General features: G+C 61.2%; 93 protein-coding genes, 3 tRNA genes and 1 pseudogene (2 of these 97 only partly in view). 48 read left to right on the top strand and 49 right to left on the bottom strand.

The window, feature by feature from the left end:
* Window positions 1-59: the 5' portion of an addiction module protein gene (locus ACIX9_RS08845; RefSeq protein ID WP_013580135.1), read on the bottom strand. Its footprint begins 151 nt before the window's first position; the window shows 59 of its 210 coding nt (coding positions 1-59); it begins with the start codon at window positions 57-59; its stop codon lies off the left edge, out of view.
* Between the two features lie 105 nt (window positions 60-164).
* Between ACIX9_RS08845 and ACIX9_RS08840 the strand changes: the two genes are divergently transcribed.
* The 5 genes from ACIX9_RS08840 (at window position 165) to ACIX9_RS08820 (ending at window position 5,846) form a co-directional block, all read left to right on the top strand.
* Window positions 165-761 (top strand): hypothetical protein, encoded by a 597-nt coding sequence (locus ACIX9_RS08840; protein WP_013580134.1) that lies wholly within the window; start codon window positions 165-167, stop codon window positions 759-761.
* Complete coding sequence (locus ACIX9_RS08835; RefSeq protein WP_013580133.1) at window positions 758-1,648, top strand: HTTM domain-containing protein; 891 nt, start codon at window positions 758-760, stop codon at window positions 1,646-1,648. Before ACIX9_RS08840 ends, ACIX9_RS08835 begins: the two co-directional genes overlap by 4 nt.
* 56 nt (window positions 1,649-1,704) lie before the next feature.
* Complete coding sequence (locus tag ACIX9_RS08830; RefSeq protein WP_013580132.1) at window positions 1,705-3,651, top strand: phospholipase C; 1,947 nt, start codon at window positions 1,705-1,707, stop codon at window positions 3,649-3,651.
* A gap of 113 nt (window positions 3,652-3,764) precedes the next feature.
* On the top strand, window positions 3,765-4,700 hold the full coding sequence (locus ACIX9_RS08825) for a type 2 periplasmic-binding domain-containing protein (protein WP_013580131.1): 936 nt from the start codon (window positions 3,765-3,767) through the stop codon (window positions 4,698-4,700).
* A 135-nt stretch (window positions 4,701-4,835) separates the two neighbouring features.
* Window positions 4,836-5,846: an alginate lyase family protein gene (locus ACIX9_RS08820; RefSeq protein ID WP_013580130.1), complete on the top strand. Its 1,011-nt coding sequence runs from the start codon at window positions 4,836-4,838 to the stop codon at window positions 5,844-5,846.
* Between the two features lie 8 nt (window positions 5,847-5,854).
* Here ACIX9_RS08820 and eda read toward each other — a convergent pair whose 3' ends face one another.
* The 4 genes from eda to ACIX9_RS08800 form a co-directional block, all read right to left on the bottom strand.
* A complete protein-coding gene (gene eda / locus ACIX9_RS08815) occupies window positions 5,855-6,514 on the bottom strand; it encodes a bifunctional 4-hydroxy-2-oxoglutarate aldolase/2-dehydro-3-deoxy-phosphogluconate aldolase (RefSeq protein WP_013580129.1) in 660 nt (219 codons plus the stop codon).
* 53 nt (window positions 6,515-6,567) lie between these two features.
* Complete coding sequence (locus ACIX9_RS08810; protein WP_013580128.1) at window positions 6,568-7,734, bottom strand: sugar kinase; 1,167 nt, start codon at window positions 7,732-7,734, stop codon at window positions 6,568-6,570.
* Window positions 7,735-8,565 carry a 5-dehydro-4-deoxy-D-glucuronate isomerase gene (kduI, locus tag ACIX9_RS08805; protein WP_041597581.1) on the bottom strand — a complete coding sequence of 277 codons (831 nt, stop codon included), beginning with the start codon at window positions 8,563-8,565 and terminating at the stop codon, window positions 7,735-7,737. It lies immediately after the preceding gene.
* Window positions 8,566-8,696: 131 nt separating this feature from the next.
* Window positions 8,697-10,001 (bottom strand): zinc dependent phospholipase C family protein, encoded by a 1,305-nt coding sequence (locus tag ACIX9_RS08800; RefSeq protein ID WP_013580126.1) that lies wholly within the window; start codon window positions 9,999-10,001, stop codon window positions 8,697-8,699.
* 160 nt (window positions 10,002-10,161) lie between these two features.
* Between ACIX9_RS08800 and ACIX9_RS08795 the strand changes: the two genes are divergently transcribed.
* Window positions 10,162-10,749, top strand: a complete 588-nt coding sequence (locus ACIX9_RS08795; RefSeq protein ID WP_013580125.1) for a TetR/AcrR family transcriptional regulator — start codon at window positions 10,162-10,164, stop codon at window positions 10,747-10,749.
* A gap of 107 nt (window positions 10,750-10,856) precedes the next feature.
* A complete protein-coding gene (locus ACIX9_RS08790) occupies window positions 10,857-11,681 on the top strand; it encodes an SDR family NAD(P)-dependent oxidoreductase (protein ID WP_013580124.1) in 825 nt (274 codons plus the stop codon).
* 107 nt (window positions 11,682-11,788) lie between these two features.
* Here ACIX9_RS08790 and ACIX9_RS08785 read toward each other — a convergent pair whose 3' ends face one another.
* Window positions 11,789-13,387: a TIGR03435 family protein gene (locus tag ACIX9_RS08785; protein WP_013580123.1), complete on the bottom strand. Its 1,599-nt coding sequence runs from the start codon at window positions 13,385-13,387 to the stop codon at window positions 11,789-11,791.
* A gap of 155 nt (window positions 13,388-13,542) precedes the next feature.
* Here ACIX9_RS08785 and ACIX9_RS08780 point away from each other — a divergent pair, with 155 nt between their 5' ends.
* The 7 genes from ACIX9_RS08780 (at window position 13,543) to ACIX9_RS08750 (ending at window position 20,655) form a co-directional block, all read left to right on the top strand.
* Window positions 13,543-13,998 carry a RidA family protein gene (locus ACIX9_RS08780; protein ID WP_013580122.1) on the top strand — a complete coding sequence of 152 codons (456 nt, stop codon included), beginning with the start codon at window positions 13,543-13,545 and terminating at the stop codon, window positions 13,996-13,998.
* Between the two features lie 96 nt (window positions 13,999-14,094).
* Window positions 14,095-14,865, top strand: a complete 771-nt coding sequence (locus ACIX9_RS08775; RefSeq protein WP_013580121.1) for a glucose 1-dehydrogenase — start codon at window positions 14,095-14,097, stop codon at window positions 14,863-14,865.
* 148 nt (window positions 14,866-15,013) lie between these two features.
* Window positions 15,014-15,220 (top strand): hypothetical protein, encoded by a 207-nt coding sequence (locus ACIX9_RS08770; RefSeq protein WP_013580120.1) that lies wholly within the window; start codon window positions 15,014-15,016, stop codon window positions 15,218-15,220.
* Between the two features lie 6 nt (window positions 15,221-15,226).
* Window positions 15,227-16,234, top strand: coding sequence for a 3-dehydro-L-gulonate 2-dehydrogenase (gene yiaK / locus ACIX9_RS08765; RefSeq protein WP_013580119.1), 1,008 nt, complete (start codon window positions 15,227-15,229; stop codon window positions 16,232-16,234).
* Between the two features lie 37 nt (window positions 16,235-16,271).
* Entirely contained in the window at window positions 16,272-18,713 is a 2,442-nt protein-coding gene (gene lptF, locus ACIX9_RS08760; RefSeq protein ID WP_013580118.1) for an LPS export ABC transporter permease LptF, read from the top strand.
* Window positions 18,714-19,009: 296 nt separating this feature from the next.
* On the top strand, window positions 19,010-19,339 hold the full coding sequence (locus ACIX9_RS26850; RefSeq protein WP_013580117.1) for a KH domain-containing protein: 330 nt from the start codon (window positions 19,010-19,012) through the stop codon (window positions 19,337-19,339).
* A 77-nt stretch (window positions 19,340-19,416) separates the two neighbouring features.
* A complete protein-coding gene (locus tag ACIX9_RS08750; protein WP_013580116.1) occupies window positions 19,417-20,655 on the top strand; it encodes a PAS domain-containing protein in 1,239 nt (412 codons plus the stop codon).
* A gap of 127 nt (window positions 20,656-20,782) precedes the next feature.
* On the opposite strand, the gene ACIX9_RS08745 is transcribed toward ACIX9_RS08750, so the two are convergent.
* A tRNA-Arg gene (locus ACIX9_RS08745) sits at window positions 20,783-20,859 on the bottom strand.
* 48 nt (window positions 20,860-20,907) lie between these two features.
* Here ACIX9_RS08745 and ispG point away from each other — a divergent pair.
* A complete protein-coding gene (gene ispG, locus ACIX9_RS08740) occupies window positions 20,908-22,260 on the top strand; it encodes a flavodoxin-dependent (E)-4-hydroxy-3-methylbut-2-enyl-diphosphate synthase (RefSeq protein ID WP_013580115.1) in 1,353 nt (450 codons plus the stop codon).
* 27 nt (window positions 22,261-22,287) lie between these two features.
* Here the strand turns inward: ispG and ACIX9_RS08735 are convergent, their stop codons facing one another.
* Together ACIX9_RS08735 and ACIX9_RS08730 are read right to left on the bottom strand one after the other, a co-directional pair.
* Window positions 22,288-23,463, bottom strand: coding sequence for a glycosyltransferase (locus ACIX9_RS08735; protein WP_013580114.1), 1,176 nt, complete (start codon window positions 23,461-23,463; stop codon window positions 22,288-22,290).
* 20 nt (window positions 23,464-23,483) lie between these two features.
* A complete protein-coding gene (locus tag ACIX9_RS08730) occupies window positions 23,484-24,734 on the bottom strand; it encodes a spinster family MFS transporter (RefSeq protein ID WP_013580113.1) in 1,251 nt (416 codons plus the stop codon).
* Between the two features lie 99 nt (window positions 24,735-24,833).
* Between ACIX9_RS08730 and ACIX9_RS08725 the strand changes: the two genes are divergently transcribed.
* The 3 genes from ACIX9_RS08725 (at window position 24,834) to ACIX9_RS08715 (ending at window position 26,507) form a co-directional block, all read left to right on the top strand.
* A tRNA-Gly gene (locus ACIX9_RS08725) sits at window positions 24,834-24,908 on the top strand.
* A gap of 57 nt (window positions 24,909-24,965) precedes the next feature.
* Window positions 24,966-25,040: transfer RNA gene (locus ACIX9_RS08720), tRNA-Cys, on the top strand.
* A 69-nt stretch (window positions 25,041-25,109) separates the two neighbouring features.
* On the top strand, window positions 25,110-26,507 hold the full coding sequence (locus tag ACIX9_RS08715; protein WP_013580112.1) for a glycoside hydrolase family 28 protein: 1,398 nt from the start codon (window positions 25,110-25,112) through the stop codon (window positions 26,505-26,507).
* Window positions 26,508-26,605: 98 nt separating this feature from the next.
* Here ACIX9_RS08715 and ACIX9_RS08710 read toward each other — a convergent pair whose 3' ends face one another.
* Window positions 26,606-27,880 (bottom strand): hypothetical protein, encoded by a 1,275-nt coding sequence (locus ACIX9_RS08710; RefSeq protein ID WP_013580111.1) that lies wholly within the window; start codon window positions 27,878-27,880, stop codon window positions 26,606-26,608.
* Window positions 27,881-28,043: 163 nt separating this feature from the next.
* On the opposite strand from ACIX9_RS08710, the gene ACIX9_RS08705 reads away from it, so the two are divergent.
* The 12 genes from ACIX9_RS08705 to ACIX9_RS08650 all read left to right on the top strand — a co-directional run bounded on the left by ACIX9_RS08705 (window position 28,044) and on the right by ACIX9_RS08650 (window position 44,842).
* Complete coding sequence (locus ACIX9_RS08705) at window positions 28,044-30,263, top strand: GH92 family glycosyl hydrolase (protein WP_013580110.1); 2,220 nt, start codon at window positions 28,044-28,046, stop codon at window positions 30,261-30,263.
* A 240-nt stretch (window positions 30,264-30,503) separates the two neighbouring features.
* Window positions 30,504-33,914, top strand: coding sequence for a TonB-dependent receptor (locus tag ACIX9_RS08700; RefSeq protein ID WP_198152183.1), 3,411 nt, complete (start codon window positions 30,504-30,506; stop codon window positions 33,912-33,914).
* 107 nt (window positions 33,915-34,021) lie between these two features.
* Window positions 34,022-35,386 (top strand): glycoside hydrolase family 27 protein, encoded by a 1,365-nt coding sequence (locus ACIX9_RS08695; protein ID WP_013580108.1) that lies wholly within the window; start codon window positions 34,022-34,024, stop codon window positions 35,384-35,386.
* Window positions 35,387-35,410: 24 nt separating this feature from the next.
* A complete protein-coding gene (locus tag ACIX9_RS08690) occupies window positions 35,411-36,619 on the top strand; it encodes a glycoside hydrolase family 27 protein (RefSeq protein WP_013580107.1) in 1,209 nt (402 codons plus the stop codon).
* Between the two features lie 48 nt (window positions 36,620-36,667).
* On the top strand, window positions 36,668-37,612 hold the full coding sequence (locus tag ACIX9_RS08685; RefSeq protein WP_013580106.1) for a GlxA family transcriptional regulator: 945 nt from the start codon (window positions 36,668-36,670) through the stop codon (window positions 37,610-37,612).
* 103 nt (window positions 37,613-37,715) lie between these two features.
* Complete coding sequence (locus ACIX9_RS08680) at window positions 37,716-38,381, top strand: HD domain-containing protein (protein WP_013580105.1); 666 nt, start codon at window positions 37,716-37,718, stop codon at window positions 38,379-38,381.
* Window positions 38,382-38,560: 179 nt separating this feature from the next.
* Window positions 38,561-38,968, top strand: coding sequence for an OsmC family protein (locus ACIX9_RS08675; RefSeq protein WP_013580104.1), 408 nt, complete (start codon window positions 38,561-38,563; stop codon window positions 38,966-38,968).
* Between the two features lie 110 nt (window positions 38,969-39,078).
* Complete coding sequence (locus ACIX9_RS08670; RefSeq protein WP_013580103.1) at window positions 39,079-39,621, top strand: hypothetical protein; 543 nt, start codon at window positions 39,079-39,081, stop codon at window positions 39,619-39,621.
* 136 nt (window positions 39,622-39,757) lie between these two features.
* Window positions 39,758-41,155 (top strand): amino acid permease, encoded by a 1,398-nt coding sequence (locus ACIX9_RS08665; protein WP_013580102.1) that lies wholly within the window; start codon window positions 39,758-39,760, stop codon window positions 41,153-41,155.
* On the top strand, window positions 41,152-42,318 hold the full coding sequence (locus tag ACIX9_RS08660) for an aminotransferase class V-fold PLP-dependent enzyme (RefSeq protein WP_013580101.1): 1,167 nt from the start codon (window positions 41,152-41,154) through the stop codon (window positions 42,316-42,318). The genes ACIX9_RS08665 and ACIX9_RS08660 overlap by 4 nt, the downstream gene beginning before the upstream one ends.
* Window positions 42,319-42,451: 133 nt before the next feature.
* Window positions 42,452-43,033 carry an RNA polymerase sigma factor gene (locus tag ACIX9_RS08655; RefSeq protein WP_013580100.1) on the top strand — a complete coding sequence of 194 codons (582 nt, stop codon included), beginning with the start codon at window positions 42,452-42,454 and terminating at the stop codon, window positions 43,031-43,033.
* Between the two features lie 111 nt (window positions 43,034-43,144).
* Complete coding sequence (locus ACIX9_RS08650; protein ID WP_013580099.1) at window positions 43,145-44,842, top strand: cryptochrome/photolyase family protein; 1,698 nt, start codon at window positions 43,145-43,147, stop codon at window positions 44,840-44,842.
* Window positions 44,843-44,961: 119 nt separating this feature from the next.
* On the opposite strand, the gene ACIX9_RS08645 is transcribed toward ACIX9_RS08650, so the two are convergent.
* The 8 genes from ACIX9_RS08645 to ACIX9_RS08610 form a co-directional block, all read right to left on the bottom strand.
* Window positions 44,962-46,044, bottom strand: a complete 1,083-nt coding sequence (locus ACIX9_RS08645) for a DsbA family protein (protein ID WP_232298832.1) — start codon at window positions 46,042-46,044, stop codon at window positions 44,962-44,964.
* A gap of 52 nt (window positions 46,045-46,096) precedes the next feature.
* Window positions 46,097-47,806, bottom strand: a complete 1,710-nt coding sequence (locus tag ACIX9_RS08640; RefSeq protein WP_041597571.1) for an NAD+ synthase — start codon at window positions 47,804-47,806, stop codon at window positions 46,097-46,099.
* A 29-nt stretch (window positions 47,807-47,835) separates the two neighbouring features.
* Complete coding sequence (locus ACIX9_RS08635; protein ID WP_013580096.1) at window positions 47,836-49,341, bottom strand: sugar transferase; 1,506 nt, start codon at window positions 49,339-49,341, stop codon at window positions 47,836-47,838.
* A 335-nt stretch (window positions 49,342-49,676) separates the two neighbouring features.
* The gene (locus ACIX9_RS08630; protein WP_013580095.1) at window positions 49,677-50,651 is read right to left on the bottom strand and encodes an ABC transporter ATP-binding protein; all 975 of its coding nucleotides are present in this window, start codon (window positions 50,649-50,651) and stop codon (window positions 49,677-49,679) included.
* A 40-nt stretch (window positions 50,652-50,691) separates the two neighbouring features.
* The gene (gene mobA, locus ACIX9_RS23690) at window positions 50,692-51,255 is read right to left on the bottom strand and encodes a molybdenum cofactor guanylyltransferase (protein ID WP_013580094.1); all 564 of its coding nucleotides are present in this window, start codon (window positions 51,253-51,255) and stop codon (window positions 50,692-50,694) included.
* Between the two features lie 54 nt (window positions 51,256-51,309).
* The gene (locus ACIX9_RS08620; protein ID WP_013580093.1) at window positions 51,310-52,722 is read right to left on the bottom strand and encodes a dipeptidase; all 1,413 of its coding nucleotides are present in this window, start codon (window positions 52,720-52,722) and stop codon (window positions 51,310-51,312) included.
* 58 nt (window positions 52,723-52,780) lie between these two features.
* A complete protein-coding gene (locus tag ACIX9_RS08615; protein WP_013580092.1) occupies window positions 52,781-54,172 on the bottom strand; it encodes a M28 family peptidase in 1,392 nt (463 codons plus the stop codon).
* A gap of 200 nt (window positions 54,173-54,372) precedes the next feature.
* Window positions 54,373-55,587: an MFS transporter gene (locus ACIX9_RS08610; protein ID WP_198152182.1), complete on the bottom strand. Its 1,215-nt coding sequence runs from the start codon at window positions 55,585-55,587 to the stop codon at window positions 54,373-54,375.
* 208 nt (window positions 55,588-55,795) lie between these two features.
* Here ACIX9_RS08610 and ACIX9_RS08605 point away from each other — a divergent pair, with 208 nt between their 5' ends.
* On the top strand, window positions 55,796-56,569 hold the full coding sequence (locus tag ACIX9_RS08605) for a class I SAM-dependent methyltransferase (protein ID WP_013580090.1): 774 nt from the start codon (window positions 55,796-55,798) through the stop codon (window positions 56,567-56,569).
* Window positions 56,570-56,670: 101 nt separating this feature from the next.
* Here the strand turns inward: ACIX9_RS08605 and ACIX9_RS27355 are convergent, their stop codons facing one another.
* The gene (locus ACIX9_RS27355) at window positions 56,671-56,787 is read right to left on the bottom strand and encodes a DUF3224 domain-containing protein (protein WP_083808415.1); all 117 of its coding nucleotides are present in this window, start codon (window positions 56,785-56,787) and stop codon (window positions 56,671-56,673) included.
* Window positions 56,788-56,890: 103 nt separating this feature from the next.
* Here ACIX9_RS27355 and ACIX9_RS08600 point away from each other — a divergent pair, with 103 nt between their 5' ends.
* The gene (locus ACIX9_RS08600; RefSeq protein ID WP_013580089.1) at window positions 56,891-58,324 is read left to right on the top strand and encodes an IS4 family transposase; all 1,434 of its coding nucleotides are present in this window, start codon (window positions 56,891-56,893) and stop codon (window positions 58,322-58,324) included.
* A gap of 12 nt (window positions 58,325-58,336) precedes the next feature.
* Here ACIX9_RS08600 and ACIX9_RS26840 read toward each other — a convergent pair.
* Both ACIX9_RS26840 and ACIX9_RS08595 read right to left on the bottom strand, forming a co-directional pair.
* Window positions 58,337-58,603, bottom strand: a pseudogene (locus ACIX9_RS26840) (DUF3224 domain-containing protein); the annotation flags it as partial.
* An 88-nt stretch (window positions 58,604-58,691) separates the two neighbouring features.
* Window positions 58,692-60,719 carry an ArnT family glycosyltransferase gene (locus tag ACIX9_RS08595; protein ID WP_013580088.1) on the bottom strand — a complete coding sequence of 676 codons (2,028 nt, stop codon included), beginning with the start codon at window positions 60,717-60,719 and terminating at the stop codon, window positions 58,692-58,694.
* Window positions 60,720-60,825: 106 nt separating this feature from the next.
* On the opposite strand from ACIX9_RS08595, the gene ACIX9_RS08590 reads away from it, so the two are divergent.
* Both ACIX9_RS08590 and secA read left to right on the top strand, forming a co-directional pair.
* A complete protein-coding gene (locus ACIX9_RS08590) occupies window positions 60,826-61,116 on the top strand; it encodes a hypothetical protein (protein ID WP_013580087.1) in 291 nt (96 codons plus the stop codon).
* A 107-nt stretch (window positions 61,117-61,223) separates the two neighbouring features.
* Window positions 61,224-64,217, top strand: a complete 2,994-nt coding sequence (gene secA / locus ACIX9_RS08585; RefSeq protein ID WP_013580086.1) for a preprotein translocase subunit SecA — start codon at window positions 61,224-61,226, stop codon at window positions 64,215-64,217.
* 73 nt (window positions 64,218-64,290) lie between these two features.
* On the opposite strand, the gene ACIX9_RS08580 is transcribed toward secA, so the two are convergent.
* The 3 genes from ACIX9_RS08580 to ACIX9_RS08570 all read right to left on the bottom strand — a co-directional run bounded on the left by ACIX9_RS08580 (window position 64,291) and on the right by ACIX9_RS08570 (window position 67,718).
* Window positions 64,291-66,192, bottom strand: coding sequence for an ABC transporter ATP-binding protein (locus ACIX9_RS08580; RefSeq protein WP_013580085.1), 1,902 nt, complete (start codon window positions 66,190-66,192; stop codon window positions 64,291-64,293).
* Window positions 66,193-66,222: 30 nt separating this feature from the next.
* The gene (locus tag ACIX9_RS08575; protein WP_013580084.1) at window positions 66,223-66,609 is read right to left on the bottom strand and encodes a hypothetical protein; all 387 of its coding nucleotides are present in this window, start codon (window positions 66,607-66,609) and stop codon (window positions 66,223-66,225) included.
* Between the two features lie 134 nt (window positions 66,610-66,743).
* A complete protein-coding gene (locus ACIX9_RS08570; protein WP_013580083.1) occupies window positions 66,744-67,718 on the bottom strand; it encodes an SCO family protein in 975 nt (324 codons plus the stop codon).
* 161 nt (window positions 67,719-67,879) lie between these two features.
* Here ACIX9_RS08570 and ACIX9_RS08565 point away from each other — a divergent pair, with 161 nt between their 5' ends.
* The 3 genes from ACIX9_RS08565 to ACIX9_RS08555 all read left to right on the top strand — a co-directional run bounded on the left by ACIX9_RS08565 (window position 67,880) and on the right by ACIX9_RS08555 (window position 75,345).
* The gene (locus tag ACIX9_RS08565; RefSeq protein ID WP_013580082.1) at window positions 67,880-69,055 is read left to right on the top strand and encodes an MFS transporter; all 1,176 of its coding nucleotides are present in this window, start codon (window positions 67,880-67,882) and stop codon (window positions 69,053-69,055) included.
* A 139-nt stretch (window positions 69,056-69,194) separates the two neighbouring features.
* On the top strand, window positions 69,195-71,855 hold the full coding sequence (locus ACIX9_RS08560; protein WP_198152181.1) for a PD-(D/E)XK nuclease family protein: 2,661 nt from the start codon (window positions 69,195-69,197) through the stop codon (window positions 71,853-71,855).
* Window positions 71,848-75,345: a UvrD-helicase domain-containing protein gene (locus tag ACIX9_RS08555; RefSeq protein WP_013580080.1), complete on the top strand. Its 3,498-nt coding sequence runs from the start codon at window positions 71,848-71,850 to the stop codon at window positions 75,343-75,345. The genes ACIX9_RS08560 and ACIX9_RS08555 overlap by 8 nt, the downstream gene beginning before the upstream one ends.
* Window positions 75,346-75,447: 102 nt before the next feature.
* Here ACIX9_RS08555 and phoU read toward each other — a convergent pair whose 3' ends face one another.
* The 7 genes from phoU to ACIX9_RS08520 all read right to left on the bottom strand — a co-directional run bounded on the left by phoU (window position 75,448) and on the right by ACIX9_RS08520 (window position 82,184).
* Window positions 75,448-76,110 carry a phosphate signaling complex protein PhoU gene (phoU, locus tag ACIX9_RS08550; protein ID WP_013580079.1) on the bottom strand — a complete coding sequence of 221 codons (663 nt, stop codon included), beginning with the start codon at window positions 76,108-76,110 and terminating at the stop codon, window positions 75,448-75,450.
* Window positions 76,110-76,868 (bottom strand): phosphate ABC transporter ATP-binding protein PstB, encoded by a 759-nt coding sequence (gene pstB / locus ACIX9_RS08545; protein ID WP_013580078.1) that lies wholly within the window; start codon window positions 76,866-76,868, stop codon window positions 76,110-76,112. The genes phoU and pstB overlap by 1 nt, the downstream gene beginning before the upstream one ends.
* The gene (pstA, locus tag ACIX9_RS08540) at window positions 76,868-77,743 is read right to left on the bottom strand and encodes a phosphate ABC transporter permease PstA (protein WP_013580077.1); all 876 of its coding nucleotides are present in this window, start codon (window positions 77,741-77,743) and stop codon (window positions 76,868-76,870) included. The genes pstB and pstA overlap by 1 nt, the downstream gene beginning before the upstream one ends.
* Before the next feature lie 49 nt (window positions 77,744-77,792).
* Window positions 77,793-78,854 (bottom strand): phosphate ABC transporter permease subunit PstC, encoded by a 1,062-nt coding sequence (gene pstC / locus ACIX9_RS08535; protein WP_013580076.1) that lies wholly within the window; start codon window positions 78,852-78,854, stop codon window positions 77,793-77,795.
* A gap of 70 nt (window positions 78,855-78,924) precedes the next feature.
* Window positions 78,925-79,932 (bottom strand): phosphate ABC transporter substrate-binding protein PstS, encoded by a 1,008-nt coding sequence (pstS, locus tag ACIX9_RS08530; protein ID WP_013580075.1) that lies wholly within the window; start codon window positions 79,930-79,932, stop codon window positions 78,925-78,927.
* 117 nt (window positions 79,933-80,049) lie between these two features.
* On the bottom strand, window positions 80,050-81,372 hold the full coding sequence (locus tag ACIX9_RS08525; RefSeq protein ID WP_232298831.1) for a sensor histidine kinase: 1,323 nt from the start codon (window positions 81,370-81,372) through the stop codon (window positions 80,050-80,052).
* A gap of 107 nt (window positions 81,373-81,479) precedes the next feature.
* Window positions 81,480-82,184, bottom strand: a complete 705-nt coding sequence (locus ACIX9_RS08520) for a winged helix-turn-helix domain-containing protein (RefSeq protein ID WP_041597567.1) — start codon at window positions 82,182-82,184, stop codon at window positions 81,480-81,482.
* A gap of 163 nt (window positions 82,185-82,347) precedes the next feature.
* On the opposite strand from ACIX9_RS08520, the gene ACIX9_RS08515 reads away from it, so the two are divergent.
* Together ACIX9_RS08515 and ACIX9_RS08510 are read left to right on the top strand one after the other, a co-directional pair.
* Window positions 82,348-82,719: a response regulator gene (locus ACIX9_RS08515; protein WP_013580072.1), complete on the top strand. Its 372-nt coding sequence runs from the start codon at window positions 82,348-82,350 to the stop codon at window positions 82,717-82,719.
* Between the two features lie 111 nt (window positions 82,720-82,830).
* Window positions 82,831-84,627, top strand: a complete 1,797-nt coding sequence (locus tag ACIX9_RS08510) for an ATP-binding protein (RefSeq protein WP_013580071.1) — start codon at window positions 82,831-82,833, stop codon at window positions 84,625-84,627.
* A 94-nt stretch (window positions 84,628-84,721) separates the two neighbouring features.
* On the opposite strand, the gene ACIX9_RS08505 is transcribed toward ACIX9_RS08510, so the two are convergent.
* The 3 genes from ACIX9_RS08505 to ACIX9_RS26835 all read right to left on the bottom strand — a co-directional run bounded on the left by ACIX9_RS08505 (window position 84,722) and on the right by ACIX9_RS26835 (window position 87,139).
* On the bottom strand, window positions 84,722-85,762 hold the full coding sequence (locus tag ACIX9_RS08505) for a threonine aldolase family protein (RefSeq protein WP_013580070.1): 1,041 nt from the start codon (window positions 85,760-85,762) through the stop codon (window positions 84,722-84,724).
* A 208-nt stretch (window positions 85,763-85,970) separates the two neighbouring features.
* A complete protein-coding gene (locus tag ACIX9_RS08500) occupies window positions 85,971-86,864 on the bottom strand; it encodes a coproporphyrinogen-III oxidase family protein (RefSeq protein ID WP_232298830.1) in 894 nt (297 codons plus the stop codon).
* Window positions 86,795-87,139 carry a hypothetical protein gene (locus ACIX9_RS26835; protein WP_232298829.1) on the bottom strand — a complete coding sequence of 115 codons (345 nt, stop codon included), beginning with the start codon at window positions 87,137-87,139 and terminating at the stop codon, window positions 86,795-86,797. Before ACIX9_RS26835 ends, ACIX9_RS08500 begins: the two co-directional genes overlap by 70 nt.
* Window positions 87,140-87,275: 136 nt before the next feature.
* Here ACIX9_RS26835 and ACIX9_RS08495 point away from each other — a divergent pair, with 136 nt between their 5' ends.
* Window positions 87,276-89,285: an ABC transporter ATP-binding protein gene (locus ACIX9_RS08495; RefSeq protein ID WP_013580069.1), complete on the top strand. Its 2,010-nt coding sequence runs from the start codon at window positions 87,276-87,278 to the stop codon at window positions 89,283-89,285.
* A gap of 49 nt (window positions 89,286-89,334) precedes the next feature.
* Here the strand turns inward: ACIX9_RS08495 and ACIX9_RS25695 are convergent, their stop codons facing one another.
* The gene (locus tag ACIX9_RS25695) at window positions 89,335-89,766 is read right to left on the bottom strand and encodes a hypothetical protein (protein WP_013580068.1); all 432 of its coding nucleotides are present in this window, start codon (window positions 89,764-89,766) and stop codon (window positions 89,335-89,337) included.
* Between the two features lie 191 nt (window positions 89,767-89,957).
* Between ACIX9_RS25695 and ACIX9_RS25690 the strand changes: the two genes are divergently transcribed.
* Window positions 89,958-90,290 carry a hypothetical protein gene (locus ACIX9_RS25690; protein ID WP_157477409.1) on the top strand — a complete coding sequence of 111 codons (333 nt, stop codon included), beginning with the start codon at window positions 89,958-89,960 and terminating at the stop codon, window positions 90,288-90,290.
* Between the two features lie 234 nt (window positions 90,291-90,524).
* On the opposite strand, the gene queF is transcribed toward ACIX9_RS25690, so the two are convergent.
* From queF to ACIX9_RS08460, 6 genes are all read right to left on the bottom strand, one after another.
* Window positions 90,525-90,944 carry a preQ(1) synthase gene (queF, locus tag ACIX9_RS08485; protein WP_013580067.1) on the bottom strand — a complete coding sequence of 140 codons (420 nt, stop codon included), beginning with the start codon at window positions 90,942-90,944 and terminating at the stop codon, window positions 90,525-90,527.
* 9 nt (window positions 90,945-90,953) lie between these two features.
* Complete coding sequence (locus ACIX9_RS08480) at window positions 90,954-91,544, bottom strand: hypothetical protein (protein ID WP_013580066.1); 591 nt, start codon at window positions 91,542-91,544, stop codon at window positions 90,954-90,956.
* A gap of 72 nt (window positions 91,545-91,616) precedes the next feature.
* Window positions 91,617-92,780 (bottom strand): M48 family metallopeptidase, encoded by a 1,164-nt coding sequence (locus ACIX9_RS08475; protein WP_013580065.1) that lies wholly within the window; start codon window positions 92,778-92,780, stop codon window positions 91,617-91,619.
* A gap of 102 nt (window positions 92,781-92,882) precedes the next feature.
* Complete coding sequence (locus ACIX9_RS08470; RefSeq protein ID WP_041597566.1) at window positions 92,883-93,296, bottom strand: type II secretion system protein; 414 nt, start codon at window positions 93,294-93,296, stop codon at window positions 92,883-92,885.
* Window positions 93,297-93,298: 2 nt separating this feature from the next.
* Window positions 93,299-93,796 carry a type II secretion system protein gene (locus ACIX9_RS08465; RefSeq protein WP_013580063.1) on the bottom strand — a complete coding sequence of 166 codons (498 nt, stop codon included), beginning with the start codon at window positions 93,794-93,796 and terminating at the stop codon, window positions 93,299-93,301.
* Window positions 93,793-96,252, bottom strand: coding sequence for a cohesin domain-containing protein (locus ACIX9_RS08460; protein WP_013580062.1), 2,460 nt, complete (start codon window positions 96,250-96,252; stop codon window positions 93,793-93,795). The genes ACIX9_RS08465 and ACIX9_RS08460 overlap by 4 nt, the downstream gene beginning before the upstream one ends.
* Window positions 96,253-96,610: 358 nt before the next feature.
* On the opposite strand from ACIX9_RS08460, the gene smpB reads away from it, so the two are divergent.
* The gene (gene smpB / locus ACIX9_RS08455; protein ID WP_013580061.1) at window positions 96,611-97,150 is read left to right on the top strand and encodes an SsrA-binding protein SmpB; all 540 of its coding nucleotides are present in this window, start codon (window positions 96,611-96,613) and stop codon (window positions 97,148-97,150) included.
* Window positions 97,151-97,178: 28 nt separating this feature from the next.
* A complete protein-coding gene (locus tag ACIX9_RS08450) occupies window positions 97,179-98,720 on the top strand; it encodes a leucyl aminopeptidase (RefSeq protein ID WP_013580060.1) in 1,542 nt (513 codons plus the stop codon).
* Here the strand turns inward: ACIX9_RS08450 and ACIX9_RS08445 are convergent.
* The 3 genes from ACIX9_RS08445 to ACIX9_RS08435 form a co-directional block, all read right to left on the bottom strand.
* Window positions 98,717-101,131 (bottom strand): phosphoketolase family protein, encoded by a 2,415-nt coding sequence (locus ACIX9_RS08445; protein ID WP_013580059.1) that lies wholly within the window; start codon window positions 101,129-101,131, stop codon window positions 98,717-98,719. The genes ACIX9_RS08450 and ACIX9_RS08445 overlap by 4 nt on opposite strands.
* Window positions 101,106-102,221: an acetate/propionate family kinase gene (locus tag ACIX9_RS08440; protein ID WP_013580058.1), complete on the bottom strand. Its 1,116-nt coding sequence runs from the start codon at window positions 102,219-102,221 to the stop codon at window positions 101,106-101,108. The genes ACIX9_RS08445 and ACIX9_RS08440 overlap by 26 nt, the downstream gene beginning before the upstream one ends.
* Window positions 102,222-102,302: 81 nt before the next feature.
* Window positions 102,303-103,193, bottom strand: a complete 891-nt coding sequence (locus tag ACIX9_RS08435; RefSeq protein WP_013580057.1) for a class I mannose-6-phosphate isomerase — start codon at window positions 103,191-103,193, stop codon at window positions 102,303-102,305.
* Window positions 103,194-103,431: 238 nt separating this feature from the next.
* Between ACIX9_RS08435 and ACIX9_RS08430 the strand changes: the two genes are divergently transcribed.
* Window positions 103,432-104,517: an acyl-CoA desaturase gene (locus tag ACIX9_RS08430; RefSeq protein ID WP_013580056.1), complete on the top strand. Its 1,086-nt coding sequence runs from the start codon at window positions 103,432-103,434 to the stop codon at window positions 104,515-104,517.
* 77 nt (window positions 104,518-104,594) lie between these two features.
* On the opposite strand, the gene ACIX9_RS08425 is transcribed toward ACIX9_RS08430, so the two are convergent.
* Entirely contained in the window at window positions 104,595-105,905 is a 1,311-nt protein-coding gene (locus tag ACIX9_RS08425; protein ID WP_232298828.1) for a M20/M25/M40 family metallo-hydrolase, read from the bottom strand.
* The gene (gene truA / locus ACIX9_RS08420; protein WP_232298827.1) at window positions 105,851-106,612 is read right to left on the bottom strand and encodes a tRNA pseudouridine(38-40) synthase TruA; all 762 of its coding nucleotides are present in this window, start codon (window positions 106,610-106,612) and stop codon (window positions 105,851-105,853) included. The genes ACIX9_RS08425 and truA overlap by 55 nt, the downstream gene beginning before the upstream one ends.
* 211 nt (window positions 106,613-106,823) lie before the next feature.
* Here truA and ACIX9_RS08415 point away from each other — a divergent pair, with 211 nt between their 5' ends.
* On the top strand, window positions 106,824-109,004 hold the full coding sequence (locus tag ACIX9_RS08415) for a TolC family protein (RefSeq protein WP_013580053.1): 2,181 nt from the start codon (window positions 106,824-106,826) through the stop codon (window positions 109,002-109,004).
* Window positions 109,005-109,093: 89 nt separating this feature from the next.
* On the opposite strand, the gene ACIX9_RS08410 is transcribed toward ACIX9_RS08415, so the two are convergent.
* Both ACIX9_RS08410 and ACIX9_RS23685 read right to left on the bottom strand, forming a co-directional pair.
* Window positions 109,094-109,564, bottom strand: a complete 471-nt coding sequence (locus ACIX9_RS08410) for a GGDEF domain-containing protein (RefSeq protein ID WP_269744698.1) — start codon at window positions 109,562-109,564, stop codon at window positions 109,094-109,096.
* 18 nt (window positions 109,565-109,582) lie between these two features.
* Entirely contained in the window at window positions 109,583-110,968 is a 1,386-nt protein-coding gene (locus ACIX9_RS23685) for a PAS domain-containing protein (RefSeq protein WP_013580052.1), read from the bottom strand.
* Window positions 110,969-111,428: 460 nt separating this feature from the next.
* Here ACIX9_RS23685 and ACIX9_RS08400 point away from each other — a divergent pair, with 460 nt between their 5' ends.
* A complete protein-coding gene (locus ACIX9_RS08400; protein ID WP_013580051.1) occupies window positions 111,429-113,537 on the top strand; it encodes a thioredoxin domain-containing protein in 2,109 nt (702 codons plus the stop codon).
* A gap of 126 nt (window positions 113,538-113,663) precedes the next feature.
* On the opposite strand, the gene ACIX9_RS08395 is transcribed toward ACIX9_RS08400, so the two are convergent.
* Window positions 113,664-114,614 (bottom strand): mechanosensitive ion channel family protein, encoded by a 951-nt coding sequence (locus ACIX9_RS08395; protein ID WP_041597561.1) that lies wholly within the window; start codon window positions 114,612-114,614, stop codon window positions 113,664-113,666.
* Between the two features lie 102 nt (window positions 114,615-114,716).
* On the opposite strand from ACIX9_RS08395, the gene ACIX9_RS08390 reads away from it, so the two are divergent.
* Window positions 114,717-115,094, top strand: coding sequence for a hypothetical protein (locus ACIX9_RS08390; protein ID WP_013580049.1), 378 nt, complete (start codon window positions 114,717-114,719; stop codon window positions 115,092-115,094).
* Between the two features lie 113 nt (window positions 115,095-115,207).
* Window positions 115,208-115,343, top strand: the beginning of a protein-coding gene (locus ACIX9_RS08385; RefSeq protein ID WP_013580048.1) for an alpha-ketoacid dehydrogenase subunit alpha/beta. The gene runs 2,042 nt beyond the window's last position; only the first 136 of its 2,178 coding nucleotides appear in the window; it begins with the start codon at window positions 115,208-115,210; the stop codon falls past the right edge of the window.

Below are 115,343 nucleotides of genomic sequence, written 5' to 3'. Positions count from 1 at the left end.
AGCAACTCGACCTTCTCCGCAATGGACAAATCGCTGATCTGGCTGGGAAGTGTACTCATAGGGGTAGGCTATGGAAGCATCACCGGGCATGTCAATGTGTTTTGCATGGTCAGCAGGACAACCCTGCCACAAATAACTTCAAACAAATCAGCTAAGCTGATCGCATGGTGCCGCCGAAGAAAGTCGTGAACAGAAGAGTCCATCCCTCCTCAATCGGCCAGAGCGAGCGCATACGACAGAATCCCATTCGGCAGAAGCTCATCGTCGCCTTCGTAGCCTTCCACGCCTTCGCCCTCTTCCTGTTCGCCATCCCGTTCGACATCGCCCCTGCACGCGCGGCACGCGAACTCATCGCTCCCTACATGCGCTGTGTCGGACTGACCGACACCTGGGATATGTTCGCGCCTAATCCAAAATCCATGGAGCAGTACCTCCGCGCCGTCGTCGTCACCAGGAGCGGCCAGTACAAGCTCTACTCCTTCCCCCGCATGGAAGAGTTCTCGCTCTCACAGCGTTACAGCAAAGAGCGTTACCGGAAGTTCTCTGAAAGCGTCCTCTGCGCCGATTGCTCAGGCCTCTGGCCGGATATCGCCAAAGCCGTCGCTCGCCGATACCTCAACCCGGCAGATCCTCCGCAGAGCGTCCTCCTCGTCAAATACGAATCCCCCATCGATCCCCAGACCGGCACCACCGGAGCTGATGCCGCGGCCAAATCAGTCGTGCTGGCCCAGTTGCCGATCAAGCCTGAGGATCTCAAATGACCTTCAGCAGCCTTCGAACCTCCCTGACTGAATATCTCTTCAAGCCCGTCTCACCCTGGCCCGCCGCCGTCTATCGAATCCTCTTCGGCCTCTGCGTTTGTGCGACGCTGCTCCTGCTCCACGGCGATTGGAGCAACTGGTTCGGCGTTCACGGCTGGATCACCCCGGACACCATCGATCAGGCAGAGACCGGCTTCCGCCTCAACCTGTTCGCCCTGGCACCCCATAGCGAGCGCTGGGTTACAGCCCTCTACTACCTCATTCTCGGCGCCTCCATCACGCTCACGCTCGGCCTCGGAACGCGCGTCAGCAGTGTCATCGTCTACCTTGGCCTGAACGCGCTCAACCAGAGAAACCCCATCATCCTGCATGGTGGCGACACCTTCCTCCGCAGCGCCGCCTTCTTCCTCATCTTCGCCTCGTCGGCTGAGGTTCTGTCGCTCGATAGCCTCATCCGCAGGTATCGCAAACCGTCAGAGAGCGTCCCGCGATTGATCTCTCCGTGGCCGCTGCGCCTCATCCAATATCAACTCGCCCTCCTCTACCTCGCCTCGTTCTGGTGGAAGGCGCACGGCAACACCTGGTGGAACGGCACCGCTCTCTACTACGTCGTCAACCTCGGAGAGGTCCGCCGCTTCCCCATCCCGCACATCCTGCACACCGCATGGGTCCTGCGGCTGGGCGGCTGGTGCGCCATGGCGTTCGAGCTTCTCTTCCCTTGCCTCGTCTGGTTCAAGCGATTTCGCAACCCCATCCTGATCGCCGGCCTGCTCTTTCACCTCAGCCTCGAGTACGCCCTGAACGTTCCCATGTTCCAGTGGGAGGTCCTCAGCGCCTATGTCCTCTTCCTCAACTTCGGGGAACGCCCGACCCAAACGACTCGATAGGCGCGGCTCATTCCTTGCCCTCACCCGGCCTCATCCCTAGAATCAAACTCAATCCCATGGCGAAAACCCTTCCCACCCTCGCGCTCCTTCTCTCGACCGCCGCCTACGCTCAGCAGCCCCTCACCACCGCGCCACCCTCCGGACCAGCCCCGCGCCCATACCTCACCAAACGCGAGCCCACCCTCACCGAAGCCCAGAAGCTCGCACTCCTCCGCCAGCACATCAAGTACGTCTTCGTCCTCTTCCAGGAGAACCGCTCCTTCGACTTCTACTTCGGCTCCTACCCCGGCGCGGAAGGCCTCTACAGCAAGCCCGCAGCGGAGATCCCCGGCTTCACCCAGCCCCTCGTCGATACCGACGGCACCGTCCGCACCATCACTCCCTTCCGCATCCCGCCCTTCATCACCGACGCCAACGGCAAAGCAGTCCCCATCTACCCATCCGATCTCGCCAGCGTCAACCACAGCCACACGGCCATGGACGCCAAACTCAACTTCGACTCCGCCGACCTCTCCAAGAACGACCGCTTCGCCCTCACCGAAGAAGGCGTCACCCTCAATTCCGAAGGCAAGCCCTCCAAGTTTCCGTCGCTCGAGCGCAAGCAGTATGGCGAGCTCGTCATGGGCCACCTCGACTGCGACACCGCACCCTTCCTCTGGCGCTACGCCGACCGCTTCACCCTCTTCGACCACTTCTTCGCCACCGAGCTCGGCCCGTCCACTCCGAACGCCATCGCCATGATCTCCGGCCAGGTTGGCGAGACCCAGTGGATGCTTCACCCCGAAGAGGTCACGCGCCCTGGCTACCCCGGCGTCCCCATGCTCGCCGATCCCCAGCCCTTCTATGGCATCAAGAAAGAATCCTCCGGCAAGGCCAAGCAGGCCAACGACCCCAAGACCAAAACCAACTCCGTCAACTTCACCTTCGCCGCCCTGCCCCTCAGCTTCATGGGCCAGGACGCCAAAGCCACCACCGCTACAGACGATGACCCCGCCGCCGACCTCCGCGACGTCAAGGAAGACATAGAAAAGATCGCCGGCCACCCCAACCGCGCCACCCCGTGGGGCTGGTACCAGCAGGGCTATGACCACGAGCCCATCGACCCCGCCGGCCAGGTCACACACAAGTCATACGTCTCCCACCACAACGCGCCGGCTTACTTCGGCTACGTCGCCAACAACGCCGGAGTAGAAACCCACATCCACGGCCTGAACGACTTCTTTGAAGACGTCGCCGCCCGCCGTCTTCCGCCCAATGGCGTCTTCTACGTGCGGGGCGGCTACGGCAACATCCGCGGCCTGCACCCGCTCGACCCCAATCCCCGCCTCGCCACTGTCTTCAACGGCAACGACGATCACCCCGGCTACTCCGACTCGCAGCTCTCCGAAGCCCTGCTTGCGGAAGAGATCAACGCCATCACCCAGAGCCCCTATTGGGCCCAGTCCGCCATCCTCATCGCCTATGACGAGTCCGACGGCCTCTACGACCATGCTCAGCCCCACGTCCGCGGCCACGGACCCAACAAGGAGCCGCTCGACCAGGGCCCCCGCATCCCGTTCCTGCTCATCTCGCCCTACGGCAACGCCCACGCTGTCTCGCATGAGCCGGCCGAGCACTCCTCCATCATCAAGTTCGTCGACAACCTCTTCAACCTCATCCCCCTTGCCGATCTGCCCGATGAGCAGAAGGCCCGCGCCATCGGCGTAGAGAAGTTCCACGAAAAGAACATGGGCCCCGCGGACGATCAGGTGGAAGGTATAGGCAATCTCTTCAGCGCCTTCTCAAACGCCCGCCTCCTCGGCAAACGCCCGCTGCTCCCAGCCTCCTACGCCCAGATTCCAGTGCCGGAGATCAATGCCTTCCCCCACTACGACTACAAGGGCTGCAGCGTCATGAACATCAAACCCACAGACGCCAACCTCCCCAACCCCATCCCCGCCGACTTCAACCCCCGCCCGGACACCACCCCCGGCAACCCCAAATCCGGCAACTGGGCCCCGTAGGCAAACTCATCACAACCACCACCGTAGTGTGCCCCATCCTCATCGACAGCTTTATCGTCGATTAGGGTGGGCATCGGCGAAGCCGACCGTCTTCCTCAACTGAGGCACCTCTCATGCTCCCCAAACTCCTCATCATCCTCGCCACGCTTTCTCTCCCCGCCTGCGCCCAATCCATCGAAACCATCCGCACCACAAAACTCCTCCGCTGCGCCATCGACCAGGAGCCGCCAGAGTACACAACCGAAGACCTCCACGGTCCCCGCGTAGCCTTCGACCTCGAACTCTGCCATGCCGTAGCCCTGGCCATCGGCCCCGATATCAAGGTCCAGCCCATCCTCGTCTCGGACGAAGCAGAAGCCATCTCCGTCCTCAAAGCCCGCCATGCCGACCTGGCTCCCACCCTCAGCCTCAACCTCACCAACGCCACCACTCCCGGCCTCTGGCTCGGCTTGCCCATCGTCCTCGACGGCACCGGCTTCATGGTCCCCACCGCCACGCTCGACGTAAAATCCCTCTCCGGCAAAAAGATCTGCTTCTTTGCCGAGACAGAAACCGAGACCATCCTCAAAACCTGGTTCACCCAGAACCACCTCGACTTCCTGCCCTACCCCTTCTCAGAGGAAGGCGAGATGGACGCCGCCTACACCACCGGCAACTGCGCCGCCATGGCCGGTGACCTCACCCGCCTCGCCTCCACCCGCCAGAACTACGGCCGCGCCGCAGCTCGTTACAAGCTCCTCCCCACCCTCATCGCCTCCGCCCCACTGGCCCCCGCCTCCACCGACCCCACCCTCACCCAGCTCGCCACCTGGACCAACCAGCTCCTCCTCAACGCCGAAGCCCTCAACATCACCCACATCCCCGAGCACTCTCAAGACCCTGCCATCCAACGCCTCCTCGGCCAGACCCACGAACTAGGCCCCCGCCTCCACCTCGACGACGCCTGGCCTATCCGCGTCCTCACCACCCTAGGCAACTACGCCGACCTCTACGCCCGCACCCTCCCCACAGTTCCCCTGCCCCACCCCACTCCGCTCCCCTTGGACTGAAAGCTCAAAGTTGGAACGAATGTCGTGTGCCCCATCCTCATCGCGGCTCTATCGCGATTAGGGTGGGCATCGGGCAAAGCCCGACCGCTCCCGCCCATGCCTGATCATGCTACTCTGCCATCCAAAGGCCCACCCATGCCCACCCGCCGCGCATTCTGCCAACTCGCCGCAGCCACCCTTGCAGCCCCGCATCTCCGAGCCCAGACCACCCGCCCCAACCTCCGCGAAATCGATCACGACAGCATCCAAGCCGCCGCATCCAAGGCCCTCGCCCGCCCAGTCACAACCGGCACCCCAGACTCTCAAGCCTTCCTGGACCTGACCCTCGACATCCCAGCCCTGGCCGCCGCAAACTACCTCACCCCGGACCCCAGCTATCCCGGCGCCGCCCTCAAGCACCTCACCCCATGGTTCGTCTCCACCAAGACCAAACTCCCCACCCTCACGGAACACGAGAATGACATTCTCCTCACCGCCCCCTTAGCCGAGCTAGCCGTAGCCCTCCCATTCCTCGGCCTCACCCCACCTGAGCTAGCCGAGATCAAACTCTGGTTCGCCGAATACCTCACCTGGCTCAATGAATCCCGCACCGCCCTCTTGGCACGCGACTCCAAAGATCACCACGCCAGCTCCTGGCTCCTGCAGGTCGCAGCCTACGCCCACCTCACCGCCAACGACGCCATCCTCACCGAAAACCGTCACCGCTTCAAGTCCCAGACCATCCGCGCACAGATCGAAGCCACCGGCCTCTTCCCCCACGAACTCCCAATGCCCGATCCCTTCCGCAACTCTCTCATGAACCTGGATCTCCTCGCCGGAGCCTGCGTCCTCCTCTCCACCCAGTTCGACTCCGTCTGGGATCACGAGCTTCAGGACGGCCCCGGCATGCGCGCCGCCATCTCCCGCCACGCGCCCTACATCGAGCACCCCACCACCTGGCCCTATCCCGCCGACCAGACCCACTTCCACGAGCTTCCCTGCCGCCGTCCCGCCCTGCTCTTCGCCGCCCGAGCCTACTCGCAGGTCCCCTACGCCGACCTCTGGCGCACCCTCAAGCCCGACCCCACCAGCCCGGAGATCCTACGCGCCTTCCCCATCCGCCAGCCCATCCTCTGGCTCGCACAACCCCGCTTCGTCCCCATCTAAAGATCGAGTTACGCAGCCGCCAACTTAGCCCGATACGTCTTCACAATCCCCAAATACCGCCGAGCCGACTCCGTCACAACCTCAGGCCGACCCTCCGCCACAGACTTGGCATCCGCAAGATCCGCCCCAACCCCCAAAGCAAAAGCCCCAGCCTTCAAAAAATCCTCAGCCGTAGCCAAAGACACACCACCGGTAGGAATCAACTCCACCTGCGGCAAAGGAGCCTTGATGCTCTTGAGGTAAGAAGCCCCACCCATAGCACTAGCCGGAAACACCTTCACCACATCCGCCCCCGCCTGCCACGCCGTCACAATCTCCGTAGGCGTCAGCGCACCCGGCAGCACCGCAATCGAGTACCGCTGGCACATCTCTACCGTCTTCAAATTCAAAGCAGGCGACACCACAAATTGTGCCCCCTCCAGGATGCACATCCGCGCCGTCTCCGGATCGAGCACCGTCCCCGCCCCAATCAAGATATCCGGCCGAGTCTCCGCCAGCTTGCGCATCACCTGCATCGCACCCGGCACGGTCATCGTGATCTCCAGGCAAGTCACCCCACCCGCGGCGATCGCCTCCGCCAGAGCAAGCGCACGTTCCACAGACTCCGCCCGTAACACCGGCACCAACCCAATCTCCTGCATCGCCAACAACACTTCAGCCTTCTTCACATTCGCTCCTAGTTTTCACTGCACTAAACTGCTTCTCACTGCCCTTCACTGCTTCACCGCTGTGTTCCCGCCCCACCACCACTCATCAGCTTCTCAACCTCCGCCAGCGTAGCCTGCGAGCTATCGCCCGGCGTCGTCATCGCAAGCGCACCATGCGCCACGCCGCAGTCGAGCGCCCACTCCATCCCCTTGCCGTTCAGCAGCCCATAGATCAGCCCTGCGGCAAAAGAATCCCCACCCCCAACCCGGTCCAGAATATCCAGATCCAGGTAGTCCTTGCTCTTATAAACCGAGCCCTCTGCATACCCAAACGCAGCCCAGTCATTGCGCGTCGCTGTCTTAGGCCGCCGAGTCGTCGTAGCAATCACCTTGACGTTCTTGAACTCCGAAACCACCCGCGCGGACATCTCCGCAAAGCTCGCCTCATCATGCCACGGCGGCCCATGCGAGCTCTCGCCCATCACCGCCGCAATATCCCCCTCATGCCCAAACAGCACATCCACATACGGCATCAGGCTGCGGTTCACATCGATCGAACCCTGCCGGCCACCCTGTTCCTTCCACAACGAAGCACGGTAGTTGCAATCGAAGCTCACCACCGCCCCATTCCGCTTAGCCGCCTCCATCGCTTCCTTCACAAACGCGGGAGATTCAGCCGACAAGGCACACATGATCCCGCCCGTATGAAACCACCGCGCACCCTCACGGGCGAAGATCACATCCCAATCCACCTGCCCGGCCCGCAGTTGAGAGATCGGCGTATGCCCCCGATCCATCATCCCCATCCCGGCCCGAACGCCATGCCCGCGTTCCAGAAAATAAACGCCATTGCGCGACTCCCGCCCCACCCCGTCATACGCCGACCAAAGCACATGGCTGAGGTCCACCCCACCCTCCAGCATCAGATCTTCAAGCAGCCGTCCCACTGGATTATCTACCAGCGCCGTGACGATCGCCGTCCGCTTTCCAAAGCACCGCCGCAGTCCACGCGCGACGTTATACTCGCCGCCACCCTCCCATACCCGAAAGTTCCTCGTCCGCGTAATTCTCTGCTCGCCCGGATCGAACCGCAGCATCACCTCACCCAAGCTCACCAGGTCCCACTTGGTATCCTGCGCAGCCTTCAGCTTCAGCCCGCCAGACACTCCATGCCGCGGCGAGACCACACTCGTCTCGCCGCCCTCCGGCTCACCAATCGGTAATCCCGTCCGAGCCTTCATCTACTTCAGCCCCGCAATCGTAGCCGCGTCCATATCGTCATACGCCTGGTTCTCCCCGCCCATCCCCCAGCAGAACGTATAGTTCTTCGTCCCCACGCCGGAGTGGATCGACCAGCCCGGCGACACCACCACCTGCTTATCCGACACCATCAGATGCTTCGTCTCATCCGGCGGCCCCATCAGGTGAATCACCTTGTGCGCGGGGTCCATATCGAAGTAAAGATAAACCTCGCTCCGGCGCATATGCGTATGCGGCGGCATCGTATTCCAGTTACTCCCTGGATCGAGCAGCGTGAAGCCCATCACTAACTGGCAGCTCTGCAAACCATCCTTATAGATGGCCTTATAAATAGTCCGCTTGTTACAAGTCTCCACCGCCCCCAGCTTCAGCCCGTCCAGGTCGGCGAACTTCACCATAGCCGTCGGATATTCCTTGTGAGCCAGATAACTCAACAAATAAAAGCAAGCCGGCTCTTCAGCCGACTTACTCGTAAACTCCACATCCTTACTGCCTCGGCCCACATACAAGCAATCCAGCTTATCCAGCTCAAAGCTCTTCCCATCCACGCTGACTGAGCCGGCCCCACCAACGTTCAGCACCCCCAGCTCCCGCCGCTCGCAGAAGTACTCCGCCCGAAGCTCCGGCTGCGTCTCCAGCTTCAACGCCGCGATCGTAGGCACCGCCCCACCCACCACGGTCCGGTCCAGATCCACATAAGCCAGCTCAACCGACCCAGCCTTGAACAGCTCTTCCAGCAGAAACGTCTCCCGCAACTCACCCGTCGTCATCCGCGAGTACCGAACCTTATCCGCCATCTCAACAGTCTTCATATATATTCCCTCATCAATCCCCACCATGATAAATCCCCGCAACGCATCGGGATCACCTCGACCAGATCAGCCTTGATTGCTTTTATCAATCTTTATCAACTCAAGCCGTTTGCCCAAAGCGCCGCCAAACCCTATGGTTCAGCCACCGTTGGCACCGTCTTCAGCGTCACCAGATCCGTCTGCACCTTGGCCCATGTCTGCTCATCCTTCTTCGCCGCGTTCGGAGCCTTGGCGTCGGCATAATAACCCTGGATATCATCCCGCAGCCCGGTCGGCACCTTGATCCCATGATCCGGAGCCGTAATCTGCCCCAGCAGCTTCGCATACGTCAGATCCGTCCGCCTGTACGTTCCCGGAGCCGACCTCAAGCCCGTATCCAGATCCCGATTCGGCAGATCGTTCATCACCGTCGCAAGGTCCCCCGCCTTCAACTCCACCAGCACCTTGTTCATCCGCGTTACCGAGTTGTTCACGCTCTTGACATAGTCCTGCTCGCCCGCCGAGCTAGGCCCCTTGATCTTCAGCATCGCCAGCGGCCCAAACTTTGGCAGCACAAAGATCAGCCCCGCCAGCGAGTACGTCCCAATTCCCGCATGCTTCCGGTAGAGATCCCACTTGTCATCCATGCTCACCGCAGCCAGCGCATTCTCGAGCTTCCAGTACTCCTCATCCTGCACATCGTCCGGCATACTGTGCCGATGCAGCACCGTCTCCGCATACGCAATCCGAGGCAGAAACCGCCGCACGCCAAAGTTATAAGCCTTCATCCGCGGCCGCTTCCCGCTGCCAATCTCATCCTTCAGCCGCAACCCATACGTCTCGAAGAACGCACGCCCCAGCAGGTCCATCGACACTCCCAGTCCAGCCTTAGCCAGATAGGCCGAAGGCGCAAACCGGTGCTTCGAGATCTCATTCACATCGAACGCAAACTCCACCTGCACATGTGCGTGTGGATTCTCGTCGTACGTCACGGAGCGCCCATACTTCGCGGCCAGCTTCGGAAACTCCATCCCGACAGCCACATTCGTAGCCTGCGCATGTCCCGTCGTATCGCCCACATAGTGTGAAAGCGCCCCAATCGCAAACGCCAGCTCATCCGGCGTCTTCGCATTCCGCAGCAGACTCCGGATAAAGTCGCCCGTCCGCACATAGTGCAGCAGATCGCTGAAGAACTCGTTGCCGAACGGATAGTACCCCAGATCCTGGATCGCGCTCCCGCCATACGCATACCCATGCGCCTCGTTGAGCTGAGCCGGCGTAAGGTTCGGGAACCGGCTCATCAGCAGCGGCACGATCGAAGGCTTCCACGTCAGATCGATCAGTTGCTCATGCGTCTGCACCGAATACGCATACTCCGCCCGAGGACAAAGCAGCACCGCCGCCAGCCCCAGCACCCAGACCCGACCACCCCGAAACCACCCACCGCAAGCAAACATCGCTCCAGTGTATCAACGCCCCTGCTTTCCATCCGCTCCGCTGTAGAACAGCAATGATCGCTCCAGCAAACAATCAGGACTCGAAGTTTGAGGGGCAAGACCACCGCGCTAAGACTGCACCCGACGCAAGCTTATAGACGACTAGTCTACTATTGAGTCTGTGGCCACCATCTCGACAACCCGCGAACATCTTCTCGAAGTCGGTCTCAGGCAACTCCGCACCACTGGCTACACCGCGACCGGCGTCAAAGAGGTACTGGACCTTGCCCATGTGCCAAAGGGTTCCTTCTACCATTACTTCTCCAGCAAAGAGGCTTTTGTCAGCGAGCTCTTCGACCGGTATGCCAAGGGAGAAGGAGAACGGGCGCAGCGCGTCCTCGGAGATACCTCGATTGCTCCGCTGGAGCGGCTGCGAACTTATTTTGAAGAACTGATCTCCATTTACGGAGAGCCGGGAGAGGGCGCAGGGTGCCTCGTCGGGGCGATGAGTCTTGAGATCGCGGACCACATCCCGAAGCTACAGGCCCAGCTTCAATCGATGTATGCGGGCTGGCAGCATGGAATCGCGGACGTGCTTCGCCAGGCAATCAAGCGTGGCGACCTCGCAAAGTCCACCAAGCCCGATGCGCTTGCGGAGTTCATCCTCAACAGCTACGAAGGCGCACTGGTGCGCATGAAAGCCGAGCAGGACAGCAGCCCACTGAGGAATTTTCAGCATTTCATCTTCGATATCGTCTTGAAGAAATAAGAAGAAGGTAAGGCAACATCAGATTCTTTGAATCTAATAACCAACCGGTCTACTCCTATGAACTGAGCCGCTCACGCGGTCCACATTCAGTTTCAAGGAGATCCAGCATGTCGAATCCAAGCACTTCCTCAAAAGGCACAGCCCTGATCACGGGAGCATCCACCGGCATTGGTGCCGTCTACGCAGACCGTCTCGCCAAACGCGGCTACGATCTCATCCTGATCGCTCGCAACGGTAAGCTGTTGAACGAGCTTGCGGCCTCACTATCCGCCGCAACCGGTCGTAAGGTAGAAGCACTCCCTGCCGATCTCACCAACAAAGCCGATCTTCGCAAGATTGAAGAGCGTCTGAAGACAGACACTTCCATCACGACCCTCATCAATAACGCTGGCTTCGGCGGTGTCTCTACCCTGCTCGATTCCAACGTGGACGAGATGGAAAATATGATTGAACTGAATATCACGGCGCTCTTGCGGCTCACCAAGGCTGTCGTGCCCGGCCTACTGGAACGTAAGAACGGCGCCATCATCAACATCGCCTCGATCGTCGCATTGAATCCAGAGCTGTTAAATGGTGTTTACAGCGGCACCAAGGCTTTCGTGCTTAACTTGACGCAATCCCTTCATAAGGAAGTCTCAAGCAAGGGCATACAGTTGCAGGCAGTGCTGCCCGGTGCAACGGCCTCAGAGTTCTGGGATCGTGCCGGAGTTGGAGGCCATCAAAACCTTCCCTCAGAGATTGTCATGAGTTCGGAGGAGATGGTCGACGCATCCCTGGTGGCCTTCGATCGCGGTGAGTTAGTGACGATCCCTGCGCTGCCCAACATTGCCGATTGGGACAAATTTGAAGCGGCCCGCATCGCACTGGCACCCAACCTCTCTCACAAGCATTCGGCGGAGCGGTACGGCGTTCGCGAGACTGCGAAACTGTAAATAGCACCTGATGATGCCCATCCTTTCACCACTTGAAAGGGTGGGCATTCCAAGCACTCTCACCGCACTGCGTCATTACCTCTCGAACCTGCGGTCCAGGAGACGCCTCAGTTCTCCGTAGGCGTCTCCTCAATATGATCGATCACCAGCACCGGAGAAGGCCTTTTCGTCTTCTCCAACTTCAACCCAAGTTGCCGACTAACCGCATCGAACACCGACAACGCACCGTTCGGATCGGAGCCGACCGCCGCATCGCCAGCCCCCGGCTGCACCTTATCCGCAGAGCTGAAGCTCAGCGTGAAGTCATACGACCCCTTGATCCCGGTCCCGTCCACGACAGTGTTGTAGATATAACCGTTGGCCACACGCTGTAACTCATCGCCAATCTGCGCCAGCGTCATGTTCTGGCAGGTGACCAGTCGGTTCAGGACAGAACTCGTAACCCGCGGGTCCTTCCCATCCGGACCCGGACCTTCCTTGCACTTGGTCCGCTCGGTGGGGTCAGTCGTCGGCTTTAGTTTCGGCTTCATCGCCGTCAGCGTATAGGCCGTAATGGGCCGATCCTCCATGTGCCACTTCATCTGAAAACGGTCCGCCACCATCGCTCGAACCATGTTGCGTAGATCCTCATAGTTGATCAGGTTGCCAGACGCGAACTTGTCCACCCGCACATTGGCTCCGGCCTTCGCCACAATGTCGAACTTCGTGCTGTCCAGCCACGCAGGAGCGTTGACGACGCTCTCCTTGTTGTTCGGGTTCAGGTCCCAGCCGAAGCGAATCAGAAACATCAACGGGATGGCACGAGTCTCGATCTGGTCGCCCGTAATCCGGCCATACCCTTCCGCACCCGGGGTACTGGGCTTGATCGTGGCAACCTCAAACGGCGACGCAGGCGGCTCAGGCAGAGCCTCCGCGATATTGGCCGCGTTCGGCGTAGGAATCTCATCGACACTCGCAACCTGGAAGACCGGACGCGGCGCAGTCTTGAGCTCCAGCTTCAGCCCCAGTTGCTTCTCCATGGCGGCAAAGATGGAGATGCCATCGGCTCCCTGCTTTTCAAGCTGGTCCTTGCCAGACCACTTGAGCGTGAAATCATACGTTCCGGCAAGCCTGGTCTCGTCCACGACCGGCTGCCCCAGGTAGTCTCCCGCAAAAAGGTGGATCGTATCCGCAAGGGCCGGGATGGCCATGTTCTTGCAGTTCAGTATTCGGTAGGACGGTGCGCCGGCAGGCTGGTTCGGCGGCGGAGGCGCGGGCATGCAACGCCCTTCGTCGGTGCCCTCTGACTCCCTAATCTTCGGTTTTCCTGCCTCGGACGTGAGGACATACGCCGGCAGTGGAGCGCTCCCAGCCTTCACCACCAGGTGAAAACGCTCGGCCAGCATCCCACGCAGCATCAGCTTGATGTCGTCCGGCGTGATCTTCGCAGGAACCTTCGCGCGAAGGTCGTAACGATCGCGCTCCAGCCACGTCGGCCCTCCCTGCACGTTCGCTGCATCCACCCCATACGCGGTCGCAATCAGATCCAGCATCGAGGCCTGCGTCAGAAAGTAACGATCCCCCTGGGTCGAGTTTCCATGCATAAACGGGTTCGCATTGAACGGGCTGACATGAACATCCGCGATCACGAACGACTTGGACGCAGCCGGGGCTTGGGCCAGCGACGAGACGGTCAAAAACGCAAAGAGGGCAACGGCTGCTCGCATGGATACCTCGGCATGACACAGATTTGTAGGGATACTACAGGACTGACGCGAAACGGAGACCGAGGTTAGGCCCGCCACGAATGAAATTTATGAGGGCCTCGTTACGTTACCCTTGGACCTGTAGAACGACTGACTCGAAGGAGCCCTTCACCCGCATGAGCATCGAAGCCCGCCTCGCAGAATTAGGCCTCACCCTCCCCGCACATCCCGCACCCGGCGGCAACTACGTCCCCGCCAAGACCATCGGCAACATGGTCTTCCTTTCAGGTGTCGTCTCGTCAAACACCGACGGCCTCATCACCGGCACCGCCGGACTCGACGCCGGCATTGAAGAGGGCTATGCAGCCGCCCGAGCCTGCGTCCTCAGCCACCTCACCGTCCTCAAGCGCCACCTCGGGTCATTGGACGAAATCCAGCAGATCGTCAGCCTCAACGGCTACGTCAACGCCGTCAACGGCTTCCCCGACGCTCCCAAAATCATCAACGGAGCCTCAGACCTCCTCGTAGAAATCTTCGGCGAACCCGGCCGCCACGTCCGCGCGGCCCTCGGCGTCAACGCCCTCCCCCGCAACGCCCTCGTAGAACTCCAGATGACCGTAGCCATCGCATAGATCCCGCCACGACTGGGTGCCCCACGTCCGGATTCCCGGACGTGGGTTTCTCCAAGCCACAGATCCTCGACACCCCATGCATTACCCTGAAGACCTATGCCCTCTCCAAGCACCCTCCCCCAATCCTTCCGCCTCGACGGCAAAGTAGCCCTCATCACCGGCTCCGCCAGCGGCCTCGGAGCCGCCATCGCCACCGCGCTCGCGCAGGCCGGAGCCACCGTAGCCTGCCACGGCAACCGCCGCCCCGCCACAGAAACCGCAGAAGCCATCGGCGGACAAGCCGCAGACTTCCGAGCCGACCTCTCCAGCACCACCGGCCCCGAAGACCTCTTCGCACAAGTCCACGCCAAATTCGGAAAGGTAGACATCCTCGTCAATAACGCCGGAACGATCCACCGCGACGCCGCCGAAGACACCACCCTCGAATCCTGGCAGCAGGTCCTCCAGGTCAACCTCACCAGCGTCTTCCAGCTCAGCCAGTTCGTCGCCAAAGACCTCATTGCTCGCAGCGCACCGGGCAAGATCCTCAACATCGCCTCCCTGCTCAGCTTCCAGGGCGGCATCCGGGTCCCCGCCTACGCAGCCTCCAAGGGCGGCGTCGCACAACTCACCAAGGCCCTTGCCAACGAGTGGGCCCCGAAAAATATCCAGGTCAACGCCATCGCGCCCGGCTACTTCGCCACCACCAACACGGAAGCCCTCCAGGCCGACGAGACCCGCAACCGCCAGATCCTCGAGCGCATCCCCGCCGGTCGCTGGGGCCAGCCCGAAGACCTGGCCGGAGCCGCCCTCTTCCTCACCTCCCGCGCCTCCGACTACGTCACCGGAACCGTCCTGACCGTCGACGGAGGCTGGATGGGCCGCTAAAAATGAAGGGTCATTCTGAGCGCAGCGAAGAACCTCAGTAGTTCGCTTGGAGAGGCGAAGGTCTCCATTTCGTTCGGTGACCCATGATCGCCCCCCCGGTAGCGGTCCAGGGGTCGATTCCAGCATCCAACCCTGCAGGAGAACCAAAATGCCCCAGAGCACTCACGACCGCGTAGCAGAACTTCACAACCTCGCAGCACACGCTCACACCGCAGCCGCAACCGCTCACGGAAAGGGCGATCACCTCACCGCCCACGAGCTGTCCCAGCAAGCCACCGAGCACTCCCGCGAAGCCCACGAAGCCTCCGCCAAACTCCACCACGGCAAAGCCGCCGCACTCGAAGCCGCCAAGTAGGCCCTCATGCTCAGAGTCTCGTACGCCGACCTGGAACAAGCCCTCACCAGCACCCTTATTCCCCTGGGCTTCACTCCAGCCCGTGCCGGACTCTGCGCCCGCCTCTTCACCGAGACCACCTGCGACGGCGTCTACACCCACGGCCTAAACCGCTTCCCCCGCTTCCTCGCCACCATCCGCAACGGCGTCGTCAACCCCACCGCCGAGCCCACCCTCACCTCCGCCTTCGGGGCCATCGAGCGCTGGCACGGCAACCGCGGCGCCGGCAACCTCAACGCCCACGCCTCCATGGCCCGCGCCATCGCCCTCGCCCGCACCCACGGCATAGGCTGCGTAGCGCTCGCCCAGACCAACCACTGGATGCGCGGTGGAACCTACGGCTGGCAAGCGGCGGACCAGGGCCTCTTCGCCATCTCCTTCACCAACACCCTTCCCAACCTCCCTGTCTGGGGCTCGTCCGCTCCCACCCTCGGCAACAACCCGTTAGTACTGGCCATCCCCCGGCCCGAAGGCCGCAACATCGTGCTCGACATGGCCATGAGCCAATACTCCTACGGCACCCTGACCGCCTACGCCAAACGCGGAGCACAACTTCCCTACCCCGGCGGCTTCGATGCCCAGGGCAACATGACCACGGACCCCGCTGCCATCGAGCAGACCGCCCGGGCCCTCCCCATCGGCCTCTGGAAGGGCTCCGGCCTCTCCCTCACGCTGGATCTCATTGCGGCTATGCTCTCCGGCGGCCTTGCCACTCACCAGATTGAGACGGACTCCCTCAAAGAGACAGGGCTATCCCAGCTCTTCCTGGCCATAGACCCCACGCACATCACAGACCCCGAAGCCCTGGCTCAGACCGCCACCCAGGCCATCGCGGACCTACAATCCGCCACCCCGATAGACCCCAGCCGTCCCCCACGCTACCCCGGCGAAGAAACCCTCCGCCTACGCGAAGAAAATCTTCGACTCGGCATTCCGGTCGAGGAAGAGATATGGAACTCCCTCGCCAAAAGCTGAGGAGCCGGACCAGCTACAATCCATGTAGCACCTGCTCATGCGTCTTCTTACCCGGTACATCCTCCGCGAGGTCCTCTCACACGCCCTGCTCGGCGGCGTTCTCTTCACCTTCGTCCTCTTCACCAGCCGCCTTGGCAAGATCCTCGAGATCGTCGTCCGCAACTCCGCTTCGCTCTCGGATGTAGCCCGCCTCATCGCCTACTTCCTTCCCGAAGCCCTCATCGTCACCATCCCCATGGCTGTCCTGGTCGGCATTCTGCTGGGCCTTTCCCGCCTCGCCGCAGATTCCGAGATTACCGCCATGCGCGCCTCCGGCATGGGTGCGCTGGACTTCGTCCGCATCGTGTCCCTAGTCTCGATCGGTGCGTTGGCGCTGGGTCTCTTCAACTCCCTCTACCTTGCCCCTCGATCCGCCGCCAACCTCCTTGCGCTGGAGAACTCCCTCAAGTACTCCCAGGCCTCCTTTGAGGTAGAGCCGCGGGTCTTCGACGAAGACTTCAAGAACATCGTGCTCTACGTGCAGGACGTCCGCCCCGGCTCCGGTGCGGCGCTCTGGCGTCACGTCTTCGTCGCCGATCTCACAGAACCTTCGGCACCCAAGATCACCACCGCAGATCAGGCTCTCGTCACCTCAGCCGGCCCCGGCAACCTGAACCTCCACCTGACCGATGGCGCCCAGCACCAGATCTCCCCCACAGACGCCAACCAGTACAACATCTCCACCTTCCAGGTCACCGACATCCCCATGCAGACCGGAGCCCAGGAGGACGCGCACCTCTCCCGCTCCGACACCCCCATCCTGGCCCTGTCGCTCCCAGAGCTCATCCAACGCGGCAACCAGGCCGCCGCCCCGGGCCCCAAGCACGACGTCCGCGCCGCACGCCTGTACAAGATCGAGTTAAACAAGCGCTTCTCCTACCCCTTCGCCTGCCTGGTCCTCATGCTCGTCGGGGTTCCACTAGGCCTGAGCTCAAAGCGCGGTGGCAAATCCACCGGCTTCGTCCTCACTATCCTGCTGGTCTTCGTCTACTACTTCCTCTCATCCGTTGGCGTAGCCCTTGCCAACCAGGGCAAGCTGCCGCCGGTCCTCGGCGTCTGGGGAGCGAACCTGATCTTCGCCGCCTTCGGTGCCCTGCTCCTTCAGCAACTCTCCCGCGGCGGCGTGGCGCTCTCAATCTTTTCCTCGATCGGCTCAACCATCTCCCGCGCCTTTGAGCGTTACCGCCCCGGCCAGGGTGAAGAGAACGATCTTTCTAATTCCATCCCTCAACGCCTGCGCTCTCTCCTGCACATCCGCTTTCCTTTGATTTTGGACGACTACATCATGCGTGAGTTCGGAGCTACCTTCGCGCTCGTCCTCGCCGCCTTCTCCATGGTCTTCCTCATCTTCACCTTCTTCGAGCTCATCGGAGACATCATCCGCAACCGCATCGCCTTCGTCACCGTAGGCGACTATCTCCTCAACCTCATCCCCTACATCCTCTACAACGTCACGCCTCTCTGCGTCCTCGTCGCCGTCCTCGTCACCTTCGGCTCCCTCGCCAAGACCTCCGAGTTCACCGCCATGAAGGCCTCCGGAGTATCGCTCTATCGCGTCGTCACCCCCGTCCTCGTCCTGACCGCCGTGATCGCCTGCTCGCTCTTCGCCTTCGACGAGTTCTATCTGCCGCAGGCCAATCGCCGCCAGGAAGCCCTCCGCTCCGTCATCAAGGGCAAGCCCGCCCAGACCTTCCTGCGCCCAGACCGCCAATGGATCTCCGGCCAGACCGTCCTCGATCCCATCAGCCTGGCACAGTCGCGAAGCTGGGCTCCCATCGCACCAGCGGTCGTTCACATCGGCGATACAGCGAAGCAGCCCGCCCGCATCTTTTACTACCAGTTCTTCGACCCTGACCACGACGCCTTCGCCAATCTCACCGTCTTCGAGTTCGATCCCGCGACCTTTACCCTCACCCGCCGCATCTTCGCGGAATCAGCCAAGTGGGACTCGAACGTCAACCAGTGGATCTTTGAGAACGGCTGGTCGCGCACCTTTTCCGGAGAGGTGGCCGATACCTACAAGCCTTTCACCCTGGCCAACTTCCCTGAGATACACGAGCAGCCGCAGTACTTCAAGAAAGAAGATCGCCAATCCCAGCAGATGAGCTTCGGAGAACTCTCCAGCTACATCTCGGATCTTCGCCAGTCGGGCTTCAATACCATGCGGCTCTCTGTACAGCTCAACCGCAAACTGGCGTATCCGGCCATTACCTTGGTCATGGCGATTCTGGCCATCCCCTTTGCGCTCTCCAGCGGCAAGCGAGGCGGGGTCACAGGCTTCGCCATCGCGATTCTGCTGGCCGTCGTGTATCTGGGAGTGTCGAGCCTATTTGAAGCCATGGGCAACGTGAACACCTTGCCCCCCATGCTCGCCGCCTGGACGCCAGATCTACTCTTCACCTTCGCCGGGGCCTACTTCCTGCTCCGCACTCCCACCTAGACCTCACCCAAAGCTTGAAAGCAGAAGCGTTTATGTTCGGCGCATGCGGTCTTATGACCGCACGATTTTTACGTGGCCACACAATGCTCAGATGTGGATGGCTTGAGCCCACAGCGAGATAAACGATCTTTGTGGCAAGCCCATTTTGGGATGCTCCTTCATTACCGCAAATCATTGAAGTATCTTGACAGGCGCGATGGCCCCTTCCCAATCACTGCTGAATCTAGTAGCTAAATGTGCCCCCGTCGGATAACCTGCTGATCATCTGCATCGGAAGGAAGAGGTGACGAAACGCGATGACAACGTCCAGTCAACAAAGCCACGCAGCCAGGAGCACGACGAAGACTTTCGAACAGGTGATAGATTCCACGAGCACGATGTTGTATGACGTCGCTCGATCCCTCGTAACACGCCCCGAGCGTGTGAACGTGAAGGTTACCTCCGCCAACGACATCACCTTGTTTGTCCTGCAAGTCAGCCCTGAGGACGCAGAGTTGATTAATGGTGTGCAAGGCCGCACCATTGCTTCCCTCCAAACTCTCGTCTCGGTAATCTCAGCGAGGAATCAGCGCAAGTTCAGATTGAAGATGCAGGTTCAAGAGGCCGTTCCATCGAGCGATGCCTAAGAGATCGACGCCCTGACTTAAACGTTGTGCGCTCGTCATCCCATCAAAAATAGTTTGCCTGACGAGGAAGAAAGCCGATGAAGATACGTTTAGCTTTCAATGAAACGGCAAGCGGACGATTCATGGTCATGAGTGAGATGGTGCGGCCAGGATTGTCACTCAACCTTGAGAGACCACTTGTTACCATCTTCGAGGATGAAGATGAGTTTCTGAAATCCGTCATTAACGCCGATTTGTTCCACGAGGATACGACGGCTGTGGTCGTGACGGTTCTTCAGTCGATCAGCCAGCCCGTATTCCCTCAGCGCTGGATCGCAATCGACGTCACAACCGCGCAACTGAAGGCGCTGGGTTTGTTTTCACACCTCATGGAATCGGACGCCGACCAGGGGTATGCCGCTATCTCACCGACCTTGGAGTCTCCCTTCGAATTTACAGGCGGCGGACACTTTCAAGACTTCCTGATGCAGGTGCCCACACCAATCCTGATGCTGGAGGGGCAAGAGCATCTGGTTACTTTCATCAATCCACCGTACGTTCGGCTCCTGGGCCGTACCACGTCAAAGAGTCTGCTTGGCAAACCGATCCGTGAAGCGCTGCCGGAGCTGAAAGGACAACCCTTCTTCGGGCTGCTCGACAAGGTTTATCGAACCGGAACGGCTCATGTCGGAGTTGAGGTCCTCGGCAACCTTCGCCATGAAGATACGGGCAGGACGCAAGACATCTACGTTGATTTCATCTATCAGTCAGTTCGAAACGAAGTTGGAGAGGTCTTCGGCATCATGGTTCAGGCATCCGATGCGACCGACCGGGTCCTCGCCAGGCAGGTCAGCGAATCGCGGGAAGACCAACTCTACCGTCAATGGGCGGAACTCGACACGATCTATCGCACGGCGCCGGTAGGTATGTGTCTTATCGACGCAGCAGACTATCGAGTGCTGAGAGTCAACAATAAACTGGCTCACTTCACCGGACAGACAGCATCCGCGTTGGTTGGCATGTGCATCCTGGATATCTTTCCGGGCACGCCCGGACTCAAAGCCCTCTTTGACAAGGTCAGGGCAGGCTTCAGCATTGAAAATCATGAACTGAGCTGCGCCGTCCCGTCGGTTCCCGGTATCCTCCGCCATTGGCTCGTCAACTACGGCCCGATGTTCGGAACTGACGGCAATGTGGAAGCGATCACCTGTGTCTCGCAGGAGATCACCGATCGGCTCCTGCGTGATGAGACCTTCGAAAAAGGGGAAACAGTCGTCTCCAGGGATACATTGCAGGTCCCCTCGATGACGATGGAGCCCACTGCTGAAGTGACATGAGCGAGACAGGCCCATTCCAACCTGAGAAGAGTCTTCGGGCATGCTCTCAGCGGTTCTTATGGTGTTCAGCGCCCCACCGGAGCTTCATCCATCAAGATGACGAATCGACGCCAAGCGGTTGATTTTATGGTGGCCCGGGCAGGAGTCCAACCTGCGACCTTCGCGTTAGGAGTGCGCTGCTCTATGCAACTGAGCTACCGGGCCACTCCCGCCAGTGTACCGCACCCCCGGTGGTAAACTTAAACCACTCTTATGCCTTCCATTACGCGTAGAAATGCCGTCAACGTCAACGTAGGTGGAGTCATCGTCGGCTCCGGCGCACCCGTCGTCGTGCAGTCCATGACCAACACCGATACGGCCGACATCGAAAGCACCGTCCAGCAGATCGCCGCGCTCGCCCGTGCCGGCTCTGAGATGGTCCGCATCACCGTCAACAACGACGATGCCGCCAAGGCTGTGCCCTACATCATCGAGGGCATCCAGGCCAAGGGCTGGAATACCCCCATCATCGGCGACTTCCATTACAACGGCCACCAACTCCTGCGCAAATACCCCGCCATGGCCCGCGCCCTTAGCAAGTACCGCATCAACCCCGGCAACGTGTCCATCGGCCGCAAGGACGACGACAACTTCCGCACCATGGTGGAATGCGCCGTCGACAACCAGAAGCCCGTCCGCATCGGTGTCAACTGGGGCTCGCTCGATCAGGCTCTCCTCACCCGCATGATGGACGAGAACAGCAAGTCCGCCAATCCTCTGGACGCACGCGACGTCATGATGGAAGCCATGGTGGTCTCAGCGCTCGATAACGCTGCAGCAGCCGAGCGTTACGGTCTCCGCCGCGACCAGATCGTCCTCTCCGCCAAAGTCTCCGGCGTCCGTGACCTTGTGGATGTCTATACAGAACTCGCCAAGCGCTGCGACCACGCCCTCCACCTCGGCCTAACCGAAGCCGGCATGGGCATGAAGGGTATCGTCGCCTCCACCGCCGGCCTCTCGCCGCTGCTCCTCTCCGGCATCGGCGACACTATCCGCGTCTCCCTCACCCCCACACCGGGCGGAGACCGCTCCGAAGAAGTCCGTTGCGGTCAGCAGATCCTCCAGTCGCTCGGCATCCGCAGCTTCATGCCTCAGGTCACCAGTTGCCCCGGCTGCGGCCGCACCACCAGCACCTACTTCCAGGAGCTCGCCGAGCGCATCCAGAACTATCTCGTAGAATCCATGCCCGAGTGGAAGCAGGCCTACCCCGGCGTCGAAGAGCTCAAGCTCGCCGTCATGGGCTGCATCGTCAACGGCCCGGGAGAGTCCAAGCACGCCAACATCGGGATCTCCCTACCAGGCACGTTCGAGGACCCCAAGGCCCCCGTCTACATTGACGGCGAGTTCGCCACGACCCTCAAGGGCGACCGCATCGTGGAGGAGTTCCAGGTGATCCTGGATAACTACGTGCAGCGCCGTTACGGTCACTCCGGCGGCAACGGAGGAGGCTCCCACGGCGCACCTTCAGCCGGCGGTCCCGTCAATCCGAACACCATCCACGCAGATGCGGTAGAAGACGGGACAAAGAAGCCGGTAGAGCCGCCCATCTTCGCAGTCATTCAGTAACCGGAATTACAAATCGAGCGCCGCTCCTCACCGCAGAGGAGCGGCGTTCTTCTTTAACTCACCAAGTGGATAGAACGTTCCCCTCCAGATCACACCACCCTGCCTCAGTGTAATCAGCGTAGACCGAAGCATCGTATACACAAACATCACTGCGGCAAACGGTGCGTAGACCGCATTCCGTGCGGGTATCCCCGAGTGCCGGCTCATCAGCCCATACAAACCAAACACCGATCCCACCATGAGTAAACTCGGCACCAGCACCGGCAGATAGAACAGACCAACGTACGGCACGATAGAAAATCCCACCAGCCAGCCGCACGTCACCAGCATCAACGCCACGTTGAATCGGAAGACGGAAAACACGTTCTTCGTCATCACGTTCACAATCCCATTCGCACCCGCGGCCCAATGCAGGCTCACCAGCCCTCGACCAAACGCCACCCTCTGCTTCAGCCCCGCCTGCTTGATTCGCTTGCCCAACCCAAGGTCCTCTACGATCTCCATCCGCAGAGCCGCAAAACCTCCAACCTGTTCGTAGGCCGTCCGCCGAACCAGGTTGAAAGCTCCCACCCCAATCGCCACCCGTGACCGGGCCGAGGCCACCCGCCAAAGCGGCGCACCCCACAGTCCAAGGATCTGGAAGAACCCCAGCAACGCCGCCTCATCCCATCGCTTGATGATCGTCGTCGGCAGCGTTATCAAGTGGTCTGCCCCACTCTCCACTGCGTACGCCAGGGACCGCCTCAGCGCATCCCCCCGAAAGACTACGTCCGCATCCGTGAACAATACGTAGTCGCTTGAAGTGCTGGAAGCTGCTGAAGCCATCGCATGCGTCTTCCCCAGCCATCCATCCGGTAATGCCTCAACGTGGATCACCCGCAGCCTCCCCGGATAACGTCCCCCAAGCTCATCCATGATCGCGCCCGTCGCATCTGTCGAGCGATCGTTAAACGCCACAACGTCGAGCCCCACATAGTCCTGCCCAACCAGCGACTCCAGGCAGGCTCTGACATCCCTCTCCTCATTGCAAGCCGGCACGACCACGGTAATTGTCGGCTCTCCCAGAGGCATCCGGTCCCACCCAGCCCCTAGCAAATCGGCGATGCCACGGAGACCCCACAACGCAGCGGCAAGCTTCGCCGCCCAGCAAAGCGCAACGGCCCACGCCGCCAGTCGCACTGCGATCTCAAGCCAAGGCGTCATCAGCCTCTAGCGTCTCATCTTTATGCAACCTCATGCTGCAAAGGCTTCGCATACCGTGATCCGATGAAAAAGATCACCGCCGCAATCAGCAAGGTCACCAGCGTAGACCCCAACCCCATCGCCAGATTCGAGTGATCGCTCACCACTCCGATAATCCGCGGCGAAGGCGCATCCCCCAGCAGGTGAATCATCAGCAACTGCCCCGCCAGCGCCGTAGCCCGCACATTCGGCTGGACTGCATTCACGGTCGCCGCATTCACCGGCCCCGACCCCAGGAAGATCAGAAAGATCGCCAGCGCCAGGCTTGGAAGAATCAGCGCCTTCGGCCCAAAGAAACAGCACATGGCCGGCGGGAACGCCAGCAGTGCGCCCCACATCGGCACCAGGTACAGCGCCGCCGGATTCTTCTTCGACCACCGCTGCGCTACCACGCCACCGCAGATCGTCCCCAGCAACCCCGTCACGACCGTAATCGCCCCCATGATGAACCCGGCGGACGACATACTCCGCCCATCCACGCGTTGCAGAAACGAAGGCATCCACCACGAGATTCCGCCCAGCGTAAACGTCACCGCCGCATACCCCAGGATCGAGCAGAGATACGCCGGATTCTTCACCAGCGAAAGCACAGTTCCCTTCTCCACCTTCGCCTTATCGTCCTTGCTTCCAGCGCGCTCCGGCTCCTTCATGAAGAAAGCAATCAGCAGCGCGATGATGATCCCCGGCACGGCCGAAACCGTAAAGCTCATCCTCCAGCCAAAGTGCTCGCCCACCGTCCCGCCGATCAGGTATCCCAGCGCAGCGCCCACCGGCACCGCGATGTTGAAGATCGTCAGCACCCTGTTTCGCTGGTCTTCCGGATAGAAGTCCGCCAGCATCGCCGGGGCGAAGATCCCAAAGCTGGCCTCCCCGATTCCAAGCGCCGCGTGCCGTATATTCAGCGAGCCATACGAATGCACCGTAGCCGTCAGCAGGTTGATCCCGGACCAGAACAGCGCTGCCACCACGATCATCGGCTTACGCGGAAACCTGTCTCCCAGCCATCCCGTGATGGGCGAGGCCGCCATGTACGCAATCATGAACCACAGCGTCAGCGAGCCAATCTGCCCGTCGCTGATATGGAACTCGCCCTTCACCTGTTCCTGTACACCCGGCAGAATATACCGGTCGATATAGTTCACGAAGTTCAGCGCGGTCAGCAGCACCAGCGCGGTAGTCGCGCCGACAACGTTAGGCGTGGGACGTGTCTTTACTTCGGCTGAGGTCGTCATGGCTGCGGGAAGAATAGCAGGCGGCAACGCACCTCATTACATGCGCTCGCAACATTGCTTTAGAGCCCCGTTCTTTGCTATAGTTGCAGAGGCACGAGAGCGGGAGTAGCTCAGTGGTAGAGTGCTTCCTTGCCAAGGAAGATGTCGCCGGTTCGACCCCGGTCTCCCGCTCCAAAAACATCAGCCCACCATCTGCACCAAACATAACCTACAATCAAATCAGCAACCCAAGGCGCGGTACCCAAGTGGTAAGGGAGAGGTCTGCAAAACCTTTATGCGTCGGTTCGATCCCGACCCGCGCCTCCATTTCTAACCTCCACTAAAAATCAAGCTGCTGTTCCCCCGGATCAGTAAGAACCTGCCGGTGAACAGATCATGGGTACAACTCATTTGATCTCGCGACGACACTTCCTGTGGACCACCGCAAGCCTTCTCTCCACTCCTGCCCTCGCCTTCCCTACCTCTCCCATCGACTACGACGTCCGCACCTTCGGAGCAATCGGTGACGGCATCGCCGTCGATACCGCCGCCATCCAGCGCGCCATCGACACAGCCGCACAGAACGGCGGCGGTCGCATCCTCATCCCCGGCGGCAAGCGCTTCCTCACCGGAGCCCTCGTACTCAAGAGCAACGTGAACTTCCATCTCGCCGACGATGCCATGCTCCTCGCGAACCCCGATCCTGCGGACTACAACGGCCACCTCGGACTGCTCAACAGCGACAGAGCCAGGGGCCTAAAGATCAGCGGAACCGGCATGATCGATGGCCAGGCCATGCAGTTCATGACCACCTTCTCCCAGAAAGACGAACGCTGGGAGCCGAAGAAGTTCCGCCCCCGTATGTTTCACCTCCAGCGCTGCATGGACCTTGAAATCACCGACATCACCTTCGGCCACTCGCCGGAGTGGGGCATGCATCTGCTCGGCTGCGAACGCGTCCTCGTGGACGGCGTCAGAATTCGTAACTTCCTCGAAGTCCCCAACTGCGACGGCATCGATCCCGATCATTGCCGCGACGTAGAGATCCGGAACTGCGATATCGTATGCGCCGACGACGCCATCGTCATCAAGACCAGCGACCAGGCCGAAGACTTCGGCCCCAGCCGCAACATCGTCGTCAAGGACTGCGTCGTCACCTCACGCGATAGCGGCTTGAAGGTCGGCACTGAAACCTTCAGCGACATCTCAAAGATCCTCTTTGAGCGCTGCAAGGTCCTCTCCAGCGGACGCGGCCCAACCATCACCCACCGTAACCAGGGAAACATAGATGACATTGAGTTCCGCGACATCGAACTCACCACGGAGCATCACGCCGCCCGCTGGTGGGGCTGGGGTGAGGCCATCTCCGTCACCGCTTGGCCGCGCAAGCCAGACACCAAGGTCGGCACTCTCCGTAACGTCCGTCTCCGCAACATCAAGGGCCGCAGTGAAAACAGCATTCGCATCGACGGCCAGAACAACCAGCCCATTGAAGACGTACTCCTTGAGAACATCGACATGACCATCGACCGCTGGACAAAATACCCCGGCGGCAAGTTCGACAACCGCCCCACCCCACCCACCATGGAAGGTCTGGAAGTCCACGGAACTCCCGTCTTTTCCATCCGCAACGCCAAAAACGTAACGGTCAAGGACTGCAAAGCACGCTGGGGCGACCATCGCGAGGACTACTTCACGCACGCACTGGAAGCGGAAAATGTGCAGGGCTTGAAGATCACCAACTTCACCGGCCAAGCAGCCCACGCCGGCCAGAAAGCCATCGCCATCAGCTAGCCTTCAGCTCAATGCAGATTCGGGTAAGTCCGGTAAGCCACAACCTTCGCGTCAAGCGGCGTCGCGCTCAACCGGGTCGTCTTCAGCAAAGCCTCAAACTAAGGAAGCTTCGACACATTCAGAAGCTTCCTGAACCGATCCATCTGCTCCTCGGATGTAAGAAACTCGCCCGCACCCTCCGTCGCCTCCCCGTCAGTCCCGGCCAGGATAATGACCTTGCCATTCGGCCCTGAACCAGGCAGATACGCGATCACGCTATAACCGCTGGAAGCCGGAGCCGGAGGAGAGATATAGGTCGCCTGTTCCCCCGCCGCAGGCTGCCGATTCTTCACGTAAGACACCCCGCGCTCGGAGTCATACTCCACGCTGAAGTTGAGGCTATTGGAGAAAAGATCCACCCAGGGATTCGACTTCCTGCTCCCGATCAACACAACATTGTTCCGCTTCAGCAACGCCGGCATGTACTCCAGCGCATAATGCACCCGGATGTTATGCCCCAGCGGATCGAGCGAAGTAATCCGTTGCGCCACCCTGAAATCGCCAGGGCTTCCCAGATCCCGCGACGCAACAAGGCTCAGATCGTCTCGCCGGTCCTGGCTCATACCCTCGGACTTGATCTGGCTGACATACCGCCGGTTGAGGTAGTCGCTCAGCGAAATCGGCTTCTTGGTAATGTCCTCAATCAACGCCAGCGAAGTGTCACCCACAATCACATCCGTACTGGGATTCGTCTCAAAGACCTCAGACCAGAAGGAACTCAGCGCAGGCGAGGCTCTCCATGGCTGCGCCGACCGCGTCAGAGCCACATTCTGCAGCCACAGCCCCACGCACCCAACCATCAACACCGCCGCCAGGCAAGGGCCGATCCAATGCACCCACCGCCTCGCAGGCACCGAGGCCGCCCCATCCACACTGGCCGTCTCAAGGTCAGGTACAGGCGAGACGGCAACAATCTCCGCAGGCATCACCGGCACGGCGGCACCCGTCTGCGGCTCCACAAAACGATGCCGGAAGACCGGACGATAGCTCCCCCGCGGAATCTCCATCAGGATCGGCTCGTCCAGCCCCTCGCCCTCAAAATAGGCTTCAATGCGTTTACGCAGCTCCGTCGCATTGACCCGCACGATATTGTCTACGCTGGTGTCGTACGAAGCCTGCCGCCCAAAGACCTCAGACCCAATCTCCTGCTCATGAATCTGTTCGGAGCCCTCCTGCAGGCTTCGCCGCCCCACATATAGAAGGAAGTCCCGCAGCCGCGCCGCTCGTTGCAGGCGTGGTGATGCAACAACGCGATTCAGCAGCGCCCAGCACGCCTCTTCCGTCAGAGGATCTTTCATCCCGGATGTCGACTCCCGAACCTGGAGCAGAGCCATTCGCACACCTTGAAATACCGAATCTGAGTCTAGCACCGCAGTCCATTCCCCAGCTATCTCAACCAGAACACCCAAAATCCCAACTTCTTACAGTTAGAAACCAGCCCATAACCGCTAAATCACTTGCGAGTTCTACTTTCGCTCCCCCACACTATGCCCTTCTATGCGCATCCTCCTCCTGGTCCCCCTTCTCGCCTTACTCTCTTCTGATCTTCAGGGCACAGCCCAGACTCAACCCGCCCAATGGGTCAACGAAAGAATCGGCACCGCCAACGAGGGTCAAACCTTCCCCGCCACCGGTCCCCCCTTCGCCATGACCCAGTGGACCCCCCAGACCCGTGACGGCAACGTCAAGTGCGTCGCCCCCTACTACGACAAGGACACCCGCATCCAGGGCTTTCGCGGCAGCCACTTCCTCAGCGGCTCCTGCACCCAGGACTACGGCAGCATGACCATCATGCCCCTCACCGGCCCCCTAAAACTAGACGCCGTGGAGCGAGCCTCCGGCTTCGACCGCGCCTCAGAGGTCCTCACCCCCTACCGCTACGCCGTCACCCTGCGCGACTACAACATAGACGCCGAAGTCACCGGCACCACCCGCGCCGGAATCCTCAACTTCAAGTTCAACAACCCCGGCAAATCCTGGATTCTTGTCCAGGCAAACACCTCCCCCGGCGACGGAAAGATCCAGATCGACCCCACGCGGGGCGAAATTCTCGCCACCATCCCCGCCCGCCGTCTCTACGCAGGCAACGGTCAGCCCGCAGGCTTCAGCGGTTACTCCGTCGTCCAGTTCGATCACCCCTTCCACACCGGCGGCACCTGGGCCGGCAAAGACGCCCACGCAGGCGCCATCGAGCAGGACGGCAAGCCAGGCACTCCCGGGGCCTACGTCTCCTTCGATCTAAAGCCCGGTGAAAGCGTAAAGGTGAAGGTAGGCACCTCCTTCACAAGCCTGGATGAGGCCCGCAAGAACCTTCAGGCGGAGATCCCCGACTGGAACTTCGCGGAAGTAGCCGCCCACGCCCAGAAAGACTGGAATACCGCCCTAGGCCGCATCGCGGTCAAGGATGAAACCGCCCGCAAGCGCATCTTTTACACCGCCCTCTACCACTCAATGCTTCTCCCACGCACCTTCAGCGACGTAGACGGCTCCTACCCGTCCTTCGCCGGCGGCAGCCGTGTCGAAACCGCCAAAGACTTCGTCTATTACACCGATTACTCCCTCTGGGACACCTTCCGCGCCGTCCACCCCATGCTGACCATCCTTGACCCCGCCCGTGAAGTGGATATGGTCAAATCCCTCATCGCCATGGGCCAGCAGGGCGGCTTCCTCCCCATCTTCCCAGCCTGGAACAGCTATACCTCGGAGATGGTCGGCGATCACGCCGTCACCGTCATCGGCGACGCCTACCTCAAGGGCCTGCGCGGCTTTGATATAGAAGCCGCCTACCAGCTCATGAAGAAGAACGCCCTGGAGACGCCCAAAGACCACGCCGAATACCTCGACGGCAAAGGCCGCCGCGCGCTCGAGTCCTACCTCAAGTACGGCTATATCCCGCTCGAAGACAAGGTCCCCGACGCCTTCCACAAGCAGGAGCAGGTCTCCCGCACCTTGGAATACGCCTACGATGACTTCGTCGTAGCCGAGGTCGCCCAGTCCCTCGACCATCAGCAGGATGCCGACCTCTTCCACCACCGCGCCCAGAACTACCGCAACGTCATCGATCCCCAGACCGGCTTCGCCCGTGGCCGCCACGCCGACGGCACCTGGGACACCCCATTCGACCCCGCCGTCAAATACCCCTACATCACGGAGGGCCTCCCCTACCAGTACACCTTCTTCGTCCCCCAGGACCTGCCCGGCCTCATCACCCTCGTAGGCGGAAACGAAGCCTTCATCCGCAAGCTCGACGCCCTCTTCGCCGGCAACTACTACGACCACGGCAACGAACCCAGCCACCACATCGCCTACCTCTACGACAACGCCGGCGCAGCCTGGAAGACCCAGCAGCACGTCCGCAGCATCATGGAAAGCCAGTACTCAGACGCGCCCGCAGGCCTTGCAGGCAACGACGACAGCGGCCAGATGTCCGCCTGGTACGTCATGAGCGCGCTCGGCTTCTACCCTGTCACCCCCGGCGTCCCCGTCTACCAGATCGGATCGCCCCTCTTCGACGACGCCACCATCCACCTCCCGTCCGGAAAGCTCTTCCAGATCCACGCGGCAGGTGCCTCCTCCGGCAGACAATATATTCAGTCGGCCACCCTCAACGGAACCCCTCTCAACCGCTCCTGGATCAAGCATTCAGAGGTCGTCGCGGGCGGAAACCTCGTCTTCGAGATGTCTTCACATCCCAACCCGGACTGGCCCCGCCCATAATTCCGCCGATAAGCCCTTCTAACAGGCGCTCTCACCGTAAATTCACTTGCCCATCGTTGTCTCACACTTGCACCTTTCACTCGACCTGAAACAAGGACCCTGACCGTGGTGAAACGCGATCAGCAAAATCCTGTAAACGTTTACGGGATGAAGTCAGAAAAGCAAAGCGGCTCGCCCACCACAGCAAAATGGGCGCGCCAGATAAGACCAGCAGCACGCACCACCTTCGGAGGCAACACCATGAGAAACACCCCGCAGTACAAGTTCGGCCGAACCAGCAAGACCCTCGGCATCACCGCAGCCCTTGCCTTCTCCAGCCTCGCCCACGGCCAGGCCGTCGCCAACGCCAAGATGCACGGCACCGTCACCGATTCCACCGGCGCAGTCATCCCCAACGCCACCGTCGTCGCCACGCAACTGGATTCCAACGCGACCGCCACCGCCATCAGCAGCGACTCCGGCAGCTTCACCCTCACCAACCTCCCCGTCGGTGCCTACTCCATCAAGATCTCCGCCCCCGGCTTTCAGACCTACACCCGCACCGGGATCACCCTCCAGGTCTCCAACGACGCAGAAATCGACGCTCCCCTGACCATCGGCTCCTCGGACGTCGTCATCTCTGTCAACAGCGGCGCAAGCCAGGTTCAGGTGGACGACACCGCCATCTCCACCATCGTCGACCAGCAGCGCACCGTCGACCTCCCCTTGAACGGCCGCAACGCCGCCAGCCTCATCCTCCTCTCCGGTGCCGCCGCGCCCACCGTAAACGGCAACATGACCAGCACCAAGAGCTACGGCAGCACCGGCACCAGCGCCATCGGCGGATCGCTCAACATCGCCGTCGCCGGCGGCCAGGGAAACCAGATCAACTTCCTGCTCGATGGTGGAGACCACAACGACTCCTTCTCCAACGTCAACATGCCGTTTCCCTTCCCGGACGTCCTCCAGGAGTTCAGCGTGCAGACCACCGGTCTCGCCGCCCAGTACGGCGTTCACCCCAGCGCTGCGGTTAATATCGTCACCAAGGGCGGCAGCAATCAGTGGCACGGCGGCGTCTTTGAGTTCCTCCGCAACAGCTATCCCAACGCCAACAACCGCATCACCGGCTACACCGATCTCAAACGCAACCAGTTCGGCGGCTACTTCGGCGGCCCCATCCTCCATGACAAGCTTTTCTTCTTCGGCGGTTACCAGCACACCTCCCTGCGCATCGCCCCCGGCCAGACCTCATCCTTCGTTCCCACGCCAGCCATGCTGTCGGGAAACTTTACGCCGTACCTGCAATATCAGCGCAGTCTCAGCGCGACCAATGCCTGCCCCACCCTGTCCGCGTCCGCCGGCTTCGTCTATAACGCCGCAGCCTGCACCGCGACCATCAACCCCGCGCTCTTCAGCCCCGCCGCCATCGCTCTGACAAAGTATCTGCCCACCGCCTCCACCCTCAACGCCGCAGGCCAGGTAAACTACCGCGTCCCCGCACCGCAGGATGAAAACCAGTGGATCGGACGTCTGGATCAGACCGTCAGTCAGCGCCACACCGTCTTCTTCCGTTACTTCATGACGAACTTCTACCAGAAGTCCCTCTTCAACGGAAACCTCCTCAACGCCATCAATCCCGGCCTCAAGGACCGCGGCAAGTACGGCACCTTTGGCGATAACTTCACCATCACCCCCAGCATCAACAACGCCCTGCGTCTCACTGTCACGCGTCTCGCCATCGCTCGCGGAGCACCGGGAGACCTCATCTCGCCCGCCACGCTCGGGTCCAATGTCTACAGCTCCGTGCCCAACTACATCTACCTCAACGTCAGCGGCGCCTTCACCGCCTCCTGCGGTAGCTGCGCCCCCACCCACTACGTCACCAATCACTATCAGGCCGCAGATGACATCTCCATGCAGAAGGGCAAGCACTTCCTTCAAGCTGGCTTCGACTACATCCATGAAGAGCTGAACCTCGCCGGTATCAACACCGAAAACGGTCAGTTCACCTTCAACGGCTCTTACTCCGGCCTTGGCCTCAGCGACCTCCTCCTCGGAGCACCCAACACCTTCGCACAGGCTTTCGGCCCCGGTGCCGCCGCTCACCTCCGCTACAACTACTTCGGTTACTACGCACAGGACACATGGCACGCAGCCAAGGGCCTCACCATCAACGCCGGCCTTCGCTGGGAGCCCTGGTTCCCCGAGTACGAAAAGAACAACATCGGCGGTGAGTTCAGCCAGGCCAACTTCAATGCCAATATCACCTCTTCCGTCTACACCAACGCACCCGCCGGCATCGTCTTCTTCGGCGATAAGGGCGTGAAGCCCGGCTTCATCAACTCCCGCTTCACCAACTTCTCGCCCCGCCTCGGCCTAGCTTTCGATCCTCGCGGCGACGGCAAACAAAGCCTCCGCGCCTCCTACACCCTCACCTTTGAAGCGCCGGAGCTTTACTACGACTCCGGCTTCCCCGGAAACTCGCCCAACGCCAGCGCCCAGTCCTTCACCGTCGATAACTCCACCAATCAAACCGACGCCGTGAAGTCCTTTGACAACCCCTGGAAGAAGATCCAGGGCGGCAACCCCTACCCCACCGCGTACCCCGCGCCCAGCAACGCGTTCTTCCCCGCCACCAACGTCTCCACCGGTCTCTACCCCAGCAACCTGCGTAGAACCTACATGCACCAGTACAACGCGAGCTATCAGAATCAGATCTCGCCCAACTGGCTCCTCTCCGCCAGCTACATCGGCACCAGCACGGTGCATCTCTGGGGCTTCCAGCCCATCAACTACGCAACCCCGCAGAACACCCCAGCCGGTGCCACGGCAACCACCAACAACACATCGCAGCGTTACCTGCTCTACCGCGCCGCCATCGCCAACAACACCACTGCCGGCACTCGGTACGGAGCCTTCAGCTCCACGGCAGACTATGGCATGGCAAACTTCAACGGCATCATCCTGACCGCAAACCACCGCGTCGCCAACAACTTCTCACTCCTGACCAACTACACCTTCTCGCATTGCCTCTCCAACATGAACTACACCGGAGACAACACCCCACCCTCCCAGGACCCCAACAACCACGCCGCGGAGTACTCCAACTGTAACTTCGACACCACCCACAACCTCACCGTCTCCGGCGTCTTCACCTCGCCCAAACTCAACTCCCGCGGCCTCAACTACGCCCTCGGCGGCTGGCAGCTCAGCCCCATCGCCACCTACCGCACCGGCATGCCTTACACCGTCACCGACGGCACAGACGTCTCCCTCACCGCCATCGGCCAGGACCGTCCCAACCAGGTTGCCGGCGTCTCCCGTTACGCCAAGAACCTCTACCCCACCCCAAGCAACGGAGTAACCCCGCTCCCCCTCTGGATCAACTCAGCCGCCTACACCACTCAGGCCACCGGCACCTTCGGCAACGAGACACCACTCTCCGCGCGCGGTCCCGGCTTCGCCAACATCGACGCCGCTGTCAGCAAGCGCTTCCCCATCTACGAGCGCGCCAACCTCGAGCTCCGCGGCGAAACCTTCAACGTCCTCAACCACCCCAACTACTCCAATCCCAACTCCGCCCGGAGCGCCAACGCATCCACCTTTGGCCGCATCAGCTCCACCGTCAACGACGCCCGCCTCTTCCAGGTCGCCGCCAAGATCACCTTCTAACCACCGCACCCCTCAGGCCAGCGCTCGGATCACACCGGGCGCTGGCCTGCGTCGCATCATCCCGGTTATCATCTCGACCTAGTACCCAAGTCAGGACGTCCCTGCCAATGAAGCTCTCCCGCTGCCTCAAAGCCCTCGCACTCACTCTCATCTGCTCCCCCCTGGCCTCAGCCCAGGCCAACAAGACCCTGGCAGCCCAGCCACCCATGGGCTGGAACAGTTGGGACGCCTACGGCCTCACCATCACCGAGTCCCAGTTCCGCGACAACGTCGACGTCCTCGCCAAAACCCTCAAGCCCTTCGGCTGGAACTACGCCGTCATCGACGAAGGCTGGTTCCTCAAGAACCCCCTCGACCGCGGAACCCCTGACAAGCTCGCCTACCAGATCGACGCCAACGGCCGTTACATCCCCGTCCCCGCCCGCTTCCCCTCGGCCCTCATCAACAACCAGAACACCGGCTTCGAGGCCCTCGGCACATACGTCCACTCCCAGGGCCTGAAGTTCGGCATCCACATCGTCCGCGGCATCCCCCGCCAGTCCGTCGCCGACTCCCTCCCCATCGCCAACAGCAAATTCCACGCCCAGGACGCCGCGGATACCACCGACCCCTGCCCCTGGGACCCCACCAACTGGGGCGTACGCGACACCCCCGCAGGCCAGGCCTGGTACGACTCCCTCCTCGCCCAGTACGCAGCCTGGGGCGTCGACTACCTCAAAGTCGACTGCATCTCCGATCACCCCTACAAGCCCACCGAGATCCGCATGCTCCACCGCGCCATCCTCAAGACCGGCCGCCCCATCATCCTCAGCCTCTCCCCAGGACCCACCTCCCCCGGCATCGCCACAGAGCTCATCCCCTACGCCCAGATGTGGCGCATCTCGGACGACATCTGGGACTACTGGACCAACACCCGCCACTTCCCCCGCAGCCTGCACGATCAGTTCGAGCTGGCCGCCGCCTGGGCTCCCTACGCCCGCCCCGGCACCTGGCCCGACGCAGACATGCTCCCCCTCGGCTTCCTCGGCCCCATCCCCGGCGATGGCGAAGCCCGCCAGTCCCGCCTTACCCATGACGAGCAGCAGACCATGCTCACCCTCTGGTCCATGGCCCGTTCCCCCCTCATCCTCGGAGCCAACCTCACCAAGCTCGATGACTGGACCACCAAACTCATCACCAACCCGGACGTCCTCGCCGTAGACCAGTTCGGCCATGACCAGCGCCAGGTCGCACGCGAAGGCAACGCCGTAGCCTGGACCTCCGCAGGCAAAGGCGACATCCGTTACCTCGCCCTCTTCAACCTCAACGACAAAGACAAGACCATCGACCGCACCTACGCCTTCTACAACCTGCCCGCCGGCTCCTACCGCGCCCGCGAGCTCTGGTCCCACACAGATCGAGGCGTCTCCACCGCCATCCACGTCACGCTGCCCCCTCACGCCTGTATCCTGCTTGAGCTGCAACCTAACTAACTTCGCCGCACCCAAAGGAAGACCATGCGCCCGTTTCTCCGGACCATCACCTCGCTCCTCCTCTTCGCACCCTTGCTCCCCATGCACGCCCAGCAGACCGCCAAGCTTGCCGCCACTCCGCCCATGGGTTGGAACTCCTGGAACTGGTTCGCCGGCAAGGTCACGGACAAAGACGTCCGCCAGGCCGCCGACCTCCTCGTCTCCTCCGGCATGCGCGACGCCGGATACGTCTACGTCAACATAGACGACACCTGGGAAGGTAAGCGCGACTCCACCGGCGTCCTCCACACCAACGAGAAATTTCCGGACATGAAGGCACTCGCCGACTACGTCCACAGCAAAGGCCTCAAGCTCGGCATCTACAGCTCCCCCGGCTCCCAGACCTGCGCCCGCTTTGAAGGCAGCTTCGGCCACGAGCAGCAGGATGCAGACCTCTACGCCTCCTGGGGCATCGACTACCTCAAATACGATCTCTGCAGCTTCCACAACGGCAACATGCGCGTCACCGCCCCCGGCGATAGCGCCGAAGCCATGACCATCCAATACAAAATGATGCATGACGCCTACGCGAGAATGCACCAGGCCCTCCTCAAGACCGGCCGCCCCATCGTCTACAGCCTCTGCCAGTACGGCTTTGACTCCGTCTGGCAGTGGGGCCCGGAGGTCGGTGCCAATCTCTGGCGCACCACCGACGACGTCAACGCCACCTTCAACAGCATCGCCCTCATCGGTCGAGATCAGGCCGGCCTCTCCCGCTACGCAGGCCCCGGCCACTGGAACGACCCCGACATGCTTGAAGTCGGCAACGGCAAGCTCACCCTGGACGAGAACCGCACCCACATGGGTCTCTGGTCCATGCTCGCAGCACCCCTGCTCGCCGGCAACAACCTCAGCGAGCTTACCCCTGAGATCACCGCCATTCTCACCAATCGCGAGATCCTCGCCATCGATCAGGACAAACTCGGTCATCAGGCCGATCGCATCTACGCAGAGGGCCCCATCGAGATCTGGGCACGTCCACTCGCGGACGGCAGCCGCGCCCTCGCCATCTTCAACTTCGGCGAGCAGCGTTCCTACCTCCGCGGCATCTCCCTCCACCTCCGTGAAGCAGGCGCAGCCGACGGCTGGCACGCACGCGACATCTGGGCTGCCAAAGACCTCGGCCCCATCACCGACAAGATGCCCCTCACCATCCCCCGTCACGGCTCCATCGTCCTCCGCCTGACCCACTAAAACCCACGGGCCGGAGACCTCACCCTCCCCGGCCCGTACACTACCTCCATGAGGCGAGTCGTCATCACCGGGCCGCCGCCCGTTCAGATCCTGGATGTCACCGGCCCCCTGGAGGTCTTCTCCAACGCCCCCGGCTACGACATCCAGCTAGTCGCCCCAGACGGAGGCAACATCCTCCGCACCAACCGCGGAGTAGACCTCGGCAGCGCCATCCCTCTCGCCCAATGCACCGGTCCCATCGACACCCTCATCATCGCCGGCGGCCCCGGCGCTGAAAGCGGCGTCTACGATCCCATCCTCACCCAATGGATCGCCGCAGCTGCCACCCGCTCCCGTCGAGTAGCCTCCATCTGCACCGGAGCCTTCATGCTCGCGGAGGCAGGCCTGCTCGATGGCAAGAACGCCGTCACCCACTGGCTCTTCTGTGACAGCCTCGCCCAGCAATATCCCGCAGTCAAAGTCCAGCGCGATCCCATCTATCTCCGCGACGGCTCCATCTACACCTCCGCCGGCATCACCGCCGGCATCGACCTCTCGTTGGCCCTCGTGGAGGAGGATCACGGCCACCATGAAGCCCTCCGCATCGCACGGTTCCTCGTCATGTTCCTCGTACGCCCAGGCGGCCAGGCCCAGTACAGCCACATGCTCTCCCACCAGGCCGCCGCATCCCAACCCCTGCGCGAGCTCCAGGTCTGGATGCTCGAGCATCTCCGCGACCATCTCTCTGTAGAATCCCTCGCCGAACGCCTCGGCGTCAGCCCCCGCCACTTCACCCGCGTCTGCCTCCGCGAGACCGGCCTTAACCCCGGCCAGCTCATCGACCGCATGAGGGTCGAAGCCGCCCAGCAGATCATCGACAGCTCCGCCAAGGGCCTCAAAGAGGTAGCCGACGCCTGCGGCTTCCACTCCGCGGAGGCCATGCGCCGCGCCTTCACCCGCATCCTCGGCGTAACCGCAGCAGACTACGCCAGCCGCTTCCGCCGCACCCCCTGAGAAGCCCTCGCCAGATGTCCTGAAATGCAGCAACCATGTCGTGGCGCTCCCATCCGTGCAGACCTACCGTTGAGAAGTAATCAATTCCACGGAGGTCAACACCATGTCCACCACCTTGCAGCAGCCAGCCGTCTCCCCCCTCGATACCGTCACCCTGCCCCAGAGCAAACTCATTCAGCAGATCACGGAGTTCGTCCGCGACACCGAATCCGATCTCCTCTTCAACCACTCCAGCCGCGTCTACTACTTCGGAGCCCTCGCCGGCCGCCGTCGCGGACTCACCTTCGATCCCGAACTCCTCTACGCCGGTGCCATGTTCCACGACATCGGCCTCATCCCCGCCTACAGCAGCGCCACAGAACGCTTTGAAGTCGATGGAGCCAACGCCGCCCGCTCCTTCCTCCAGGAGCACGGCATAGACGCAGCTCAGATCGACCACGTCTGGAACGCCATCGCCCTCCACACCACACCCGGCATCCCCCAGCACATGCATCCCGTCGTCGCCCTCGTCACCGCCGGCGTGGAGATGGATGTCCTCGGCATCGACTACAACCTCTTCGCAGACCCCGCACGCGAAGCCGTCGTCAGCCGCTTCCCCCGCACCCCGCACTTCAAGGAACACATCCTCCAGGCCTTCTACGACGGCATCCACCACAAGCCGGACACCACCTTCGGCAACGTCAAGGCAGACGTCCTCGCAGACAAGAACCCCGCCTTCCAGCGCGGCAACTTCTGCTCCGTCATCCGCAACTCCCCCTGGAAGGCATAGCCCAGCCGATCAAAGAAAAGAAAACGGATAAAGACAGGATCAAGCAAAGATCCTGCCTTTATCCATCTTTCCTTTTTATCCGTGGTAGGCCGTTCGCTTGGAGACCCAGCGCCCCCACGAAGATGTAAAAATGTACCTGTGGGAGCGCGTCTCCCAACATCGCCGCAAAAGGAACAAGCATGGTCTCGGTCGAATTCGAATATCAGGGCAACCTGCACTGCAACGCGGTCCACGGCCCCTCCGGAACAGCCCTCAGCACGGACGCGCCGCTCGACAACCAGGGCCTCGGCGAAAGCTTCTCACCCACCGACCTCGTCGCCACCGCGCTCGGCTCCTGCATGCTCACCGTCATGGGCATCGCCGCCCGTTCCCTTGACGTCGATATGACCGGCGCGCGTGCCATCGTAGAAAAAGAGATGACCGCCACGCCTCCCCGCAGGATCGCCAGCCTCACCGTCAAGATTCACATGCCCCACGCCGTCAGCCCGGAAAACCAGGAAAGACTCGAGCGCGCCGCCCACACCTGCCCCGTCCACAAGAGCCTCCACCCGGATATCCAGACCCCCATCCGATTCACCTGGGGCTGACGCCACGAGCTACCTTCGACGCTTGGAAACACCTCGCAGCTGTCCGAAGAAATCTCTTCACCCTCCTCATGTCACAGTGCTAACGTGTACATAAATCAAGGAGAAGAGTCATGCGAATCGCCCAGGCGTCGAAGGTCATGCAGCACGAAGAGTTCCGCAAAGACGTAGCCCAGGCCCTTTCAGCCGGAGAAGAGATTCACGTTGAATCGCCGGCTGCGCTTATAGCAGCAAACCCCTTCTCGCAGTCGCCCCTGCTCATCAGCCAGATTGCCCTCGGCGCCAGCCTCCTCTCCGGCATTCAGGTCACCGACGCCAACCGCGAGTTCCTGCAACGCGCCCTCTTGGGCACCGGACCCGTCCCCACCGCTCCAATTACCACCGATAAGCGCAAACTCTTCAACTTCACCGCCACGGGTGCGCTCTCAGGAACCATCATCGGAGCCGCGGTCGGCGTTCTCCTGGAACAGGTGCGTGCCGTGCATCCCACCAGCGCCGTCGCGTTCGACGCAACCCTCGCCGTCCTCGGCTGCACCGTGGGAGCGACCATGGGGGCAGGGGCGACTCAAGGCTCACCCTCCGTCTCCATCACCCCAGCCTTCAGCCACACCGGAGAGGTCAGTTGCAAGATCGCTGTAGAGTACAAGCCCGCCTGAAATAAAGTGCGTGCACTGTCTACATCAAGTCCCCGCGACTAAAGACTTTAGAAAAAAGTCCAGACCTAAGCCACCTGTTTTGAAGATTTTGCACCATTTCACCAGGATGGGCTGCCTCCGCACGCTAGACTGACCCATGCCCGATTCCAACCTGCCGGACCGTTTTGAGCAGATCGCAGACCGCGAGCACGGCCTCCAGCGCTCGCTCTCCGCCGCCCAACTCTCCATGATCGCCATCGGAGGAGCCATCGGCACCGGCCTCTTCCTCGGCTCCAGCTTCGCCATCGGCTTCGCCGGCCCGGCAGTCCTCGTCAGCTACCTCATCGGTGCCCTCATCACCCTCCTCCTCATGGGCTGCCTTGCCGAGATGACCGTAGCCCACCCCACCTCCGGCTCCTTCGGCGCATGGGCCGAGCACTACCTCTCCCCCCTCGCCGGCTTCTTAGTCCGCTACGCCTACTGGGCAGCCGTCGTCTTCGCCCTAGGCACCGAGGTCTCCGCCGTAGCCATCTACATGCGCTTCTGGTTCCCCACCATCCCCGGCTGGGTCTGGATCATCGGTTTTACCCTTGCGCTCGTCCTCGTCAACGCCCTCAACGTCCGCTTCTTCGGCACGGTCGAGTACACCTTCTCCGCCCTCAAGATCATCGCCATCCTGGCCTTCCTCGTCCTCGGCGGCTGGGTCCTCTTCAGCGCCCCGCACGGCTCCGGCATGGGCCTCGTCAACTACACCGCCTTTGGAGGTTTCTTCCCGCACGGCCCCTGGGGCACCTGGGTCGCCGTCTTAGTCTCCCTCTTCAGCTTCTTCTCGATCGAGATGATCGCCGTAGCAGCCGGCGAAGCGAAAGATCCCAAGCGTGCCATCACCCAGGCCTTCCGAGCCACCTTCCTCCGCCTCGTCCTCTTCTATCTCCTCACGCTGGCAGTCATCCTCGCCATCGTCCCCTGGACCCAGACCCAATCCATCAGCGGCATCGCCCAGAGCCCCTTCGTCACCGTCATGACCCGAACCCACATCCCCGGAGCCGCCGGAGTCGTCAACTTCGTCATCCTCATCGCAGCTTTATCAGCGATGAACAGCCAGCTCTACATCACCAGCCGCATGCTCTTCTCCCTCTCCCGTGCAGGCTTCGCCCCCGCCTTCTTCGGCACCCTCAGCCCCGCAGGAGTCCCCGTCCCCGCTCTCCTGCTCTCCACCGCCGGCATCGCCGTCGCAGCCATCCTCAACGCCATCTACAAGGACGCAGCCTTCGCCATCCTGCTCGCCATCTCCATCTTCGGCGCGATGTTCGTCTGGCTCATGGTCTTCGTCATCCACCTCCGCTTCCGAGCCCACCATTCCGCCAACACCCTGGCCTTCCGCATGTGGGGCTTCCCCTACACCACCCTCCTCGGCGCAACCCTCATGTCCGCCGCACTCATCTCCACCCTCTTCGCCCCCGCCTTCCACCTGACGCTCCTCTACGGCATCCCCTTTCTCCTCATCCTGACCGCGGCCTATTACCTCCGCCGCCGGAGCATCCAACCCTCATGACCGATCGAGACCCTCTCCTCAAGTGGCGCGCCGAGTTCCCCATCCTCGAGCACACCACCTACATGATCAGCCACTCCCTGGGCCCCATGCCCCGCCGCGCCATCACCGCCCTCGCGGACTTCACTACCATCTGGGCCACCCGCGGCATCCGCGCTTGGGAAGAAGGCTGGTGGGACATGCCCGTCACCTGCGGCAACCTCATCGGAAAGATCATCGGCGCACCAGAAGGCCGCGTTATCATGCACCAGAACGTCTCCATCTGCCAGCAGATCGTCACAAGCTGCTTCGACTGGAGCGATAACAAACGCAACAAACTCGTAACCGACGGCCTGAACTTCCCCTCAAACGACTACATCTACCACGGCCTCTCGCGCCAGGGCGCACGCATCGTCTCCATCCCCCCCAATCCCGACGGCCTCACAGTCCCCCTCGAAGACATCCTCAATGCAATCGACAACGAAACCCAACTCGTCAGCATCTCCCACGTAGCCTTCCGCAGCTCCGCCCTGCAAGACCTCGCAGCCATCACAGAGAAAGCCCACGCCGTAGGCGCATACATCGTAGCTGACCTCTACCAGTCCGCCGGCATCGTCCCTCTCGACGTCACCGCCCTCAACGTGGACTTCGCCACCGGCGGCTCGGTCAAATGGCTCCTCGGAGGCCCCGGAGCTGGCTATCTCTACGTCCGCCCAGACCTTGACCTTAAGCTCCAGCCCGCCAATATCGGCTGGGCCGCCCACGCCCATCCCTTCGACTTCGCCCCCGGCCCCATCCAGTACGCACCGGACATGATGCGCTACTCCAACGGCACCCCCAACGTCCCCGCCATGTACAGCGCCCGCTCCGGTTACGAGATCGTCGCCGAGATCGGTGTCCCAGCGATCCGCGCCAAATCCCAACGCCAGACCCAGCACATGATCACCCTCGCCGATGCAGCCGACATCACCGTCCGCAGCCCCCGCAACCCTAACCATCGCGGCGGAGCCGTCATCCTTCAGGTCCCCGAGCACGAAGGCCGCAACATCGTAGCCGAACTCGCCCGCCGCCAGATCCTCATCGACTTCCGCCCCGGCGCAGGCATCCGCATAGCCCCCCACTTCTACACCTCGGACGACGAGATCGCCCACACCATCACCGAACTCAAAAGCATCCTCAAACCCTGAAAGTCGATAGGTGTAATGATTCCGTCCCATCCCCGTCAGCAACTGTACTGGAACGAAACCAGTCAAGGAGTCTCACCATGATCGAAACCACCCTCTGCCCCTGCTGCGGTCCCTTCTGCGACTGCGGACCGGAATGCACGTGCTGCACAAAGAAGTAACTCCCCCTCAACCCAGCGTCGAGCCCGTCTCGACGCTGGCCGCTCTCCTCGACCAGCGCCGCCACTTCCTGCGCTTCCTGCAGCGCCGCGTCTCCTCCCCCGCACTCGCCGAGGACATCCTTCAGAACGCATACCTCCGCGCCCTCGAGCACTCCGCCGAACTGCGCTCCAACGAATCCTCCACCGCCTGGTTCTACCGCATCCTCCGCAACGCCGTCATCGACCACTACCGCCACCGCACCGTGGAAGACCGAGCCTTCAACCAGTGGGCCGCCGAGCTCGAAACCGAGATCGCTCCCAACGACCTCACCCACGACCTCGTCTGCCAGTGCATCGCCCGAGCCCTCCCCTCGCTCACCCCTTCCTACGCGCAGATCCTTAACGAAGTCGACCTCGCCGAGTACTCCCTCGCCACCTTCGCCAGGGCCCACAACATCACCCAGCAGAACGCCACCGTCCGCATCCACCGCGCACGCAAGGCCCTCAAGCAGCGCCTCATCGAAACTTGCGGAGCCTGCAGCGCCCACGGCTGCCTGGACTGCAACTGCACCACCTGAATCGCCACGACCGGGTGCCCCACGTCCCGACTCTGGGACGTGGGTCTTCCACTCACCGGGGAATCTTATGGCAGCAGACGGCAACATCGGTTGAGAGCATCAAAGCGCAACATGCAGTCTTTCCAGCACCAGATCGCACCCTTCGCGCCCAAACCCGCCGACCTCAAATCCCGCCGCTGGATCTACATCCCCTACGACCGCTACACCGACCGCACCGGCCCCCTGACCGAGCAGCCCGCCGCCCAAACCGGCATCGTCATCGTAGAGTCCACAGCCAAGGCCCTCCGCCGCCCGTACCACAAGAAAAAGCTCGTAGTCCTCATCTCCAACATGCGCCACTTCGCCCTCGAGCAAGCCGCAAAGGGCGTCAAAGTCCTCTACCACTTCTCCCCCGACTCCCACGGCCAGGCCCTCCTCCACCTCCAGCAATCCAACAAGCTCCCCGCCATCACCTGCATGACTCCCGCAGAGCGAGAACTCCGCCTCGACCTCCACCAGGCCCAACAACAAGGCCTCGATATCACCTTCGCAGAAGACACCACCTGGGCCTCAAGCACGAAGGACTTCACCACCGTCTACGGCCCCTACAAACAAGGCAAGTCCTACGTCATGGACCGCTTCTACCGCAGGATGCGTCAGCAAACCGGCATCCTCATGCAGAACGCCAAACCCATCGGCGGCCAGTTCTCCTTCGACGCAGACAACCGCAGCCCCTACAAGCACGAAGTCCCCGTCCCCACCCCACCCACCTACCCGCCCGACACCATCACCCAGGAGGTCATAGCCCTCGTCGAGCAGACCTACGCCCATCACTTCGGAACGACAGAAGACTTCGACCTACCCTGCACCCAGTCCGACTCCGACGCCTTCTGGCAGTTCTTCCTCACCCACCAACTCCCTCACTTCGGCCGCTTTGAAGACGCCATGCGTGACGACCATCTCCAGCTCTTCCACTCCAAGACCTCCGTCCTCCTCAACCTCGGCCGCCTCCTCGCCATGGATCTCATCCGGGACGTAGCCGCCCGCGCCGCCGAAGGCACCGCCCCCATGGCAAGCTGCGAAGGCTTCATCCGCCAACTCCTCGGCTGGCGCGAGTTCATGCGCCATCTCCACGAGCAGACCGACGGCTACCGCCTCCTCGCCGGCCACGTCCCCCAGGAACCCCGCAAAGTTCCCCACGAATTCTCCCCCGATGCACCGGGTGCCCCACGTCTCGATTCTGAGACGTGGGTTCAAGGTGCCACCCCCTCCGCCCTCGGAGCCTCCCTAACCCTCCCAGCAGCCTACTGGGGCATAGAGTCCGGCCTTCACTGCCTCGATACCGTAGTCAAACAAGTCATCCACGAAGGCTGGTCCCACCACATCACCCGTCTCATGGTCCTCTCCAACCTCGCCAACCTCTGCGGCTTCTCCCCCCGCGAGCTGACAGACTGGTTCTGGTTCGCCTACGTCGACGCCTACGACTGGGTCGTCGAGCCCAACGTCCTCGGCATGGCCACCTACGCCGACGGAGGTCTAACAGCCACCAAGCCTTACGTCTCCGGTGCCGCCTACATCAACCGCATGTCCAACTACTGCGGCCACTGCCAGTACGACCCCAAAAAATCCACCGGCCCCGGGTCCTGCCCCTTCACCTCCCTCTACTGGACCTTCCTTGAACGCAACGAAGATAAGCTCTCCGGCAACTTCCGCATGCAGATGCCCTACAACACCCTCCACAAGAAGAAGCCTGAAGAACTAGTCCAGCTCCGCACCAGAGCCGCCGAAGCCATCACCGACCTGCAATCCTTCAAGCGCCCCAAATACTAGCTTTGAACAACTCCGTGTCTTGAAAGGGCGGGGCTTCAGCCCCGCCGTAAATGGCCCTTCAAGTTTTCGGCTTTAGCCGCCGAGGGAATGCTGGCAGCCGCGATACAGAGCAGATAGCCCTACCGCCCAATCAACCCATGCCCCGCAGCCGTGACCGCGGCATCCCCCGCCCCATCCAACCCGGCCTGGAAGATGATGATCGACTTCAGCGTCTCGTAAGGAATAGAAAGCGGCAGCAGTCGGCCATTGATCGCGATCATCGGCGTCTCCGTCACCCCAACATCCTCCGCCAGCTTGATGGAGCTCTCCACCTCCCCCTTAGTCGCATCCGTCGCCGCACAAGCCGCCGTAGCCGCCGGGTCGAGCCCCGCCTTCGCAGCCGCATCCTTCAACGTCTGATCACCGGTATCGGCCGTCAGCGCGCCCTGCGTGTCATACACAGCCTGCGCATACGTGAAGAACACATCATTGCTCTTCTTGGCAGCACAAACCCCAAAAGCCGCAGCCTTGAACGCAAACGGATGAATCTCCGTCAGCGGAAAATTCTGATACACGATGTGCGCCTTCGGGAAGTCATCCACCAGCCGCTTCATCACAGCCTGTGCATCCTTGCAGTGCGGGCACTGCAGATCCGCAAACTCCACCAGCTCAAGATCCTTCGCGCCATTCCCATGGAACGGCCCATCCGCACGCTGCTTCAGCATCGCACTAATGTCTGCGTACGGCTTCTCGCCAAAGGGATTGACCGCCGTATCCGCCAGCGCATGCTTGCCATCCGGCGTAATAAAGAACACCGCTGTCTGCACCTTGGAGTTCGCAGCCCGGTCGGACACATACACGATCACCTTGCTCACGCCCGGAGCCGCCGTCTTCTGAATCGCCTCCACCCGCCAGATGCGGTTCGCATCCCAGCCCAGCAGCGCATGAAGATAAGAGTCGACCGTCGCCACCGTCGGAGTCGTAGCCGTAAAGTACTTCGGATTCACAGGCGGAAACGGATCGGCCCGCGTAGAAGGATCAAGCGACTGCAACTGCAGCGGAGTCTTCGCCTGGGCCGGAGCCTGTCCCGCAGCCGGCGGCGTCACCGCATTCGGAGCCTTCGCCCCAATCCCCGCAGCCGGAGCCGTCTGCTGTGCTGCACCAACCATCGTTCCAAACGCCAGACCAGCCGCCAACATCGAACCTGCCCAAACCTGCTTCAATCCGTACCGCCTTCTGCCGGAATCCCGGCCCTTCATCAAAGTCACTGCCCTATTAAACCTGAACCTTCGCCGCAATCGGAAACCGCCTGCCCATTCCGAACGACTTTCGCGTCACCTTCAACACCGGCGCAGCCTGCTGCCGCTTGTATTCGCTGCGTTCCACCAGCTTCAACACCTGCCGAACCAGCTCCACATCCACCTTCTGCTCACCCGCAATCTGCTCGGCAGAGCAGTATCGCTCCACATAAGCCTCCAGGATCGGGTCAAGCACCTCATACGGCGGCAGCGAGTCCGTATCCTTCTGGCCCGGCCTCAACTCCGCGCTCGGAGGCTTCTCCAGCGTAGCCACCGGAATCACCTCGCGCTCGCGATTCGCATACCGGCTCAGCTCATACACCTTCGTCTTCACCACATCCGCAATCACCGCCAGCCCGCCCACCATATCGCCGTACAGCGTGCAGTACCCCACCGACATCTCGCTCTTGTTCCCCGTCGTCAGCACCAGCGCGCCAAACTTGTTGGAGAGCGCCATCAGCAGTGTCCCGCGTATCCGAGCCTGAAGATTCTCCTCCGCCAGCCCAAACGGAGTTCCCGCAAACAGCGGCCCGAGCATCTTCATGTAAGCCTCATACCCCTCATGAATCGCCAGCATCTCGAACCGCACCCCCAGGTTCTCCGCCAGCACCCGCGCATCGTCCTTGGACCCCTCGGACGAGTACTCGCTCGGCATCCCCACACCCATCACGTTCTCAGCGCCTAGCGCCTCCACCGCAATCGCGGCCACCAGCGCAGAATCGATCCCCCCACTCAACCCAATCACCGCCTTGCTGAACCCACACTTCCTTACATAATCCCGAGTCCCCAAAACCAGCGCATCCCACATCGCCTTAATGTCATCAAGCGGGTGCCCCACATCTCGCTTCTGAGATGTGGGTTCCTCTACAACAGCCCCCGTCTCAAAGATCACCAGATCTTCGACGAATGCAGCCCCCATCCCGATCAAAGTCCCATCAGCCCCCATAACCACCGAAGCCCCATCGAAGATCAAACTATCGTTCCCACCCACCTGGTTCACCATCGCCACCACGGCTCCATGCCGCACCGCCAGCGCAGCCAGCATCTCCTGCCTGACCTGCTGCTTACCCTTCCAGAAAGGGGAAGCAGAAATATTCACAATCACCTTAGCCTGCCCACGCAAACTCTCCGGCTGACTATCCCAAGTCTCCATCAACCGCTCGATCGGATCGATCGCATACAGCCGCCGAGGCCAGAACCCCTTGTCGTTCCACGCATCCTCACAGATCGTCACCGCCAGCGGCACTTCACCCTTCGCCGTCATGATGGAGGTCAACGCCTGTTGAGTAGCGGGCTCAAAGTACCTCTGCTCGTCGAACACATCATAGAAAGGAAGCAGCGTCTTCTGCTGCACAGCCCGCACCTTACCCGCCTGCATCAGCACCGCGACGTTCCGCACCTGCTTCCCTTCGCTCACCCCGGAAGGCATCACAGACCCACAAAGCACAGCCGGTCGCCCAGCGATACCCGTCCACTGTTGAATCTCGCCAATCGCCTCACCAGCCCGGTCGACGAACGCCCGCTTCTCCAACAGGTCAGCCGGCGGATACCCACAAACCGCCAACTCGGGAAACACGACCAGGTCCACCCCTGCATCCGCCGCCCGCCCGGCGAACTCCAGAATCTTCCGCGTATTCCCTACAAAATCCCCAACCGTAGGATTGATCTGAGCCAGTGCAATCTTCACCACACCAGTCTACCAAGTAAGCGGCGAGCCTAAGAACCAGTGCCGCTAAACACCACGCCCACCGTCCGAGCGAGAATCTTCAGATCCAGCCAGAAGGTCCAGTTCTCCACGTAAGCCGTGTCCAAAGAGATATAGCTATCGAACGAAGGGTCCTGCCGAGCCTCAACCTGCCACAACCCGGTAATCCCCGGCAGCACGTCCAGCCGACGCAGATGCGCCAGGTCGTACTGCTCCACCTCGCTCGCAATCGGAGGCCGCGGACCCACCAGGCTCATATCGCCGCGCAGCACGTTGTAAAACTGCGGAATCTCATCCAGCGAGTACTTCCGCAGAACACGCCCAACCTTCGTAATCCGCGGATCGTTGACGATCTTGAACAGCACACCCTCGCGTTCGTTCATATGCTCCAGGCTCGCCTTGAGGTGATCCGCATTCGGCACCATCGTCCGAAACTTGAAGCAGTTGAACGTCCGCCCCTTGCGCCCGATCCGCGCAGCCTTGTAGAAGATCGGCCCGGTCGAATCCATCCGCACCGCAATCGCAATCCCTGCGAGAATCGGCGAAGCCACGAGCAGAGCAATCGAAGACAGCATAATATCCAGCGCACGCTTCATCAGGAATGAGCCAATCGGAAAGTCCCGCCGATGCAGCGGAATCGTCGGAAACTGCCCGATATACTCCACCGGCGCATTCCACGCCAGCCCGTCATAAAGATCCGGCACCACCCGCACGTCGATCCCCACCGCCCGCGCCTCTTCCACCAGCGCAATCACCAGCTTCTTATCCGCCGGCACCGAAAAGAAAATCTCATCCACAAACAGCGCCCGAGCCAGCGACAGGCAGTTCTTGATATCGCCAATTACATCCGCGTCGCCCGACTCCGCCTCACGCTCCGTCAGGGCCACAAAGCCCTTGAAGCGGAACCCAAGATGGCGCAGGCTCTCCAGGTGATTCCTCAGCGCATGAGCCACCCGCCCCGCGCCTACGATCAGCACATTCCGCGTCTCCAGTCCCTCGCGATACCGGCTGTACTCCATGCTCCGCCAGATCGCTCGCCGGACCGAGAGCAGCACCGCCGTAATCCCCACCAGCAGCAGCACCACCACCCGAGGCACGTTATCGCCCCGCAGCACATAAAGCGCGCCACACAACAGCAGCCCGGACGTCAGCGTAGCCTGCACCGTCATCCTCTGCTCATGCAGCCCGCTGCGATTCTGAATTGGCCCGTAAAGTCCATACGATCGGGCAAAGAACACCAGCGTCCCACCAAACCACGCCAGGTAGCCCAGCCACAGCTTCGGAGTCTGTGTAAAGATCTGGGGCAAAAGTGAACCTGGATGATCCGCGGAATTACCCATCTGCAGCCGTTGCGCCATCACCGCCGCCACCACCACAGTCAGCAGGTCAAGGGTCGCCCATACCAGGCTCGTCACAGAAGGCCGCTGAAACACCCGCCGCCGCGCCGAGTTCGCACGGCCGCCGCCGCTTCGCCTGCCCGATACAATTACCTGCTGGAGATAATCTGGTGTCGCCATCTTCCGATCGTTCTCCCTGCTTCAGTACCACTCAAAAACTGCAGCTATTCAATCGAGGCAGGCAACTCACGCTGCAAACCAACCCCTCGTTTCAGGTTGATCTTCATGCCCTTATAAGGTCAGAAGGCTGCCGTCCACATATGAAATCCAAGACTCTCACCAAGGAAAGTGTTAGTCCATTGCACATTACGGGCAGAGAGCCGTTCAGAAGGTCTGATCGAATCATACTTTGCCTCAAGACCATAAACAACCTCTAAGACAATCTCTATCCAACAACTTACCGCCTACCCGGTAACTGCGTCGCACATTCAGAAGTAACCGGCCTTCAGCCTTTCTTAAGCCGGAAGCACCAGCTCATCCAGCGTCAGGAACTCCCGCAGCACCGGATCGTCGCTCTTCTCCATCTCCTCCATCGTCCCAAAGAACTTTGCCTCACCCTCATGCAGAAACACCACACGATCCGCCAGCTTCTTCGCAAATCGCATATCGTGAGTCACGACAATACTCGTCAGGTGCAGTTGTTGCTTCAACCTTTCGATTAGATTTCCTAAAAGATGTGCCATCAACGGATCGACCATCGTCGTCGGCTCGTCGTACAGCACCGCCTCCGGCTGCGCCGCCAGCGCACGCGCAATCGCCACGGACCGCTTCATCCCTGTCGACAAATCGCTCGGCAGCAGATGATCCATCCCCGCCACCCCTACCATCTCCAGCAGCCCCTTCACCACCTGGTAGATCTGGTCTTCCTCCATATCGCCCCGCTCCCGCAGCGGAAACGCCACATTCTCCCCCACCGTGATCGAGTCGAACAGCGCCCCGTTCTGAAACACCATCGTCACCTTCCGTCGGATCGCCTGCATTTGCTTCTCGCTGAAGTTCGTCACATCCTCCCCCGCAATCCGCACCGTCCCCGAGTCAGCTCTAAGAAACCCGAGCAGCATCTGCAGTGAAACCGACTTCCCCACCCCGCTTCGCCCCAGAATGCAAAGCGTCTCCCCAGGATTCACGCAAAAGCTCACACTCTTCAGCACGTCGAACGCCCCAAAAGACTTCGACACCTTCTCAAACGAGATATAAGACCCCGGCTTGTGGTTCTTCGTATCCGGAATCTCCTCCGCAGCGGCCTCATTCTGCGCCGCGGCCCGCTCCATGAACTCACCCACAGCCTCAGCCACATCGGGCGAAACCTCGGCCGTCAACGGAGTCTCCCCATCCACGTCCCCACGTTGTTCCGCCTCACTGCCTGGAACCTTCTGCTCCGGCTCGTTATCAGGAACTCCCGTCCCGCCCTGCTCGTCATCATGCGCCATCAGTCACCTGTCCCTCATTGGATGCACCCACACCATCCAGCTACTCACCATCATCCATCAACTCCGCAAACTCCTCCGGAGTATTCGCATTCCTGAACCACTCCACCTCCTCAAAATCCACATGAGCCACCACACCCGAACTCTCCGCCGCCGCCGTAACCCTCCCGCGCCCCGTCGCCAAAAAAGCCCGCATAGCCCCCACCGAACCCTTCGCATAAGCCGCACAAAGCGGCTGCACCTCCCCATTCACCCGAGCCATCACCGCCACACACCCACCCTCCGCCGCCCGCGCAACAATCCTCTCCCAAGCCACCCGAGGCACAAACGGAACATCCACCGGACAAAACAAATTCCACTCCCAGGCCGTCTGCGAAAGCCCCGCCACAATCCCCCCCAACGGCCCCCGCCCAGCCTCCTCATCCACCACCACCCGCCCAAACGGCCCCAACTCCACCCGCCCACAGATCGCCACGTCGACGCACACCTCCCCCAGCGTCCTCACCCCCCTCGCAACCAGCGTCTCCCCACCCAACTCCAGCAGCGCCTTATCCCGCCCCATCCGCGAGCTCAAGCCCCCCGCCAGCAAAAACCCTGCAACCTCCACCTCTGTGTCCTCTCCGTTTTCTCAGTGTGCTCTGTGGTTAGCTTTTGCCTGCTCTCAAGCCCCAACCAACCCCATCCATCGCACAATCGACTCAATCCCCCGATGAAAGTTACTCAAATTGAACTTCTCATTCGGAGCATGCAAGTTATCATCCGGCAGCCCAAACCCCATCATCACGGTAGGAATCCCCAGCTCCCGCACAAAATCCCCCACAATCGGAATCGACCCACCCCCCCTTACAAACACCGTATCTTTCCGAAATACCGTCTGCATCGCCTCAGTTGCCGCCGCCACAAACCGATTATCCGTACTCACCACAATCGGATCGCCGGAATGGATCATCCGCACCTCAGCCGTGCAGCCCTTGGGAACAATCGTAGCCACATAATCCCGCAGCAGTCCAAACGTCTCCGCAGGAGTCATATCCGGCACCAGCCTCAGACTCACCTTAGCCGTAGCCTTAGCCGGAATCACCGTCTTCGCTCCCGCGCCAATAAAACCACCAGGCATCCCATGCACATCCAGCGTAGGCCTCGCCCAAGTCCGTTCCAGCACCGAGAAACCAGCCTCTCCAGTCAGCGCAACCGATCCAACCTCCGCCTCCCGATACTCTTCCTCATCGAACGGCAGCGCCTTCCAGGCCTTCAACTCAGCATCCGTCGGCCTTTGCACCTTGTCATAGATCCCCGGAATCAGAATCCGTCCATCCTCATCCTTCAGCTTCGCAATCAACTGCGCCAGCCCCACAAACGCATTCGGAGCCGCCCCACCATACATCCCGGAATGCAGGTCCGTCCGAGACCCCTTCACCTCGATCTCCGTATAGATCATCCCGCGCAACCCAACGCACAACGTAGGCAGCTCCGGCGCAAACATCTCCGTATCTGAAACCAGCGCCACATCCGCCTTCAACTGATCCCCATGCTCCCGCACAAACGCCGCAATCCCCTCACCCCCGACCTCTTCCTCCCCCTCTACGATTACCCGTACATTCACCGGCAGCGTCCCCCCACCCGCCACCATCATCGCCTCCAGCGCCTTCACATGCATCCACATCTGGCCCTTATCGTCGACAGCCCCCCGAGCATATAAATTCCCATCCCGCACCGTAGGCTCAAACGGAGGCGAAAGCCACTCCTCCAGCGGCTCCGCAGGCTGCACATCATAGTGCCCATAGCAAAGTACCGTAGGTTTCCCGGGCAACTTCAACCAATCCGCATAAACCAGGGGATGCCCCTGCCGTCCCGGTCCCGTCGCTGAGGGCTCCGTCGAAGTCTCAATCAACCTCACATTCTCCATCCCAATCCGCGCCAACTCATCCGCCACAAACTGAGCCGCCCGCCGAGTATCCCCCACCCGCTCCGGATCAGTCGAAACCGAAGGAATCCGAATCAACTCCTTCAACTCCTCCACAAACCGATCCCCATTGTCCTTCGCAAACGCAACCGCCGCCGTCAATCCCGCCATATCAATCCTGCCTCTCACTGCCGTCTCACTACACCGTCACTGCCGTCTCACTACACCGTCACTGCCTCTTGGGTTCTCCACCAGCATTCCAGGCCGGCTTGAAATCACTCGTAGCCAACCACCTAACCGGCTCCACCAGCGATTGAATCGCACTCGTCATAAACCCGATATCCAAATGAGCCAGATCATCATCCGGCTTGTGATAGGTAGGAGGAGTCCCCCAACCCGCAGCCGTATGCGCCACCACGCCCTGCAACGCCAACGCGTAGTTATCGCTGCGCTCAAAGAAGTGTTCCTCAGGATAAGGATCAGGCCCCAGCAGCGCCCCATGCTCCTTCAGCGTAGGCCCCAGGTTGCTCCGCTCCCAACCCGTCAGCAGCAGCACGCCCTTCGGCATCTTGGGGTCCTGCGTCCCAATCATCTCGAACTCAAGATTCGCCACCAGCTCCTTCAACGGCACCGGAGGATGCTCGCCAAAGTAAGTCGACCCCAGCTCCCCAGCCTCTTCGCTCCCATAGCAAACAAACAAAACATTCCGCCGTGTCTTAGGCCCGCCAGCCAACGCATGCGCCAACTCCAGCACCGCCGTAGTCCCCGCCGCATCGTCATTCGCCCCGTTATAGATCGAATCCCCATTCACCGGAGCCCCAATCCCCAGGTGATCCAGGTGCGCCGTCAGCAGAATCGTCCCACTCCCCGGCTCGCTTCCCTCCAGGTACCCAATCGCATTGAACGTCTTTCGAGCCGTCGCCTCAGGCACCACATGCACATGCAGAGATAAAACCGTCCCACTCCCCAGCCCAGCCAGCTTCGCCATCCCCGCTTTGCTCACGGAAACAATCGTCGCCCGCGTCCGCCCCGCCGCCGCATCCTTCAACCGGATCGGCGTCCGTGTCTTCCCGCCGAACATCGTATAAAGCCCCTGCGTCGATTCATCCTCCCCCACCACCACCATCGCAGGTCCACTCCGCTGCACCGCGCCGATCGCCTGCATCCCAGCCTGTCCGGCCGGCAGCGCGCCCACCACCACAACGGCCCCCTTGCTCACCCGCGCCGTCTTTAAATCACCCGAGACCATAGCTACCGGCCCACTCACATCCGCGCCGGAGGAGATCAACAACGTAAAGTCGCTGCCCTCATTCAACGTCACCCCACCAGCCTTCAGCACCGCATGACCGTCGAGCCTCGGACTCACCACCTCCGCCGCCTGCAGATAAGAGCTCATCCCCGGAGCCATCTTCAGCCCATACCCCATGAACTCGCTCGCCACATACGTCGCCGTAATCTCCTCATCCCGAGTAGCGCTTCCCCGCCCGGCCATCACATCGCTCGCCAGAAACTCCTCATGCGCCCGCACCCACTCCGGCTTCACCGTCCAGGCCGCCTGCCCAAAAACAGGCGCAACCATCAACCCAACCATCAACCCAACCGCAAGCCGATCCAAACGCATTCGCTCTCCAGGCCCATCAAACTCAGGCAAGCCAATCCTAACCGATCACCGCCGAACCTATTCCCCGCGGTGATCATGGATTAAGTCTCTCCCAATCCACCCCTAGTCCCTGCTCCCTGGTCCCTGATCCCTGGTCCCTGGTCCCTGGTCCTGGTCCCTGGTCCCTGGTCCCTGGTCCCTGGTCCCTGGTCCCTAAAACTCTAGACCGGCACCGGCTCCGCCCATCCATTCTTCTCCCTCCACCCAAAGAACGCCGTCACACCCGCAATCACCAGGAACCCGCACGTAAGCCCCGCGCACCCCGGCCAGCCAGCCATCCTCCACACCAGCCCCGGCAGCACACCCCCCACCGTCCCGCCAATGTAATAGCTGCAGATATACATCCCCGCAGCCGATACCCGCCCACCCGCCGGAGCCGCATCTCTAAGAAAGCTGTTCGCGCACACCTGCGCCACAAACACCCCGGAGCTCGCCACCGCCAGGCCCAGCGCCACCACCGGCAACAGGTGAATCAACGTCAGCCCCACCCCCACCAGGCAGCATCCCACCGCAGCGAGCATCCCAGCCCTCAGCCCCACCTTCGCCAGCACCGTCCCTGCAATCAACGTAGCCACCAGCCCAAACAGATACACAGAGAACAGCCAACTGATCGCATCCGTCGAAAGCAGGAACGGAGCCTCAGTCAGGTAAAACGTGATGTAGCTGAACACGGACACCAGCGTAAACAGCATGCAGAACCCGATCGCGAACGTAGCCAGCAGCCGCGTGCTCCGCAGGTTCCGCATCACCGGCGTCCAGATCGATTCAGCCTTCTTCGCAACCCGCCGCATCGTCGCCGGCCGCAGCAGCCACTGCGTCGCCGCAGCCCCACACAGCCCCAGCACGCCCAGCAGCACAAACACCGGCCGCCACCCGACCCTGCCCCCCAGCAACCCACCCGACACCCGCCCCACGAACCCGCCGAACACCGTACCCGCCACATACACGCTCATCGCCCGAGGCACCTGCAGCGCCGGCCACTCCTCCGTCACATACGCGATCGTAATAATGAAGATCCCCGGCGTCAGCAGCCCTTCCAGCAGCCGCCACATCGCCAGTTGCACCAGGTTGTGCGCCGTTGAGGTCATCAGCGTACTCAACGCCAGCGCCGTCATGGAGATCACGATCGTCCGCTTACGATCAAGCCTCTCCCCAAACACCGCCAGCAGCATCGCGGAAACCGCCACCCCCAGCGTCGCGGCGCTGATCGTCAACCCCACAGCACTTTCAGACGCATGCATCACCCGGGAGAGCAGAGGCAGCAGCGGTTGCACGCAATAAAGATCCAGAAACGCCAGCGTCCCGCACAAAAACACCGCCAGAAGCTGTCCCGCACCACCCCGTAACTCCGTCTTTTCCTCCAAAGGGGAGACCACACGACTAATAGAAGCCATACCTAAGAGATGCCCGTATCTCCTAACTCGTCGCAATTCAACCGAATACCGCGCACACTGAATCTCGCCTTTCCGACTCGCAACTCGAAACTCGCGACTCAAAACTGATCAATGTGCGCCGTTGCCTGTTCTCTTCATAAGCAAACCCCATCCCCCTCAAACCCAGACTTATAAAGCGCACAATTCCTTCATGGCAACCTCCGTCCAAACCTGGAACACCACCGCCTACGCCGCCAACGGCCGCTTCGTCGCCACCATGGCCACCGCCATCGTCGATCTCCTCAACCCCCAGCCCGGCGAGCACATCCTGGACCTCGGCTGCGGTGACGGTGCCCTCACCACCCAACTCGCCGCCTCGGGAGCCCTCCTCACCGGTGTCGACGCCTCCGACACCATGGTCGCCGCAGCCCGCGCCCGAGGCCTGACCATCGACCACCACCGCGCCGAGAACTTGCCGTACGAAACCCAGTTCGACGCCATCTTCTCCAACGCCGCCCTCCACTGGATCAACCTCGCCCTCCAGCCCGCGGCCCTCGCAGCCATCCGCCGCGCCCTCAAGCCCACCGGCCGATTCGTCGCAGAGATGGGCGGCCAGGGCAACATCGCCGCCATCCGCACCGCCCTCTCCGCCGTCCTCGCCCCCTACAATCTCGACTCCGAAGCCCTTGCCGCCAGCTTCTTCCCCTCACCCGCCCACTACCAGTCCCTGCTCGAAGCTGCCGGCTTCGCAGTCCAGTCCGTTACCCTCCACCCCCGCCCGACACCCCTCCCCGGCGGCCCGGATGGCATGGCAACCTGGCTCCAGACCTTCCGCAACGGAGTCCTCGACCACGTCCCGGCCAAGCATCGCCCCAAAGCCCTGGCCGATACCGTAGCCCTCCTGACCCCCATCCTCCAGGACCCCCTCACCCACAACTGGACCGCCGACTACGTCCGCCTGCGCCTCCACGCCACCCCCAGATAAAAGTGCGGGCCATGATCGGCCCGCGGCAGGATGTCCAAACCTAACTCACATCGTTTGAAGACTTTGAGTACTTTTACCCCGGTAGGGGTCAAGGGGTCGATTTACAGCAAGTAGTCGAAAACGTAGCTGTGCTTTCCACCCTCGATCACGATCTTCATCGTCCCACTCAACCCCACTAACTCGCCCGTCCCAGACCCCGGAACCACCGTAACCGTCAGACTGGACTTTCAATTACCCACATCTTCTCCCCCAAGAGCTGGCAGTCTCAAGGGCTCAAGAATGTCACTATTAATCTTTCTGCTGGTCTGATGAAGTCCTTGTATGGAACCTCGGGACGAGGAGATTGGGAGTTGGCTGGAACGTGAGGTTGCGGGCTGCCAGTTTAAGGATGTTCGTCACGGCAAGAGATTCGTTACTCTTCTCACGCAACTGTCAGAGCAGATCGGCGGAAGCATCCCCTTCGCCTGTCAGGACTGGGCGGCTACGAAGGCGGCCTACCGCTTCTTATCGAATGCCCGGGTTGATGAAGAGAAGATCCTGGCTGGGCATTTTCTCTGCACTCGGGAGCGTTTCGCTGCCACAAACGAATCTCCGGTGCTGGTGCTTCACGACACGACCGAGTTCTCTTACCACCGGGACGATCCTGAGTCAGTTGGCATCCTCCAGAAACTGGCCTCGCCTTATGCCAAGGGCGGCGGGCCGGGCCACCACATCACCTGCGGCATCCTGATGCACTCCAGTCTGGTCGTCACCACGGATGGTCTTCCACTCGGGCTGGCTGCGATCAAGTTTTGGAGCAGGGACAAGTTCCATGGCGCGAACGCGCTCAAACGCAGCATCAATCCGACACGTATCCCGATCGAACAGAAGGAGAGTTATCGCTGGCTCGAGAACGTGAAACAGTCGACAGCCTTGCTGGCCGAACCTGAACGTATCGTCCACATCGGCGATCGTGAGAGCGACATCTACGAACTGTTCTCAATCGCCCATCAGGCCGGTACTCATTTTCTTCTGAGAACGTGCGTGGACAGGCTTGCCGGTGAGGGCGACCACACGATCGCCGACGAGATGCGCGAGGTGCACGTGAAGGGGCTGCACCGGGTCGAAGTGCGCGATAAGAAGGGCACCGTAAATGAAGCCGTTCTTGAACTCCGCTACCGTCGCATCAGGGTGCTTGCTCCAGTTGCCAAACAGAAGATGTATCCGCCGCTGATGCTCACGGTCCTTCATGCCATCGAGCGCAATCCTCCGAAGGGTCGCGAGCCGATCGACTGGAAGCTGGTCACCGATCTTCCTATACGATCCCGCAAGGAGGCCATCGAAAAGCTGAACTGGTATGCCATGCGGTGGAAGATCGAGACCTTCCACAAGATCCTGAAGTCTGGCTGCAAAGCAGAAGACGTGAAGCTACGCACCGCAGATCGACTCGTCAATCTCATCGCCATCCTATGTCTACTCAGCTGGCGAGTCTTCTGGATAACGATGCTGAACCGGACCAGACCCGAGGGGGCACCCTACATGGCGCTGACGCCAACCGAGATCTACTTACTGGATCAGCTGGTAAGCGATCCACCCGGTGCCACTCTCACCGGCAATCAGCTCTCCTTGTACCTGACCAAAGTTGCCCGCCTCGGAGGCTACCTTGCTCGCGCCAAAGATCCGCCTCCAGGAAACACTGTCATGTGGCGCGGAATGACCCGCCTCACCGACATACAGCTCGGCTTCATCCTCGGCACGAAACTTGTGGGTAATTGAAAGCAGACTGGACGCCCCCTGATCCATCGTCCCCGAGTGCTGCAGCGCGAAGCCGCCCTTCTTCCCATCCAGCGTCCCCGTCACCGCCTCGATCGCCACATACCCCGCCGACCCCTTCGAGTAATCCCCCGCCGAAAGCATCTGCCCCTTGCTGATCCCCTCCAGCGGCCCATGGAACGCCTTATCGATCAGCATCCGCCCAACCGCCGGACTACCCCCCGCCTCATCGCCCGCCTGCGGCACCATCTTCACATCGAAACTCCCCGTCACATGCTTCATCGTCTTCCCTCCCTGTGCAAACGCCATCTGCATCCCTAGCAACGCAACCAGCAAGATCCAAACACGCCTCATCCCAACCTCACATATCCTAATGCCCAGACTGTACAGCAGACTCCAGCCCCGCAATCACCTGATCCGTATGCTGCACCCCCTCAGGATCGTACTGCCCCGCCAGCCTCCGAGCCTCCCCAAACGCCGCCTCCGCCTCCGCCTTCCGCCCCATCGTCAGAAGCACAGCCCCCAGGTTCACCCGTATATCCGGTGCCACCCCACTCCCCGCCACCGCCAAATTCGCCTCCCCCAGGGCCTCCTCCAGCCTCCCCCGTCTCAGCAGAAAGCTTGAAGCGCTGGAGTGAGCCTCAGCCGAAGCCAACGGCAGCGCCACATCCCCTCGAAACACCAGAACCGCATCCCCGATCATGTCGTCCGGCCGCCGCTTCAGCAGCTCCCCATAAGGATTCAGCACCCCATTCCCCCAGAACAACCCGCTGGCCTCCACCGCACTCACCAGAATCGTCCCATGCACCGTGGGCGGAATCACCGGCAACTGCATCCCCGTAACCCGCCCAAACCCCGAAGGCAGCGGCCTGCAGTTCAGACGGTAGTGATCCACAAACGATACCCCCAGCCCCACCGCATACCAGCAATCCTCCACCTTGTTCTTCCGCAGATAGTCCGAGGTCTTCAGAAATGTCTGCCCCCAGTCCACATTGGAGTCCGTCAGCACCCGATACGTCCGCGCCGGCCCACCAAACGCCTCATTCGCATAAGGCAGGTAATCCGGAAACGCCCGCAGCGAAGACCCCACATGAACCACCAGCAGCACCCCCGCAATCGCCGCACCCACCCGTCCCCACCCCATTATCAAACCCGCCGACCACCCCGCCAGCACCATCACAAACGGAAACACCGGCAGAATATGTCGAACTCCAATATTCTCCGGAGCATTCAAACTCACCGCCAGATAAACCACCACCGGCACCAAGAGAAATACCAACTCCCGCCAGTACCGCCCGCCCTTCCCCCTCGCCACAAACGGCAACCCCACCAGCAACGCCAGCACCGCCAGCGTGCTCTTGATCACGAACGCCACCGGAAAGTACATCTTCGTCGGCCCCGGATGCACCGTCCCCAGTAGAAACGAAGGCAGCGCCCCACCAAAGATCTGCAGATCCACCAGCCCGTAGAGATAGCCCTCCGGCAGCAGATGCATCCGCGCCGCCGCCATAATCAGCCCAGCCTTCCCCGTAGGCCCCAGCATCGCCGCATAAGCCGCCAGCGTCGGAGCAAGCTGCAGCCCACCCGGCCTCGCCGCGTACGTAAACCGATAGAACCCCCACAGCACCACCCAGGCCACCAAAACCGCCCCAACCCAACCCAAAACCCTCTTCCACCCCCCAAATCCCTGGGCCACCTCACCACCCGCCCGCAACCGCCGCCGCTCTTTCAACCACTCCAGCAGCAAACAAACCCCAAACATCGGCAGCAGCAGCAGGCTGCTGAACTTAGCCGCCAGCGCAAGCCCCACTGCCACCCCCACCACCAGAAGCCGCCCAATACCCGGCCTCTTCTCATACCGGTAAAGCGCATACATCGCCGCAAAGATCATGCAGCTCGCCGCCATATCGGTCGTAACCAACGCCCCATGCGCCAGCAGAGTCGGCTCAAACACGCACAGCACCAGTGCGATCAGCCCCGTCCCCGCCCCAAACATCTCGTAAGCCGCCGCAAACACCATCGCCGCCAGCAAAAGCGAGAACACCGAAGCCGCCACCCGCGCCCGGAACAACACCCGCCCCGCATCGTTGCCGTACAGAAACTCCCCGCCCCCCACATACTCCTGCATCTTTGAAGTCTCCGCCTCCGCCCCCTGCGGCACCTTCAACCCCATCCCCAGCAGCGGCATCGCCGCCACCAGCTTCAACATCGGCGGATGCTCCGGATTCAATCCATAATCCCGAGCCGTCCAATACTCATACCCTGAATAAAGATGCGCCGCCTCATCCGCCGTCTGCGACATCGACCGCACCGAAAGCCAAAGCTCCCCCGCCAGCACCGCGAACAACGCAGCGACCGCGAAAACATACGCAACCTTGGGCCAACTCCTACGGTCCATACCTACCAACTGAATCTTGGATTGAGAATACGTGCTCCCGACTCCCTTCTCTATCCCACCTCCGCCACCTTCCTCCCACAACCCCGCAAATGTTACCCTTTAGCTTATGTACGCCGTGTTCGTCATCGCCGCGATCCTGCTTTCCGCTTCGCCGATGCACGCCCACACCCTCATCGCGGCCATCCTGCCGTCCAGCACACCGGCCCAGCACCTGGCCGCCTCAGAGCTGACAGAACCCCGAGACCTTGCACCGGCCACCCGGCCCGCACCCCGCAAGGTCCCCGTCCCGCCCGTCTTCCCGGATCGTTCCAACGCATCGATCCCCGCCGCATCTCCCGCGCCAGCCGTCCCCCTTTCGGCTGCCGCGCTTCTCACCCACGCACCCAACGCCCCCTGACGGCGTTTCCCTCCCCCATCAAGTCATCCACGCTCACACTCCATCTCTGAGCGCACCCAGCTTCTCGCCCGCCCCATCCGGGCCGCAGCCTATAAGGACACACCCTCGTGATCAACGCAGTCATCGCAAAAGTCTTCGGCACCGCCAATGATCGCGCCCTCAAGCGCATCCTGCCCATCGTCCAGCAGGTCAACTCGCACGAAGCCGCCCTCCAGTCCCTCACGGACGAGCAGCTCCGTGACAAGACCGCTGAGTTCCGCCAGCGCGTAGCAGCCGCCATCGAAGGCATCGACCCCAGGGAAGATGCCGACGCCCTCTACGCCGCGGAAAAGGCCGCCCTCGACGCCCTCCTGCCCGAAGCCTTCGCCGTCGTCCGCGAAGCGGGCAAGCGCGTCGTCGGCATGCGCCACTTTGACGTCCAGCTCATCGGCGGCACCATCCTCCACCAGGGCAAGATCGCGGAGATGAAGACCGGAGAAGGCAAGACCCTCGTCGCCACTCTCCCCACCTACCTCAATGCCCTCGCCAGCCGCGGCGTCCACGTCGTCACCGTCAACGACTACCTCGCCAAGCGCGATGCCGAATGGATGGGCAAGATCTACGGCTTCCTCGGCCTCACCGTCGGCGTCATCGTCCATGACCTCTCGGACGAGCAGCGCCGCGCCGCTTACGCCTCGGACATCACCTACGGCACCAACAACGAGTTCGGCTTTGACTATCTCCGCGACAACATGAAGTTTGAGCTCTCCGACATGGTCCAGCGCGGCCAGTACTACTGCGTCGTAGACGAAGTCGACTCCATCCTCATCGACGAAGCCCGCACCCCGCTCATCATCTCCGGCCCCACAGACCAGACCACGGACAAGTACGTCCGCGTAAACGTCATCATCCCAGAACTCGTCCTCGGTGAACTCACCGAGACCGTAGACTCCAAGGTCTACACCGGCGACTTCGTCATCGACGAAAAAGCCCGCGCCACCACCGTCACCGACGAAGGCTGGGAGAAGATTGAAAAGCTTCTCGAAATCGGCAACATCGCCGACCCGGAAAACTGGGACCTCAAGCATCACGTAGAGGTCGCCATCAAGGCCCACCACCTCTACAAGCGTGACGTCGAATACGTCGTCAAGGACGGTGAAGTCATCATCGTCGACGAGTTCACCGGCCGCCTCATGCCCGGCCGCCGCTGGTCCGATGGCCTACACCAGTCTGTTGAAGCCAAGGAAGGCGTCAACATCCGCAAGGAAGACCAGACCCTCGCCACCATCACCTTCCAGAACTACTTCCGCATGTACAAGAAGCTCAGCGGCATGACCGGAACGGCAGAGACGGAAGCCGCCGAGTTCGACAAGATCTACAAGCTCGATATCGTCGTCACCCCCACCAACCGCCAGATGCTCCGCATCGAAAACCCCGACGTCGTCTTCCGCACCACCAAGGAAAAGTACTTCGCCGTCGCGGATGAGATCAGCCGTCTCCACGACCTTCGCCAGCCTGTTCTCGTCGGCACCACCTCCATTGAGAAGTCAGAGCTCCTCTCCGACATCCTCAAGAAGAAGGGCGTCCGCCACGTCGTCCTCAACGCCAAGTTCCACGAGAAGGAAGCCGAGATCGTCGCCCAGGCCGGTCGCCTAGGCATGGTCACCATCGCCACCAACATGGCCGGCCGCGGTACCGACATCCTCCTCGGCGGCAACTCAGACTTCATGGCCCGCCAGGACCTCGTCCGCAAGCAGCAGGCTCGCGCCGTCTCAGCCGCGGAGGGTGCCATTCAGCCCGTAGCCGGACCCGGCATGTTCCGCTTCTACTACAACAACCAGGAGTTCGAGTGCAGCCAGGAAGCCTGGGACGGAGCCGTAGCCTCCCATGAAGCCGCCGCGAAAGCCGAGCATCAGGAGGTCCTCGCAGCCGGCGGACTCCACATCCTCGGCACAGAGCGCCACGAGTCCCGCCGCGTCGACAATCAGCTTCGCGGTCGCGCCGGCCGTCAGGGCGACCCCGGTGCCTCCCGCTTCTACCTTTCCCTTGAAGACGATCTCATGCGCATCTTCGCGCGTGAATGGGTCTCCAGCCTCCTCGAGCGCCTCGGCATGGAGGAGGGGGTCCCCATCGAATCCGGCATGATCTCCCGCCGCATCGAAGCCGCCCAGAAGGCCGTAGAAACCCAGAACTTCGAGTCCCGCAAGCACGTCCTCGAGTACGACGACGTCATGAACAAGCAGCGCGAAGCCGTATATGGCCTCCGCAAGCAGCTCATGGAGGGAGTAGACCAGAAGCAGCTCATTACCGAGGACTACACCAGTACCATCATGTCCAACATCCTCGACGAGACCGCCCCTGAAAAGGCCCATCCCGACGAGTGGAAGTCCGAAGCCCTCTTCGACCAGATCTACGACATCTTCGGCGCACGCTTCACCAACGGCACCGACACCCCCACCGCTCTCGACCTCACCACCCTCAGCCGTCACGAGCTCGGCGAGTCCATCTTCGATCGCCTCCGCGCCCGTTATGACATCAAGGAGCAGATCCTCGGCGCCACCGCCATGCGTTACCACGAGCGCATCGTCATGCTCTCCGTCCTCGACGGTCTCTGGAAGGATCACCTCCTCGCCATGGACCATCTCAAGGAAGGCATCGGCCTCCGCGGCTACGCCCAGCAGGACCCGCTCGTCGCCTACAAAAAAGAGTCCTTCGACATGTTCGAAGCTATGATGATGCGCTTCCAGGAAGACACCGCACGTCATCTCTTCCGCATGCAGATCATCGGCCCCGACGGACAGCCCATCGAATCCGCCGAGCAGCTCGCCGCCGCCCAGGCAGCCCAGCAGCAGCCCCCCACCATCGAAGGCCAGCTTCCCGAACTCGAAGCCCCGCGCCCCACGATCCCAACCAAGGCCCCCGCCACCACCATCGACGCCCTCGAGCGCGAGTTCCAGAAGCGCAAGGAACGCGAGCTCGAGCAGTCCCGCCAGGCCAGCGCCTCAGCCACCGCCGACGAATCCAACACCCAGCGCATCGCCGGCGAGCGCGTAGGCCGCAACGACAAATGCCCCTGCGGCTCAGGCAAGAAGTTCAAAAACTGCCACGGAGCCAACGCCTAAACAAATCATCACTCATAACAAAAGAGGATAAGAGCCTAGCTCTTATCCTCTTTCTCTTTGCAGTCAGCAAGCCCTACCCAGCAGCCGCCTCAACCTTATCCCCTTCACCCGGCGCAAGAAACAGATTCGTCTCCAACCCATGCTGCCGGGTATAAAGATCAAAGTACCGTCCCCCCAGCGCATAAAGCGACTCATGCGTCCCTCTCTCCACGATGTTCCCCTGCTCCACCACAAGAATCTGATCCGCCTTCCGAATCGTAGAAAGCCGGTGCGCGATCACGAACGTAGTCCGCCCCTTCATCAGGTGATTCAGTCCCCCCTGGATCATCGCCTCGCTCTCAGAGTCCAGTGAGCTCGTAGCCTCATCCAGAATCAGAATCCGCGGGTCCGCCAGGATCGCCCGGGCAATCGAGATCCTCTGCCGCTGCCCGCCGGAAAGCTTCACCCCGCGCTCCCCCACGATCGTGTCATACCCTTCCGGAAACCGTTCCGCAAACTCATCCACCCGTGCAATCCTGCAAGCCTCTATCAGCCGCCCTTCGCCGGCATTCGGCCGTGAAAACAGCACATTCTCCCGGATCGTCCCATCGAACAGAAACGTCTCCTGCAGCACCACGCCCAGCTGCTCACGATAGCTGCTCAACCGCACCGTACCCAGATCCACCCCATCCACCAGAATCCTGCCGCCCGTCGCCACATGGAATCCGCACACCAGGGAAATAATCGTCGACTTCCCAGACCCGCTCGATCCCACCAGCGCCGTCACCGTCCCCGGCTTAGACTCGAACCCAATCCCATGCAGCACCGGCTTGCCCGCCTCGTACTCGAACAGCACATCCTCAAACACCACATCGCCTTTGATCGTATCGAGCGTCACCCTCCGCTCCGGCCCCCCATCCTCCTCCATCTCGCCCAGGATCTCCGTCGTCCGATCCAGTCCCGCCATGGCCTCCGTCAACTGCGTTCCAATCGAGACCAACTGCGCCACCGGCGCCACCATGAACGCCAGGAAAGCCATGTACGTCACATAGCCGCCCGTCGTCAGCTTGCCCGCCACTACCTCATGGCCACCCAGGTACATGATCAACGCCGTCACCACCCCCAGCACCGTCGTGCTCGCCAGGCTCATGAACGACTGCGCCCGAATCGAAGACAGCACGTTATCCAGCAGCCGTCCCACCCCCGCCCCAAAGACCCGCGCCTCGCTCTCCTCTGCGTGATACCCCTTCACCACCCGCACGCCGCCCAGCGACTCCGTCAGCCGTCCCGTCACATCCGCATTGATCTTGGACCGCTCCCGGAAGATCGGCCGAATCGTATTGAACGCACGTTGCAGAATCAGAGCAAATGCCACCAGGATGCAGAACGTCAGCGCCGTCATCTTCACGCTCAGCGAGATCAAATAGCAGAACGCGAAGATCGCCGTCAGCACCCCGCCAAAGAAATCGATCACGCCCGTCCCGATCAGGTTCCGCACGCCTTCAACGTCCGTCATGATCCGTGCCACCAGCGTCCCGGTCCGGTTCTCGTCGAAGAACGAAACCGGAAGCCGCCCAATATGCGACTGCACCTGCATCCGCAACTCTGCAATCAGTCGCTGTCCCGCCTTGGAGAGCAGTTGCGTCAACAGGTAAGACGTCAACCCCTGGAGCACCGTCGCGCCCACCACAAAACCCACGATCTTCGGCAGCAGCTTCAGGTCATGATGGGTCATCACCCCGTCGATCAGAGACTTGAAGGAAGCCGGCAGCACCAGCCCACACGCCCGGTTCACCACCATGAGCGCAAAGCTGATCCCCAGCAGGCCCATCCGCGGCTTCACCAACGCCCAGATCTGCGGCCACACCTTCTTCAACCCCGGCTTGGGTCGACCAGCCGTCAAAGCCGCCACCGTCGCCTTGCCGGTCCCACGAGACGGACGATCCGCCGAAGGCATACCCCCATTGAGGCTTGAAGAATTAAATAGTCCAGCCATACCCTAAGCCTCTCTCAACCCGGCAGGAACCTAAACCCCGCCGCCAACCCGCGCACGCCGCGCCTCAATAAACGAACGAATACAGAACGCCACGAACAAAAGACAGATCAGGCAAGTACCGGCCTTCTCTTCGACCGCAATTGGATGCGCGAACTCCTTGCCATGCGCCAAAGCAAACACATCAAACGCACTTTTAATCGTCCCCAGAAAGCCCAGCAGCCCTACTGTGACCGCAATATGCATCCATAGCGCGCGCTTCTTCGCATCGGGAGTGTTCGCCACGCCACCGCAAACAGCCAGAATCACGCCAATCAAGCTCGGAATCAAAGCCGTAGGAGCGTGGCTCCCCGTCAACACAAACCCCGCCACCCCCACAGCCACCAGCAACACCCCAAACACAATCGTCAACTTAGCCATCCATCACCCCTCATCATGTATTCAGTCTATGTATCCATAAAGATACGCATGTGTTTGTCATTCCGCTCATTCTTGCTCTTGCTGTCATCATTTTGCTTGTCATTCCGCAGCGCAGCGGAGGAACCTGCAGTTTTCTAAGCCCCCGCAGCCTTCTTCACCGCCTCTTCCATCTCCCCCACCTGCCAGTCCTTCTGCGGATACCACCCAATCACCTTCCCATCCTTCCCAATCAGCACCGTAGAAAGCGAGTGCATCAACGTCTGCGGATCGCCCGCTCCCGTCACCCCCACGTCGAACCACTCCTCCATCTTCGGTAGCTCGGCCAGCGTAGGAGCAGCAAAGTCCCAATGCTTGAAGTCTTCTTCCGTAAACCGCCCCGTATGCGCCCCGCCGTAGCTCCGCAGCACCTTCGGCGTGTCGTACGCCGGGTCAAAGCTCACGCTCAGCAGGTGCGTCTTCGCATAGACGTCCTTATCCTTCGCCAGTCCCCGGTCGATCTCCGCAAAGTTCTCACTCATTCGAGGACAAAAATCCGCCATCGGACAACGCGTATAGATAAACGTCAGCAGCAGCACCTTCCCTTTGAACTGTGCGAGATGAACCGTCTTCCCGCTCTGGTTCAGCAGCTTGAAGTCCGGCACCTCCTCGCCCGCTGTAGGTGAGTGATACTGCACCTTCGGCACATTATCCGGCCTCGCCTGCGCCACCACAACAACATGATCCAGCTGAGTCTTATACGGCCCACCCGGCGTATCCTGCACCAGCACCCGGGCCGTAATCACATCCCCCACATGCATCTCGCTGATCGTCGAGGCATCCGCCAGCTTATAAGGCATCGCCATCGCATCCATAAACCCCGGAATCGCCTTATGATCCACCGTAATCTCACCCGACCCAGGATCGACCTCCAGAATCTTCCCCCGCATCGAGTACACCTTCGTCCCCGAAGCCACACCCGCATCGCCGCCCCCACCCTTCCGGCAACCGGTAACTCCCAACCCAAGACAAACCAAAGCCACCACAAAAACCCGAACCACCACATTCTTCATACAAAGATGATACCGCCGCCCCATCACGCCGGGTGCCCCAGCCTCGGACGACAGTCTCATCGTCGGACAGGGTGGGGTATCGTTTGCGGAAGCAAACGACCGTCTTCCTGTACCAGCCACCAACCCGGGTGCCCCATGTCCCGATTCTGGGACGTGGGTTTCCACGACCCCCACCACCCCAACCCCACAACTAAGCTATCCTCACCCTAAACCCGTCACCCATGCCCACACCTCAACCCCACGAAGTTCCCTCCACCCCCGTCATGCACCTCGCCTTCGTCCTCACCGGACTGGGCACCATGCTCCTCGGCCCCATCCTCCCGCTTCTCTCCCAGCGCTGGCACCTGGACGACGCCCACACCGGTCTCCTCCTCATGGCCCAGTTCGCCGGCTCCTTCCTCGGTGGAATCACCACCTCCCACCGCCTCCGCACTGGAACCCTCTTAGGCCTCGCCGCCGGAGCCATCGGCTTCACCCTCTTCGCCCTGGCCCCATCCCTCCCGCTCGCCTGCATCGGCCTCGTCATCGGCGGCTTTGGAGTCGGTCGAGTCATCACTACCATCAATATCACCGCCGGCAACCGCTTCACCCAGAACCGAGGCTCCGCTCTCTCCCGCCTCAACTTCACCTGGAGCTTCGGCGCGCTCCTCTCGCCCGTCCTCGCCGCGTGGCTCACCCCCCACTTCGCCCTCTCGAACCTCCTCCTCATCTTCGCCCTCTGCTTCCTCCTCCTCGCCATCCTCCTCCTCATCGAACTCCGCAATAACTTCGATTTGTCATTCCGCACCCTGAGCGAAGCCGAAGGGGAGGAATCTGCTTCACCCGGACCAGCACAATCCCTCCCCACCGCCATCTTCCTCTACTTCATCACCCTCCTCTTCCTCTACGGCGGTCTCGAAACCTGCCTCTCCGCCTGGCTCACCACCTTCGCCCTCCGCTTCGGCGTCAACTCCCTCGCGCTCAGCGAGTACACCATGGTCCTGCTCCTCTCCGGCCTCACCGCCGGCCGAGCCATCGCCACCTGGCTCCTCCTCCGCATGCGCGAGCGCACCCTCCAGCGCATCGCCCTCATCCTCTCTGCCCTTCTCGCCGCAGCCCTCGCCACCTCCCGCCACGCCTCCGTCATCGCCACCCTCGCCGTCCTCCTCGGCATCGCCCTCGCCCCCATCTTCCCCGCGACCTTCGCTCTCCTCATGGCCCATCGCCCTCCCGCCCGTAAAGCAGGCGTCGTGATGGCCGTCTCCGGCCTCGGAGCCGCCGCCCTCCCCTGGCTCATGGGCGTCATCTCCACCCACGCCGGGGGACTCCAGGTCGCCCTCATCGTCCCCATCGCAGTCGCCATCGTCATGCTCGCCCTCAGCTTCCTCCCCGCCTCAGCCGAGTCCACACACCCCTGAATCCGCCAGGGTCTCATGATGAGCACAAGACCTTTCTTCTCAAGACTTTACAAAGCGATGTCCAGACTTAACCTCAATAGAATGAAGACTTTGCACATTTCAGAGGGAGGTGGGGGGTACCCGCCTGTATAAACAGATCATGCAGTCCGTCACCACCCTGCCTCCAGTCATCGCGGAAGCCATCTCCCGTGGCGTGACCATCCTCACCCCCGGCCAGCGAGCCGCACGCACCCTCCGCCTCGCCTACGACCTCCACCAGCGAGCCTCCGGCATCCCCACCTGGACCCCACCCGAGATCCACCCCCTGGACTCCTGGCTCACCACCCTCTGGCACCGCCTCACCGTCACCGGCCAGGCCGACCGTCTCCTCCTCAACCCCACCCAGGAGCACGTCCTCTGGCGCCAGATCATCACCTCCGACCCCGAGGTCTCCGGCCTCCGCTCCCCCGACTCCCTAGCCAGCATGGCCGCCTCCGCTTGGCGCACCCTCTGCCTCCACAACGGCCGTACCCGCCTCCCCGGCTCCGCCACCAGCACAGACACCCGAGCCTTCGAGCGCTGGGCCCAGACCTTCCAGCGCCTCTGCCTCCGCCAGGCCTACCTCTCCCCCGCCCAGCTCCCCGAACTCCTCACCGCCACCGTCAATCTCCCCATCCCCCCCGCCGGTCTCCTCCTCCTGGACTTCGACACCCTCCTCCCCGCCCACCAGACCCTCTTCGACACCCTCTCCCCCGTAGCCCACCACCAGACCACCACCCCCGCCCCCCCCCACCTCCACGCCGCCGCAGATCCACGCTCAGAACTCCTCACCGCCGCAAACTGGATCGCCCAGACCCTCTCCGCCAACCCGGAATCCCGCATAGCCGTAGTAGTCCCGGACCTCGAATCCCGCCGCCCGGAGATCACCCGCATCTTCGCCCAGACCCTGTCCCCCGAGCTCCAGCGCTTCCCCACCCCCGCCACACCTACCCCCTTCGAGTTTGCCCTCGGTCAGCCCCTCTCCCACACCGCCCTCGCCGCCACCGCCCTCAACCTCCTCACCTTCACCCTCTCCCCCCTGCCTCTCGACACCATCAGCACCCTCCTCCTCTCCCCCTACCTCATAACCCCCATTGAGCAGCTCGCCGCAGCCGAGTTCGACGCCTTCACCCTCCGCCAGACCCGCCTCCTCCGCCCCGAGCTCACCCTCGAAGCCCTCCTCGCACTCCTCCCGGCCACCCTCCCCAGCCTCTCCGCCCGCCTCCGCGCCCTGCACCGCACCGCAAAGTCCGACCTCCCCACCCAGCAATCCCACGCCGCCTGGTCCGACACCTTCCGCGCCCTCCTAGAATCCGCCGGCTGGACCCGCACCGCACCCCTCGACTCCCTCGCCTTCCAGACTCACCGCCGCTTCTCCAGCGCCCTAGACGAGCTCGCCACCCTCGACTTCGACGGCACCCATCCCACCGCCGCAGCAGCCCTCGCCACCTTCACCCGCATCCTCGACCAGACCATCTTTGCCCCCGAATCCCACAACGCCCCCATCCAGATCTTGGGCCCACTTGAGATCGGCGCAGTCCCCTTCGACGCCCTCTGGTTCCTCTCCGCCGGCGACCTCACCTGGCCCAACCCACCCTCAACCTCCCCACTCATCCCCTGGCAGCTCCAACGAGCCCTGAACATCCCCGGCTCCGACCCCACCCAATCCCAGGCCGCCGCCCAAACCCTCACCACCCGCATCGCCCACTCCGCCTCCCAGGTCATCTTCAGCTACGCCGTCCAGGTAGACGAAGCCCACCAACGCCCATCCCCGTCAGTCACCGCCCTCAAACTCACTCCCCTAAAAGCCCTGGAAGCCCACACAACGCTGGCCCCGCAACCATACGACATCATTCCCGACCAAACCACCCTCCCCCCCCTCCCAGACGTCCCCCTCAGAGGCGGAGCCACCATCCTCCAACTCCAGGCCGCCTGCGCCTTCCGAGCGTTCGCAGAGCAACGTCTCTTCTCCTCCGAGCCCCAGCCCCGCACCCTCGGCCTCGACCCGCGCGACCGTGGCAACCTGGTCCACAAGGTCATGGAAGAACTCTGGTCCTGCATCCACGACCAGGGCGAACTCAAAGCCCTCACCTTGCCCGCCCGCGACTCCCTCCTCGCCGACTGCATCAACCACGCCCTCCAACGCACCGACCGCCTCGCCCAATCCCCCTGGGACGAGGCCTACCTCGGCACCCAACGCACCCGTCTCCTCACCCTCCTTCGCCCTTGGCTCGACCTGGAAGCCGCCCGCCCCGCCTTCGCCGTCCGCGCCCGTGAACAGGCCGACCGCCACGCCCAGCTCGGCCCCCTCACCCTCTCCCTCCGCATGGACCGCGTAGACGAGACCGACGCCGGCCTCGTCATCCTTGACTACAAGACCGGCGTGGCCGCCCCCTCGGACTGGCTCTCCGACCGCCCCGACGCCCCCCAACTCCCCCTCTACGCCGTCCTCACAGACCAGCCGGAAGAACCCGTCGCCGGCATAGCCTTCGCCATCCTCCGTGCCGGGGACGACCTCTGCCTCAAGGGCTACGCCACCGGCGACGACGTCTTCGGCAAGACCTCCCGCATGAACTTCCCCACCATGGAAGACCAGCTTGAAGACTGGCGCCGCGTCCTCACGCAGCTCGCCACATCCTTCGCCGAAGGCGACACAGCAGTGCTCCCCAAGTCCTACCCCAAGACCTGCGCCTACTGCGCGCAGCGTATCCTCTGCCGCCTCAACCCCACCACCCTCACAGACCTCAACGACGAAGAGCCAGAGGAGGCCGCCATTGCCTAACCTCACGTTAGTCCCCAAGCCCACACCCGCCGCAGACGACACCCCCGCCCGCCAGCAAGCCCTCGATATCCAGCAATCCTGGATCGTCCAAGCCCCCGCCGGCTCCGGCAAGACCGGCCTCCTCATCCAGCGCTTCCTCAAGCTCCTCGCCGCAGATAACGTGCAGGACCCAGCCCAGGTCCTCGCCATCACCTTCACCCGCAAAGCCACGGTGGAGATGCGCGACCGGGTCCTCACCCAACTCCAATCCGCCCACACCGGCACGCCCCCGCGCAACGACTTCGACCGCCTCACCCTCCCCCTCGCCCAGGCCGTCATCGAAAAAGACCGCCGCCAGGGCTGGAACCTCCTAGACTCCCCCCACCGCCTCGCCATCCGCACCATCGACTCCGTCTGCGTCGACATCGCCCGCTCCCTGCCCATCCTCTCCGGAGCCGCCGGTGCCCTCACCCCCACAGAGGACTCTGCCCCCCTCCACGCCGAGGCCGCCCGCCGCACCCTCATGCTCTTGGGCAGTGAAGACAAAACCCTCAGCACAGCGATAGAAACCGTCCTCCTCCACCGCGACGCCAACCTGGCCGACGTAGAAAACCTCATCGCAGACATGCTCCAGGTCCGCGACCAATGGGGCGAACTCATCCCCCTCGCCGCCGACGAACTCACCGACACCTACCTCGACACCATCGTCCTCCCCAAGCTGGACAAAGCCCTCGACCAAGCCATCTGCCGCGGCCTAACCCGCCTCTCCAAAGCCCTCCCGCCCCCCGTTCTCCAAAGCCTCTGCGAGCTGGCCGCAGACATGGGCAATGCCGAAGGTTACAAGGGCAACCCGTCTCCCATCGCCATCTGCGCCGGTCGCTACCCCATCCCCGGAGAAAAATCAGAGCACCTCGACCACTGGCGCGCCCTGATCCATCTTCTCGTCGCCCCATCCTCCCAGACCTTCCGCAAGAGCCTCAACGTCAATCACATCGGCTTCATGATCTCGGCCGCGCACAAAAAGCAGCTCGCCCAACTCATCGAACAAGTCGCCGACGACCCCGACCTCTGCAAGCTCCTCTGCTCCGTCAACGCCCTCCCCCCCATCCACTACCCCGCCGACCAGTGGCCCATCACCAAAGCCCTCTTCCGCGTCCTCAGCCGCGCCCTCGTCGAGCTCCAACTCGTCTTCGCCGCCCGCACCCAGTGCGACTTCGCCGAACTAGGCCTCCTCGCCCGCGCCGCCCTTCGCAACACCTCCGCCGTCAGCGACCTCGCCCAGGCCACCGGCCAGAACCTCCAGCACCTCCTCGTAGACGAGATGCAGGACACCTCCACCAGCCAGTACGAGCTCATCCAGCTCCTCACCCAGCACTGGGATGGCAGCAGCCAGACCGTCTTCCTCGTCGGCGACCCCAAGCAATCCATCTACCTCTTCCGCCAGGCCCGCGTAGAACGCTTCGTCAACACCATGCACAGTCGCACCTTGGGCGATGTCCCTCTCGGAGTCCTCAACCTAACCGCCAACTTCCGCTCCCAGAGCACTTTGGTCGAAAACTTCAACCAGGACTTTGGCCTTCTCTTCCCCACGCTAGCCTCCGGAAATCCCTCCGAAGTCTCCTACACCCCCGCCATCCCCCGTCGCCCTGCCACCCAACACGCAGCCCGCGAGTGGCACCCAACCCCCATCCCCTACACCGACGACACCAACACCCGCACCACCCAAACCACCCGCCAGCGCCGCCAGACCGCCACCGAAATCCGCGACCTCGCCGCCGCCTGGCTCGCCCGCGACCACACCGCAAGACTAGCCGTTCTCGTCCGCAACCGCAGCCACCTCATCGAAGTCGTAGCCGCCTTCAAGCAATCTCCCGCCGTCCCCTTCCGCGCCATCCAGATCGAACCTCTCCGCGAGCGCCAGGAGATCCTCGACCTCCTCACCCTCACCCGCGCCCTCCTTCACCCCGCCGACCGCACCGCCTGGCTCGCCCTCCTGCGCACCCCCTGGTGCGGCCTCACACTGACCGACCTCCACCTCCTCACGGGAGCCGACGACCCCACCCTCGCCCGCACCAGCATCATCCACCTCATCGCCACCCGTGGCGACCTCCTCTCCGATGACGGCATCGCCCGCCTCGAACCCGTCTGGCAGATCCTCTCCGCCGCCCTCGCCCAGCGCGGCCGCCTCCCCATCTCGCAGTGGATCGAGCGCACTTGGCGCTCCTTCAACGCACCCGCCTTCAGCACCCAAGAAGAGCTCGCAAACATAGACCAGTACCTCACCCTCCTCGACCAACTCGAGTCCCCCGGCAACACCCTGGACCTCACCCTCCTAGACCAGCGCCTGAGCAAGCTCTACGCCGCCCCCGCCGTCCACCCCGGAGCCGTAGACCTTATGACCATGCACGGTGCCAAGGGCCTCGAGTGGGACGCCGTCTTCGTTCCCGCCCTCGAGCGCACCGGCGCCAACAATCGCAGCCGTCTCCTCTCCTGGCTTGAGGTCGACGGCACCCCCGACCTCGACGACGACACCATCGCCCACGGCATCCTCGCCCCCATCCAGAGCAAAGGCACCGCCAGCCAGCAGCTCAACACCTGGATGCGCTCCATAGAGTCCGCCCGCGAAGCCGCCGAGCGCAAGCGCCTCTTCTACGTAGCCTGCACCCGCGCCCGCGAAGAACTCCACCTCTTCGCCAGCCCCGTCGCCAAACAGGACGGCACCCTTAGCATCCCACCCGCAAGCCTCCTCGCCTCCGCATGGCCCGCAGCAGAAGACCACTTCCATCCACCCGCGGCCCAGCTCATCGTGATGCCCACCCAGCCGCAGATCCTGGACTCCCTGGCAGCAGCAGCAGCCCCGCGCACGATCCTCCGCATCCCCCTATCTCCCATTGAACTCATACCGACTCCAGAGCCCACGCAACCCCAAACCCTCTTCGATCGCCCCGAAGGCAGCTTCGCCTCCCGCGCCTTCGGCAACACCGTCCACGCCTTCCTCGATCAGCTAGCAGCCCGCATAGCCGCAGGCGACACCCCCGCGCAACTGACCACCGAACTCCCACAATGGTCCCCACGCATAGCCCAACTCCTCCGCGCCTCCGGCCTCCCCCCCACCACCATCGACCGCTTCGCCCCCCGCGTCCTCACCGCCCTCTACAACACCCTTACAGACCCTGACGGCCAGTGGCTCCTGGCCGCCCATCCCAATGCCACCACAGAATCCGCCTTGGTCTCGTGGGACGAAACCCGCACCAGCATCCGCATGGACCGCACCTTCCTCGCAGGCGACTCCCCCCAAACCACCGCCTCCACCCACCAATGGATCATCGACTATAAAACAGCCGACCTGGGCGGCCGCACAGAATCCACCTTCCTGGCCGAAGAAAAGCAAAACTACGCCCCCCAACTCGAAGCCTACGCCGCCACCTTCCCGGCAGACACGCCCATCCGCCTAGCCCTCTACTACCCCATGCTCCCCAAACTAATCTGGTGGCCCACCACCAAGCCATAAAAAGAAAAAGGGGATAAGAGAAGAAGCCATAAGCATCCCCTCCTATCCCGCCTTGATCGGTCTTTTCCTCGTTACGCCTTGCTTTGTCCTCGCAGCAGCCGACTAAACCCCAACACTGTTGTGCCGAACATCCGCGCCACGCACCCAGAAGATCACATCCTCCGCGATATTCGTAGCATGATCCCCCACCCGCTCAAGGTTCCGCGAAATAATCAGCGCATTCAGCGACTGCGGTGTAAGCTCCGGCCGTTCCTTGATCAGAGAACTCAACGAGTAGAAAGCCGCATCGTTCATCTCATCCACCTGATCGTCCAACTGCAGCACAGACTGCGCCAACTCCGCATCACCTTCAATAAACGCCTGCAGCGCCTTCCGCACCATCGCACTTGCCAGTGACGCCAGCTTCGGAATATCCACCGGCAGATCGATGTTGGCGAACGCCCCCATCTCCTTCACCCGGATCGCGATATTGACCGCCTGATCCCCCACCCGTTCCAGGTCCGCATTGATGCGGATGACCGAAAGGATGAAGCGCAGATCCACAGCCATCGGCTGCTCCATCGCCAACAGGTCCAGCGCCATCTGGTCGATCTCGCGCTCCAGCCGATTGATCGCCGGCTCCGCCTTGAACACCAGCTCGCAGATCGTCAGATCCCGCGTCCGGTAGGCCTCAATCGAGCGCTGAATCGCCTGCTCCGCCAGCCCCGCCATGGTCAGCAGCTTTTCCTTCAGGTCGTCGAGATTCTGCTGAAATTTGATCCGCATCAGCCAAACCTCCCCGTGATGTAGTCCTCCGTGCGCTTGTCGCTCGGATTGGTAAAGATCTTGTGCGTCGGGGCGAACTCCACCATCTTCCCGTTCAGGAAGAATCCCGTGTTCTCCGCCACACGTGCCGCCTGCTGCATGTTGTGCGTCACAATCACGATCGTGTACTGGCTCTTCAACTGAAAGATAAGGTCCTCGATCTTCGAAGTCGAAACCGGATCGAGCGCCGATGCCGGCTCGTCCATCAGCAGAACCTCAGGATCGACAGCCAAGGCGCGAGCAATACACATTCTCTGCTGCTGACCGCCAGACAAACTCGCCCCGGACTTCTTCTTCAGATCGTCCTTGACCTCGTCCCAAAGCGCAGACTGCTTGAGCGAACGCTCCACAACCTCATCCAGAACCTTCTTATTGCGGAACCCATTCAGCTTCAGTCCACTCGCAACGTTGTCGTAGATCGACATCGTCGGAAACGGATTCGGCCGCTGGAACACCATCCCCACCCGCCGCCGTATCTCCACCGGCGAGGCCTGGCTATAGATATCCACGTCGCCCATCTTCACCGTACCCGTCGCACGCGCAATCGGATTCGTCTCATGCATCCGGTTCAGGCAGCGCACAAAGGTAGACTTGCCACATCCAGAAGGCCCAATCAACGCCGTCGCATGGTTCGCCGGAATGTGCAGGTTGATGTCCTGCAGCGTATGCGTCGTACCGTACCAGGCGTTCAGATTCTCAACTTGTATCCCGACTCCCACTAACTTCCCCCTTTGAGCGCGCCGCGGTTGGCAAACACGCGGACCAGCGTCACTGAAACCATAATCATCACAATCAGCACCAGCGAACCCGCCCACGCCAGACGATGCCATTCGTCATACGGCGAGATCGCATACACATAAATCTGCAACGGCAGAGCCGCAATCGGCTCATTCAGCTTCATACTCCAGAACTGGTTGCCGAACGCCGTAAACAGCAGCGGAGCCGTCTCTCCCGCCACACGCGAGAAAGCCAGCATGCACCCGGTAATGATCCCCGGTGAAGCCGTCCGCAGCGCCACGGAGAACGTAGTCCGCCACTTCGGCACGCCCAGCCCCAGGGCAGCTTCGCGCACCGCATGAGGCACCGTCGCCAGCATCTCCTCAGTCGTCCGAGTAATCGTAGGCACCATCATGATCGCCAGCGCCACTCCACCCGCAAATGCCGAGAAGTGTTTCTGCTGCATCACGATCAGCGAGTAAACCGCAATGCCCATCACAATCGAGGGCACGCCATTCAGCACATCCGCCGTAAACCGCACCGCAGTCGCCAGCCATCCACCCCGGCCAAACTCCGCCAGGTAGACGCCGGCAGCAATCCCAATCGGAATCCCCATCAGGCTCGATAGAAACAGCACAATCCCGGATCCGACGATCGAGTTCGCCATCCCGCCGCCCGGATTCCCCACCGGTGCAGGAATCTTCGTAAAGAAGGCCACATTCAATGAGCTGAACCCCTTGTAGAACAGGTAGATCAGAATCGCCACCAGCGGCGCGATCACCATCACCGTCGCCAGCACAGCCAGCCCCGTCACCAGGTGATTCGTAAACGTCCGCCGCGCGTTATTGATCCGCATCCCGCGCGATTGAAAGTTCATCGGAGCCCTCGGGCTCGGATCGTTCGGCAGTACAGCCTGTGTCGCCATCTTAGGCCGCCCTTCCCGGTGCGCCGCGCGTCACCGCCCAAACCAGCAGACGAGCCAGCGCATTCACCACAATCGTCACCAGGAACAGCGCCAGCCCAATCTCGATCAGCGCACTCAAATAAAGATCGCCGGAAGCCTCGGCAAACTCATTCGCAATGACGCTCGCCAGCGTATAGCCCGGCGCAAACAGGCTCTTCGAAATGACCGGGTGGTTCCCGATCACCATCGTCACCGCCATCGTCTCGCCCAGCGCACGCCCCAGCCCAAGAATCACCGCACCCACAATCCCGATCCGCGCATTCCGCAGCACGCCCGTCCGGATCATCTCCCACCGAGTAGCCCCCAGCGCCAGCATCGCCTCCCTCTGATGGTTCGGCACAGAGAGCATGATGTCCCGCGTCAGCGAAGAAATAATCGGCAGAATCATGATCGACAGAATGATCCCAGCCGTCAGCAGCCCAACCCCAAAGTTCGGCCCTTCAAAGAAGCCCGTCCACCCCAGGTACTTCAGCAGCACCGGCCCAATGTTGTCGCGCACCAGAGGCACCAGCACAAACACTGCCCAGAGCCCATAAACCACGCTCGGAATCGCCGCCAGCAACTCAGTCAGAAACGAGATGGGAGCCCGCAGCGCCTTCGGGCAAAGCTCCGTAATAAATACCGCCACGCCCAGCGCCAGGGGCACCGCAATCAGCAGCGCCAGAAAAGAGGTCGCCAGCGTCCCAAAGATAAACGGCAGCGCTCCAAACGACCCGCTCACCGGGTCCCAATCCTGGCTCGAAAAGAACTTGAACCCGAACTGCGCCAGGCTCAGCTTCGACCGCAGAATCAGGATCGAAGCGATAAAAATCACGATTGCAAAGATGCTGCACGCGCAAATCAGCATCGCCGCGGAGAAAGCGCTATCCGCCACTCGACCGCTGCCGCGCGTTCTCAGGTATTCGCGAACTACGGAGGGAGGACCATTCTGATCCGGCGGTATCGGCTCGGCAGCGGCAACAAAATTCGTGACCGCAGGAGCCTTCGAGATGGAGGTCATAGTGTTCAAAGGATCGTCTGTCATGCCTGGGAAGTAAAGCGTCCTGCAAATGAGTATGCCGCACAGTCACGTGGACTGTGCGGCGTATAGGGATTTACTTGACCGACATAATCGTCTGATGCACGCGATCCGCAACAGCCTTCGGCAGCGGAGCGTACGTCATGGCCGCAGCCTCGCCTTCGCCCTTTTCGAGCATCCAGTTCAGGAAACCCTGCAGAGCCTTGCCTTTAGCCGCATCCTTGGACTGCACAGGAATCAACAGCCACGTAAAGCTGGAGATCGGATAAGAGTCCGCGCCCGGTGCATTCGTGATCGAAACCCGGTAGTCAGCAGGAATGTTCTTCGCATTCGCAGCCGCCGCAGCCGTCACGCCAGACGTCGAAGCCTTCACAAACTTGCCCGCCGCGTTCCGCACCAGACCGAACTGCATGTGATTCGTCTCGGCATAGATCAACTCGACATAACCGAACGAGTAAGGAAGCTGACGCACCATACCGGCGACGCCCTCATTGCCCTTCTGCCCAATCCCAACCGGCCACTTCACGCTCGCCGCACGGCCAACCTTTTGCAACCACTCCGGGCTGATCTTCGCAAGATAGTCCGTAAAGATATAAGTCGTACCGCTTCCATCCGAGCGATAAACCGGCAGAATCTGCTTGTCCGGAAGATTGACGCCCGGGTTCTCCTTGGCGATATACGGATCGTTCCACTTCGTAATCTTGCCCAGGTAGATCCCCGCAATCGCATCCTGCGAGAACTTGATCTCCTGGTTCACGCCCGGCAGGCTATACACCGGCACCACCGCGCCCAGCACGGTCGGAATCGCCATCACCTTGACCTTCGCCTCGGCGATCTGCTGGTCCGTCATCACAGCGTCGCTCGCGCCAAAGTCCACAGTCCCTTCGGTAACCTGGCGGATACCGCCGCCGGACCCGATCGACTGATAGTTGATCTTCACCTCGGGATGAAGCTGGTTGTACTCCGTGAACCACTTGGAGTAAATCGGATACGGAAACGTAGCGCCCGCCCCATTGATATTCTGCGCACACGCCATCGCCGCGCTCATCGCCAGCAGACCAGTTGCCACAATCTTCAGTTTCAAGCTTCCCCCTCGAAAGTCATACATTCTATGCAACAACTTCACCTCCAAGTGTCAGGTCTCATTGTTACGGGCAGGTTACACAGTCGATAAAAGCCCAAGAATGAACGTCAAGTAACCTTAGTGCACAGGATAAAGAGCCTTCGGTAACGTGAACAAAAAGCAGCTTCCTTCGCCCAACTCACTCTCCGCCCGAATCGTCCCGCCCTGCGCCTGTACCATGTGCCGCACGATCGATAGTCCCAACCCAGTCCCTCCAGACTCACGCGACCGGGTCTTATCCACCCGGTAGAACCGCTCAAAGATACGATTAAGATGCTCAGATGCAATCCCCTGTCCAAAGTCCCTCACACTGAACTCCACCGCATCGTAAGGCGCCGCCACCTCCCGCGCGCTGATCACCACCCTAGTCCCGCCACCCGCCTTCGGCTGCCCATACTTGATCGCATTCTCAATCAGGTTGCTCAACACCTGCATCACCGCATCATGGTCCGCAAACACCTGGCAGTCCGTAATCGTTCCAATCTCCAGCACCCCTTCGTTCTCCTGCACCAGCCCCTTCATCCCTGCGACAGCCTCCCGCACCAGCAGATCCGCAGGCACCGGAGCCGGGCTTAACTCCACCGTCGCCGCCTCCACCCTGGCCATCACCAGCAGATCCTCGGTCAGTCGATTCATCCGCGTAGCATTCTTCAGGATCGTCCCCAGGAACTCCCGCCCCTGCGGCGAAATCCCCGCCTCATGATCCAGCAGCGTCTCCACATACCCGGTGATGGAGGTCAAAGGCGTCCGCAGCTCATGCGATACATTAGCCACAAAGTCCTTCTGCGTCCGCTCCACCTCTTCAATCCGCGTCACATCATGCAGCACCGCCACCGCACCGCCCCCCGGCATCGGTGAAGCGTTCACCTCGTAGATCCGCCCCGGCACCAGTGACGTCGAGCGCCTCACCGCAACCGCCGTATCCTCCAGCGCCACCCGCACGCACTCCAGCACATCCGGGTCCCTCACCGTCTGCACCAGCGCATGTCCCACCCTCACCGCACCCGTAAAGTATCCGCCCGGCAGCAGCATCATCTTCTGCATCCGCTCGTTCGTCCACTGGATTCGCCCAGCTGCGTCCACCGCCACCACGGCATCCTGCATGGAATCCAGCAACGCCTCGAGCTGCCGCCGGCTCTCCGCAGCAGTCTCCAGCGATCCCTGCACCCGCTTTGAAGCCGTAGAAAGCGCCTGCGCAAGCCCATCAAAATCCCGGAACCCCGTAGTCAGCGGCTTCTGCTCACCCTCAATCATCGAGTTGGCAGAAGCCTGCATCGGCCCCAGGATTCGCTGCAAGGAATGAGCCGTCCAGAGCGCCATCAGCGCAGCCCACACCAACAGGATTCCACCCACCGCCACGGCCGGCAGATCAGGAAACGCCGTCACAATGGCAAACACCACCCCTGCGGCGAACAGGAGACGTACGAAAAGCTTGAAAAATAAACTCCGCGTCATCCTGCCGCCCAGTCAGCCATCAAACCCACCCGCCACACCTCAAACACGCTGCCTTAAGCCGGCAGAACCTTCGGAATCTCAAACCGATAGCCGGCACCGCGCATGGTCTTCAAGTAGCGCGGCGTCTCAGCATCCTCTTCAATCTTCTCCCGAATCCGCCGGACATACACATCCACAGACCGCGGCGTCACAAACCGTGCATCGCCCCAGACAGCATCCAGGAGGTGATCCCGGCTGAACACCCGTCCAGGATGCCGAGCCAGGTAATCCAGCAGCCGGAACTCCGTCGCGGTCGTCGTGACCAATTCACCCTTGACCCGGAGCTGCATCGCACCGGCGTCGATCTCGATCTGCTCGAACTTCAAAATAGAGGGCGTCGTAGGACGCTCGAAGCGCCGCAGCACCGCCTTCACCCGAGCCACCAACTCCCGCGTCGCAAACGGCTTGGTGATGTAGTCGTCCGCCCCCAGTTCCAGCCCCTGCACCCGGTCGTTCTCAGCCGCCCGTGCGGTCAAAAAGATAATCGGCACCACGCTCAATGTCGGATTCAGCCGCAACCGGCGGCACAAGTCCAGCCCATCGCCGCCCGGAACCATAATGTCGAGCAAGAACAGAGACGGCGGCTGCCGCTCAGCGTCAGAGACGATCTGCTGGATCGCAGCATAGGGCCGAACCGTGAAACCGGCACTCTCAAGGTGGTACTGCACCAGGCGGGAGATGTCCGCGTCATCTTCCAGCACGAAAATCGTCTGACTCAAGCGAGAAACCTCCATGGGCCGAAGCCCGGCACGTTGCGTGCCCCTCACAGCTTAGACCAGTCCGCCTCCAGCCTTTGCTAACATCCTGTAAATCCTGACCCATTCGGGTCATACAACCATGAACTGCAATCATTTATCCTAATCCGAGGAGGGAGACCGCGCGATGCCTGCAGGCGAACACCTGATCCTTTGTGTAGATGACGAGATGGTTGGTCTTGAGGTGCGTCGCATCCTCCTTGAGCGCGCCGGATATCGCGTCCTCACCGCTGGTGACGGGAGCAAAGGTCTTGAGCTTTTCGCCAGTGAGCCCGTGGAAGCCGTCGTCCTGGACTACGCCATGCCCGGCATGAACGGTGCTGAAGTCGCCCGTTCCATGCGCATCACAAAACCCAATATCCCCATCCTCATGCTCTCCGCTTACACCGTCCTGCCCGCCGAGGTGACCAGAATCGTCGACCTCGCGATGACAAAAGGCGAAGGCGCACCAGCTTTACTGGAAAAGCTTGGCAGTCTTCTGCCGGCGTCTGCATCTTAGTGAGTACACTGCGTTAGACGGTGCTCGTCGTCCCGCTCTGAAGTGAGGCGTTCGTCCGCTCTCAAAAGAGTCTTGGGCCCGCGATATTGACACGCTTCTCAGGGACGGGTTGTGAACTCAGCTAGATTCGACAATATCCTCCGCCAGGTCCTCATTGTTCCCATCTTTGCCGTCCTCTTGGGGGCTGCAGGACTCTACTGGCAGATTCACGATGCCAACCGCACCGTTGGATTCATCCAGGCAGCAGATGACAGAATTACCCACACCCTCTTCGTCGAGCGACTCATCCTCGATCAGGAGACGGGGCTGCGCGGCTACCAGACGACCAACGACGATCAGTTTCTCGATCCCTACTACACCGCCGACAAACAACTCGATCTCGCATTCTTCAAACTCTCCAACTTCTATGCAATCGGCACGCCGCAGCGCACCCTCGCAGACCACTTCATCACCACGCACAACGCCTGGGAACAAGGCTTCGCAGTCCCCCTCATCGCGACCATGCGCGCCGGAGGCCACACCAACGACCCCGACCTCAACGTTCAGGGCAAACATGAGATGGACGCCGTCCGTCTTGATGCCGCGGCCCTCACCCGCGCCGACCAGGCCAGCCGCGACGCCGCCATCTCCCACTGGAAGACTCAGGTCCGCCACATGGAGACCGCCCTGGGCCTCTCCGCAGTCTTCGTCGGCCTCATCATCGGCCTCTACACCCGAGTCCTCATCCATGACATCTCGGAAGCCTTCAAACGCTCCAACCACATCCTCCGCAAACGCGCTGAAGAGGCCTTCCGAGCCGAACAGCGCCTTCGCACCACCCTCGCCAGCATCGGTGACGGCGTCATCACCTGTGACCCCACCGGGCTCATCCAGACCATCAACCCCGTAGCTCAGGAGCTCACCGGCTGGGCAGAAGCAGAGGCCCACAACCAGCCGCTCGAACACGTCTTCCGCATCATCAACGAGACCACCCGGGAACCGGTAGAAAATCCCGTCACCAAGGTCGGCCGCCTCAAGACTGTAGTTGGCCTGGCCAACCACACCCTCCTCATCCGTAAGGACGGCACGGAGATCTGCATCGACGATAGCGGCGCGCCCATCCGAGACAAGCAAGGCGAACTCATCGGCATCGTCCTCGTCTTCCGCGACGTCACCATCTCCCGCAAATCCCAGGCCGCCCTCCTCGCCAACGAGAAACTAGCCGTAGCCGGCCGCCTCGCAGCCACCATCGCGCATGAGATCCACAACCCCCTCGACTCCGTCTCCAACCTCCTCTTCCTCATGGATGGCGAGTCCACCCCCGCCGAAAGCGCCGCCTTCCTCCAACTCGCCAAGCAAGAGGTCTCCCGAGTCACTCAGATCAGCCGCGCCATGCTCAGCCTCTACCGCGAGTCCCGCGCACCCGTCCCCATCGACCTCAAAGAGCTCCTCGAGTCCATCCTCCTGCTCATGAACGGTCGCCTCGCCAACCTCCAGGTCACCGTCACCCCGGACCTGCCCGCCAATCTCATCGTCCAGGGCTTCCCCGCCGAGCTCCGCCAGGTCTTCACCAACCTCATCTCTAACGCAGCAGAAGCCGCCTCCCCCAGCGGCCACGTCCACCTCACCGCAGAACCCGAGCCCGCCTACCCCACACCTGATAGCCTCCGCACCCAGGACGGCGTCCTCATCACCGTAGAAGACGACGGCCCCGGCATCGACGCAGAAACCCGAGCCCGCCTCTTCCAGCCCTTCTTCACCACCAAGGGCGAGCAAGGCACCGGCCTCGGCCTCTGGGTCAGCCGCGGCATCCTCACCAAGCACGGAGCCACCATCAACCTGGCAAGCAGCACCGACTCCGACGACCACGGCACCACCGTCACCGTCTTCCTCGCCACCAATCCCACCATCCAGGTAGGCGGCGACTAGAACGCCGTGGAACTGGAACGATTCGTGTGCCCCACCCTCATCGCGGCTTCATGCGATTAGGGTGGGCATCGGCGAAGCCGACCCTGCCACAAAACTAGACGGCAGCCCCCACCCCAGCCAGCACCTCCACCGCAACCCCGGCAGCCGTCACACAATCCTCCCGCGACACGTCATAGTGCGTCACAAATCTCACTGCATGAGGCCCAATCGCACTAGCCGCCACCCCCCGTTCCTTCAAAGCCGCCACATAAGCAGCAGCATCCCCACCATCCTTAAGGTGGAAGATAACAATATTCGTCTGCACAGCCTCCAGGTCGATCTCCACCCCTTCAACCCCCGCCACAGCCTCCGCCAGCACCCGAGCGTTCGCATGATCCTCATGCAATCTCTTCGGCATCTCCTCCAGCGCAATCAGCCCCGCAGCCGCCAGCACCCCAGCCTGCCGCATCCCGCCGCCCAGCGCCTTCCGCACCGACCGAGCCTCCGCAATCGCATCCTTGCTCCCCACCAACATCGACCCCACCGGAGCCCCTAAGCCCTTCGACAAACAAAACATCACCGTGTCAAAGCCCTTCGTCAACTCCGCAACGCCAACCCCCAGCGCCGCAGCAGCATTGAACACCCGAGCCCCATCCAGATGCACCGGCAACCCAGCCTTCTTCGCCCCCGCCCAAATCTCTTCGAGCACCCCCAGCGGAGTCACCGTCCCCCCCGCCATATTGTGCGAGTTCTCCAGACAGATCAGCCCCGTCTTAGCCCGGTAATAAATCGTAGGCGCAATCGCCGCCTTCAGCAGCCCCCACGTCAGAATCCCCCGCTCCGCCGCCACCGTCCGAGCCTGGCACCCTGCAAACGACGCCATCATCGCCATCTCCCAATCCAGCACATGGCTCCGCGCCTCGCAGATCACCTCCTGCCCATGCTGCGTATGCATCCGAATCGCAATCTGATTCCCCATCGTTCCGGTCGGCACAAAAATCGCCGCCTCCCGCCCAAAAACCTCGGCCGCCCGCACCTCAAGCCGATTGATCGTAGGATCTTCCCCATAAACATCATCCCCAACCTCAGCCTCACTCATCGCCCGACGCATAGCCACCGTAGGCCGCGTAACCGTATCACTCCGCAAATCAATCATCGAATCTCCCTTACCTTAATTGTCTTACCGCTTCATTTTGTTTGTCATTCCGCAGCGAAGCAGAGGAACCTGCAGTTGCAGTTGTATTTCTTGCTTGTCATCCCCGAAGGGGACCTGCGTCTGCTGTTGCCGTTGTTAGTTCTACGCCGTCATTCTGAGCGAAGCTCAGAACCTCCGTATTGGCACTTGCACTTGCCGTTGTCTGTTCTCAAACCCCAACCACCAACAACCTCTCAAAGACCTCATTCGAAACCATCCGCCCCCGCTCACTCAACCTCACCCACGTCCCATCCCGCACCACCAACCCCGCCTCCACAACATCATCCAACTCCACCACCCGCCCAAACTCCCGTTCCACCGCCCGCAAATCCACCCCCCTTACCTCCCGCAGCCCTAAGAAAAGCGTCTCCTCAAACCCCTCATCCACCCCTACCCGATCGACCGTCCGCGCAAACCCCTCTCCCGGCAGCCCCGCCCCCATGTACTCCCCCATCGAATCCGCATTGGCCCACCGAACCCCACCCAACCCATCCCGCAGCATCGAGTGCGCATCCAGCCCAAACCCCAGATACTCCTCCCGCCGCCAGTACTTCAAATTATGCGCAGACTCCCCACCCACCCGAGCAAAATTGGAAATCTCATACTGCCGAACGCCCGCGGCCTCAAGCCACTCCGCCCCCATCGCATACCAGTCCGCAACAGCGTCCTCATCCGGTAGCTCCCCCGCCCCATAACGCCCCCCACCGGCAATCTTTTCCCGCCCCAGCCGCGAATCCTCATCCACCTCCAGCATATAAACGCTCACATGCTCCACCCCCGACCCCACCGCCACCTGAACCGACTCCCGCCAGGAATCCAGCGTCTGCCCCGGCAACCCACAAATCAAATCAATCCCCAGCCGAGAAACCCCAGCCGCCATAAACCGCTGAATCTCCCCCAGACACTCCACCCGAGTATGCGTCCGCCCCACAGCCGCACTCTCCCGATCCACAAAGCTCTGCACCCCAAAACTAACCCGATTCATCCCAGCCGCTAAAAAAGCGTCCAGCGTAGCCGAAGACATCTGCCCCGGAGCACACTCCACCGTAATCTCACTCCCCACCGCAACCTCAAACTCCCCCGAACCCCCGCAAACACCCGCACCACCATCTCCGGCTCCAGCAGAGAAGGCGTCCCCCCACCAAAGTAGATCGAATCCACCCCTCCAGGCACCGTCACCCTCAGCCCCTTCGCATAAGCTCGAGCCCCACGCATCTCATCCAGCAGCCGCCCCACATACCCATCCATCCGCTCGGCGGCAAACACCCCCGAAGCAAAGTTGCAGAAGCTGCACTTCGCCTTGCAGAACGGAATCGAAACATAAATCCCAGCACCCATCTCCCAATTCTATCTACCTGCCACCACAAATACTCCGTGCCCCATTCATCACGGCATCATCGTGATGAGTGGGTCCACCTCAGATTCCACATTCCGCACCGATCTGTAACCCGCAACATCTAAAATCAAGCCAAGCATGCCCACCGACAAAAAAGCAGCCGAAAAAGCCAAACAGAAGACCCCCGAAAAGAAGCCCGCAGACGACGACGCCGTAGGCAAGATCTACGATTCCCGCCTCGCCGCCCGCCTCTTCCGCTACCTCAGCCCCTACAAGCTCCAGGTAGCCATCTCCGCCTTCTCCATCCTCATCAAGGCTGGCTCAGACGTCGCCGGCCCCTTCCTCATCAAGGTCGCGGTCGATACCTACATGACCCAAACCCCGCACGAGAAACTCGGCTGGCTCGGCCGCCACCTCTCGCCCAACCCCATGACCGGCATCACTGAAGCAGCCGGCCTCTACTTCCTCGCCCTCCTCCTCTCCTTCGGCCTCGAGTTCATCCAGACCTACCTCATGCAGTGGACCGGCCAGAAGATCATGTTCGATCTCCGCAGCCAGATCTTCCGCCACATCCAAACCCAGGACACCGGCTTCTTCGATAAAAACCCCGTAGGCCGCCTCGTCACCCGCGTCACCTCGGACGTGGACGCGCTCAACGAGATGTTCACCTCCGGCGTCCTCGCCATCTTTGAGGACGTCTTCGTCCTCCTCTTCATCGTCATCATCATGCTCTCGATGAACTGGGCTCTCGCCCTGCTCACCTTGACGGTCATCCCGGCCATCCTCTACGTCACCAGCGTCTTCCGCAAGCATGTCCGCGAGTCATACCGCCGCCAGCGCGGAGCCACCGCCCAGATCAACTCCTTCACCCAGGAGTACGTCTCCGGCATGAGCATCGTGCAGCTCTTCAACCGTGAGCGCCGCGCCCTCACCGACTTCAACGACGCCAACGACCGCAACAAGCAGGCCTGGACCGACGCCATCTTCGCCTACGCCCTCTACTACCCCATCGTCGAGTTCCTTAGCTACCTCGCCATCTCCCTCGTCCTCTGGCGCGGCGGCATCGGCGTCATGCAGGCCGTCGGCATCGACCCGCACCTCATCCAGAGCCGCCTCGGTGGAACCGTCACCATCGGCATCCTCGTCGCTTTCATCCAGTACGCCCAGCGCTTCTTCCGCCCCATCCAGGATCTCTCGGACAAATACAACATCCTCCAGGCCGCCATGGCCGCCGCGGAGCGCGTCTTCAAGCTCCTCGACGAAAACCCAAGCATCGTCTCCCCCGCCCAGATCACAGTCCCCGACCCATCGGACGGCACCTACGGCCGCATCGAGTTCAAAAACGTCTGGTTCACCTATGAGCAGCTAGGCGATGAAGACAAGCTCTTCCTCGCCCGCACCACCCCCGGCTCAGACGACATCGCAAAGCATGTCGGTCACGTCGAGTGGATCTTGAAGGGTGTCTCCTTCACCATCAATCCCAACGAAACCGCCGCCATCGTAGGCCACACCGGAGCCGGCAAGACCACCATCACCGGCCTCATGATGCGTTTCTACGACATCCAGCACGGCCAGATTCTCATCGACGGCGTAGACGTCCGCCAGCACGACCTAAAGGCCCTCCGTCAGCGCTTCGGCGTAGTCCTCCAAGACCCATTCCTCTTCTCCGGCACCATCGCCCAGAACATCCGTCTCGGCACCCCGTGGATCACCGAAGCCCAGGTCGAACGAGCCGCAGACGAGGTCAACGTAGGCGACTTCATCCGCACCCTCCCCCTCGCCTTCGCAGAGCCCGTCCGCGAGCGCGGTGCCGGCCTGAGCACCGGCCAGAAGCAATTAGTCTCCTTCGCCAGGGCACTGGCCCACGCCCCCGGCATCCTCATCCTGGACGAAGCCACCAGCTCCGTCGACACAGAAACCGAGCACCTCATCCGCACCGCTCTCGCCCGCATGATCACCGGCCGCACCAGCGTCCTGATCGCCCACCGCCTCAGCACCATCCAGTCCGCCGACACCATCCTGGTCATGCACAAAGGCCAGCTAAGAGAGCAAGGCACCCACCAGCAGCTCCTGGCCCATCACGGCCTCTACTACAAGCTCTACCAACTCCAATACCAAGACCAGGAACAACTCCCCGCCGCAGTCTAACCCCAGCCCCAAGCCTCACCACTCCACATCAGCAACACCCCCCCAGGGGTCATTCTGAGCGCAGCGAAGAACCTCCGTAGCGGCAGTTGCGGTTGCGGTTGCCGTTGCGGTTGCGGTTGCCGTTGCAGTTGCAGTTGCGGTTGCAGTTGCAGTTGCGGCTGCAGTTGCCGTTGCCGTTGCAGTTGCAGTTGCCGTTGTTCGTTTTGGTCGTCATTCTGCGCGAAGCGGAGAATCCCCGTAGTTGCCGTTGTTTGTTCCACGCCGTCATCCTGAGCGAAGCGAAGGACCCCCGTATTTGGCTGTTGCATTTGCCGTTGCCGTTGCCGTTGCCATTGCGGTTGCGGTTGCGGTCGCGGTTGCGGTTGCCGTTGCGGTCGCGGTTGCGGTTGCCGTTGCGGTTGCCATTGCGGTTGCGGTTGCGGTTGCGGTTGCGGTTGCGGTTCGGATTAGAGGTGGGCTTTAGCCCACCGCCAGCAGGCAAAAATACATCGGGCTTTAGCCCCGGGTCCTCTTCTCCTCACCCAAACCGCCTCCATGCCCCATTCATCGCAGCATCACCGCGATGAGTAGGAAGTAAAATGCTCTTCCGTTGTTATTCCCGCAGGTAACCTGCATCTGCTGTTGCTCTTCATATCTGCCTGAAAGCTCTATGAGAACATCCCGGAATACCCCTTGAAACTCAACCCTCTGACGCCGCCGAATACCTCACCGATCCAGAGAAAGTCTCTGCCAACCTCACAGACGCCCACGAAGCGAAGATCACGCCATAATCACCAACGCCCTGAAAACCATAGCCCGAACTCGCGGCAATCAGTACTGATCGCCTTTATCAATCCTTATCAACTCAATCTTTTTGCCATGAACCAGCAAGCACCATCCCGCCCTGATTCATCTTCCCTCTTTATTCGAGGCAAGCCTTTCCCCATCAACCACTTACAACTATTTTCACCAAAAACACCAGTAAAATCGCATGTCAAGCCCCCCAGCACCCTGAAAATCATCTAACTTCAACAAAATCAAAGAAGATAAAAGTCAAAAAAAGATGGCGTATTTACCCCCGCCAATCCCGTACAATTAACGTAGAGCAAGAAAAAAGACACTCAGGCTGAACTACCAGCGTAAGTGCCTTCTTTTGAATACTTTATCTGCAAACCCTTTAGAATCAAGACCGAAAAGCCAGTCCAAGCCTAACCCAAATGGAATGAAGACTTTGCATGAAACCAGGGGGGAGGGGGTACCCTACCCAACCGGAGGTTTAGCATCCAGCGGACGAGGATAGGTCGCCGTAACCGTAGTAGAAATCCCACCCCGAGGACGGAAGTCGCCCTTGATCACAGCCCAGACCGGATCGGTAGCCTTCACCACGTCATCCAGAATCTGGTTCACAATATTCTCCTGAAAGATCCCCAGGTTCCGGTAGTGGAACAGGTACTCCTTCAGGCTCTTCAGCTCCAGGCACTCCTTGCGGGGCATGTAGCGGATCGTCAGAATCCCGAAGTCGGGGAGCCCGGTTTTCGGGCAGATGGAGGTAAATTCAGGATCGTCCACAAGGATCTCGTATCCCTGAAACTGGTTCGCCCACACGTCGATCGCAGGAAAGACATGGTCGAGCCCTGAAGCAGCATGGTCGTCGGTATAGCCCGTGTTCTGAGTACGCATCGCCTTATTTTACGGCATATGGAACACGATGCCCGTGCTCAACGTCCGCACGCCCTCGGTCCCAAGCGTTCCGCCAAAGCTGATGCCGCCATAACCCGCCTCGATCGCACGCCAGTCCATATACGGCAGCAGCTTGATATCGAGACCGGCAAAGCCGTGGTACTCCAGGTGATTCGCAAGCGTCCGCACCGGCTGTCCGCGGTCGCTCCGCCCTAAACCGGCCGAGCCCTGAACGTAAGGCTTCAACGCGCGGATCGGAGTATGGAAGCTTCCCCGCACGCCGCCCAGAACGGAGTAGACCCGTATCCCGGCACCGTCGAAGCTATCGATGCCCTGCACCTTGCTGGTCGTCTCGACGCCACGAACGTCGAAGCCTAGCCGCACCGGACCAAACGTTCTGTAGTCGTAATAAACGCCAAACGTTCCGCCAATCGGATTCAGGTGGTCCTTGGTCACATTGGTGTTGTTGCCGGGCGCAATATACGGCGGAACCGAGATGCTATCGACAGTAAAGAGGCCGTAAACGGCAGCCTGGGAGTGAGCCGACACAGTAGTTCCGGCGAAGAGAGCAGCGAGCAGGACGAGCGATTTCCGAATCATGTACCCCTAGTTTATCCCGGATTCGACCCCACCGGCAGTTAGCAAACGACGTTCCTCAAGCAACCGAAGCGGCTAATTCCGCCGCCCAAGGGTTGGACGGTCGTCGCCCGTAGTTGTACCCGGCTGATTCGGATCATTGTTGCTTCCACCCGCCCGACGCAAGGTCGGCTTGTTGCCATCCTTCTTGTCGTTCAGCTTGCGCTTATTCTCCAGACGAGCCAGACGAGACTTCACATCGTCGAACTCGCTCGTCGTCACAATGTACTCAGGCTTCGCCGGCAGGATCGTCGCAATCTCCTCCTCGGAGGCCGCGATCCGGTCCGGAGTCTGCGGGTGATCGGAGAACGCCTTCGCCAGCGTCCCTGGCTTGTGCTTCTCCAGCGCATCCAGCTTCTCGAACAGGGTGATGAAGCTCTGCGGATCGTACCCGGCCTTGTACATGTACTGCACGCCCAGGTAGTCGGCCTCAGCCTCTTCCATGCGGGAGAACTTCAGAAACGTCATCGGAATCGCAAGCTGCGCAGCCTCGTAGATTCCATAACCCGTGTACGAACCCTGCGTCATGATGATCAGCGGAACCGACGCAATCTGCGCGTAGTTCATCTTCGTCTGCTGCCGCGCAGCATGGTGCGCCACCACGTGCGAGATCTCATGCGCCATAACGCCCGCCAGCTCGGCCTCTTCATCGCAGTTCATCAGCAGCCCGGAGTTCACGTAGAAGAACCCGCCCGGCAGCGCAAACGCATTCACCTCATCGGAATCGATCACCTTGATCGTGAACGGAACCTTGGCATCCGAGTTCTTCACAAGGTTCTGCCCGATGCGGTTCACATACTCCACGATCACCGGATCGGTCACCAGGTGAGCCGACTTCTCCACCTCCATCGAGTACTGCTTCCCGACCCCGATCTCCCAGTTGGTCGAGTACCAGTTCCCCATACCCCGGCCCCCAATGTTCCGAGTCCCAATCGCATTCACATCGTCTTCGCTGCCGGCCTTGATGTTCGTCTTCAGGTCTTCACCCGGCGAGGGCAACGTATCGGTCTGAGCCTTGGCCTTAGCGGCAGCCTTCTTATCATCCGCAGGAGTCGTCGCCGGCGGCGTCGGCAGCGGTGAGGGTGCGCCGGTAGGATTCTTGGTCGTAGCAGGAGGCGTCGTGGTCGAAGGGGCCTGTGCCAACCCGGCAACAGGTGCAATGAGCAGAGCGGCGAGGCCGAGAGAAGAAAGTTGACGCATGGGGAACTCCAGTCCAGGTACGGAGTAAGCCGCTTCCCTCGTTCGGACGCAGCTCTACGCCACTATTAGACGCTTCTTTCCGCAAAAGTACTACAGATCTCGCTACCAGGTATTGTAAGAAGTCCCCTCGGTCGAAACATCCTGCGAGCCCGAGTGGACGTCGTCAATCCCGCTCTGCGTCTCATCAACGGTCGTCAACTGGTTCCCCTGATCCGGCATCCAGGTATCCGACCGGTGGGTGAATGGGTCCTGCGGCATCACCTTCAGATACCCGGACTGCACCAGGTCGTCCAGCGTCTGCGGCGCTTTCTGCTTATCGTAAGTATAGGAATCGATAGCAGTTCTCATCGTATGCAGATCCTCGCGCAGCACTGCCTCGCGAGCCCGCTTGACGTTCATGGTGAACGAAGGAATCGCAATCGCCGCCAGGATCCCGATGATCACCATCACGATCATCAGTTCCAGCAGCGTGAAGCCGTCTTCCCGTTCCGCACCCGAATTGGTCGATCTCACCATGGTCACCATGTAGCGTACTTCGTTCCGTCCAGCCCTGTACCCGTGCTCTTGGAGTGCACGTCGAACACGTTATCGCCGCTTCCCGATCCGCCGCCGCCACCATTCGCGTCAGCCGGATCATCCTGCATCGACTGGGTAGCCCAGTCGGCCGTCCCCGTCATCGGATCAAGCGGAATCTTGCGTAAAAACCGAACCTTCTTGGTCTGCACATCCACGCCATCGACCATCGTCTGCAAGTCAGGAGGATAGTTGAAAGAGTCGGCCTTCGTCTGGATGCCTCCTTTATCAGCGGCGTCCTTATAGTGATCGATCGCATCCCGCATGGACCACAACGCCGCCCGCAACTCCCGTTCCTTCTCCCGCTTCACCTGGAACTTGGCGATGGGGAGCGCGGCGGTGGCGAGCACTGCAACGATCGCCACCACGATGATCAACTCCACCAGGGTCAGCCCTGACTCTGAAGTCTCAGCACCTTCGAGATTTGACCGTAATCCGATCATTTGACGTGAACGACAGCCTGAGACCCGACAGCCGGAAGATTGACCTGCGCGCTGTTCTTGGCACCAACCTTCACCAGAGCGATATTTGAATCACCCGCTCCGATAGCCTTGAACGTCAGCGTGCAGACACTCCCCTGCCCGTCGACACCCGCCGCCTGCGGAGGCCGTGTACTGGAGATCGTCACCAGCCCATTGCCCTCAACCCGATGAACCAGCGACACCGGTTGACTCCCCTTACTCAGGAAGTCCCCCGCATCGACGTTCACCAGCTCCAGAACCTTCGGATCATATTGCACCTGTAGCGGGACAGAGAACACATCCCGTCCATTCTGCAGGTTCACCGCAGCCTGGAAGGTACTGCCCACCGTCTGGTTCGACGACGCAGGAACCACGGTCAGGCTGATTGGACCGTTCGTACCTGCAGGCGCAGCCGTCGCCGCTGGGGTTGGCGGAATGGCACCCGGCATCTGGCCCGGGGTTGGAGGTTGAGCATCCTGATGAATCTGCTGAAGCATGTTGGCAGCCGCGTTGGCGGCCGTACTCGGCGCACCGGCATGCTGCGGGAGAGGAACCGAGGCCTGCGCTGCTGCGGCGTTGGACAAGGCTGTCTCAGCCGCGGACGTATCCATATGGCGCAGCTCGATCGATGACCCGGTACCGGTATCGATCATCGCCGTATTCAGCCTGGTCAGGACAGACTCACGCACGACGTGCGGAATGATGAGGAAGACCAGTTCATCCTGCTGCGTCTCTTTGCTCTGGGTGCTGAAGAAATACTTGAAGAAGGGCAATTCTCCCAGAAATGGTGTCCCGCTGACCGTCTTACTGTCCTGGTGGGTCAGGATCCCCGCCAGAATACTCGGCTCGCCATCCTGAACCTGAATAACCTGCTCCGAGATGCGCTGCGAGATGATGGGCTCACTGACGCCTGAGATCACGACCGTATTGCTCTGTGAAGACACTTCGATCTTCATCTTCATGCTGACTTCGCGGTCGTAATGCACCGTCGGCGTGATATCGATGTTCACACCCACGTCGATGTACGTGAACTGCGTCTGCACGCCGATCGACGCGACACCGGTCGAAACACCGGCGTTGTAGCTTCCGGTCGCGATCGGTATCTTGGAACCGATCTTGAGAGTCGCACGCTGACCGTCCGTCGCGCGAATTCTCGGATTCTGCAGAATCCGCGTATCGCCGTCCGTAAGCAGCGCGTTCAAGGTGCCGCCGGTAATGGACACGGCGAAATTGGTCGCGTTCAAATGCGCGAGATTGTTCAACGTCAGGCTGGACGTCGACGAGGTCGTCGTCGATGAGGTAGTCGTAGTACTCGTAGTCGTGGTTGAGCTGGTCGTGCTGGTCGAATTCGCATTGGAAAGCTGCGGAGTCAACCCGATCGACTGCGGCAAGGTGATGCCAAGCGTACGAACCTTGTCTCGACTGACTTCCAGCACAGCCACATCCACCACCACCTCAGGCCGTGCGCGGTCGAAGTCATTGATCAACTTCTGTGCCAGCAGCAATTCGTCAGTAGTCCCACGCATGACGATTGCGTTCTGGCTGGGCACAAGGTAAAGCTTCACCGTAGGATCAAGCAGCAAACGCAGCCCGGTCAGGATCTCGTTGCCATCATTTGCCTGCGCGGAGTTCGATAGGTAAAAGGTCTGAACCGCAAGCTCGTCCAGATCGGTTCTCTTGGTCCGCGTGTTCTGTGCAACAAAGATCGTGTTTGAAGTAACAGGTTTATAGAACGTCCCTGAGATCGTCCCGACAATGCGAAGCGCGTCGTCCAACGTGACGTTCGTCAGATCAATGGGAATTCTCTTCGACGTATATTCAGGATCGAAGATGACATTGATGCCGGCCAGCTTCCCGATTGCCTGGTAGATATTTTTGACGTCCTCAACCATGTGCAGCGTCTGCCGGTCGCTGGACGTAGGCTTCAGCACCACCGGAGCCGAGATGGATGCGATGTTCTGCAGCACGGAGGTCTGCTGCGTCAGCTGCGCGGCGGCAGCGTCTGCCCCCGGTCCCACCGGAACCGGTGCAGGCTGTTCGCGTTGCGTGATCCCGATCTCCTGCTGCGCCGTCTGATTACCCGGATCGATCTCCGCCGCGCGCATGAAGTTCGTAAGTGCGCCGGAGTAGTCGCCACTCTGCCGCAGAACCCGGCCGCGATCGATATGCGACACCGCAGCCTGGAAGCGCATGCGTTCAAGGTGCGTCTTGAAGCGAATATCCTTCGGCGACTTCTTCAAGGCCTGCCGGTAGTCCTCATACGCGGCGTCGTAGTCCTCATGGGCCTCGGCGTCCACGCCGCGCTTGTTCCACTTGCTGGCAGACTGAGCGTGGGCCGGCAGGATGGCGCACAGGCCAAACATGAAGATGCAGAAGGAGAGAACGGTGCGTGCAGTCAGGACGTTGTGATGACGGAAGGTTTGAAGCCCACGGCTCATGCTGGATCGGTTCGCTTTCTTTGCACGGCGCGGATTGGCATCCCGAACTCCACTCCCACCTGAAATCTTCGGCAGTAGGCTTTGGAGAGAATCTGGGTTACTGCCGGTTTCATCTGTGCGTGCGAGAGCTCTTGGCTCAGGCGAGTATAGCATTCGTGTCACGTTTAGCCTCATAGTTGGAATACACCTGCTTCATAGTCCACGGACCTTGAGCGGCAGTCTCATGGCTTTGCGTAAGCGATGCACCTGCAACACTTACGGCGGTTCATACAATTCCGCAATAGACTTGCGCGTTTGAGGTTTAGACGTGCCTGGCGGCATTGGGTGAGATTGAACTCCATGTTAAAATAAGAAGTTCATGCCCCGCCAAGCTTCCATCACGATTCCCGCCCAGCAACCCAAACCGGTCGTGCAGGAGAAGGACCGCGATCCAATCGCCGCCGGCAAGCGGGATGCCTCGTTCAATCGATCCGCCAGCTTCAACTACTTCCTCACCGATAAATATGAGGCGGGCGTCGCCCTGCGCGGGACGGAAGTCAAATCGATCCGCGAAGGCAAGGCTAACCTCAAGGACGCATACGGTCTCCTTAAAGATGGAGAATGCTTCCTGCTCAACGCCCACATTGGGCCGTTTTCCCACGGAAACGCCATGAACCATGAGGCCCTCCGCACCCGCAAGCTCCTCCTGCACAAGCTCGAGATCCGCAAGCTGGAGGCAGCAACAAGGCAAAAGGGATTCACCCTGATCCCCGTTCGTCTCTACTTCCGCCATGGTCGCGTCAAATGCGAACTGGCTCTTGCCAAGGGCAAACAGGAATGGGACAAGCGCGCCACGGAGCGAAAGCGTGAAGCCGACAGCGAAGCGAAGTCTGCCATCGCTCGGAGTCAGCGCCGCTAATCGGCCAATTCCGCGTTACGATTGGTCTATGGACACCAAACTCATCTTCGCTGAACCGGCGGCTCACCAGACCGCCATGCTCGTCATCTTTGCTGTGGACATTGCCGTTGGGAAAGACGCTGAACCCCTGCCAGTCCTGCTCACGACCTCGGATCCCATAACAAATGCGGCCGCCCGCGCCATCGCCTCAGGCGAGTTCAAGGGAAATCTAGGCGAGAACCTGCTACTTCATGCCCCCGCAGGCCTGAAGGCGGAACGGCTTCTGATCATCGGGCTCGGCAAGGCGAAGACGCTCTCGGTCAATGAGATTCGCAAGGCCGCCGGAGCAGCAGTCCGGGCAGCGAAGCCCCGCGGCATTCGCGAAATCAGCATTGCCTTCCCGGAAGATCATGCCTTGTCGGATGAGCACCTGGAGGAGCTTCCCTGCACCCTGACCGCCCGGGTGCTGGTGGAAGGAGCCGAGATCGCCGAACTCGACTGGGATACCTACCGCAGTGATCGCAAAGATCTCTCCGTCTATACCCTTACCGTTGTCGTCAAGGCTGGCGAGCGGTCGACCCGGCAGGAGATTCAGTCCGGCTTTGACGAGGGTCTCATCGTCGCCGCGGCGCAGAACTTCGCCCGCCACCTCGTCAACGAGCCCGGCAATGTACTGACGCCAACCGTTCTGGGTGCCCGCACGAAAGCGATGTGCGACGAGGTCGGCCTCGCCTGCGAGGTCTACTCCACCTCCAAACTGGAAGAACTGAAGATGGGCGCGTTCGCCGCGGTCGCACAGGGTTCAGCCGAGCCCCCCGCCCTGATCGTCATGACCTACACCCCGGCCGGCCCCGTCGAGCCTGATGCTCCCGTGATCGGCCTCGTCGGCAAGGGCATCACCTTCGACACCGGCGGTATCTCTATCAAGCCCGCCGACAATATGGAGAAGATGAAGTACGACATGGCCGGTTCAGCTGCCATGATCGGAGCCATGCGCGCCATCGCCCAATTGAAACCGAACCTTAAGGTGATCAGCGTCATCTGCTCGGCAGAAAACATGCCAGACGGCAAAGCCTTCAAGCCCGGCGACGTCGTCACCGCCATGAGCGGCAAGACCATCGAGATCATCAACACCGACGCTGAAGGCCGCCTGGTCCTCGCCGATGGTCTCCACTACGCCAAGACCCTCGGCTGCACCCATCTGATCGATGCCGCCACCTTGACCGGCGCATGCGTCGTAGCACTCGGCTATCTGAACGTCGGACTCTTCTCCAACGACGACGCAACCTGGGAGCAGTTCATGGCCGGCGTACCTCGTTCCGGAGAAAAGTTCTGGCGGCTTCCCTGCACCGACGACTACCGCGATCAGATCAAGAGCCAGATCGGCGACATCATGAACACCGGCGGCCGCGCAGCAGGCGCTGTCACGGCAGCCATGTTCTTGAAGGAGTTTGCCGGCGATACCCCATGGATACACCTGGACATCGCCGGTTGTGCCTGGAACGAGGAGCAGAAGCCCTGGCTCCCGAAGGGCCCGACGGGAATCGCCGTCAGGTCCATCGTGGAGTGGGTTCGTAGCTACTCCGCCTAGCTCTTGTCCGATCCGGCCGGCCATTTCCAGTTACGGATCTCCGGCCGGTCGATTCCATTCTCATGCGCGTAGTTGACGGAATCGGTGATCTCATCCTTCAACCACTCCCGGGTATGGGCAGCAGTCGTCATCAGCCCCGGCACACGATCGATCACATCAATCGCAAGATTGAAGCGATCAACCTGGTTCAGGATTGCAAGCTCCAGCGGCGTATTGATGTTGCCCTTCTCCTTATAACCGCGCACATGGAAGTTGGCGTGGTTCTTCCGCTTGTACGTCAGCTTGTGAATCAGCGACGGATAAGCGTGGAAGTTGAAGATCACCGGCTTATCCGTGGTGAAGAGTCCATCGAACTCCTGATCAGACAAACCATGCGGATGCGCATGTTCCGGCATCAGCCGGAAGAGATCGACCACATTGATAAACCTGATCTTCAGCTCCGGGCAGCGCTCCCGTAGAATCGCCACAGCCGCCAGAGCCTCTGAGGTAGGAATGTCGCCGGCACACGCGAGGATGACATCCGGATCGGCTCCAGCGTCACTGCTCGCAAAGTCCCATATGCCGATCCCCTTCGTACAGTGCTTCACCGCCTCATCCATATTGAGGTACTGCAGATGCGGCGCCTTGTCAGCAACGATCACATTGATATAGTCCACACTCCGCAAGCAATGATCCGCCACACTCAGCAGACAGTTCGCATCAGGTGGAAGATAGATCCGTGTAACCTCCGGGCTCTTATTCGTCACGACATCGAGAAATCCCGGGTCCTGATGCGTAAACCCATTGTGATCCTGCCGCCAGACGAGCGACGTAATCAGCAAGTTGATCGAAGAGATAGGCGCACGCCAACGAAGCTCCAGCTTGCTCTTCTCCAGCCACTTTGCATGCTGGTTGAACATCGAGTCGATGATATGCACGAACGCCTCATAGCTTGAGAAGAAGCCATGCCGGCCGGTCAGAACATAACCTTCGAACCATCCTTCCAGCGTATGCTCGCTCAGCATCTCCATCACACGTCCGTCGATCGAGAGATTGCCTCCGTCTGCATCGCTCGCCTCCATCTCCGCGAGCCAACGCTTCCCGCTCGCCTCATAGATCGCATCGAGCTTATTGGACGCAGTTTCATCAGGTCCAAACACCCGGAAGCTCGTCATGTTCTTCCGAACCACATCGCGCAGAAAGTGTCCCAGCGTATCGGTCGAACTGACCTCCGTCTGCCCCGGCTCCTCGACCTTCAGCCCATAGTCCTGGAATCGCGGCAGGTCCAGCGGCTTGCGGAGTTCGCCACCGTTCGCATGAGGATTGCCGCTGATGCGCCGCGTCCCTGAAGGAGCCATCTCCCTCAACTCCGGGATCAGTTTGCCAGACTCATCAAACAGCTCCTCCGGCTTGTAACTCCTCATCCAGCTCTCAACCAGCTTGAGGTGGTCCGGATTAGTCTTCGGGTCCATGATCGGCATCTGATGCGCTCTCCACGAGCCCTCCAGCTTGTGCCCATCCAACTCCTTCGGACACGTCCAGCCCTTGGGTGTCCGCAGGATGATCATGGGCCATCTCGGACGCACAACCGTAGCGCCCTCGGCACGAGCCTTGGCCTGAATATCACGGATCTCCGTCACACACTTTTCGAGAACCTCGGCCATCAGCACATGCATCTTAGCCGGGTCGTCGCCTTCAACGACATAAGGCGTCCACCCATAGCCGCGGAACAGACTCTCCAACTCTTCAGGAGAAATCCGAGCGAGGATCGTCGGATTGGCGATCTTGTAACCGTTCAGGTGAAGAATCGGAAGAACAGCCCCATCCGTCTTCGGATTGAGAAACTTGTTGGCGTGCCACGAGGTAGCCAGTGGACCAGTCTCTGCCTCGCCATCTCCAACAACCACCGTCACAATAAGATCCGGATTATCGAACGCCGCTCCAAATCCATGCGAGAGGCTGTAACCCAACTCGCCGCCTTCATGAATCGAACCCGGCGTCTCCGGCGTACAGTGACTCCCAATTCCGCCGGGAAAGGAGAACTGCTTGAAGAATCGCTGCAGCCCCGCAACGTCTTCACTCTTCTCCGGATAGACCTCGGAGTACACACCTTCAAGGTAGCTGTTTGAAAGTGTCGCCGGCGCGCCGTGCCCCGGCCCCGCAATGTAAATCATGTCCAGGTCGTACTTCTTGATCAGCCGGTTCAGATGCACCCAGGTAAAGGTCTGTCCCGGGTCAGACCCCCAGTGTCCGAGCAGGCGATTCTTGATGTGCTCCGCCTTCAGCGGCTCCCGCAGCAGAGGGTTTTCCAGCAGGTATAGCATGCCCACGCAGAGATAGTTGCAAGCGCGCCAGTAGGCGTCCATCTTGCGAAGTTCTTCTGCGGTTGCGGGTGAAACACTCAGTTCAGCAGAAGCGCCTGTCGTCGTCATAAGTCTCCTCAATCATCATTCTTTTCACATGATTCGCGATCATGAGGTCTTCCTGAGCCGGCACGATAAAGATGCCGGTATTCGAGCCAGGTGCGTTCACCCGTCTCATGCCATTCTGTTCCGCGTTGTTCAACGCAGAATCAATCTCAATGCCCTGCTCGGCGAGCTCGACCAGGATCTCTTCGCGGCTAGCCGCATCATGTTCTCCAATTCCGCCGGAGAAAGCGATCGCATCCACGCCGCCCATCAACCATGAGTATGCGCCGATGGACTTACGAACACTGCGCGTGAATACCTTCAAAGCAAGAACAGCATCGCCGTTTCCAGCCTGTGCAGCCTTCCTGATCGCCTTCATATCGTTGGGCAGCCCACTCAGGGCCGCCAGACCGCTCGCGTGGTTCAGGTCCTTCTCGACTTTCTCAACATCGCCCCCTACCTGCCGGATCAAGTGAAGGATGAGGTCCGGGTCCAGGTCGCCGGGGCGTGTGCCCATGACGACTCCACCCGTAGGCGTGAGCCCCATGCTGGTGTCGATGGACCTCCCCTCGACCACGGCAGTGACGCTGCAGCCGCTGCCCAGATGGGCGATGATGAGGCGCTTTGGCACCCCAGTTTGCTGAAGCTGATTGACGACCGATTCGCACGCCAGCCCATGGAAGCCGTAGCGTCGAACCCCCGCATCCCGGTAGCTCTTGGGGATGGGGTAGGTGTTGGCCTCCGTAGGCATCGTCTGGTGAAAGATCGTGTCGAAGCAGGCGAAGTGCGGCAGTTGCGGATACCGAGCCAGGCCGCCGCGGATGATCGAAACCGCCTCCGGGTCATGCAGCGGAGCGAAGCCGGAGGCTGCGTCCAGCGCCTGCAGCACCTCTGGGGTAATGCGCTGATGACGGTCCAGTTTCGGCCCGGGGTGGACGACCCGATAACCGATCGCATCAAGCGTGAGATCGGCTACCCGCGTGAACACCTGATCCACACAGTCGAGGGCAGGCCCGTGGAGCTCCCCCTGCAGAATCGGTTCGTCCGACCGTTCAGAGTCGAAGACCGAAAACTTCAACGACGACGAGCCACTGTTCAAGACGAGTATCAGCATGGTCTCCCTCGTCAGATGCAGGATAGGGATGGGTCGACTTGCAACGCACGTTGCTTTCAATCCATACGGGGGAACCAGCCCTCACTCCGCAGGCTCATAGCACCGCAGAAAACTAGCCCCATGCTGCGTGGTCATCGTCACCGAGCTGTCCGGCACCACCACCGCCTGCCCCACTCCAAACCGCACCTCATTCACCGCCCCACTGCCCACGATCCCAACCACACACCCGACCCCATCCATCGGCATCTCCATCGCCGTCCCCGCAGGCAGGTCGAACCGATCCACCACAAAATACTTCGTCTCGATCAGCCGTGTGAATCCATCCATCTCCTCCGGCTCAATCTTCCCCGCCTTCGTCTCCGTCTTCACCACGGCGAGCCCCTGCTCCAGGTGCAACTCTCTCGGCCGCCCATAGTCATAAAGTCTGTAAGTCGTGTCTGAGGTCTGCTGCACTTCAAGCAACGTCACCCCCGCCCCGATCGCATGCACCGTCCCCGCATCCACAAACACCATGTCCCCCACGGACACCGGCACCATCTCCAGCAGACCCTCCAGGCTCCCGTCCGCGATCGCCTTCCGCACATCTTCCACACCCACCCCGGACTTCAACCCGCAAGCCACCTCAGCCCCCGGCACAGCCTCCAGCACATACCAGCACTCCGTCTTGCCCCTCGGCATCCCCAGGGCCTGCGCCTGCTCGTCATCGGGATGCACCTGCACGGAAAGCTTGTCCGCTGGAAACAACATCTTCACCAGCAGAGAAAAATCAGGCGCAACCTCCGCCAGCGTCTTGCCCTTCAACTCCCCCGTCAAAATCTTCCCCGCGGGCGAGGTCAACCAGGCTTCTCCCACAGCCGTCTTGAACCCCGTTTCCTCATACCACGGCTTCAGGTCGAGCTTCCCCCACACCCGCTCGGCAAACGTAGGCTCCATCAAAAATGGCTTGAACTCGAAATCACTCGTTATCGTCATCAGGCTTCACTCACTTTCTCGTCTCGGTCAGCATACTAGCAGCCCGTCAACTTCTAGAAACCCACCCGAAACATCCCCCAAAGGTGTTACGAAAAAGCCTCCAGAACCCCAATAAACACAAGCATTTGAGCCATTACAAAAGTCTTACAACGCCCTCCTCCAGACCCGTGTAGCGTTGTCGATAGAAGAAGTCAGGCGCAACACTCAGCACGCAACATAGCAAGGAGAATCAGGACCCATGACCCCAGCCACACTCACTCCGGAATCCGAAGCGACCAGCACCAAGCCCGGCAGCTACGCCGAGTTCCAGGCCCAGGCCATCGAGACCGGCGAAGCCAACGAAGCCGCCCTCGAAGCCCAGATCCAGGACATGTCCAACGCCAAGCCCGCCATGGCAGCAGACAAAGTCCGCGCGCAGGTCAAGCAGGACCTCCGCCTCGGCCGCGAGCACCAGCAGGGCCGCATCAACTGGATCACCACCATCGCCATGGGTGCCTTCCACGTCTTCGCTCTCGTCGCTCTTCTCCCCATCTTCTGGTCCTGGAAGAACGTCAGCGTCTTCTTCGTCATGTACTTCCTGGCCATCAACGTAGGCATCGGCGTCGCCTATCACCGCCTGCTCACGCACCGCGGCTTCCGCACCCCCAAATGGGTTGAGTACTTCGTCACCGCCTGCGGCACCATGGCCCTTGAGGGCGGACCCATCTTCTGGGTCGCCACCCACCGCGTCCACCACCAGAACTCGGATCAGGAAGGCGATCCCCACACCCCCGTAGACGGTACCTTCTGGTCCCACGCGGGCTGGATCCTCTCCGGCCGCGCCATGCACTCTGAGACCGCGCTCCTCGGCCGTTACGCCCCTGACCTCACCAAGGATAAGGTTCACGTCCTCCTGTCCAAGTACCACTGGGTCTTGCTCACCGCCACCGGCGTTGCTCAGCTCGCTCTCGGAGCCTTCCTCGCTGCACCCGGCCACCGCGTCATCGGCGCGGTCGGCATGATGCTCTGGGGAACCATGCTCCGCGTCGTCGTCGGCCTCCACGCAACCTGGTTCGTCAACTCCGCCACTCACCTCTATGGCGCACGCCGCTTTGACACCCGTGACGACTCCCGCAACAACTGGTGGGTCGCCATCCTCACCGGCGGCGAAGGCTGGCACAACAACCACCACGCCCACCCCGTCAGCGCCCGTCACGGCCTCGCCTGGTACGAGTTCGACATCAACTACTACTGCATCTGGATCCTCTCCAAGATCGGCCTGGCCAAGAAAGTTCAGATCGCCAAGTTCGACTGGGAGAACCCCAAGCCAGCCGGCGTCAACTAACCCTCGCAACCCAGGAAGCCCCGCTCGAAAGAGCAGGGCTTCTGCTTTTAACTCAAACTCCATCGCCGCCACAATTCCTACCCGCCCCCCACACCCACCAGATCCAAAATCACCAGAAGCAATCTCCGCAGCGCCGTCTCCCGCCCGGTCGGGTCGTACCACTCCGCCAGCGTATGGATCCCGCCCCCCGTCCCGCCCGCCGCCATCGCCAGCGCCGGAATCCCCATCGCCAGCGGTACGTTCGCATCGGTCGACCCCAGCCGCATCTCCGTCCTCAGCCCCAGGTGCCGATCCACCGCCTTCAGCGTCTGCAGAATCCCCGCATCCGCCGCCAGCGCCGCCGCCGGCCGGCTCCCAATCACCTCGATCGCAAGCTTCGCACCCCCGCCACTCCGCCCCACGATCAGCTCAAACGTCCGATGAATCTCCAGTTCATGCCGCTGCAGCTCAAACGGATCGGTCGACCGCAGATCCAGCAACACACTCGCGGTCTCCGGAATCGAGTTGATCGAGGTCCCCCCGCCAATCTGCCCCGCACTCAAAGTCGTCCGCGCCTCCGCCCCCGCCCCGGAGACCCGGTCCGCCAGCTCCACCAGCCCCCGCGCCAGCAGCAAAATCGGATTCGGCGCCCCCGCATCCGTCCACGAGTGCCCCCCAGGCCCCGTCACCGTCACCCGAAACCTCCGGCTCCCCAGCCCCCGGTCCACCGCCGTAGCCGTCCCCGACCCCTCCAGCGCCACCGCCGCCCTGATCCGTCCCGAATACTCCCCGCGCTCGAACAGATGATGCATCCCCCTCAGATCGCCCTCACCCTCCTCACCCACATTTGCCGCAAACAGGATCGGCACCTCCGGCTCTATCCCCGCGAACTTCAAAGCCGCAATGAGCCCCAGCATCCCACTCAACCCGGCCGCGTTATCGCAACTCCCAGGCCCCAGAATCCTCGCCCCATCCTCCGTTGGAGTCGTATCCGTCCCAGCCGGAAACACCGTATCCAGATGCGCCGAAACCAAAATGAATGACCCGTGTGCCCCACCCTCAGCGGCCTCATCGCTTAGGGTGGGTCTCCTTTCCCCGCCACCCAACTCCCCCAGCGCATTCCCCTCCTCATCCAGATGAACATTCCCTAGCCCCAACTCCCGGAACCGTTCCAAAAACCAAAGCGCCCTCGCCTCTTCCCCAAACGGCGGAGCCGGAATCGCCAGCATCGCCATCTGCCACATCCTCAACTGCGGCTGATGCAGATGCAGCCAGTGAAACGCCCGATGCACCAACCGCTGTGAAGCCAGCCGGGCAATCCGATGCTGCGCCAAAGCCGTCCCACTCCCCGTCATCAATACTCGACCCCCACCAGGAACAGCCCGCTCGCCGGAGCCGTAGCCCCACAAGCCGTGCGATCCTTCGCCGCCAGAATCCCAGCCACCTCGCTCACCTCAGTCCGCCCACAAGCCGCATCCACAAAACACCCCACCAGGTTGCGCACCATGTGATGCAGAAACCCATTCCCCACCACCCGATACACCATCAACCCATCCAGCTCACTCCACCCCGATTCATACACCGTCCGCACATTCGATCGTTCCACCCCACTCAGCCTCTCCGTCCGATCTGGATCACTCGCCGCGAAGCTACTGAAATCATGCTCCCCCAGAATCACCCGCGCCGCCGCCTCAGCCCGCCCCAGGTCGATCTCCCACGGACAATCCCACACATAAGCAGCCAGCATAGGAGAACAGATCCTCTCCGGCCTCACCCCCACCCTCGGAAACAAACGATACTCATATGTCTTCCTCACAGCTCCCCGCCGAGCATGAAACTCCGCCTCCACCGCCTCCACGCTCAACACCCGGATCGCCCCCGGCAGCGCCCGATTCAAAGCCCGCAGCAGGTTCTCCCCCGGAATCGGAGCCTCCAACCCAAAGCTGACCACCTGCCCCAGCGCATGAACCCCTGCATCCGTCCGCCCGCTACCCTGCGGCAGCACCGTCTCCCCCGTCAGCAGCTTCAACGCCGCCGCCAGCCTCCCCTGCACGGTCGGCAGCCCCGGCTGCACCTGCCAGCCGTGATAAGCGGTCCCGTCATAAGCCAAAGTCATCTTCCAATACCGCATCTCTCCGCACACTATCACTAACCCAGAATCACTAAGCACTAATCACTGCTCCACTTGTTATAGTTGAGGTCTGGATTCAGATCAGCCTTGCCACCCCCCGAACCCCATTTCCTGGGAACCGGATCACCCCAAGGTGCGTACCAAGCTCTGAATCCACAAACCGTACGTCAGCTGAGCAGGGTCGGAGAGCATAAACGTGAATTGGAATGACATCAAAGCAGCAACGAGCATCACTCTGTTGCTCCTCAGTTCGACGAGCCAGTTCGCGCTCGCCCAGCAGCAGACCCAGCAGGCGCCGCCCACCCAAAACCAGCCCAACGGCGGCAGCCAGACCAATCCCACCGCACCCGCCACACCCCAGCCCATCCAGAACGACACCACCCGCGATCCAAACCTGCCCCAGGCCCCGGACCCCAAGCTCACCGAGCCCCTCTTCCTTCGTGACACCGACAAGGACTACACCCACCTCAAGAACCACGGCATTCACGGCTTCCGCAGCCTCTTCGCCCCCTACACCGCTACCGAGGTCCCCCTGCCGCGTCTTGGCAACTCCGCCGGCTTCTCGGACCTCCTTCGCGACGGCAAGATCTATCTCTCCCTCAACGACGCCGTAACCCTCGCGCTTGAGAACAACTACGACATCGCCATCGCCCGCATCAACCTTGACATCGCGGACACCGACATCCTCCGCACCAAGGCTGGCGCAACCTTCCGCGGAGTCTCCACCGGTCTCGTCACCAACACCCTCGGCGGCACCACCTCCACCATCACCGGCGGCGGAGGCCCCGGCGGCACCAGCTCGGCCTCCGGCGGAGCAGGCACCGGTGCCTCCGGCCTCGTCCTCAGCACCAACGGCGGCGGACCCCTCCCGTACAACTACGATCCCGTCATCACCGGCAACCTCCAGTACGAGAACCTCACCACCCAGGAATCCAGCACCCTCTTCACCGGCACCAACCAGCTCAAAACCACCACCGAGACCTACAACTTCGGCTATCTCCAGGGCTTCTCCACCGGCAGCCAACTCGCCGTCACCTACGACAACACCCGTCAGACGACCTCCAGCCCGCGCTCCAGCTTCAGCCCGCTCCTCCAGCCCACCATCAAGCTCCAGTTCACCCAGCACCTCCTCCAGGGCTTCGGACCGTCCATCAACAAGCGCTTCATCGTGGAAGCCACCAACAACCGCCGCATCACGGACTCCGCCTTCCGCCAGCAGGTCATCTACACCGTCACCCAGGTCGAATCCATCTACTGGTCGCTCGTCAGCGCCTATGAAGACGAGCAGGCCAAGGAGCGCGCCCTCAACCAGTCCACCGCCCTTGCCTCGGACAACCGCAAGCAGCTCCAGATTGGAACCCTTGCCCCCCTCGACGTCGTCAACTCAGACTCCGCCGTCGCCACCGACAAGCAGGCCCTCATCACCTCGCAGTCCAACCTCGAGTACCAGCAGCTCCTCATCAAGCAGGCCATCGCCCGCAACCTCAACGACCCCCAGCTCGCCAGCGCCCCCGTCGTCCCCACAGACCGCGTAGGCCTCGACCGCCTGCCCGAAGAGGACATGAAGGTCGAAGACGTCGTCAAGGAAGCCTTCATCAACAATCCCCAGATCGAGCAGGCCGCACTCGAGCTCAAGAACAACCAGATCACCATCAGGGGCGAAAAGAACGGCCTCCTCCCCATCATCGACGCCTACGGCTCCTACGGTTCCACCACCATCGGCGGTCAGCAGAACTCGCTCCTCAAGTGCTCGGACCCCATCACTTTCGCGGCCGAGCCCTGTAACTCCACCAACGGCGGCGTCAACAACACCGGTTACTTCAACACCCTCGGCAACGGCTTCAACGGCACGGCCCCGGACTACATCGCCGGCCTCAACATCCAGATCCCGCTCCGCAACCGCGTCGCCCAGGCAGACCAGGCCCGCTCCCAGATGGAACTCCGCCAGACCGAGATGCGCATCCAGCAGCTCTACACCCAGATCCGCATCCAGGTCATCAACGCCCAGTACGCGATCACCAACGACCGCGCCAACGTCGTCGCCGCCCAGACCGCACGCGACTTCAACGCCCAGTCCCTGGACGCCGAGCAGAAGAAGTACAAGCTCGGTGCCTCCACCACCGCCCTCGTCCTGGCCCAGGAGCGCACCCTGGCCATCGGGGAGAACAACCTCATCGCCGCCACCGCAGCCTACGCCAAGGACCGTTCCGCCCTGGCCCAGATCCTCTCGAACACCCTGGACCGTTACAACATCTCGCTCACCGATGCCGCCACCGGCACCGTCACCCAGAAGCCCAACATCCCCGGTCTGACCCCACCCGTAGCCCCGGCCCCACCCAAGCCCCTCAGCGCCACCCCCCCACCCCTGGCCAACTAACGCTGGAAGCAGCACAAATGGGTGCCCCACGTCCGGATTCTCGGACGTGGGTTTGTCTGCGGCACAAATCCTTCCTGGAAGCTAAAACTCTAAGCCGTCAATCCAGCCATCTTCCCCATCGAAATCACCTTCCCACCCCCCACCCCATACGCCACAGCCTTATTCTTCCCGGACCGCTTCGCAACGTACATCGCCTCATCTGCCTGCGACAGCAGAAGCTCCCACTTCGACGAGCTATCCATCGCACTCGTCACCCCGATGCTGACCGTCAGCGGCAGCGGTCCATGCTCTTCGAGCGCCAGCATATGCTGAAATCGCATCGCCAGGTCCATCGCGCCCTTCAGGTCGGTGTTCGGCAGCAGGATCGCAAACTCCTCGCCCCCCATCCGGGCCGCCGTATCTCCCGCACGAACACACCGCCGCACCACGCGTCCAATCAGCTCCAGCGCCGTATCCCCCACCGCATGACCGTACGTGTCGTTCCTCTGCTTGAAGTTGTCCACATCCATCAGCAGGATCGAGAGCGGCGCAGAGTGCCGCTTCCAGTTCGCAAACTCGATCTCCGCCCGGATCCCAAACTATCGCCGTGAAGAAAGTCCCGTCAGCACGTCCGTCGTCGCCAGGAACTCCAGCTTGGCATTCGCCTGGGCCAGCGCCCGAGCCTGCCGCGTCTCCTCCGTAATATCCTGCGACACGCTCGCCAGCATCGTCCGTCCATCCAGATCCTTGTACGCAAACTTCACCTTGCGGAACTGGTGGACCTCCCCGTCCGCTGCCACCATCTCGTCCTGTGCATCCACATTCACGCCTGTACTCAGCACCTCATGATCCTGTGAGACGAACCGTTCCGCCATCGCCTCGGGCAGGATCTCCTGGGCTGTCTTGCCCAGCCACTCCGTAGCACTGATCCCAAAGAACGTCTCCACCGCCGCGTTATAAAAAACGATCCGTCCCTGATCGTCCTTGACGAACGTGATGTTCGGGCTGTTCTCCATGAAGCTTCGGAACATGTGCCGGCTCGCCACCAGCTGGTTTGCCAGTGCGCTCTTCTCGCGCAGAGCATTCTCCGCCTGCGCCTCGTGCAGCACCTCGCGCGTCACGTCGATCGACATCCCCGCCAGCATCCGCTTCCCGTTTTGCCCCACATAAGGAAACTTCAGCGACTTCCAGAAAGCCGCCGTCCCATCCGCACGCGGCGAAACGTCGTCCTTCTCCACCGCCGTCTCCCCGGCCAGCACCGCAATATCATCGCTCCGGAACTTCGCCGCCATCTCCGCCGGCCAGATCTCCTCGTCCTTCAGCCCGATCCAAGCCTGCTCGTCCACCCCGCTCGCCTCGGCCAGGTACTTGTTGTAGAATACCATGCTTCCGTCCGCATCCTTGATGTAGGAGGCAAACGGACCATGGTTCATGAACGAAAGAAACAGGTCGTTGGTCGCCTGAAGACTGTGACACAACTCCTGGTTGGCCTCATGGGCCTGCTGTAGCGACTTCTGCTTCAACCGCAAGGTCAGCCGCGTCTGCACCTGCGCCCCCAGGATCGTCAGCGCCGCCCGTTGGCCTTCGCTCAACGTCCGCGGCACCCGGTCGATCACGCACAGCGTCCCAATCGGCTCGCCCCCCGGAGCCTGCAGCGGAACCCCGGCATAAAACCGTATATGAGGATTGTCCGTGACCAGCGCATTGCTCAGGAAGCGACGATCCTTCGCCGCATCTTCCACCACAAACAGGTCCGGTTGCCGGATCGCATGAGCGCAGAACGAAAGGCTCCGCGGCGTCTCACGCACATCCAGCCCCATCGCCGCCTTGAACCACTGTCGGTCCGTATCCACCAGCGACACCAGGCTGATCGGCGTATCGCAGATCGCCGACGCCAGGTGCACCAGGTCGTCATACTCCTTCTCCTGCGGAGTATCCAGTATCTCCAGCTCCAGGAGAGCGGCAATCCGTACGTTCTCGTCCATGGGGTTCCATCTTTCCACTACGCCTTACGTTCATCGGCAGAAACATGGGAGGACTGCAGAAGTGAAGCACGGGCTGAGCGAGTTCTCTCGCGCAAGTGATGCAATTCTAGGGTCCCACCCCCTTCTCAGCCATGCCACAAAAGTGCACCAATCCAAACAACCTCCCACCCCGTTCGCATTCGGGAATCCTGTCTTCATGAGCTTCGCCTCAAAACTCGAGTGTCAAGCTCTCAAAAATCCTGAAATCAAACATCCCAAACCACTTTCAAGCCAACAGTAGATGGCATACTCACCCGCCCACCTTGGTCAAGAAAAAACTGCTTCACCACTACCGTCTCACTGCGATAACACTGCTCCACCACTGTCCTGCCAAATCCAGACCTAACTCCAATCAATTGAAGACCTTACTCACTTTTTCCGGGGGACGCCGGCACCTCGGCCAAACGAGTAAACTAGACCCATGTCCTTAGCTAAAGCCCGCTCCGCCTACCTCCGCTCCGCCATCCACCAACCGGTTCAGTGGCACGAATGGAGCCCGGAAGCCTTCGCCAGGGCCCAAGCCGAAGACAAACCCATCCTCCTCGACATAGGAGCCGTCTGGTGCCACTGGTGCCACGTCATGGACCGCGAGTCCTACGAGAACGCCGAGACCGCCCGCCTCATCAACGAGCACTTCATCGCCATCAAGGTAGACCGTGACGAGCGCCCCGACGTCGACGCCCGTTACCAGGCCGCCGTCGCCGCCATCAGCGGTCAGGGCGGCTGGCCCCTCACCGCCTTCCTAACCCCCCAGGGCCAGCCCTACTTCGGCGGAACCTACTTCCCGCCGCTCGACCAGCACGGCCGCCCCGGCCTCCGCCGAGTCCTCATGACCATGGCCGAAGCCTTCCAAAATAAACGTGAAGAGGTCATGGACACCGCCGGCAGCGTCATCGCCGCCATAGAACACAACGAGTCCTTCGACGGCAGCGCCAGCAATCCCGGCACTGAGTTGGTAGACAAGCTCATCGCCTCCGCCCTCCAGCAGTTCGACCGCCGCAATGGAGGCTTCGGCTCCCAACCCAAGTTCCCCAACTCCGGGGCCCTGGACCTCCTCATCGACGCCGCCAGCCGCGTAGGCTCACAAGACGGAATCGCAGCCGCAGCCCGAGCCACCGCCGCCTTCACGCTCGAGAAGATGTCCAAGGGCGGCATCTACGACCACCTCGCCGGCGGCTTCCACCGCTACTCGGTCGACGAGCGGTGGGTCGTCCCCCATTTCGAAAAAATGTCCTACGACAACTCGGAGCTGCTCAAAAACTACGTTCACGCCTATCAGACCTTCGTCGAACCCGAGTGCGCCCGCATCGCCCGCGAGATCATCCGCTGGGTCGAAGAGGTCATGTCGGACCGAGAACTAGGCGGCTTCTACGCCTCCCAGGACGCCGACGCAAATCTGGACGACGACGGCGACTACTTCACCTGGACCCTCGCCGAAGCCCGCGCAGCCTTGACGAAAAAAGAGCTAGCCGTCACCGCCCCCTTCTACGACATAGGCGAACTAGGCGATATGCACCACAACCCGCAGAAGAACACCCTGCACGTAGACCAGCCTTTGGAGACCGTAGCCAAAGCAGCTGGAGTATCTCTAGACCAGGCCAGCGCTCTCCTCCAGACCTCGCTCCCCAAGCTCTACGCCGCACGCAAGACCCGCCCCACCCCCTACATCGACAAGACCCTCTACACCGCCTGGAACGCGATGATGATCTCCGCCCACCTTGAGGCTGCCCGCGTCCTCGCCGACCCCGCCACCCGCCTCTTCGCCCTCAAAACCCTCGACCGCGTCCTCTCCACCGCCTGGCACGAAGGCTCACTCGACCACGTCATAGCCTACGGCGAGTCCTCAGAACCCACAGACCCCATCCCCGGAATTCTGGACGACTACGCCTTCACCGGCCACGCCGCCCTGGACGCCTGGGAGGCCACCGGCCATATCTCCTACTTCAACTCCGCCCTCGCCCTCGCTGATGCCGCGATCACAAAGTTCTACGACGAAGAAAAGGGAGGCTTCTTCGACACCGAGACCCCCGCACCCGGCGAGCTGCGCCTCGGAGCCCTCAGCACCCGCCGCAAGCCCCTCCAGGACTCCCCCACGCCCGCCGGCAACCCCGTAGCCGCCGCCCTCCTCCTTCGCCTGGAAGCCCTTACAGGCCGCGAAGACTTCAAGCAAATGGCCAAAGCCACCTTGGAATGCTTTGCCGCAGTCGTCGAGCACTTCGGCCTCTACGCCGCAACCTTCGGCCTCGCCCTCCAGCGCCTGTTGCTCCCACCCATCCAGGTCGTCATCGTAGGCGAAGACTCCGTAGCCGACCGCCTGGAACGCGCCGCCCTGGGCCGCTACGCCGTCAACAAGACCGTCGTTCGCCTCACCCCATCCCAGCTCACCACCCTACCGCCGTCCCTGGCTCAAACCCTCCCGCACTTCCTCACCACCCTCGGCAGCTACGCCGCAGTCTGCACCGGCTTCACCTGCCGCCCCCCCGTCAACACCCCCGAGGCCCTAGCAGAAATCCTTCTGGAAAGCCTCTGATGCACCAAAGCATCATTACTAAAAAACCAGACAAGCACGCACAGAAAAAGGGATAAGAAACAGATCAAATCCGTCTTGATCGTTCTAATCCCTTTTTATCCCCGTAGTCTGTTCGCCAGGCACCGCCTAGCTCCCAACCAGCGGCTGTTGCGAAGGCGGCGCCGTAGGGTCCTTCGCAGCCTGCATGATCAACATGCTCGAATCCGACCCCAACGGTATCCCTCGTTTCTCGAACGTCAGCACCACCCGCCGCCGAAGCTCCCGCAGCACACCATCCTTCTGGTTCGGCCGCACCCGTATGTTGATCGGGTAGATGATCGATCGCCCGTCGATCTTATCCACCCCCAGCACGGACGGGTCGGCCACGATCACATCCTTGAACGCCACATCCGCCCGCAGCCCCGCTGCAATCTCCCCCAGCAGCGCGATCACCTCATCCGGATTCGCGCTCGCATCCACCGCAATCGGCAAGCTGGCCACCGAGTAGTCCCGCGACAGATTAGAGACCGTAGCAATCTGCGAATTAGGAATCACATACAGCGTCCCGTCCCCATCCCGTAGCCGCGTCAGCCGCAGCGTCAGATCCTCCACCGTCCCCGTCAGCGACGCCACCTTCACCACCTCGCCCACGTTGTACTGATCCTCCACCAGGATGAAGATTCCGTTAATGATGTCCTTGAACAGCGATTGCGCCCCCAACCCAATCCCCACACCCAAAATCCCCGCCGACGCCAGCAGCGGCTTGTAGTCGATATTCAGCAGATTCAAGACCTGCAAAAACCCCAGAAACCCCAGCGCACTCAAAGAGGTCGCGCGCACGATCGTCGCCATCGTCCGCAACTGCGCTGCCCGCTGCGAGTTGCCCACCTGCCGGATCGCCAGCTTCTGCATCCGGTGGACGAAGAACAGCGCCACCCGCCACAGGATGAACAGGAACACCAGCACCACCGCCACCTTCGGCAGCCGGTCCTCCACCATCACCACAAAGTCCTGGTGCCAGTCGTGATTCAGCGTCTGAAAGATGGAGCCCTGTACAGTCGGGGAAAACGTCGTCAGAAGATTCAGCGTCGGTCTCATTTCCAGCAGGATCGGAAGCATCGAAAAGCCTCTATGCAACCTACCTTGCTATACCGCAAAATGAAACGCAAGTCGCGCTCGGCGTCAGCAGAGGGAGAGTTCATGAACATCACGCAAACCATCAGGTCCACGGCCACCGCGTTCGCCCTCGCATCCGGCTTCCTCCTCGCCGCCCACGCTCAGTTCCCAACCCAGCAGCCGCAGTCGCCAAACAGCCAGATGGGCACACACAAGTCCGGGTCCGACTCCGACATTGACGCGCGCATGTCCGCCGGCTCGAAGGAGAAGATGGCCATCGCCCGGAACGACGACCGCCAGAAGCGCCTCGTCGCCGACACCGACAAGCTCGTAGCCCTCGTCACCCAGCTCAAGACCGACGTCGACAAGACCGACAAGTACATGCTCTCGCTCGACGTCGTCCGCCGCTCTGAGGAGATCGAGAAACTCGCCCGCTCGATCAAGGAACGCGCAAAAAACTGATCGGAGTACACGTCGATTTGTGGTGCGCGTGTGGTGATTTGTGGTGTACAAACACCTCCAAAACGACAGGTTTTGCTCAAAAATGGTAAACATGGGGAGAAGGAGTTTCACGCATGGCACGTCAGACGGAGGGTGCACTCGCCACCAGGCAGGAGACGGCAGGAAAGTATCCCCTGTCGAATGAGCAACTTATTGAGTTCTACCGGCTCATGTATCTCTCCCGCCGCGTCGACGACCGGGAGATCGTCC

Origin of the sequence: Granulicella tundricola MP5ACTX9 (assembly GCF_000178975.2) — a bacterium.
GTDB classification, from domain to species: Bacteria; Acidobacteriota; Terriglobia; order Terriglobales; family Acidobacteriaceae; genus Edaphobacter; species Edaphobacter tundricola.
The sequence above is the reverse complement of the archived record's forward strand: the minus strand, read 5'-3'. Positions and strand labels throughout refer to the sequence as shown.

Bases quoted from the DNA above. Each gene is read 5' to 3' on its own strand.
- ACIX9_RS08840 (WP_013580134.1), top strand. From the start codon at position 165: ATGGTGCCGCCGAAGAAAGTCGTGAACAGAAGAGTCCATCCCTCCTCA.
- ACIX9_RS08515 (WP_013580072.1), top strand. From the start codon at position 82,348: ATGCCTGCAGGCGAACACCTGATCCTTTGTGTAGATGACGAGATGGTT.
- ACIX9_RS08570 (WP_013580083.1), bottom strand. From the start codon at position 67,718: ATGAGACTGTCGTCCGAGGCTGGGGCACCCGGCGTGATGGGGCGGCGG.
- ACIX9_RS08605 (WP_013580090.1), top strand. From the start codon at position 55,796: ATGGCAACCTCCGTCCAAACCTGGAACACCACCGCCTACGCCGCCAAC.
- ACIX9_RS08660 (WP_013580101.1), top strand. From the start codon at position 41,152: ATGACCGATCGAGACCCTCTCCTCAAGTGGCGCGCCGAGTTCCCCATC.
- pstA (WP_013580077.1), bottom strand. From the start codon at position 77,743: ATGAACTTTCAATCGCGCGGGATGCGGATCAATAACGCGCGGCGGACG.
- ACIX9_RS08475 (WP_013580065.1), bottom strand. From the start codon at position 92,780: ATGCGTCAACTTTCTTCTCTCGGCCTCGCCGCTCTGCTCATTGCACCT.
- ACIX9_RS08685 (WP_013580106.1), top strand. From the start codon at position 36,668: ATGAGGCGAGTCGTCATCACCGGGCCGCCGCCCGTTCAGATCCTGGAT.
- ACIX9_RS08590 (WP_013580087.1), top strand. From the start codon at position 60,826: ATGTACGCCGTGTTCGTCATCGCCGCGATCCTGCTTTCCGCTTCGCCG.
- ACIX9_RS08825 (WP_013580131.1), top strand. From the start codon at position 3,765: ATGCTCCCCAAACTCCTCATCATCCTCGCCACGCTTTCTCTCCCCGCC.
- ACIX9_RS08785 (WP_013580123.1), bottom strand. From the start codon at position 13,387: ATGCGAGCAGCCGTTGCCCTCTTTGCGTTTTTGACCGTCTCGTCGCTG.
- ACIX9_RS08695 (WP_013580108.1), top strand. From the start codon at position 34,022: ATGAAGCTCTCCCGCTGCCTCAAAGCCCTCGCACTCACTCTCATCTGC.
- ACIX9_RS08560 (WP_198152181.1), top strand. From the start codon at position 69,195: ATGCAGTCCGTCACCACCCTGCCTCCAGTCATCGCGGAAGCCATCTCC.
- ACIX9_RS08460 (WP_013580062.1), bottom strand. From the start codon at position 96,252: ATGAGCCGTGGGCTTCAAACCTTCCGTCATCACAACGTCCTGACTGCA.
- ACIX9_RS08450 (WP_013580060.1), top strand. From the start codon at position 97,179: ATGGACACCAAACTCATCTTCGCTGAACCGGCGGCTCACCAGACCGCC.
- ACIX9_RS26835 (WP_232298829.1), bottom strand. From the start codon at position 87,139: ATGGGTGCTGGGATTTATGTTTCGATTCCGTTCTGCAAGGCGAAGTGC.
- ACIX9_RS08735 (WP_013580114.1), bottom strand. From the start codon at position 23,463: ATGACGCCTTGGCTTGAGATCGCAGTGCGACTGGCGGCGTGGGCCGTT.
- ACIX9_RS08505 (WP_013580070.1), bottom strand. From the start codon at position 85,762: ATGATTGATTTGCGGAGTGATACGGTTACGCGGCCTACGGTGGCTATG.
- ACIX9_RS08480 (WP_013580066.1), bottom strand. From the start codon at position 91,544: ATGATTCGGAAATCGCTCGTCCTGCTCGCTGCTCTCTTCGCCGGAACT.
- ACIX9_RS08675 (WP_013580104.1), top strand. From the start codon at position 38,561: ATGGTCTCGGTCGAATTCGAATATCAGGGCAACCTGCACTGCAACGCG.
- kduI (WP_041597581.1), bottom strand. From the start codon at position 8,565: ATGAAGACTGTTGAGATGGCGGATAAGGTTCGGTACTCGCGGATGACG.
- yiaK (WP_013580119.1), top strand. From the start codon at position 15,227: ATGCTCAGAGTCTCGTACGCCGACCTGGAACAAGCCCTCACCAGCACC.
- ACIX9_RS08440 (WP_013580058.1), bottom strand. From the start codon at position 102,221: ATGCTGATACTCGTCTTGAACAGTGGCTCGTCGTCGTTGAAGTTTTCG.
- ACIX9_RS08830 (WP_013580132.1), top strand. From the start codon at position 1,705: ATGGCGAAAACCCTTCCCACCCTCGCGCTCCTTCTCTCGACCGCCGCC.
- queF (WP_013580067.1), bottom strand. From the start codon at position 90,944: ATGCGTACTCAGAACACGGGCTATACCGACGACCATGCTGCTTCAGGG.
- ACIX9_RS08630 (WP_013580095.1), bottom strand. From the start codon at position 50,651: ATGGCGCATGATGACGAGCAGGGCGGGACGGGAGTTCCTGATAACGAG.
- ACIX9_RS08680 (WP_013580105.1), top strand. From the start codon at position 37,716: ATGTCCACCACCTTGCAGCAGCCAGCCGTCTCCCCCCTCGATACCGTC.
- ACIX9_RS08575 (WP_013580084.1), bottom strand. From the start codon at position 66,609: ATGGCTAAGTTGACGATTGTGTTTGGGGTGTTGCTGGTGGCTGTGGGG.
- ACIX9_RS08435 (WP_013580057.1), bottom strand. From the start codon at position 103,193: ATGACGATAACGAGTGATTTCGAGTTCAAGCCATTTTTGATGGAGCCT.
- ACIX9_RS08445 (WP_013580059.1), bottom strand. From the start codon at position 101,131: ATGACGACGACAGGCGCTTCTGCTGAACTGAGTGTTTCACCCGCAACC.
- ACIX9_RS08810 (WP_013580128.1), bottom strand. From the start codon at position 7,734: ATGAAGGCTCGGACGGGATTACCGATTGGTGAGCCGGAGGGCGGCGAG.
- ACIX9_RS08705 (WP_013580110.1), top strand. From the start codon at position 28,044: ATGCGCATCCTCCTCCTGGTCCCCCTTCTCGCCTTACTCTCTTCTGAT.
- ACIX9_RS08635 (WP_013580096.1), bottom strand. From the start codon at position 49,341: ATGGCGACACCAGATTATCTCCAGCAGGTAATTGTATCGGGCAGGCGA.
- ACIX9_RS08430 (WP_013580056.1), top strand. From the start codon at position 103,432: ATGACCCCAGCCACACTCACTCCGGAATCCGAAGCGACCAGCACCAAG.
- lptF (WP_013580118.1), top strand. From the start codon at position 16,272: ATGCGTCTTCTTACCCGGTACATCCTCCGCGAGGTCCTCTCACACGCC.
- ispG (WP_013580115.1), top strand. From the start codon at position 20,908: ATGCCTTCCATTACGCGTAGAAATGCCGTCAACGTCAACGTAGGTGGA.
- ACIX9_RS08495 (WP_013580069.1), top strand. From the start codon at position 87,276: ATGCCCACCGACAAAAAAGCAGCCGAAAAAGCCAAACAGAAGACCCCC.
- ACIX9_RS08770 (WP_013580120.1), top strand. From the start codon at position 15,014: ATGCCCCAGAGCACTCACGACCGCGTAGCAGAACTTCACAACCTCGCA.
- ACIX9_RS08400 (WP_013580051.1), top strand. From the start codon at position 111,429: ATGTCCTTAGCTAAAGCCCGCTCCGCCTACCTCCGCTCCGCCATCCAC.
- ACIX9_RS08600 (WP_013580089.1), top strand. From the start codon at position 56,891: ATGGAACCTCGGGACGAGGAGATTGGGAGTTGGCTGGAACGTGAGGTT.
- ACIX9_RS08615 (WP_013580092.1), bottom strand. From the start codon at position 54,172: ATGCGTTTGGATCGGCTTGCGGTTGGGTTGATGGTTGGGTTGATGGTT.
- pstC (WP_013580076.1), bottom strand. From the start codon at position 78,854: ATGACAGACGATCCTTTGAACACTATGACCTCCATCTCGAAGGCTCCT.
- ACIX9_RS08690 (WP_013580107.1), top strand. From the start codon at position 35,411: ATGCGCCCGTTTCTCCGGACCATCACCTCGCTCCTCCTCTTCGCACCC.
- ACIX9_RS08710 (WP_013580111.1), bottom strand. From the start codon at position 27,880: ATGGCTCTGCTCCAGGTTCGGGAGTCGACATCCGGGATGAAAGATCCT.
- ACIX9_RS08395 (WP_041597561.1), bottom strand. From the start codon at position 114,614: ATGAGACCGACGCTGAATCTTCTGACGACGTTTTCCCCGACTGTACAG.
- ACIX9_RS08775 (WP_013580121.1), top strand. From the start codon at position 14,095: ATGCCCTCTCCAAGCACCCTCCCCCAATCCTTCCGCCTCGACGGCAAA.
- ACIX9_RS26850 (WP_013580117.1), top strand. From the start codon at position 19,010: ATGACAACGTCCAGTCAACAAAGCCACGCAGCCAGGAGCACGACGAAG.
- ACIX9_RS08780 (WP_013580122.1), top strand. From the start codon at position 13,543: ATGAGCATCGAAGCCCGCCTCGCAGAATTAGGCCTCACCCTCCCCGCA.
- ACIX9_RS08470 (WP_041597566.1), bottom strand. From the start codon at position 93,296: ATGGTGAGATCGACCAATTCGGGTGCGGAACGGGAAGACGGCTTCACG.
- ACIX9_RS08650 (WP_013580099.1), top strand. From the start codon at position 43,145: ATGCAGTCTTTCCAGCACCAGATCGCACCCTTCGCGCCCAAACCCGCC.
- ACIX9_RS08665 (WP_013580102.1), top strand. From the start codon at position 39,758: ATGCCCGATTCCAACCTGCCGGACCGTTTTGAGCAGATCGCAGACCGC.
- ACIX9_RS08595 (WP_013580088.1), bottom strand. From the start codon at position 60,719: ATGGACCGTAGGAGTTGGCCCAAGGTTGCGTATGTTTTCGCGGTCGCT.
- ACIX9_RS08750 (WP_013580116.1), top strand. From the start codon at position 19,417: ATGAAGATACGTTTAGCTTTCAATGAAACGGCAAGCGGACGATTCATG.
- ACIX9_RS08465 (WP_013580063.1), bottom strand. From the start codon at position 93,796: ATGATCGGATTACGGTCAAATCTCGAAGGTGCTGAGACTTCAGAGTCA.
- phoU (WP_013580079.1), bottom strand. From the start codon at position 76,110: ATGCGGATCAAATTTCAGCAGAATCTCGACGACCTGAAGGAAAAGCTG.
- ACIX9_RS08820 (WP_013580130.1), top strand. From the start codon at position 4,836: ATGCCCACCCGCCGCGCATTCTGCCAACTCGCCGCAGCCACCCTTGCA.
- ACIX9_RS08700 (WP_198152183.1), top strand. From the start codon at position 30,504: ATGAGAAACACCCCGCAGTACAAGTTCGGCCGAACCAGCAAGACCCTC.
- ACIX9_RS08835 (WP_013580133.1), top strand. From the start codon at position 758: ATGACCTTCAGCAGCCTTCGAACCTCCCTGACTGAATATCTCTTCAAG.
- truA (WP_232298827.1), bottom strand. From the start codon at position 106,612: ATGACTTTGGCTTATGACGGGACCGCTTATCACGGCTGGCAGGTGCAG.
- ACIX9_RS08580 (WP_013580085.1), bottom strand. From the start codon at position 66,192: ATGGCTGGACTATTTAATTCTTCAAGCCTCAATGGGGGTATGCCTTCG.
- ACIX9_RS08800 (WP_013580126.1), bottom strand. From the start codon at position 10,001: ATGTTTGCTTGCGGTGGGTGGTTTCGGGGTGGTCGGGTCTGGGTGCTG.
- smpB (WP_013580061.1), top strand. From the start codon at position 96,611: ATGCCCCGCCAAGCTTCCATCACGATTCCCGCCCAGCAACCCAAACCG.
- ACIX9_RS08655 (WP_013580100.1), top strand. From the start codon at position 42,452: ATGCACGTGCTGCACAAAGAAGTAACTCCCCCTCAACCCAGCGTCGAG.
- ACIX9_RS08715 (WP_013580112.1), top strand. From the start codon at position 25,110: ATGGGTACAACTCATTTGATCTCGCGACGACACTTCCTGTGGACCACC.
- ACIX9_RS08790 (WP_013580124.1), top strand. From the start codon at position 10,857: ATGTCGAATCCAAGCACTTCCTCAAAAGGCACAGCCCTGATCACGGGA.
- ACIX9_RS23685 (WP_013580052.1), bottom strand. From the start codon at position 110,968: ATGGACGAGAACGTACGGATTGCCGCTCTCCTGGAGCTGGAGATACTG.
- ACIX9_RS08620 (WP_013580093.1), bottom strand. From the start codon at position 52,722: ATGGCGGGATTGACGGCGGCGGTTGCGTTTGCGAAGGACAATGGGGAT.
- ACIX9_RS08670 (WP_013580103.1), top strand. From the start codon at position 39,079: ATGCGAATCGCCCAGGCGTCGAAGGTCATGCAGCACGAAGAGTTCCGC.
- ACIX9_RS08565 (WP_013580082.1), top strand. From the start codon at position 67,880: ATGCCCACACCTCAACCCCACGAAGTTCCCTCCACCCCCGTCATGCAC.
- ACIX9_RS08390 (WP_013580049.1), top strand. From the start codon at position 114,717: ATGAACATCACGCAAACCATCAGGTCCACGGCCACCGCGTTCGCCCTC.
- ACIX9_RS08730 (WP_013580113.1), bottom strand. From the start codon at position 24,734: ATGACGACCTCAGCCGAAGTAAAGACACGTCCCACGCCTAACGTTGTC.